The organism is Erwinia sp. LJJL01 (assembly GCF_047300805.2).
GTDB classification, from domain to species: Bacteria; Pseudomonadota; Gammaproteobacteria; order Enterobacterales; family Enterobacteriaceae; genus Erwinia; species Erwinia aphidicola.
In genome coordinates, this window is record NZ_CP178576.1 from 1,834,272 (window position 1) to 1,949,614 (window position 115,343).

The following is a 115,343-nucleotide window of genomic DNA, read 5'->3' on the forward strand; positions in this document are numbered from 1 at the left end:
CCGGGAGGACGCGCTCTGGCAGCAGGTGCGGCCACTGTTTGGCGACCAGGCCTGGTGGGTGCGCGACCTTGCGGCCCAGGCTGGCTGTGAGGAAGCGCCGATGCGCCAGCTGCTGCGCAAGGCCGCACAGGGCGGGGAGATCGTCGCCATTGTTAAAGACCGCTACTTCGCCCAGCCGCAGATTGTGCGCTTTGCCGATATCATCCGCGAACGTGCGGCATCCGCTCTGAGCACCAGCGCCGGGGACTTCCGCGACAGGCTCGGCGTAGGGCGCAAGCTGGCAGTACAGATTCTGGAGTTTTTTGACCGCTGCGGTTTTACCCGGCGCAAAGGCAACGAACACCTGTTGCGCGACGGCCAGATGTTTCGCTAATATACTGTTTAAATAAACAGCAAAAGGGATGAGGGTTATGCAACGCTGTGGCTGGGTATCTGAGGATCCGTTATACATCGCCTATCACGACAGTGAATGGGGCGTGCCGCTGACGCACACCCGGGAGCTGTTCGAGATGATCTGTCTTGAGGGCCAGGTCGCCGGGCTGTCGTGGTTTACCGTGCTGAAAAAACGCGAAAACTATCGCCGCCTGTTTCACCATTTTGACGTTGAGCGCGTGGCGCAGATGGATGAGGACGATATTGAACGGCTGATGCAGGAGAGCGGCATTATCCGCCATCGCGGTAAAATCAACGCAATTATCGCTAACGCCCGCGCCGTACAGGCGATGGAAGCCAACGGCGAGCCGTTTAATACCTTTATCTGGAACTTCGTCGAACATCAGCCGCAAATAACGCGTTTCAGTAACTACCGCAGCGCCCCCACCACCAGCCCGACCTCAGATGCCATGTCAAAAGCGCTAAAAAAACGCGGCTTTAAATTCGTTGGTACGACCACCTGTTACTCATTTATGCAGGCCTGTGGGCTGATTAATGAACATATGACCGACTGTTTCTGCCACCCTGACCACAAAAAGTCGCCTTGCGTTACAAATTGAGAATAAGCCTACGTATTTCCCTCACATTTCAGCGGCATAATCGCCCTGTTTAGGTATTCATTTCAGGCAAGATTTTGTCTGACCGCTGCAATGAGAGGGAACCCCCATGAATAAGAAAAGTGTAGTCACTATCGCCCTGGTGCTGAGCGGCACTCTTGCCCTGGCCGGCTGTACCACCAATCCTTACACTGGCGAGCGCGAAGCGGGTAAATCCGGTATCGGCGCAGGCCTTGGTGCGGCTCTGGGTGCCGGTGTTGGCATGATCTCCTCTTCGAAGAAAGATCGCGGTAAGGGCGCGCTCATTGGCGCGGCAGCCGGTGCGGCGCTGGGTGGCGGAGCCGGTTACTACATGGACGTGCAGGAAGCCAAACTGCGCGACAAAATGAAGGGCACGGGGGTCAGCGTGACGCGCAACGGTGACAATATCGTGCTCAACATGCCGAATAACGTTACCTTTGACTCCAGCAGCAGCACGCTGAAACCGGCCGGGGCCAATACCCTGAGCGGCGTGGCGATGGTGCTGAAAGAGTATCCAAAAACGGCGGTTAATGTGATCGGTTATACCGACAGCAGCGGCAGCCGCCAGCTGAACATGACCCTGTCTCAGCAGCGCGCCGACGGCGTGGGCAGCGCCCTGATCACCCAGGGCGTCGCCGCTAACCGCGTGCGCACCAGCGGAATGGGGCCGGACAACCCGATTGCCTCAAACAGCAGCGCAGAAGGGAAAGCGCAAAACCGCCGCGTTGAGATCACCCTCAGCCCGCTGCAGTAATCTTCCTGGCCCCGCCTTACTCTGGCGGGGCGATCAAGTCTCACCCGCAATTATTACGCCGTGCGATAGTGAGCTACAGCAAATTGTGCTACCCTGCGCAAAAATTGATCACACCTGCAAACATGTCCCTGAAAGCGATCGCTCACGCGCTGGGCCTCTCCGTCACCACCGTCAGCCGAGCCCTCAACGGCTATGACGACGTCGCGGAAGAGACCCGGCTGCGCATTCAACAGGAAGCCAGAACGGCGTGGATATCGCCCCAATGCCGTCGCGCGGCGCCTGAAAACCGGGCGCAGCAACGCGGTCGGTTTGCTGTTTCCCGTCGCTCCGCTGCCGTTTAACGATGCCAGCTTTGTCGAGATGATGGGGGCGATAGCCCAGTCGCTGGCCCGCGCCGATATCGACCTGTTAATCATCGCCGATGATACCCATGACGACCATCGCGGCATGCAGCGTATGCTGCGCACGCACTGCGTTGACGCCCTGATTGTCGCGCACACCACCCGCCATGACAGCCGTTTGGTGAAGCTACAGCAGCTGCACTTTCCCTTTCTTGCGCTTGGCCGCAGCCAGCTCGACACCCCCTATGCCTGGTTCGATTTTGATAATTACGCCGGCCCGCAGCTGGCCGTGGCGCACTATGCCGCGCAGGGGCTACAACGGCTTGCATGGCTCGGCAGCCACCACGATCAAACCTTCGTCAGCCAGCGCCGCCAGGGGTTTCTCGACGCGCTGGAGCAGCACGGGCTGGCGCGCGATAGCTGCTGGCAGGCCGAGCCTAACCGCCGTGAAGGCTATCGCCTGACTCAAACGCTGCTGGCACAGTCAGAGCCGCCGCAGGCGATCGTCGCCGACTGTAATATGCTGGGCGACGGCGCGGCGATTGCACTGCGTGAAGCCGGGCGGCTGACCGGCCCGCAGCGCATTGAGCTGATGGTGTATGACGGGCTGCCCGGCGATTCGGTGATTGCCGAACCGGTTGCCAGCATTGCGCAGGCTACACGCCTCGACGTCGGTCAGCAGGTGGCGGAAATGGTGCTGCGGCTGATGCAGGGCGAAGAGGTGGCAACGCTTCAGGTGCTGTGGCAGCCCGAACTGAAATTGCCCTGATGCTGGCGTAACGCGGCAGGTGTGATAGTCTCGCGCAATATTCACCGCCAGGGACCATCATGAACCGTAAGGCCGCCAAAGCCACCATCAGCGATGTCGCCAAAGCCGCGAACGTCGGCAAAACCAGCGTTTCCCGCTATCTCAACGGCGAGCTAAACGCGCTGTCCGCCGAGCTGAAAACCCGTATCGAAACGGCCATCGCCGAGCTTAACTATCGCCCCAGCCAGATGGCACGCGGCCTGAAGCGCGGGCGCACGCGGCTGATTGGCCTGATCATTGCGGATATCACCAACCCCTACTCGGTTAACGTGCTGAGCGGCATCGAAGCCGCCTGCCGCGCGCACGGCTTTACCCTGCTGATGTGTAATACCAACAACGAAGTGGACCTGGAACAGCACTACCTCAACCTGCTCAGCAGCTATCAGGTAGAGGGGGTGGTGGTGAACGCCGTCGGCATGCGCGAAGAGGCGCTCAATCAGCTGCAGCAGTCGCTGCTGCCCATGGTACTGATTGACCGTAAAATCCCCGATTTCGACTGCGATGTGATCGGGCTGGATAACCCGGCGGCGGCACTTCAGGCCACCGACCACTTGCTGACGCAGGGCTATCGCGCCCTGCTGTTTATCAGCGAACCGCTGGGGCTGGTAAATACCCGCCTCGAGCGCGTGCATGCATTCCATCAGCGCATGGCGCAGCAGCCGGAGCGGGTCGCGGAACATGCCGAGGTGCCGCTTGGCGACGGTGAAAAGCTGGAACAGGTGCTGAGCGACTTTTACCAGCGCCATCAGCACGCCCCGTGCGCAGTGATGGTGGTCAATGGCGCACTGACGCTGCAGGTAGCCCGCGCCCTGCGCCGGCTCAATCTCAACTGGGGTCAGCAGCTTGGCCTGCTGGGCTTTGACGAACTGGAGTGGGCAGAGCTGGCCGGCGTCGGCATCACTACCCTCAAGCAGCCCACCTGGCAAATGGGCTACGCCGCGCTGGAGCAGGTGCTGAAACGCATTGAGGGCGATGAAGCACCGATGCACGAGCAGGTATTTAGCGGTGAACTGATTGTGCGCGGGTCGACGCAGAAGCTGGCCGTTTCAGGATAAACAGCGTTACAGGCTTGCCTGTTCCCTATAGCGGGAACAGGATTTTTTGTTCATTGCCTGCACCTCCTGCGACCTGCCATTTTTAAGAGCTTTCCCCGCCAGAAATTGTTCACATCGTGAGCGCGATCATAAATTCCACTTCTGTCGCTATCTTTTGGAACCGGTTCCAACTAACGTTTTTTCATCAAGTCGGGCGCAAAGGTCCGCAGAATTGCCGGAGGGAAGATGAAAAGAGAAGTGATAGTGGTTACCGCCGCCTACGGCCGCGAGAAAATAGCCGAGCTGGGCGGGCAGCAGGCGCTGCTGCCGATCATTGCCGCCGCCGGAGCCAATGGTGTGGAGATCCGCCGCGAGCTGTTCAGCGCGCAGCAGCTGTCAGCGCTGCCTGAGTTAGCCGACGCGATAGCGGACAGCCGCCTGATGGCGTTCTATTCGGTGCCGGAAGCGCTGTTTATGGCAGACGGTTCGCTTAATCCCAACCTCGATCGGCATTTCAACGAGGCGGAACAGCTTAACGCGCAGCTACTTAAATATTCTCTGGGCCACTATCAGCCCAGCTTTGACTGCAGCGTCCTGCGCGGCAAGCTGGCAGGGAAAAAGGTCCATCTGGTGGTGGAGAACGACCAAACCGCCTGCGGTAAACTGAGCGCGCTTGACCCGTTCTTCCACGCCTGTGGTGAGAGCCGCACCTGTAACGGCATGACTTTCGATATGGGCAACTGGCTGTGGGTTGGCGACCAGCCGCTGCTGGCAGCCGAACGCCTGAGCCGCTTTGTCAGCTATATCCACGTTAAGGCCGCCGTCCCCCACGGAGACAGCTGGCGCGCGGTGGCGCTGGATGATGCCGATAATCTGTGGCGCGAGACGCTGGCTCTTTTACCTGCCGACGTGCCGCGGGCCATTGAGTTTCCGCTGGAAGGGGCCGACCTGGTGGCCGTTACCCGCCACTACGTTGACCTGCTGCGCGAGGAGTAAATCATGACCGTTCAAACCTACCCAACGCTGGATGCCGTGACCATCGGTGAGGCCATGGCGATGTTTGTCGCCAGCGAATGCGGCGATTTGGCCAGCGTGTCGCAGTTCAGCAAACGCATTGCCGGCGCCGAACTCAACGTGGCTATTGGCCTGGCGCGTCTCGGCCTGAACGTCGGCTGGGTCAGCCGCGTGGGTGACGACTCGTTTGGCCGCTTCACCTGTCAGCAGCTCGATCTGGAAGGCGTCGACCGCCGTCAGGTCACCTGTGACCCGCGTTATCCTACGGGTTTCCAGATGAAATCCCGCGTGGATGATGGCTCCGATCCGCTGGTCGAATACTTCCGTAAAGGCTCAGCTGCCAGCCATCTCTCGCCCGCCGATTTTGATCGCGACTACTTTGCCAACGCACGCCACCTGCATCTGAGCGGCGTGGCGGCGGCCATTTCTGACAGCTCGCTGGCGCTGTCTCTGCATGCGGCCCGTGAAATGAAGGCGCTGGGGAAAACCATCTCCTTCGACCCGAACCTACGCCCGGTGCTGTGGTCGAGCGAAGCCGAAATGATTAAACAGCTGAACGGTCTGGCGCAGTACGCCGACTGGGTGCTGCCGGGTATCAAAGAGGGCCAGATCCTGACCGGCTATCAGCAGCCGGAAGCGATTGCCGATTTCTATCTGGCGATGGGCGTGCAGGCGGTGGCGATCAAAACCGGCAGCGACGGCGCCTGGTATAAAACGGCGGCAGGGGAAAAAGGGCAGATTGCGGCGGTGCTCACGGATAACGTGGTGGATACCGTCGGCGCTGGCGATGGCTTTGCCGTCGGAGTGATCAGTGCCCTGCTGGAAGGAAAATCGTTACCCGCAGCGATCCTGCGCGGTAACAAAATCGGTTCTCTGGCAATCCAGGTATCGGGCGACAGCGAAGGGTTACCCACGCGCGCCACGCTGGGTGATTTCTAGCTGTTGCCACTGACCGGAACATAACAAAACCGCATCGCCCTACCACAGAATGCGGACATCGAGGACAGAACTATGAGCAATCAGACAATCGCGCCAAAACGCTGGTGGTACATCATGCCCATCGTGTTTATCACCTACAGCCTGGCGTATCTGGACCGTGCAAACTTTAGCTTTGCTTCCGCTGCGGGGATCAACGAAGACCTCGGCATCACCAAAGGGGTGTCATCCCTGCTCGGTGCGCTGTTCTTCCTCGGCTACTTCTTCTTCCAGATCCCCGGTGCCATCTATGCCGAGCGGCGCAGCGTGAAGAAGCTGGTGTTCTGGTGCCTGATCCTGTGGGGAACCTGCGCCACGCTGACCGGGCTGGTGAGCAACATTCCGATGCTGGCGGCGATCCGCTTTACGCTGGGTGTCGTAGAGGCGGCGGTGATGCCGGCAATGCTGATCTACATCAGCAACTGGTTTACTAAATCCGAACGCTCACGCGCCAATACCTTCCTGATCCTCGGTAACCCGGTTACCGTACTGTGGATGTCGGTCGTGTCTGGCTATCTGATTGAAGCCTTTGGCTGGCGCGAGATGTTTATTATCGAAGGCTTCCCGGCGGTGATCTGGGCAGTCGCCTGGTGGTTCCTGGTGCAGGATAAACCGGCGCAGGCCAAATGGCTGAGCGATGCGGAGAAAGCCGCGCTGCAGGCGCAGCTGCAAAAGGAGCAGGAGGGCCTGAAGGCGGTACGCAACTACGCCGAAGCCTTTAAGTCGCGCAACGTTATCATCCTGTGCGCCCAGTACTTTACCTGGAGCATCGGCGTGTACGGCTTTGTGCTGTGGCTGCCATCTATCCTGCGTAACGGTACCGGGATGGGCATGGTCGAAGCTGGCTGGCTGTCGGCGGTCCCCTATCTGGCCGCAACCATTGCGATGATCGTTGTCTCCTGGGCCTCTGATAAGTTACAAAACCGCAAACTGTTTGTCTGGCCATTGCTGCTGATTGGTGCGCTGGCGTTTTTAGGTTCATATTTGGTGGGGCCAGGCAACTTCTGGCTCTCATATGCCCTGCTGGTGATTGCCGGGGCGGCAATGTACGCACCTTATGGCCCGTTCTTTGCCATTATCCCGGAGATGCTGCCGCGTAATGTCGCCGGCGGCGCGATGGCCCTGATCAATGCGATGGGCGCCCTGGGATCGTTTCTTGGCTCGTGGGTGGTCGGTTACCTGAACGGCGCCACCGGCAGCCCGTCCGCGTCCTATATCTTTATGGGTGGGGCATTACTGATTTCCGTCGGACTGACGCTGGCCGTAAAACCGGCGCGTAACAAGCAACAGCCGCTGCCCGACTGCGCTAAACACGCTTAATGCTTTTGGAGAAATGAATGAAACCTTCTGTGGTGCTGTATAAATCGTTGCCTGAAGACCTGCGTGCAAAGCTGGATGACCATTTCAGCGTGACTGAAATCAACGGCTTAACCCCGAAAACCGTCGCGCAACATGCTGACGCCTTCCGTCATGCCGAGGGGATCCTCGGCTCCGGCGGCAAAGTGGATGCGGAGTTTCTACAGCACGCGCCGAAGCTGCGCGCCGCCTCTAGCGTCTCGGTCGGTTACGACAACTTTGACGTCGCCGCGCTCAACGACCGCAAAGTGCTGCTGATGCACACCCCGACGGTGCTGACCGAAACGGTGGCCGATACCATGATGGCGCTGGTGCTCAGCTCCGCACGCCGCGTGGTCGAAATGGCGGAACGCGTGAAGGCGGGCGAATGGCAGGGCAGTTTCGGGGCGGAGTGGTTCGGCATTGATGTCCACCACAAGAAGCTCGGCATTCTGGGCATGGGCCGCATCGGTCTGGCGCTGGCGCAGCGTGCGCACCTCGGTTTCGGCATGCCGATCCTGTATAACGCGCGTAAGCATCATGAAGAGGCCGAGCAGCGCTTTGACGCGCAGTACTGCGACCTGGATACCCTGCTGGCCGAGTCAGACTTCCTCTGCATCAGCCTGCCGCTGACCGAGCAGACCCATCACCTGATCGGGCGTGAGCAGCTGGCGAAGATGAAGAAAAGCGCGGTGCTGATTAACGCCGGGCGCGGCCCGGTGGTCGATGAGCAGGCGCTGATCGACGCATTGAAAGATGGCACGATTCACGCTGCCGGGCTGGACGTGTTTGAGCGGGAGCCGCTGCCGGTCAGCTCAGAGCTGCTGCAGCTGCGCAACGTGGTGGCGCTGCCGCATATCGGCTCCGCGACCCATGAGACCCGCTACGGTATGGCGAAGGACGCGGTAGATAACCTGATTGCCGCGTTAACCGGTAAGGTGGAGAAGAACTGCGTTAATCCACAGATATTGTCCCAGGACTGAGGCACGCCAAAACGGGCGGGGCATGCCCCGCCCCTACCGCGGGGAGGGTTACTCCGTCGCGATCGGCGTTTGGTTAATCTCTACCGTGTCATCCCCCTGGATCTGCTTCACGCGCTGTTCAACCTTCTGCACCGCGCTGGCGTCCTTCAGTAGGGAATAGGTCAGCGTAAATTCGGTGCTCTGCCCCGGCTGCAGCTGTTTCACTCTTCCCTGCTCTTTCTCGATTGTCACCGGATAAGCATAGTTGGTGCCCGGCTCAATCCCGGTGACATAACCCTGCTTCAGGGTGTCGGTGTTCTTCCACATGGTCAGCAGCGGCAGCTGGCGGGTATCAAACTCAATCGCGGCCCCCTTGTCGCCCTTGCTGTTAATCACCGCCGCCACGGTTTTGCCATTGCTGTCCGCTTTGGGCTGCAGGTTAAACACCATCTCGTCGAAATCTTTGGTCGGCGCGCCATAAACGTTCCAGCCATCCAGCCCTTTTTTGGCGTAGTCGTTAAAAGGCGATACTGATTTCAGCGGGGCGATAAAGCGCGCGTCTTTTTCCAGGATCGGCGTGCCGAAGTTACTGTGGTAGATAATCTGGTAGTCGTGCGGATAGTCTGCCTCATTGGTCAGCACATCATGCACGGTGAACGAGTCCGAGCCCGGCACGTAACGCAGCTCGGTCCAGGTTTCGAGTTTCGCCTTCTTAAAGGTGACCTCTTTCAGCAGCCCGCGAATGCGAATTTCATGCGGGGCTTGATCATCAACAATCACTTCCACCTTCGACGCTGGCGTGTTGCCCGCCTTGCCGTGCAGGGTGTAGATCATCCCGTCTTTGGTCACCGGGTGCCCGGTCCACTCAAAGCCGCAGCGCACCATCATCTCGTTGAATCCTTCCAGCCAGCCCAGCCCGTTACGGCTCTCCAGGTTGATATAGGCCGGGTTGACCACTTCCTGCACCGGAGAATCCCAGCCCAGGCGCACGCCGTGACCGCTGACGTGCAGCAGATCCATACCGCGCGTCGGGCTGAGCGCGATGGTGAGCCCATTTTTGCTGGTCAGCGTCAGCACTTTGGAGCCCTCCTGCTTGCCGCCGTGCAACACCTTTTGCTCAATGCTGAAACTCTCGCCTGGCAACTTCAGCTGCTGGCTGCTAATTTGCCAGTTGCCCTTTTCTGTCCCGCTTTCAGCATCCGTCAGCAGCCAACTTTGCGCCGCAGCCTGACCGCTAAGAATCGCCAACACACACCCTGACAGAACTGTTTTTCTCATCTCTTTATCCCTTTAGCTGAATTGATTTAGCTTTATGCGGGTCCAGACTACAAATCACCGGCAGATAAAAACGTGACAACCATCACCGCCTGACTTTTAAGCTGTTTTTGCTCCATTAAACGCGATGTTGGTCACGTAAAAATGATGAGTCAGGATTAATTACATAAATAAATGTGATGTTTAGCGGAAGATTGAGCGGGATGTAAAAAACGATTCAGCTATGGGGTGCTGCTCGCCCTCTGCAAGTAAGGGCTGCCCCGATCCTACACCGCTCGCCCTCCTGCTTAGGGGCCAGGCAGGCTGGCACAATCAGACAAATGCGATTCTGCCGCCGCAGCATTGCATTCATCCGTCTGCTGACGTTAAGGTGGTCCTCCTGAGGACTAACAAGTGATTAACAGGGTATGAGCTTTTCGGCATTTGGTGACAAATTTACGCGCCACTCGGGCATCTCTCGTCTGATGGAAGATATGGGCGAAGGCTTACGCACGCCGGGGACGGTGATGCTCGGCGGCGGTAATCCCGCGCAGATCCCGGCGATGAACGACTATTTCCAGCAGCTGCTGCAGCAGATGCACGACGAAGGCAAGCTGGCGGAAGCGCTGTGTAACTACGATGGCCCACGCGGTAAAAGCACCCTGCTGGATTCACTCTCCCGGCTGCTGCGCGATGAGCTGGGCTGGCAGATCGCCCCCGAAAATATCGCCCTGACCAACGGTAGCCAGAGCGCCTTCTTCTATCTGTTTAACCTGTACGCTGGCCGCCGCGCCGACGGCAGTATGAAACGCGTGCTGTTCCCTCTGGCCCCGGAATACCTTGGCTATGCCGATGCCGGACTGGATGAAGATCTGTTTGTCTCAACGCGCCCGAATATCGAACTGCTGCCGGAAGGCCAGTTCAAGTATCACGTCGATTTTGAGCACCTGCATATCGGCGACGATACCGGGCTGATCTGCGTATCGCGCCCGACCAACCCGACCGGCAATGTCATCACCGATGAGGAGCTGCTGAAGCTGGATGCGCTGGCGCAGCAGCATCAGATCCCGCTGCTGATCGATAACGCTTATGGCGTGCCGTTCCCCGGTATTATCTTCAGCGAGGCGCGCCCGCTGTGGAACCCTAACATTATTCTGTGCATGAGCCTGTCCAAGCTCGGCCTGCCGGGCTCGCGCTGCGGCATCATTATTGCCGATGAGAAAGTGATCTCCGCCATCAGCAATATGAACGGCATTATCAGCCTGGCACCCGGCAGCATTGGCCCGGCGATCGCTAATGAGATGATCCAGCGCGGCGATCTGCTGCGGCTCTCTGAAGAGGTAATTAAGCCGTTCTACCAGCAGCGGGTTAACCAGACAATCGCCGTTATTCGCCGCTATTTATCCCCCGAACGCTGCCTGATCCATAAACCGGAAGGGGCGATTTTCCTCTGGCTGTGGTTTAAAGACCTGCCGATCACCACCGAAGTGCTGTACCAGCGCTTAAAACAGCGCGGCGTGCTGATGGTGCCGGGGCACTTCTTCTTCCCGGGGCTGGAGCAGGCGTGGCCGCATACGCATCAGTGCATGCGCATGAACTATGTGCCGGACAGCGAGAAGATTGAGCGCGGAATTGCGATTCTGACGGAAGAGGTCGAGCGGGCGCATTGCGAAGGCTAACGCCGCAAGAGCGGATAGAACAAGGGCCGCCAGCTGGCGGCCCGTAAGCATGTTATTTCATGATTTCGATACGGCGCGGTTTATTGGCTTCAGGCACCACGCGCTCAAGGTCGATATACAGCAGGCCATTTTCCAGTTTGGCATCACGCACGTGTACGTGCTCGGCCAGCTGGAATTTACGCTCGAAGTTGCGCTCGGCAATGCCCTGATAGAGATAGGTGCGTTCCTGCTGCTCTTCCGGGTGCGAACCGCGCACGCTGAGCAGGTTGTCGTGGGAGGTGATCTCCAGTTCGCTTTCCGCGAAGCCCGCCACGGCAATGGTAATTCGGTAGTTGTTTTCTGCCACCAGCTCCACATTGTACGGAGGGTAGCCGCCATTGTTGTTGCTCTGACCCTGGCTGGATTCCAGCAGGTTGATCAGACGGTCAAAGCCAATGGATGAACGATACAGTGGGGCAAGGTCAAAATTACGCATGTTGCAGCTCCTGATAGTCAGCGAGATGTGATTAACAAAGTCGATCCTCCACATTGGACGGACCGCCGGTTCAGTAAACGCTGCCCTGTCGGCGCAGGCTTCACTGACCGTAAGAGTAAAATGGTGACAGACGCGATGCTTTCAAGGGGAAAATGCGATTTTTTTAACCGGAAAGCAGTGAATGTCATACACTCAGGGATGAGTTTGCCGGAACACGATGCCAGCCACCACAGAGTGGACTACGCTTTTTTGCGCACACCGGCGACAAGTCTCAGCAGGCTTGCCATAACAAGGGATATTGATGATGAACGCATTAAAGAAGTGCCATATTGCCGGTTTTATTGCCTGCGTTTCGCTGGTCAGCACCAGCGGCTGCTCCAGCGTGATGATGCACTCCGCGCCTTACGAGGGTTACTACCCCGGCACGCGCGCCAGCGCAGAGACGATCGTCGATAAAAACAGCGGCTGGGTGATGAAACCGCTGGCCGCTATCGATCTGCCGTTCTCGGCGGTGCTGGATACCCTGCTGCTGCCGATGGACTATTACCGCTCCGGCGACAAAGGGGAAGATGACTCCCCGCGCGCGCGCGTGCTGCGCAGCGAGCAGGCCAATCATACCGATGCCATCATGAATGAAACCATGGCCCCGATGTCGCCCACCCGCGATGCCGCACCTTCACCCGCCAGTGGCGCTAGCCACGCACCCGCGCGATAAATATCTGCCGCCACGGGTCGCCGTCCCGCAAATAGGCGACTGACTCACCGTCCGGCGAGAACACCACCGCATCCGCTACCGGCGGGATTGCGCTGCGTGCGGTAATGCGCCGCACAGCTCCGCTGGCAAGCTGACAAATCATCACGCTGTTATCGCAGACGAACACCAGCTGCTGCCCGTTCGGGTGCCAGCTGAACGCCGACTGAATGCTGTGCTGGCCGTGCGTTACCTGCCGCGGCTCGCCCCCCAGTGGGGAAACGGTCCACAGCTGCACCACCTCCGCCTCGTCCGCCATCAGAAAAGCAATCGCGCTGCCGTCCGGCGAGCTACGCAGCCAGTGGCGCGGGGTTCTGGCCAGGCCACGGCGGGTAAAGGTCAGGCGCCGCTGTTTTACGCCGCGCGGTGGCGCTGGCAGGCTGTGTGCGGTGCCTTCCAGCGGCGCGTCCCCGGCCAGCGCATAGTCGGCACTGTTTTCCGGCAGATCGACAATAAACACCTCGGCCACTTTCTCGCCGCCTGGCGCGACGGTATCGCCAATAAAGGCCAGCGCCCAGCGCTGACGGCTACCGTCGGCGCGCTGATACCCCCGATTTCCTACCCAGCCCTCTTCATAGGCGCGGTTGATTTCATCGCTGCCCGGCAGCGGCTGAACGGTGGTGCGGCTCACCAGCACGCAGTAGTGGCTGCCGTCATATTCACGCGGATGGTTTTTTGGCGGGCAGACCGCATGCAGCGGCACCGCCACGCCCACATTGCGCAGGTCCTGCTTCACGTCCAGCTCATGCATCACGTGGTCGTTATAGGTAAAGCTCAGGCGTGAACCGTCCGGGCTGAACACGTGCACGTGCGAGCCGCCGCGCAGCGCCCCGGCGGTAAACGGCGGGGTGATATCGCAGGCATCAAGATTTTCCGCCACCCCGTGCTGAACGATCACCCCGCGCCGATGATGGAAATCATACTTCCACTGGCTGTCCGGGTGCTCGGGGCCGTGAATGCAGACGTAGCGCGGGGGCAGGTCCGGGCTGGCGGTTACCACGCCAACGTGCGCACCGTCGCGCGCCTGATAGAGCACCTCGGTGTCACCGCTGCTGGCGTTCACCCGCTCAATGGTCAGGCCGGTAAAGGAGGCGCCGGAAGGGCGCACGTCGTACACCAGCCACTGGCTGTCCGCGGTCCAGACATTGATATTGGTCAGCTGGTGGTGGCGCGGGGCGAAGGTGAGTTGCTTTTCTTTCATAGAAGGCCGTTGAAAAGGGGGGCGGGGAGGATCCCCGCCACCGATGACTAAGGATAGTGGTGGATACGGCGGATGCAGAATATCCGCCGTCTGACGCGGTCAGGCAGGTTACAGCACGAACTTCTCAATCGCGTGGGCGACGCCATCTTCAAAGTTCGGCCGGGTGACAAACTGCGCCATCGCCTTCACTTTCTCAATGCCGTTGCCCATCGCCACGCCGGTTCCGGCATATTCCAGCATTGCCAGGTCATTCTCCTGGTCGCCGATAGCCATCACCTCTTCACGCTTCAGCCCCAGCAGATCCGCCAGCGCTTTAACGCCCGCTCCTTTATTGACGCTTTTATCGAGGATTTCGAGGTAGTAAGGCGAACTTTTCATGATGGTGTAGCGATCGTACGCTTCCTGCGGGATCTGTTTAATCGCCGCATCCAACTGTTCTGGCGGGTCGATCATCATCACTTTCGGGAAGCTCAGGCTGCGGTCCATTTCAGCGACGTCGCGCTGGCGCAGCGGAATACCGGTCAGCCACGCCTCATGGACGGTATATTCACTGATATCCTTATTCGGCGTGAACAGCTCGGTTTTGGTCAGCGCCTGGAAATGCACGCCCAGCTCGCGCGCCAGCTTTTCGAAGTAGAGATAATCATCGAAATGCAGCGCCACTTCCGCCACGCACTCACCGCTTTCCGCCTTTTGAACCAGTGCGCCGTTGTTGGTGATGCAGTACTGCCCCGGCTGCTGTAAATCCAGCTCCCTCAGGTAGTTCTGGACGCCGACAAACGGGCGCCCGGTCGCCAGGACAATCGCCACGCCGTTATCGCGCGCCGCCTGAATGGCCTGCTTCACGCCTGGGGTGATCTGGTGCTGTGGATTCAGTAACGTGCCGTCCATATCAATCGCAATCAGTTTTATCGCCATACCATCCTCGTTAGCCAACAGTTTGTTCCCATGCTAGCGCGATTCAGCTCATGATCACCAGCCTGATTACGCGCTGAACGGCACGCATCCATCAGCGCTGCGCTGCCAGCGGTTTATTAACAAAGAAACCGTAGCTGATCGCACCCAGCATCAGCAGCCCGGCCCCGAGCAGGAACACGTTGGTGAATTTTCCGGTCATATCCAGAATCACCCCGGTAACAATCGGTGCCATTGCGGCGCCAAGGAAGCCGCCAAAGTTCTGAATCGCCCCGAGTGACGCCACCTGATCCTTCGGCGCGATGTCGGTCGCCAGCGTCCAGATAGCCCCCTGTGGCATCTGCGAGCAGAAGTAGCCCAGCGACAGCAGGGTAATCGCCAGCGGGGTACTGTCGACGAACGGGATCGGGGCGACAAAGCAGGCTGCCAGCGCCGCCCCCGCAACGATGGGGATCTTACGCGCGTGAATGGCCTTCATGCCGCCTCGCACCAGCTTATCGGACAGCATCCCGCCCACCAGCACGCCGAGGATCCCGGCAAAGAAGGGAATCGAGGCAATCCAGCCGGTCTGCTTCAGGCTAAAGCCGAGCGATTTTTCCAGATAGCTTGGCAGCCAGGTGAGATACACCCAGATGGTAAACATGATGGAGAAGTTACCGATCACCATAAACCACGTGGTGCGGTGCTTAAACAGCGCGCCCCAGCTGGTTTTGACCACGTTTTCCCCGGCGGCCGTGACGCTGCGGTGCCCGGCATGGATCAGCGCATCTTCACGCGCATCCGGATCGCGGTAAAACTTCCACCACGCCAGCAGCAGTGGGAGCCCCATCAGGCCGATTGCCATAAACATCCCGCGCCAGCCAAAGCTCAGCAGCAGCACGGTCAGGATTGGCGGGGCGATGGCGTTAGCGATCTGCGAACCGGTATTGATGATTGAGGTTGGCAGGCCGCGCTCTTTATCGCCAAACCAGCGGTGGGTGATTTTAATGCCGGAGGTAAAGAACGGCGATTCGGAAATACCCAGCAGCATACGCAGGCCGTAAAACACCGAGTAGCTGTTGACAAAAGCGGCGAGGAAAGTGAAGCCGGACCACAGCCCCAGCGCCCAGGAGAACATGCGTTTCGGGCCGAACTTATCCACCAGCCAGCCCGCCGGCAGGTTGGCCAGCGCATACGGCCAGAGGAAGGCCGACAGCAGCAGCCCCATTTCGGTCTGCGAGAAGCCAAACTCGGCGGCAATGGTGGTGTTGGCGATGCTGAGATTGGCGCGATCCAGATAGTTAACCACCGCTGCCAGCAGCAGGATAAAGATAATGCCCCAGCGCAGGCGAGAGATCGGCGGCCGGTTGGCGGCCAGCGGCTGCACGGAGGAGGTTGCGGCTACAGAGGTCTCTTTCATGATGATGTCTCGTCAGTAAACAGGCTCAGGTGAATTTTGATTACCGCTTTGCGGATGCGGGAAACACCGTGGGTCTGGCAACAGGGGCGATGAACATCATGGGGAAACAGCACCACAAAGGTATCCGCTTCCAGCGCAATCATCGATTCATTGTGGGTCTGATGGTAGAACACGATATCGCGCTGTTCGGCGTCGTCTTCGACTACCACATGGCTTGGGTGCGCGCGCGCCACGCCGATGCTCTCTTCACCGGACAGCAGATACTGAATATCAACATAGTTAACATGTGACTCGGCGCGGCGGGCGCTGGCCGGTTCGGTTGCCATGGTCTGATAGAGGCAGAACATCTTATTATCCGGCAGGATGTCGAATTTTCCCGGTTCCAGCGCGGCAAAATCCGTGGCGGCAATCCATTCCAAAGCCTGATTAATCACCGGGTGCAGGGTGTGACGTTCCCTCGCCCAGTCGTTGCGATCGCAAAAAATCATCGTCGTTGTCCCGTATTGTTATTTGTTTGGCGGGTGTGGGTACAGCGGGCAGCCCCTGGTAGCGCTGCCCGGCGCGAACAGCTAGCCCGCGATTTTCTTCTGCCACAGCGTGGTGCCCTGCTGGATTTGATCCAGCAGCACGCCGAGGCCCCAGAATTTTTCCAGCACGTTATCTTTGTTCACGCGGCAGAACTCGCTGCTGAACGTGCCCAGATGCTGATGATAAATTTTGGCATTTTTCGGGTAGCCCAGCGTCTCCGTGACCGCGGACAGCGACAGGAACAGCGACAGCTCCTGGGCTTTTTCCGGCTGCTCTGCCCCGTGGTGATACAGCCAGTGATACAGCTCCGGGTGGAAGTTGGTAAACACACCGCTGAAGCCTTTCGAGCCTGCCTGGATAGCGGGCCAGGCGATCGCCGCGTTGGCGTTGATGATATTGAACGGCGTGCCCTCTGCCAGCTTCACGCGGCGCTGCACGGTCGGCAGGTCGCAGCTGACATCTTTCAGCACCACGAAGCGGCCGCTTTTGGCGCAGAAGCTGAACTCTTCGTCGCTCAGCAGGCGGCGATACGGGGCCGGGCACTCGTAAAGGCCAAGCGGCATGCTGGCTGGCAGGGCTTCCAGCAGCGCGTTCAGCGTGGAGAAGAACACCTCGCTACCCTCGTTTTTCGGGTCAAGATGGTTGGTCACCAGCACCAGCGCATCGATGCCGGTGGCGGCCATCGCGCTCAGCTCTTCGATCTGCGCGTCAAGCGCATCGCTGATATGTCCGGAGGCAATCACCGGTACGCGGCCCTGCACTTTGCCGACCACAAATTCCGCAAGCGATACGCGCTCCTGCAGCGACAGGAACTGCATTTCGCTCGACTGACAGAACGGCAAACAGCGCATCCACGCCCTGCGTCAGATACCAGTCAATTAAACGTTCGAGGCCCGGATAGTCGATCTGGTTATCAGGGGTAAACGGCGTCAACATCACCGGGACAATGCCTTCAATCTTCTTCATCTTGTTCTCCTGATGGCAGCGTACTGCCTGAAAATGGGGCGGTTCAGCGCTGCGCCAGTCGCGCAACCACCTGGGGGTGATCGGGCATATTGCTGGCCCCTTCACGCTCCACCGCCAGTGAAGCAAACGCCGCGGCATAGGTCGCCGCCTGCGCAATGGTCTGTCCGCTTGCCAGCGCGGCGGCGAAGGCGCCGTTAAAGGCATCGCCCGCGCCGGTGGTATCAACGCTGAGCGCCGGAAATGCCGGAATATGCTGGAACTGGCCGTTATCGAGGATCAGCGCGCCGCGCGAGCTCATGGTGATAATCACCCGCTTCGCGCCCTGGCGCACGATGGCCTGCGCCGCTTCTCTGGCGCTCTCCAGATCCGTCACCTCAACCCCCGAGAGCAGCGACGCCTCGGTCTCATTGGGGGTGATCACGTCGACATACTGCAGGCATTTGAGTACATCGTCCGAGAACGGTGCCGGATTCATAATCACCCGCACGCCCAGCGTATTGGCCAGCTTCATGGCGTTGAGCGTGGCGGAGAAGTTGTTCTCCAGCTGTAGCAGCAAGACGTCAGCGCCGGACAGCTCGTGCGTCATCTCCGCCACTTCGCCATCGGTGAGCGTCTGATTGGCGCCGGAGTAGATGGCGATCATGTTTTCGCCATCCTGCTGCGACACATAGATAATCGCATTGCCGGTCGGCTCGCTTTCACTCTGATAGAGCTTGAAGGAGTGAATATCCGATGCCGAAAGGTGATCGAAAGCAAACTGGCTGAACTGGTCTTTACCCACTTTAGAGACAAAGTGCACCCGCGCCCCGGTACGGCTGGCGGCCATTGCCTGATTGGCCCCTTTGCCACCCGGACCCAGCGTGCTGCCAAGCGCCAGCAGCGATTCACCGCCTCTGGGAAAGCGCGCGACCTTCGCCACGATATCGACGTTAAACGAGCCAAGGATACACACCCGCCCCTGAGTTTTACGCTTGCCGCGCTGCCCGCTCAGGCGCTGGCTCTCCAGCCGCTGCAGCAGCACCTCAAAGTTGCCGCCGGTCTCTGAAATCAGCCTGGCCTGCAGATTGCGGCGTAACACCATCGCCCCGCCGTGGCAGCGCTGAATCAATCCCAGCCCCGCCAGCGCCGCCAGATCGCTGCGAATCGTCTCTTTCGATACGGCAAAGGTCCCGGCCAGCCAGGCGACGCTCAGCGTTTCATGGCGATCGAGATACTCAAGAATGTGGTTACGCCGCTGTTCCAGATACATAGTCACCTCTTTGTATTAAGAGACTAAGGGAGCACGATACGTTTAAAAGTGATAGCGGTCATAGCGCGCGGGGAAAAACGGAAGCAAACGGAAGGGAAACCAAAGGGTGGAATGGTAGGCTGCTATTTTAAGCTAAGCCTGTAGTTAAAATAACCATCGGCACTCATTTAACTTAACCACGGGTCAGTGATATGTCGATGCGCTTAACATGACGAGCAGACGTGTCGAAATTATGCTCTTTTTTCGACATGAGAAAAATAACGCGCAGAGTGCAGGCGAAAAAAAAGCAGACCCGAAAGTCTGCTTTCTACTGTGGGGCGACCGGAAAAGAAGGTCGCCCGAAGGAGGTTTATCAATCAGATATCGATGTTCGCCGCGCGCAGGGCGTTCTCTTCGATAAAGGCGCGGCGCGGTTCTACCGCATCGCCCATCAGGGTGGTGAACAGCTGGTCGGCCGCCACGGCGTCTTTGATGGTCACGCGCAGCATACGGCGGCTATCCGGATCCATGGTGGTTTCCCACAGCTGCTCCGGGTTCATTTCGCCCAGACCTTTATAACGCTGTACCGACAGGCCACGGCGCGACTCTTTCACCAGCCAGTCCATCGCCTGCTCGAAGCTGGCAATCGGCTGACGGCGCTCGCCGCGCTCGATAAAGGCATCTTCTTCGATCAAGCCGCGCAGTTTCTCACCGAGGGCGCAGATTTTGCGATATTCGCCGCCGAGCATAAACTCGGTATCCAGCGGATAATCGGTATCAACCCCGTGCGTTTTAATACGCAGCACCGGCTCGAAGATATGCAGCTCACGGTTTTCGCGTACCAAGCCGCTAAAGGTGCTGCCGTGCTGGTCGTTATCGTTAAGGTACTTAACCAGCCCGTCCAGCCAGCCCTGCACCGGCGCTTCCGCCGCCAGATCGCTCAGCGTCGCATGGTAGATCAGCGCATTGAGCAGGGCAACCGGATAGCGGCGCTCCATACGTTTGATCATCTTGCGCGTGCTGTTGAACTCAGACACCAGATCTTCCAGCGGCTTGCCGCCCAGCGCTGGCGCACTGGCGTTAGCGTGCAGCGTCGCCCCGTCCAGCGCGATAGCGATCTGATACTGGTCCATCGCCTCATCGTCTTTAATGTACTGTTCCTGCTTGCCTTTTTTCACCTTGTACAGCGGTGGCTGAGCGATATACACGTGGCCACGCTCGATGATTTCCGGCATCTGGCGGTAGAAGAAGGTCAGCAGCAGCGTACGGATGTGAGAACCATCGACGTCCGCATCGGTCATGATGATGATGCTGTGATAGCGCAGCTTGTCCGGGTTGTACTCGTCACGACCAATGCCGCAGCCCAGCGCGGTGATCAGCGTTGCCACTTCCTGAGAAGCCAGCATCTTGTCGAAGCGGGCTTTCTCAACGTTGAGGATTTTACCCTTCAGCGGCAGGATGGCCTGGTTCTTACGGTTACGCCCCTGCTTGGCAGAGCCGCCCGCAGAGTCCCCTTCCACCAGGTAGATTTCGGACAGCGCCGGATCACGCTCCTGGCAGTCGGCCAGTTTGCCCGGCAGGCCAGCCAGGTCGAGCGCGCCTTTACGGCGGGTCATCTCACGCGCGCGGCGTGCAGCTTCACGCGCGCGCGCGGCGTCAATAATTTTACCCACGACGATTTTGGCATCGCCCGGGTTTTCCAGCAGGTATTCAGACAGCAGTTCGTTCATCTGCTGCTCAACCGCCGATTTCACTTCGGAAGAGACCAGTTTATCTTTGGTCTGAGAGGAGAATTTCGGGTCCGGCACTTTCACCGAAACCACGGCAATCAGCCCTTCACGCGCATCGTCACCGGTGGCGCTCACTTTGGCCTTCTTGCTGTAGCCTTCTTTATCCATGTAGGCGTTAAGGGTACGGGTCATGGCGGCGCGGAAGCCAGCCAGGTGCGTACCGCCGTCGCGCTGCGGGATGTTGTTGGTAAAGCAGTAGATGTTTTCCTGGAAACCGTCGTTCCACTGCAGCGCCACTTCCACACCAATGCCGTCTTTCTCGGTGGAGAAATAGAACACATTCGGGTGGATCGGGGTTTTGTTCTTATTCAGATACTCAACGAACGCCTTGATACCACCTTCGTAGTGGTAATGGTCGTTCTTGCCGTCACGCTTGTCTTCCAGCTTGATTGATACGCCGGAGTTCAGGAACGACAGCTCACGCAGACGCTTAGCCAGAATTTCGTATTCGAACTCGACCACGTTGGTAAAGGTCTGATGGCTTGGCCAGAAACGCACGCGCGTCCCGGTCAGATCGGTTTCACCGGTCACGCTCAGCGGGGCCTGCGGCACGCCGTGCACGTAGATCTGCTGATGGACTTTGCCTTCGCGGCGGATGGTCAGCTCCAGTTTTTCCGACAGGGCGTTAACCACGGAAACCCCTACGCCGTGCAGGCCGCCGGAAACTTTGTATGAGTTATCATCGAACTTACCGCCCGCGTGCAGCACGGTCATGATCACTTCAGCGGCAGAGATACCCTCTTCTTCGTGAATGCCGGTCGGAATACCACGGCCATCATCGACAACGGAGACAGAGTTATCCGCATGAATGGTAACCAGAATGTCTTTACAGTGACCGGCGAGCGCTTCGTCAATGGCGTTATCCACGACCTCAAATACCATGTGATGCAGACCGGTGCCGTCATCCGTATCGCCGATATACATACCCGGGCGCTTGCGTACCGCATCGAGCCCTTTTAGAACTTTGATACTGGAGGAGTCATAAGAATTCGACATCAACTTTTCTCGCTCGTTTAATCTTCAGGTTGAACCGCTATTTTACCCTGTTCTACGTTGAACATCTTGCCCTTTTCATCAGTCATATCGAAGACATGCTCGGCCGCAATGGCACTGACAAAAACCTGGGCCTGAGTGGCTTTTAAGCGCGCTGCCAGCAGGTGGCGGCGCGTTTCGTCCAGCTCAGAGGCAAAATCATCTATCAGATACAGGCAACGTCGCCCGTTCTGTCGGGTGAGAAACTCACCCTGCGCCAGTCTCAGGGCGCACATCAGCAGCTTTAACTGGCCGCGAGACAGTAAATCTTCCACCGGCGTCCCCTCAGCGCGAATACGAAAATCCGCCTTATGAGGGCCGCTGGCCGTGTAGGTCAATGCCCGATCGCGCTCAAAATTGCGTTCGAGCAGGTCGGCGTAATCACTCTCTTTGTCCCAGCCGCGCTGAAAGGAGAAGCTCAGCTGAAACTCCGGCAGGAACTGCGCGCAGGTGGCGTTGATATCCGCCGCTATCGCTTCGCTGTAGGCGGCACGCCAGGTGCTTATCTGCTCTGCCAGCGGTGCCAGCTCCTGGTCCCAGGCGCGGATCTGCTGGTAGCGCGACACCTGGCGCAGCGCGGCGTTGCGCTGCTTCAGCAGGCGACGCAGGTTGCTCCAGGCGTTAAAAAATCCCGGCTCGTTATGAAAACAGCCCCAGTCGATATAGGCACGACGGTACTTGGGGCCGCCGTTTAACAGCGTGAAGCCCTCCGGGGTGATCAGCTGCATAGGCAGCATCTGCGCCAGCTCGGCCACTTTATGGCCGTCGCTGCCGTCAATGCGCACCTTGCTGTCACCGGCGCGGTTTTTCGTCAAGCCCACGGAAACTTCACGCTCATTGCCGGCAATACGCCCGTGCAGCACAAACGCATCCTGCTCGTGGCGGATCACGCGGCCCGCCTGCAGGCTGCGAAACGCCCGGCCATGCCCCAGGGTGTAAATCGCTTCCAGCACGCTGGTTTTACCGCTGCCGTTTGGCCCCACCAGGAAATTAAATCCGGGAGCCAGCGCCAGGTCCGCGTTTTCGATATTACGGAAGTCTTTGATAAGAAGGCGGGTTAAAGCCATAACGAATCCAGCGTGAAGGGGATTTTACCTGACATATGCGATCCAGGCCGTCGGCGGCGCAGCCAGTCTGGTTACGGCCAGCGCACAGAACTTGGGAGCATACTGAAGTATGTGACCAAGGGCGAGCACTGCCCGGGACCAGAATGGCAAGTAAGCCAGGCCGATATTCTCTACAATCTCATCGGCATGACAACGTAGGCTGCAGACTGACTGGCCGCATCTTCGATCTGCACGCTGGAAACGGAGTCGGTCAGCAGCAGACGCACGTTCTCGCACTTCAGCGCGTTGAGCACATCCAGCACGTAGCTGACGTTAAAGCCAATTTCGAGATCGGTGCCACCGTAGGTGACATCCAGCATCTCTTCCGCTTCTTCCTGCTCCGGGTTATTCGCGGTAATTTTCAGCTGATTTTCGCTGATATACAGGCGAACGCCGCGGAACTTCTCGTTGGAGAGAATGGCGGCACGCGAGAAGGCCTGCTTCAGCAGATCGCAGCTGGCATCCAGCGTTTTGTCCGGATTCTTCGGCAATACGCGGCGATAGTCCGGGAAACGGCCATCAACCAGCTTCGAGGTAAAGATAAAGTCACCCACGTGCGCACGAATATTGTTGCTGCCGATCTGCACCTGCAGTGGCGTGTCGCCACCGTCCAGCAGACGCACCAGCTCAATCACCCCTTTACGCGGCACGATCACCGAATGGCTCGGCAGCGCCTGGCCGACCGGCATCGAGCACACTGCCAGACGGTGCCCGTCGGTTGCCACGGTGCGCAGCTCTTCACCTTCGGTTTCAAACAGCATCCCGTTGAGGTAGTAGCGCACGTCCTGATGAGCCATAGAGAACTGCGTGGCTTCGATCAGGCGCTTCATCGTCGCCTGCGGCAGCGTGAATTCAACCTCACTCTGCCAGTCGTCGAGGTTCGGGAAGTCGCTGGCGGGCAGGGTAGAGAGCGAGAAGCGGCTGCGGCCGGAGCGCACCAGCATTCTTTCGCCGTCCAGAATCACCGTGATCTCCGCGCCTTCCGGCAGGCCACGGCAGATATCAAAGAATTTGCGCGCCGGAACGGTGGTCGCGCCCGGCTCGTGGTCCTGCGTCAGCGCAACGCGGGCCACCATCTCCATTTCTAAATCGGTGCCGGTCAGCAGCAGGGTGCCTTCATTAACCTGCAGCAGCAGGTTTCCGAGGATAGGCAGCGTCGGGCGGCCGCCTAACGGGCTGCTGACCTGCTGTAATGGCTTGAGTAAATGCTCGCGTTCTACAATAAATTTCATAGTCAGGAAGATAATGTTCTGATGAGATTTGAGAAATCTTCTTTAATGTCGTGACTCTCTTCGCGCAGCTGCTCAATTTTTCGGCAGGCATGTAGCACGGTGGTATGGTCACGACCCCCGAAAGCATCACCGATTTCCGGCAGACTGTGGTTGGTCAGTTCTTTTGCCATCGCCATCGCCATCTGGCGCGGGCGGGCTACCGAGCGCGAACGGCGCTTCGACAGTAAATCGGCCACTTTGATTTTATAATACTCAGCGACGGTCTTCTGAATATTATCAATGGTGACCAGCTTCTCCTGCAAGGCCAGCAGATCGCGCAGCGCTTCGCGCACGAAATCGATGGTAATGGCCCGGCCGGTAAAGTTGGCGTTAGCGATCACGCGGTTCAGCGCCCCTTCCAGCTCGCGCACGTTAGAGCGCAGGCGCTTGGCAATAAAGAAGGCCACTTCGCCCGGCAGACGAATGTCGTTTTCGTCAGCCTTTTTCATCAGGATCGCCACGCGGGTTTCCAGTTCTGGCGGTTCGATCGCGACCGTCAGCCCCCAGCCGAAGCGGGATTTCAGTCGATCCTCAACGCCGTTGATCTCTTTCGGATAACGATCTGAGGTCAGAATGATCTGCTGATTACCTTCCAGCAGGGCATTAAAGGTGTGGAAAAACTCTTCCTGCGATCGCTCTTTATTCGCAAAGAACTGAATGTCATCGATCAGCAGCGCATCAACCGAACGGTAGTAGCGCTTAAACTCTTCAATGGCGTTGTTCTGCAGCGCTTTGACCATGTCCTGCACAAAACGCTCGGAGTGCATGTACACCACTTTGGCATTCGGCTTGCGCGCCATAATGCCGTTACCCACCGCGTGCAGCAGGTGCGTTTTACCCAGACCGGTGCCGCCATAAAGGAACAGCGGGTTGTAGGCTCCGCCAGGGTTATCTGCCACCTGGCGTGCCGCCGCACGTGCCAGCTGGTTCGATTTACCCTCAACGAAGTTGTCAAAGTTGTGTTTAGTATTGACGTTGGAGCGGTAGGAGAGCTCGGCCGGAGCCGGCATATTGTCCCAGCTTGGCCGCATCGGCGCCGGGCGGCTGATAATGCCTGGAGAGCTGGCATTGGCGCTGGCTAACACGGGCTGGCTGATGGCCTGCGCCACCGGCTTACTGCCGACTTCAAAACGCAGCAATGGCACATTACTGCCGCAGAAGTCATTCAGCAAGGCATTAATATTATTCAGGTATTTATCCCGAACCCAGTCGAGTACAAAACGGTTTGGTGCATACAAGGCCAGCGTATTGTCATTCAGTTCGGCCTGCAAGGGGCGTATCCACATGCTGAATTCTGTGGCAGGTAGCTCATCCTGTAAACGGGCAAGACACTGTTGCCAAAGCGTTAGTGACACGGCGGACTCCACTCGAAAAAGTTCGATAAGAAATAAAGGCGCTGAAGCGATAATTTCATCATTGTTGACGCATGCCGATGATACGCATGCGAACCGCTATCCGCGGTTACTCCGCCCGTCCCCGACATTGATACTACTTTCGGGTTAGGATCCGACCCGGGGATCGTTAGCGGAAGGGCGGATCATAGCGTAAAGCGCAGCAGAGATCTTCACTTTCTACACAGTTTTGATCCAATTTATCCACAGGGGCGGATAGCGGGGATAAGTTTACGCCACCCTGCACAAAAGGCATTCAGGATCGTCTGCATTCGTTGAAATTTAATGGTGCCGTCACGTTATTGCCGCAAATGTGATGTAACAGGATCGCGAGAAGATCCTGCGCGATCCTTGCGCTTTTTACTGGACACCGTATAATTTGTGCCCCGGCGTGTGCGCCATGGCCGTTTTGGCTGTTTTTCGGTCACTACGGGCAATCAGGATGCGCTTTTCACGCGAAGTAAATTGACTCTGGACTGTACAATTATTACAATCCCGCCTCTTTATTAAAGACACACTGAGGCGTCGGTCGTTTTTTCGGGCCAGATAACGCGTCACCAAGTGAAATTTTTCAAGTTTAGGTAGAAATCGCCATGAAACGCACTTTTCAACCGTCCGTACTGAAGCGCAACCGTTCACACGGTTTCCGTGCTCGTATGGCAAATAAAAATGGTCGTCAGGTTCTGGCACGTCGTCGTGCTAAAGGCCGTTCTCGTCTGACCGTTTCTAAGTAATAAAAGCTAACCGCTGAGTGGTTAAGCTCGCATTTCCCAGGGAGTTACGTTTGTTAACTCCCACTCATTTCACTTTCGTCTTCCAGCAGCCACAACGGGCTGGCACGCCGCAAATCACCATACTCGGCCGCCTGAACACGCTGGGGCATCCCCGCATCGGTCTCACCGTCGCCAAAAAACATGTTAAACGTGCGCATGAACGCAACCGGATCAAGCGATTGACCCGCGAAAGCTTTCGTCTGCGTCAGCATGAATTACCGGCAATGGATTTTGTGATTGTGGCGAAAAAGGGTGTCGCGGATCTGGATAACCAGGCACTGACGGAAGCGTTGGAGAAACTATGGCGTCGTCACTGTCGCCTGGCTCGCGGCTCTTAATCGGGCTGATTCGCGTTTATCAGCGCGTGATCAGCCCGCTTTTAGCTCCCCATTGCCGTTTCCATCCCACCTGTTCTCAATACGGTATTGAGGCATTGCGCAGGTTCGGATTGGTAAAAGGGTGTTGGTTGACGCTAAGACGCATATTAAAATGCCACCCTTTAAACCAGGGTGGCGACGACCCGGTGCCGCCACATAACCATTGATCTCAGAGAACATTAACGATGGATTCGCAACGCAATCTTTTTCTCATCGCTTTTCTGTTCGTGTCCTTTATGATCTGGCAAGCCTGGCAGACGGACCACGCTCCGCAGCCATTGCAGACCCAGACCACGCAGAACACGACCAGCGCTGCCGGTGATGCCGCTAATCAGGGTGTACCTGCCAGCGGACAGGGCAAAACGATCACCGTTAAGACCGATGTCCTGTCTTTAAACATCAATACCCGCGGTGGCGATATTGATCAGGCACAGCTGCTGACTTACCCGGACAAACTGGGTTCAGACCAGCCTTTCCAGCTGCTGGAAACCACACCAGGCTTCCTGTATCAGGCACAAAGTGGCCTGACCGGTCGTAATGGCCCGGATAACCCGGCCAATGGTGCGCGCCCTCTGTACACCAGCAGCCAGGATCACTTCGAACTGGCAGAAGGCCAGAGCGAACTGCGTATCCCGCTGACCTTTACCGCTGAAAACGGCGCGACCTACACCAAGACCTTCGTCCTGAAGCGCGGCGAGTACGCGATCACCGTCGATTATCAGGTCAACAACGCCACCCAGCAGCCGCTGGAAGTGTCGATGTTTGGTCAGCTGAAGCAGACCATTGATCTGCCGAAGCATCGCGATACCGGCAGCAACAACTTTGCGTTGCATACTTTCCGCGGTGCGGCTTACTCCAGCAGTGAGACCAACTACGAGAAGTACAAATTCGACAAGATCAGCGATAACGAAAACCTGAGCACCACCACCACCAACGGTTGGGTGGCGATGATGCAGCAGTATTTCGCCACCGCATGGGTTCCGCAGACTGCGGGCAGCAACACGCTTTACACCAGTAACCTGGGTAATGGTATTGCCGCAATCGGCTACAAATCTGCGCCAGTGACCATTGCGCCGGGTTCTCAGCAGCAGCTGGCTGCGACCCTGTGGGTTGGCCCGGAAATTCAGGACAAAATGGCGGCGGTTGCCCCACACCTGGATCTGACCGTGGATTACGGCTGGCTGTGGTTTATCTCCCAGCCGCTGTTTAAGCTGCTGAAGTTCCTGCACAGCTTTATCGGTAACTGGGGCTTCTCAATTATCGTTATCACCTTCATCGTGCGCGGCATCATGTACCCGCTGACCAAAGCGCAGTACACCTCGATGGCCAAAATGCGCATGCTGCAGCCGAAGATTCAGGCAATGCGTGAGCGTTTAGGTGAAGACAAGCAGAAGATGAGCCAGGAGATGATGGCGCTGTACAAAGCGGAGAAAGTGAACCCGCTTGGCGGCTGTCTGCCACTGGTTATCCAGATGCCTATCTTCCTGGCACTGTACTACATGCTGATGGGCTCGGTGGAACTGCGCCATGCGCCGTTTGCACTGTGGATCCATGACCTGTCCGCACAGGACCCGTACTACATCCTGCCGATCCTGATGGGTATCACGATGTTCTTCATTCAGAAGATGTCGCCAACCACCGTGACCGACCCGATGCAGCAGAAGATCATGACCTTTATGCCGGTCATCTTCACCGTGTTCTTCCTGTGGTTCCCGTCTGGTCTGGTGCTGTACTACATCGTCAGTAACCTGGTGACCATTCTCCAGCAGCAGCTGATTTATCGCGGGCTGGAAAAACGTGGTCTGCACAGCCGCGACAAGAAAAAAGCGTAATTTGTCCGTAGGGGCGAGGCATGCCTCGCCCGTGCTAAATTTCGGCACAATGCTTACACTAAGGCGGTCATCATGACCGCCTTTTTTTATCTTAAAAAAGAGAGTTCAACATGAGCCATAGCGATACTATCGTCGCCCAGGCGACCCCACCTGGCCGCGGCGGCGTCGGCATCCTGCGCATTTCCGGCAGCAAAGCCCGCGACGTGGCGCAGCTGCTGCTGGGCAAACTGCCAAAGCCGCGCTACGCCGACTATCTGCCCTTTACGGATGCGGATGGCAGCACGCTCGACCAGGGCATTGCGCTGTGGTTCCCCGGCCCGAACTCCTTTACCGGTGAAGATGTGCTGGAGCTGCAGGGCCACGGCGGCCCGGTGATCCTCGACCTGCTGCTGAAGCGCATTGTTGCGCTGCCGGGGCTGCGCATTGCCAATCCGGGGGAGTTCTCCGAGCGCGCCTTCCTCAATGACAAGCTCGACCTCGCACAGGCCGAGGCGATAGCCGACCTGATCGACGCCAGCTCCGAACAGGCCGCCCGTTCGGCGGTCAACTCACTACAGGGTGTTTTCTCCACCCGCGTTAATGCTCTGGTGGAAGCACTCACTCACCTGCGCATCTACGTGGAGGCAGCGATCGATTTCCCTGACGAGGAGATCGACTTCCTCTCCGACGGTAAAATCGAGGCCCAGCTAAATCAGGTTATCGGCGATCTGGATGGCGTGCGTGCTGAAGCCCGTCAGGGCAGCCTGCTACGTGAAGGGATGAAGGTGGTGATCGCTGGCCGCCCTAACGCCGGAAAATCCAGCCTGCTCAACGCGCTGGCCGGGCGCGAAGCGGCGATTGTCACCGATATTGCCGGCACCACGCGCGACGTGCTGCGCGAACATATCCATATTGACGGCATGCCGCTGCACATCATCGATACCGCTGGCCTGCGTGAAGCCAGTGATGAAGTGGAACGCATCGGTATTGAACGCGCATGGAAAGAGATAGAACAGGCCGATCGCGTGCTGTTTATGGTGGATGGCACCACCACCGGCGCCACCGAACCCGCTGAGATCTGGCCGGACTTTATTGCCCGCCTGCCGCAAACTCTGCCGATCACCGTGGTACGAAATAAAGCGGATATCACTGGCGAAGCAGAGGGTCTAAGCGAAGTGAACGGTCACTCACTTATTCGCCTGTCGGCGCGCACCGGGGACGGTATCGATATCCTGCGCGACCATCTGAAAGCCAGCATGGGCTTTGCCGGCAATATGGAGGGCGGCTTCCTCGCTCGCCGCCGTCATCTCCAAGCGCTGGAGTTAGCAGCCACTCACCTGCAGCAGGGCAAACATCAGCTGCTGGGGGCTTGGGCTGGGGAACTGCTGGCGGAGGAGCTGCGTCTGGCGCAGCAGGCACTGAGTGAGATCACCGGCGAGTTCAGCTCCGACGATCTGCTAGGACGGATCTTCTCCAGCTTCTGTATTGGCAAATAAGTCTTTTCGCACTTCCTTCGCCACATCCGCTCCCGCTGTACAATCGTATGGCGGGATGGCCTGGTTTAAAAACCCCCTCCTTGTCAGTAAAAATAAACTAACACCTTGAATTTAATCATATAATAATCCCAGGCGAAATAATGTTTCATCGTACTGCGGCTAGTATTTAATTTCTTATAATTGGATTATGCGATATTTTTTTCTATCAATTAACTTCAAATTCAAATTTGCGACATAAATAATATTATGGGAAATAATATTAACTAAATAATATCGCATTTATTATAAAGAGGCATTTTGTGAATGTTCGGTGATTGTATTGGAAAGTTAGCTATGTAAGAATCCACGTCGTTGTCAGCTAAGGCAACATGTGACTAAAACAAGCAGGCTCACTCTGCATTCAATTAATAAGACAATTAATCCTTATTACCCACTTATATAATAAGCCGAAGGGTTATCTTATTATCGAGTCACTAAACCTGTTGGTTTAATCCCGCCCGGATTAAGTTAAGTCGGAATTTGTTATTAATCACCGTAAGGATACATTTATATGAAAATGAATAAAATTATGCTGGCTGCGGCCATGACTTTTGCCGCTGTTTCCCTGGCGCATGCTGCAGACGCCACGCCAGGTGCAGCGGCTGGCTCTCAGGGTAGTGGGCAGTTGTCGTTCAGCGGGTCTATCGTTGATGCACCTTGCTCAATCAAGAGTGAGTCCACCAAGCAGGATATCAACCTGGGTGCTATCTCTAAAGCTCTGCTGGCTAAGGCAGACGGGCACTCAACGCCTACGCAGGTGAACATCAAACTGGAAAACTGCGAGCTGGCGAAAGACAAAAATGGCGTAACCATTACCTTTAGCGGCGCGGCAAACGATACCGACGACTCCATGCTGGGTCTGGCAGGTAATGCTTCCGATGCCGGGATTGTGTTTGTTGATAACAAGGGCCAGAAAATCAAACTGGGTGAAGCAAGCCAGCCAACCAAACTGGTCGGTAGCGACTCCACTCTGAGCTTCAGCGCCTACGTTCAGCAGACTAAAGCCACGCCATCCATTGTGCCTGGTGACTTTACCGCTGTGGCTAATTTCCAGCTGGCTTACCAGTAAGCTTTAGCGCATGCCGTCAACGTGCGGCGCATAGCCGCACGTTTTTTCCATGCAGCAGGAGTCGGTGATGTTAGTAACAGAAACAAGCCTGCGGGCCTTTCCCACTCTGATACTGGCGCTGTTTTTTCTTTCTACTGTTAGCCAGGCAGCGCAACAGGGTAAGGGAGAAGTCTCCATGAGGGGTGCCATCGTCGATACCGCCTGCACTATTGCGACCCGTGATGCTCAACAGAGCATTGATTTGGGTTCTCTGCCGGTATCCACCCTTGCGCGCGAGGGTAAAGGGCCCGCCTTCCCCCTCACTATTCGTCTGACAGACTGCGTGCTTGGGCGCGCACACAATAACAAAACATTTAACATCACGTTTGATGGTCCTGCCGAAGGATCAACGTTTAATTTACAGGGTAAGGCCTCTGGCGTCGCCCTGCGTATCAGCGATGCCACCGGGCGTATAGCCAAAGCCGGTGTCGCGCTCCCACCGCAGGATATTACCCCTGGTGATATGCGTCTGGAATACTTTCTCACCCTGGTGAGCGATCAAAAGCCGCTAATGGCCGGAGCCTATTTTATCACCGTCCGTTTCAAGCTGGACTATTTCTGATGATGAAAAGTCAGGGATAATAAATTAACGGAAAAGCGGATTAACCATGAAACACTACGCAGCACGGAAGCTGTTCAATCTAAAATTACTATCAGCCTTAATTGTTCTGACGCTGGGTCATTCCGGGCGGGTTTTTTCCTCTGACGATATCCAGTTCAATATGGATGTGCTGGATGTTAACGACCGTAAGCATGTTGACCTGAGCCAGTTTTCACGTCAGGGATATATTATGCCCGGTGATTACAGCCTGACGGTGCGTATTAACAAAACCGAGCTCTCCGAGCGCACCGTCACCTTTATGGCCGATGAAAACGATGCAAAATCGAGCGTAGCCTGCCTTACCCCCGACCTGGTTAAGCAATTCGGCCTCAAGCCGCAGCCGTTAGCCGCTCTGAAATGGCATCAGCAGGGGAAGTGCCTCGACATAAGTAGCCTTAAAGGGCTGCAGGCCCGTGGCGATCTCTCCACTTCCTCGCTCTATATCACTATCCCGCAGGCCTGGCTGGAATATACCGCCGACGACTGGGACCCGCCTTCCCGCTGGGACAACGGCATCCCTGGGATTTTGCTCGACTACAGCCTGAATGCCCAGCAGCAGCGCAGCCATAACAGCGGCGACAGGCTTAACCTCAGCGGTAACGGTACCGCAGGTGTAAACCTGGGTGCATGGCGGCTGCGTGCTGACTGGCAGGGCCGGGCAGAACGCCAGAGCGGTGAGCACGCGCAGACCAGCCGCGAGTTTGACTGGAGCCGCTTCTACGCCTGGCGTGCACTGAGCTGGCTTGGCGCCAAACTGATGATCGGTGAGAACTATCTCGACTCCTCCATCTTCGACAGCTTCCGTTTTACCGGCGCCAGCCTGACATCGGATGACAGCATGCTGCCGCCTAATCTGCGCGGCTACGCGCCGGAAGTGACGGGTATCGCCAGAACCGATGCCAAAGTGACCGTCAGCCAGCAGGGGCGAGTACTGTATGAAACTCAGGTCGCCGCAGGCCCGTTCCGTATTCAGGATCTGAGCGATGCGGTCACCGGCCAGCTGGACGTGCGCGTTGAAGAGCAGGACGGCAGCGTGCAGACCTTTACCATTAATACCGCCAGTATTCCCTATCTGACCCGCCCGGGCACCATTCGCTTTAAGGTCTCATCGGGGAAACCCTCAGACTGGAAGCACCGCACCAATGGCGCGCTGTTCAGCGCCGGTGAATTGACCTGGGGGATCAGCAACGGCTGGTCAATGTACGGCGGCGCTATCGGCGGTGATAAGTATCAGGCACTCTCCATCGGTATTGGCCGTGACCTGCTGGCGCTGGGCGCCATCTCGCTGGATGCCACCCAGTCGCGCGCGCGTTTGTCGAGTGAGGATAACACCCTGAGCGGCGGCTCATATCGGGTGAGCTATGCGAAAAGTTTTGAGAGCTACGACAGTCAGATTACCTTCGCCGGCTATCGCTTCTCGCAGGAGAACTTTATGAGCATGTCAGAGTATCTGGATGCCAAAGAAGATAGCAGCCGCATGGGTAAAAGTAAGCAGATGTATACCGTGACCTTCAATAAACAGTTCCGCGATGTCGGTCTGTCAACGTACCTGACCTACACGCATCAGACTTACTGGAACCGGCCGACCAATGACCGCTACAGCCTGATGCTGTCGCGCTACTTCGACTGGTGGAAGATCCGCTCAGCCAGCGTATCACTTTCCGCCTACCGTAACCGCGTCGACCAGCGTAATGACGATGGTATGTATCTCTCCCTCTCTATCCCGTGGGGAGATCGCGGCAGCATTGGCTACAGCATGTCAGCGGCAGGAAAAGAGCGCAGCAATAGCCTGACGTGGAACGATCGCATCAACGCCAGTGATAACTACTCGCTCAGCGCCGGTAACAGCCGCAGCGGCGGCAGGGTGAGCGGCTACTACAACCATGACGGTGATATCGCCCGCGTCAGCGCCAACGCCAGCTATGACCAGGGGCATTACCGCTCGCTGGGATTGAATGCTCAGGGTGGCATGACGCTGACTGCGGAGGGCGGGGCCCTGCATCGTAACAATACCAACGGCGGTACCCGACTGTTAGTGGATACCGACGGCGTGCCGAATGTGCCCGTGAAGGGCTACGGCAGCAACCTCCATACCAACTACTTTGGTAAAGCGGTGATTGCCGATGTTAGCAACTACTATCGCAACAGCGCCCGCATCGACCTTGACAAGCTTGGCGATGATGCGGAGGCCCTGACCTCAGTGGTGCAGGCCACGCTGACCGAAGGGGCGATTGGCTACCGTCGGTTTAATGTCATTTCCGGTGCGAAAGCGATGGCGATCATCAAGCTGGCAGACGGCAGCACGCCACCGTTTGGTGCCAAAGTGATCAACTCGCGTAAGCAGGTAACCGGGCTGGTTAACGATGATGGCACTCTCTACCTGAGCGGCATCCGGGCCGGCGAAATCATGAGCGTAGAGTGGGACGATAAAGCGCAGTGTGAAGTGCGCCTGCCCACGCCGCTACCCGCAGATATGATCAGTCATTCTCTACTGCTGCCGTGTGAAGTCTCTGACGCGCGCAGCTGAAAACGGACAGTCAATTATCAACTTGATGAATTTTAAGGTAACTACATGTTTTCAAATAAAATCATTCCTTTTTTTCTGCTGAGCTCTACGCTGGCAACACAACAGGCCTCTGCCGCCATTTCACTCGACCGCACCCGGGTTATTTTTGACGGCAAGGCAAAGTCAGCCAGTCTTAGCATCAGTAATCAGAATACCCAGCTACCCTATCTGGCCCAGACGTGGATTGAAGATGAAAAGGGTAACAAAATCAACTCACCGCTGACGGCGCTGCCGCCCTTACAGCGCGTGGAGCCGGGCAAAAAAAGCCAGGTTAAAGTGCAGGCGCTGCCGGCAGTCAACGCGCTGGCGCAGGATCGTGAGACGCTTTACTACTTTAACCTGCGCGAGATCCCGCCTAAGAGTGATAAGGCCAATACGTTACAGATTGCCCTACAAACCCGTATCAAGCTGTTATACCGTCCTGCAGCGCTGTACATTGCGCAAAATAGCGTCCCTCCGCAGGAGAAGCTGACGCTGACGCGTAAGGGCGACCGCTACCTCGTTAATAATCCAACAGGCTACTACATCACGCTGATCGACGGGGGTGCCAGCAAGCAGGGCAACTCGCTGGAAGACTTTAAGCCGCTGATGGTCGCACCGAAAAGTAGCGGCGAACTGAACGTGACGGCAGCCCAGCTCGGCACCAGCCCGGTACTGAAATACATTGATGATTACGGCGGCCGCCCGTCGCTCAGCTTTACCTGTTCCGGCAATCAGTGCCGGGTGGTGCCAGGTAATAGCCAAAACCTGACTGACTAAAAATGGAAAACAACCACGCAGGGAGCACTGATATGAGGCAGAAGAAAACAGGGGATAAGCGGATAACAACGGTGCAGAAAAACCGCTGCGCTGCGCTGCTGGTCTGCGCCAGCGGGCTGTTCGCGGCGACCGCACCTGGCGCAGAACATCACCCGGTCCCAATCGGTCAAGGGAGTGTGGTTATCTCCGGGTCACTCACCGAAAGCGCCTGCCGCCTGGAGATGACCAGCCTGCACCAGGTCGTGTGGCTCGGCAATATTGATACTGCCTCGCTGCGGCGGCCGGGGGACCGCGCTGCGCCGGTGAGCTTTCAGCTGAAGCTGGAGGACTGCGGGCGTGGCCCAACATCATTACGCGACAGCAAAAGCGGCAATGTCAGCTGGAGCACAATGCAACCCGCAGTGTCAGTCTGGTTTTATGGTACCCGCGATGACGATATGCCCGATTATCTGAAAATAAACGGCACCAGCGGGCTGGCGCTGGCGCTGGCCGACAGCCAGGGAGAGCCTCTGCCGCTTAACCAGCGCGCCGCGCCGCTCTTTCTCTCACCCGGCCGAAACACGTTAACCTACACCGTAACGCCGGTGCGCACGCCTGCGCCACTGCGTGCAGGTGGCTGGAACGCCAACCTCGATTTCAGGATGATTTATGACTAGCCGTAATGCCCTACGCTGGCTGCCGATGGTGCTGTCGGCGGGCTGGGTTTCGCTTGCGGTCGCCGGTACCGCGCAAAGCACCATCACGATATCCATGACCGTGCTGAATCCGCCCCCCTGCACCATTAACGATGGCAAGGCGATTGAGGTGGATTTTGGTGAGGTAATTGCAGATGACCTTGACGGCATTCAATTCGGTCGTGCGGTAAACATTGACCTCTCCTGCAGCGGCCAGAGAAAAAATCAGCTGCGGCTGCAGTTCCAGGGCACGCCAGATAAGGCCATTGCAAACTATCTGCAGACTAACCACGAGGGGCTGGCGATAAAATTCTTTAGAAATGGCCAGCTATTACCGCTTAACAGCTGGCTTAACTTTAGCTGGCCGGATGTACCTGAGCTGCGCGCAGCACCTGTGATTAGCAATAAAAAGGTGCTGACCGGCGGTACCTTCAGCGCCAGCGCTACGCTGCGCGTGGAGTATCAATAATGAAACATAGCATACTGCTAGCGCTGGCATTGGTTCTGCCAGCCATCGAGGCCAGCGCCGGTGTCGCCACCGTCTCGTTTACCGGGACGCTGCTTCTGACGCCTTCCTGTAAGGTCACTTCACCCGAGAGCGGCCGGATAGAAGTTAATTTTGGCGATAACGTCGGCATAACGCAGGTTGATGGCGTGCACTACCGTCAGCCGCTTAACTACCGCATCACCTGCAACAACGATAAGCCAGCCGGGACGGGCCTGAACCTGACGATGCGAGGGGAAATTGCCAACTTTGATGCCAGCAAAGCCGCGCTGCAGACCAGCGTGAAAGGGCTGGGGATCCGCATTCTGCAGAACGGCAGCCCGATGGTGATTAATCAGCCGATCAAGGTCACCCCGACAGCGCTACCCGCGCTGGAGGCAGTGCTGGTCAAACAGAGCGATGTGACGCTGCAAGAGGGCCCGTTCAACGCCGTCGCTACCCTGATGGCCGACTATCAATAGGAAAATTATGCCGATAAAACACCTGAAGTCGCCCACGCTGGCAGTATGTTTCACTCTCTGCATGGTTTCACCGACATCCAGCGCCATACCCTATGGTGATAATGTTCATCTTTCCGGCACGCTGGTGGCCGAACCCTGCGCACTGCGGCCCGGCGACGAGAATATTCGCGTGGACTTCGGGGGAATTGTCGATAAATACCTCTATATTAACGGCCGTAGCCCGTCACAGGCTTTTCAGCTACATCTGCAGGGGTGCGATCTCAGTATTGGAAAGCAGCTCAACGTTTCCTTCAGCGGGAATGAGAGCAGCGTATTACCGGGGCTGCTGGCGGTACAGCAGACTAACAGCGGTATTGCTGTCGGTATTGAAGATGCCGGGGGAAAAGCGATTGCGCTTAACAGCGGCAGCAAAGAGGTCACGCTGGAAAAGGGCGATATGACGCTGAAGTTTGCCGCCTGGATCCAGGGCGAGCCGCAGGCGATTAAGGCACATACCATTGCGCGCGGGGAATTTAGCGCTGTGGCAACGTTCCGGCTGGATTATCGCTAAAGGACTAAATCGGCTTTGAAAAGATCGTGCTGTTGGACGGTAATTTTATTTGCCAATCAAACTAAATAAAAACCCAATAGATATCAAAATAATAAATGAAAAACTCCATGAAAAAATCAAAAAAAACACTTTTCAAAAAAACAGTTTTTTTATTAATGCTTACATCTCCATTCAGCGCCATCGGCGAAATTCGTTATGGTGAAGTAAACGGCAATTACAGAATCTACGGTCATGTAGAAAACCCGACTTTTAAAAAAGAATCCGGGTGGAGAACTACAGGTTTTTTCATGTATATGTCCAGAAATAAAATCCTCCGGAATGATACTGCTGAATATTGCCCAGATGAGAAAAAAGCCGCTGAAATATTAAACAAGATGTTATCCGGATTAGGAACTAATGTAACTTCAGCTTTTACTGACAGTACTTCTACTGACTATTATTTTATATTTCGTTGCAAAAAATCAAAGGAAGAATTTTTGGATTTATGGAGTTATGACGTACACACTCAATTTTCCCCGCCGACCGACTGCAAACTAGACATCCCGACTAACGTAGAGTTTGGAGAAGTTCCGATGAGTACTAACGGAATTCAGCGCAGGCTGGAAGGTAGCCTGACCTGTGATTATAAAACATCGGTTGATCTGTCACTCACCGGATCGGCTATCAGTGGCACCGCTGATAACAAGCAGATTAAGGTCGGTGACGCGATAGTGAGCTATGCCTTTGATAACGGCAAAGCCACCACCAGCGTCAGTACCGAAAAAGGCGTGAAGTCATCATTTAGCCTGGATTTTATCCTTAAAGACAGCGGAGAGAGTGCCGGTAACAAACAGGCCAGCGTGGTGATGACAGCCAGCTGGTATTAATGCACAACCACCGTTATAAAATTTACAATAAAGCGTGCTGAAGATATCGGGGTTGCCATCAACCTGCGTGGATTTTTTATCCAGAGATAATGGTTGTTTCCACATTACCCCCTTCATATAAACAACCCATCCTACCTTGATTTTAACTTTAGCTGAAAATGGATAAAAACAAAGAACAAAATATCGCACATTAACAAAAGATGATATTCCACTGGAAAAAACAATGGCGAAAATACATTATTGATCAACGATAAGATTATACAATTTCAGGCTGTATCTTTTACTCTTACAGGGGCTACTAGCGGTCAACCCTGCCCGCTGCCGGACTGTAATAGGCAAGGACGTAGCGACCTTCCGGTTGGATAATGACCAGCCACTCTCGGTAGAGGCTGATTATACCCCTGTGAATAGCATAATATTTTCTTTACACTCATGGCATAAAGTAGGGATCTGAAATGTTTAACGTATTGATAAAAATCAATCATTTAAGAATGCTAATCTTTTTTTGTTTAATACTCTCTTTCGCAACCAGTGCCACTACTAACGTTCACTATAGCAAAGAAAATGGAATATACAGAGTTTATGGTCACGTAGAAGGAAGCATGTCTTTAGTTAACATTAACCTTGTAAACGAATTATATTTAATTATACCTGGAGACAAATCACTCGGAGTCAATGTTGGCAAGGAATACTGCAAAACAGAGAAAGATGCACTTAAAAAGGTGAACGAACTCCTTTCAGGCCAGGGAAGCATCGCGTATCTAGGCCCAGTAGGCGCATTAAGCTCTACATTCAGTTTTTATTGCCGGAGGGAGAAAGGCTCAATGACTATGTGGTCTTATACTAAAAATTTTCCTCAGGAGCCACCTACCCCCTATGTCAGCTGTAATATCGATATTCCTGGCGCCGTAGATTTTGGTGAAGTCTCGATGGGCGGCGGGGCGATTCTGCGCACGCTAAAAGGCAGTGCAACCTGCGATGCGAAAACCTCAGTAGCGCTGACGCTTAGCGGCAAGGATATCATTAACCAGCAGATTAAGGTCGGTGATGCCGTTGTCGAGTATGCCTTTGAAAATGGCAAAGCCACCACTAACGTCAGCGCTGAGAAAGCGGTAATGTCATCTTTTGACCTGAATTTCATTCTTAAAAACACCGGTAAGACTGCCGGTAACAAACAGGCTAGCGTGGTGATGACAGCCAGCTGGTATTAATTATAGCCGCACGGCATTAATGTGCAGTTACGGCGGTAATAGCTGGTAATAAGCCACCTTTAGAGGATCACGGAGTTTGAAAAGAAGGAAAGTCTTTCTTATGGAATGCACACCACTGAGTACATAGGCTTTTTATCGTTAGCTTTGTAATTTAACCAAGCGAATTCGATAAAGTCAGTGATATTATCAGAAAACCCAAACCCAATGAAATATCGAGTTCTGGCAGGTTTATTTATAAGAAAAACCTTAATCACCCATGAAAAAAATAAAAACCAAGGTCGAAAAATGAAATTAAAACCTAGAAGCATCACATCAACTCTATTACTGTTTACTTTATTATTACCAAAAGAATCTTTCTGCTATAACTTGTGGGTAGATATATCTCAAAAAATGCCTGTCGTTTACGGTACAGTAGATGAAAATGACTTTGACATAAAAACCACTAAGGGAACCGGAAAAGTTATTTTCGATTATTCTACCGCCGGTATATCACCCTCCATGTACGTGAGAAATGGTGTTTATTGCCATTCAAAAAAAGACGCTGCGGAAAAAATAAACAGCATATTATCTGGCGGAGCACAATTACATCGGCAGAGTGTGTACGGGGCATATAGGGATAAAGTATTAATTTCCTGCCCTAATAACAATACAACCCCAATATCTCAATATGTTCTGCTGACGGAAAAAATACCCAGACCTGCGCCGAAGTGTCAGGTTAATATTCCAGACTCGGTAAATTTTGGAACAGTGGAATGGGGAAGATCAGGAAAAAAAATTGAACTGAGCGGATATGTTATGTGCAATAGTGCCACCTCAGGCCAGTTACGTCTGTTAAGCCCAATCGTGAGCAACATTTTAGTCAAAGATGCTTTGGTCTCTTATGCATTTAACGAGGGTAAAAACAGTCAACGGTTCTATACGACACCGTATGAAAAAGAGCCTTTCTCGTTGATTTTCACCCTGGATGACACTGGGGCAACATCAGGATATAAGCAAGCCTCCGTGGTATTCGAAACGACCTGGGACTGAATTTTTTCTGTTCACAGGTGCCTGCGCTCCCTGTCATTTTTGCTGCCCGGATTGAACACCACTTTGACCGGTATGGTCAGTCTCTGGCCTGCCATAAATCTGATTTATGTCGCGAATTGCGTTTGCGTGATGCAAATAGCTAAGAAAATTCTTACAATAGGAGGTGATGATTATCCGACCATTTTCACGGAGCGACAGATGGCAAGTCATTTTGCACGTTGGGCACTCGCCCAGACCCGAACCCCGGTACACCGACTCCCACTTCAGCTGGTTGAGCGCGCCGCCCGCTATGGTGAGAAACGCCGCAGCCGCTATCTGGCCGCACGCACGCTGCTGGCTGAGCTGATGCTGCGCGTTTATGGGCTGCCGTCGCTGCCTGAGATGGTTATCAACAGTAATGGACGCCCCTGCTTCAGCAACCCCGATCTGCCCGATTTCAGCTTCGCCTACGCCGGTAATATGGTCGGCGTGCTGCTGGCGGAAGAAGGCGGCCACGCCGGGCTGGATATGGAGATTGTCCGTGCCCACAGCCGACAGACGCTGGAACACCACTTTGAGTGCCTCTCCTCCGGGGAGAAGGCGTGGATCAACGCGCAGAATGACGTCATGGAGGCCTCAACCCAGCTGTGGACGCTGCGCCAGAGCATTCTTAAGCTGACGGGAGAAGGGGAAAAGGGGATGGATTCGCTGCGCCTGCACCCGGCATCCGGACGTCTGCGTTCGGCGAGCTGGCCGGATATTCATGCCCTGTGCGACGTCGAACCGCTGCTGGTCTGGTCCTGTGCGCTGTCACCCGGCACCGATCGGCTGCATCTATGGGAGTATGACGGGGAGAAAGGCTGGGAGTCGCTGCGCGAGATTAATCTCTATGCGCAAAATTTGGCAACCAGCACGCTGCGTCTGACCAGTCTGCCGACTGAAAAACTCCAGCCTCACTGCTGATAAAGCGGGTGGCAGCGCCTGCCACCACCCGTCGGTCGATTAATGCGCGTCGATAAAGGCGATTTTCAGCACGAACAGCAGCGCCACCACCACCACGCACGGGCTGATTTCACGCCAGCGGCCGGTGCCCAGCTTCATCACGCAGTAGGAGATAAAGCCCAGCGCAATCCCTTCGGTAATCGAGAAGCTGAACGGCATCATCGCCGCGGTGACAAACGCCGGTACCGCTTCGGTCAGGTCGTCCCACTTCACGCGGGCCAGGCTGGAGGTCATCAACACCCCCACGTAAATCAGCGCGCCGGCAGCGGCATAAGCCGGAACCATGCCCGCCAGCGGTGACAGGAACATCACCAGCAGGAACAGCACGCCCGTCACCACCGCCATCAGGCCGGTGCGGCCTCCGACAGAGACCCCGGAAGAGCTTTCGATGTAGGCAGTGACCGAAGAGGTGCCAATAAAAGAGCCGGCCACGGAGCTGATACTGTCTACGTACAGCGCCTGCTTCATGCGCGGGAACTTGCCTTTCTCATCGGTCAGCCCGGCCTTGTCGGTCACGCCAATCAGCGTGCCGGAGGAGTCAAACAGGTTAACCAGCATAAAGGAGAAGATGATCCCGGCCATGCCCACGTTGAGCGAGTCCTTCAGGTTGACCTGACCCAGAACGGAAGTCACCGGCGGGGGGGCTGAGAACACCCCGGTGAATTTCACATCGCCAATCGCCAGGCCAATCGCCGTGGTGACCACAATCGAGACCAGCACCGCCGCGTGAATATTGCGCGAGGCGAGAACGGCAATAATAAAGAAGCCCAGCGCCCCCAGCAGCACGCTGTGCGAGGTCAGATTACCGACGGTTACCAGGGTCGCTTCATTGGCAACGATAATGCCGGCATTTTTCAGCCCCATCAGCGCGATAAACAGCCCGATACCGGCGGTGATCCCCACGCGCAGGCTCAACGGAATATTGGCAATCATCCAGTAACGCACGCGGAAGAGGGTCAGCAGCAGCAGGCCCACCGCGCCCCAGAAGATGGCCCCCATCCCGACCTGCCAGGAGATACCCATCGCGCCCACCACCACAAAGGCAAAGAAGGCATTAAGGCCCATCGCCGGAGCCAGCGCCACCGGCAGGTTAGCCACCAGGCCCATCAGGATACTGCCGAAGGCGGCAATCAGGCAGGTAGTGACAAATACTGCCTGGGTATCCATCCCGGCAACGCCCAGAATCTGTGGGTTAACGAAAACGATATACACCATCGTCAGGAAAGTGGTGAAACCGGCAATCACCTCGGTACGGACAGTGGTGCCATGCTCCTGCAGTTTAAAAATCCGTTGTAACAGGCCGGGAGTAGTCATGATGTGATTCCAGAGCGGAGAAAAAATTGTCGGTGGCTATCCTACCCCATAATTCCGCATTTGGGATGCGGGGGGCGGGGATATTCCACACGCTGTCGCTTAACGGGAATAAATCATTCCAGTTCGAAGCGCTGCGTGCGCTCGCCGTTGAGCCAGATTTCTCGCTGCTCACCCGCCGGTAAGCTCAGCGTCAGCGACCGCCACGCCGGGCGGAACTGACCGCGGGTGGTGAGGGTAACGTCGATGCGCTGCGCGCTGGTTTTCATCTGCCAGTTCAGCCACAGGGCATCATCGCGCTGCCAGCCGTGGCTGACGCCATCATCCTCGAAAATCATCCCTTCTGACTGCCCGTCACCGCGCGGCGGGAACAGTTTTAACTCCCGGCTCTGGTCCTGCGCGCTGTCGGCATAGGCAAGGCGCGAGGAGAGCGGCAGACCGGCACCGGCGCGCACCAGCAGCGGCAGGCGCTCCAGCGGGGCGGCCAGGGTAATGGTCTGCCCGCCGCTGAACCAGACGCCGCTCCAGAAGCAGTACCAGCCTTCACCGTTGTCCGGCAGCCACACCTCGCGCTGACGCTGGCCCTGTTCCACCACGCTGGCTACCAGCAGATCGCGGCCAATCATAAAGTCGTCGTTTTCACGCCAGGTATTGGCGTCATGCTCGTGATCGAGGAAGGTCGGGCGCAGCATCGGCTCATCTTCACTGCTGGCCTGCCACAGCAGGGTATAGAAGTAGGGCAGCAGCCGGTAACGCAGCTGGATGGCTTCGCGGATCGTTGGGGTCACCTGCGGATACATCCAGGGTTCGTTGACCGTGCCGTCATCGTTCCATGAGTGGATGGTAAAGCGCGGATGCATGACGCCGTTCTGCACCCAGCGCACCAGCAGCTCGGGATCGGGCCGGTCGCCAGAGAAACCGCCGACGTCGTGACCAATGTTATACAACCCGGACAGGCTCATCCCCAGCCCCATGCGCGTGTTATAGCGCAGGGTCTGCCAGCTGGTGCGGTTATCGCCGCTCCAGGTCTGTACGTAGCGCTGCATCCCGGCACAGCCGGAGCGCGAGATCAGATACGGGCGCAGATCCGGGGCAAAGCGCTGCTGCGCTTCCAGCGAGGCACGCATCATCAGCAGCGGCATCACCGGGCGGATATGCTTGATGGCTATCGGCTGGCCGAAGCCGTGACAGCGCGCTTCGCCGTCCCACACTTCATATTCGTTGTTATCGTTCCAGGTCGCGTCGATGCCCTTTGCCAGCAGCTGGGTAGTGACGCCCTCCTGCCACCAGCGCACGGTCGCCGGATTAGTGAAGTCGAGGTGTGAGCCTTCGTCGTCCCAGAAGCTGGAGCGCTCCGGACTGTCGCTTTCCGAATCGCGGATAAACAGCCCCTGCTGCGCGACCTGCTGATACTGCGGATGATCATGCAGCAGGCAGGGCTTGATATTGGCGGCCAGCTTCAGCCCGGCGTCGTGGAACGCGGCGCTCAGCTGCTCCGGCTGCGGCACCTTGTCGTAGTTCCAGTTGAACACGTAGCGCTTGTTGTTGATCGAGGTATAACCCGATGACAGCTGGAATGAGTCACAGGGGATCGCCTGCTCGCGGCACAGGCGGATAAACTGCTGGAGCTGCTCCTGTGCGTCATCCGCATCGGTGTAGTGCATGGTGGAACCGCTGTAGCCGAGGCTCCATTTTGGTCCGAATAGCGTTCTGCCGGTCAGGCGCACAAAGGCTTTGGTCACGTCGATCGCCTGCGGCCCGAGCATCAGATAGTAATCCACGTCCCCCGCTTCTGCCTGCCAGCGGCGATAGGCCAGATGGTAGTTATCCAGCTCGTTGCCCAGATCAAGCCAGCAGCTGCTGAGGTTGTCGTAAAACAGCCCGAAGCTGACGCCGGGGCGGCGGGTGATGGTAAACGGGATATGTTTATACAGCGGATCGGTGCTGGCGGCGTTGTAGCCCATCGCGTCGAGGTTGCGCATCTCAAAGCGGCGGCCGGTACGCTCCAAATCGCCGGACTTCTCCCCCAGCCCGTAGTAGCGATCGTCCGGGAAACGGCGCTGATAGTGCGCCACGCCGTCGCCGTGCGCATTCAGCAGATAGGCACCGGTCGGACGGTCGGCGGCCAGCGGCTGCCACTCGCCCGCTGCATCACGGTATTCCCACGTCAGGCACAGCGGCTGATGTACGGTGACGCGCAGCTTATCGGTGCTCAGCACCAGCCGGTCATCATTATGGTCCAGCCGGTAGCCCGGCAGGCTGAAGCCTTGCGTACTCAGGCGATCGCGCCCCTGCCACGGCACATCCTGATCCGGCGCGATGCTCCAGCTACGCTCCAGGCGCAGCGCATGATGCTGCTTGATCAGCACGCGGCACAGGTGCGGCTCCAGCACGTAAAGGCAGAAACTGTGCTGCTCATCCACCGTGAGCTCGATGCGGTCAGGATGCTGGCCAGCCAGCGTCCAGTTTTTTAAGGTTTTCATAAAAACTTATTCTCCAGCCTGGGGGATTTTTTTCCTGCTGCGCTCGGCAACCAGCGCAATCAGGAACAGCGCGCCGATCAGGTCAAAAAAGCCCATGGCGACAAACAGTGGGTTAAAACCAACGGTGTCGGATATCGCACCGATCAGTAAGGTAAACAGGAAGCTGGCGACCCACGCGCAGCTGCCGCGCAGGCCGTTGACCGTAGCCATCTGATTTTTATCGAAGGATTCGACCACCAGCGCGCTGAGCATGCAGGAGATCACCTGGTGACCGAAGCCGCCAACGGAGATCAGCGCGATCGCCACCAGCGGATCTTTGGTCAGCGCCACCAGCGCCAGCGACACCATCAGAAATGCCCCAGTAACCGAGCTGGCGACCACCGAGTTAACCAGCGTGCAGCCAAACCACTTGCGGTACAGACGGGTGAGGTAGCCGCTGGCAACACTGCCCAGGTCGGCTGCGAGGAATGGCAGCCAGGCGAACATCGCGATCTGCTTGAGGTCCATCCCGCGTTCGGTCGCGAGGTAGAGCGGCACCCAGAAGCTGAACACCGCCCACGCCGGTTCCGCGAGGAAGGCCGGAATAGCGATGCCGTAGAACTTGCGGTTTTTACTGAGGATTTTCAGTGATGTCCAAAATGGCAGAGCGGGCAACATCGGCTCATTATCCTGGTGGATCAGTGCATATTCCTGCTGGCTGAGGTTGGGGTGCTGCTGCGGCGAGTGGTAGAAGCGCCACCACAGCAGCACCCACACCAGCGCCAGCCCGCCCGAGAACAGAAACGCCCCCTGCCAGCCCATGGTGGCGTGCGCCAGCACGATCACCGGCGGGGCCAGCATCGCGCCGATGGAGAAGCCGACGCCCGCCCAGCCCGCCGCAACCGGGCGCTCTTTTTTCGGGAACCAGTCACCGATCGCTTTGGCATTCGCCGGGGTAGCTGCCGCCTCGGCACCGCCCATAAAGAAGCGCAGAATAGCCAGATGCAGCCAGCTTCCGGCCCCGGCATGCAGCATGCAGACAATCGCCCAGACGCTGGCGCACAGCAGGAAACCGAGCTTCAGGCCAACCACATCGATCAGCCAGCCGCAGATCGGCTGAAACAGGGTGTAGGCCAGCTGGAACGCCGCCACCACCCAGGAGTACTGTTCGGTGCTCATGTTCAGGCTGGTTTTCAGCTCCGGCGCCAGGATCCCCAGCGAGTTACGCGTCAGATAGTTGACGGTAATTCCCAGTAAAAACAGCGCCAGCATCCACCAGCGCAGGGACTTAATTTTACGTCGGTTGCTTTGTACCGCCGTGCGGTTGATTTCCACGCTCATTCATTTCTCCTGGCGACAAAAAGTGCCTGAATCGAAACTAGCCAGCGCACGACTTCAGCGAAACCGGCATTTTTGCAAGGATTTGCATGGAATGGCGCACTACTCACAATAATCGCGATTAATCTCAGGCAGAGTGCGGCTATCCGGTCATGAAAAAATTCTCATGACGCAATTTGAAGGAGATCACAGATTGAACGGAAAGCTGAAAATCGCCGAAATTGCCCGACAAACCGGGCTGTCGATCAGCACGGTTTCACGCGTGCTGGCGGGCAAGATGAATACCAGCCCGGCGGCACGCCAGCAGGTCATGGCCTGCGCCCGCAGCAACGGCATTTTGCAGGCGATCTCCTGCGGGCGGCTGATGCTGAACAATATTGTGGTGTTTGCCCCGCAGCGTGCGTTCGACGTGCGCAGCGATATCTTCTACTACAAGGTGATTCAGGGAATTACCGCAGCGCTGGCCAGCCATGAAGTGCGCCTGCGCTACTGCGGGCTGGAGGAGACCGACAGCGACCGCAGCCTGTTTCTCAGCAAGATGAGCGAGCCGGAAAGCGAAGCGGCGCTGATTATTGGTATTGATGATGACGTGATCCACCAGCTGGCCGCCGAGCTGCATAAACCCTGCGTGCTGATCAACTGCAGCGATCGCCAGATGCGCCTCGACAGCGTTTCTCCCGATCATCAGCGCATCGGCGAGTTCGCCGCCAGCTACCTGATCGAGCAGGGCCACACCCGCATTCTCAACCTGCAGTGCCTGCGTCGCGCCACCATGGAGCTGCGCCTGAGCGGTATTCGCCAGGCCTGGGCGCGGCATCATATGGCGTTTGACGAGCAGCAGCATCTGATCACCACCGCCGGCTTTGGCAGCGAAGAGGCGGAGCAGGCGCTGGGTGCCTGGCTGCGAGGGCTGGCCGCCAGCGAACGGCCCACCGCCATCCTCGCCGGTGGCGACTATATGGCCGCGGGCGCGCTCCGGGCGCTGCAAAAACAGCAGATTGCGGTGCCGGGGGAGATCTCGGTGATGAGCACCGACGGCTTTAACCTGGCGGAGATCGAAGATGTGCCGCTAACCTCGGTGCAGGTGCCGCGCGACGAGCTGGGCTTTGAGGCGCTGCAGCTGCTGCAGCGCCGCATCCTGCAGCCTGACTCGCCGCCCTGCACCATGCTGCTGCAGGGAAAGCTGGCGCTGCGCGACTCGGTGAAACGCCTCGGCGCCTCACGCATCATGCCCGCTTACAGCAGCGGCAAGCACGGTTTATACGATCGCACATCGTAAGTCAGCCAATATTCACGCTACTATCTGACCTTAGCCCAGCAAAAATGAAGGAAGCGGTATGACGGTGGAGTGTATTTTTTTTGATTGCGACGGCACGCTGGTGGACAGTGAAATGCTCTGTACCCAGGCCTATGTGAACACCTTTGCCAGGTTCGGCGCGCAGCTGTCGCTGCAGGAGATGTTCGAGAAATACAAAGGCGTGAAGCTGTACGACATTATCGCCGATGTCTGCCAGCAGCACGGTCTTTATACCCCGGTTGAGATACTGGAACCCGCCTATCGCCAGGAGGTTGCGCGGCTGTTTGATCTTGAGCTGCAGCCCATTCGCGGGGCAAAAGCGCTGCTGGAACAGATCGGCGTGCCGATGTGCGTGGTGTCCAACGGCACGGTGCCCAAAATGCAGCACTCGCTCGGCCTGACGCAGATGCTGCCGTTTTTTGCTGACCGACTGTACAGCGGCTACGATATCCAGCACTGGAAACCGGAACCGGAACTGATGTACCACGCGGCCAGGCAGATGGGCGTGCCGGTTGAGCGCTGCATTCTGGTGGATGACTCAGAAGCGGGTGCCAGAGCGGGCATCGCCGCCGGGATCCCGGTATTCTACTACTGCGTGGATGCGCACAATCCGCAGCTCGATCATCCGCTGGTGACGGTATTTGACGATATGGCCCAGCTGCCCGAACTGTGGCGCGCCAGGGGCTGGCAGCTCACATGCGGATAAAAACAGCAACGCTGTCGGGGCGGACCTTCTTGATCGGTCCGTCCTCCTGCTGATTGGTGCGCATGGGTCACACGCGGGCCGACCAGCAGAAGCGGTCGGCCCCTACGCGACCGCCGGCAGATAAATCATCGTCATCAGGCCTGCGTGCCCTATCCGCTAATTTCTCAACCAATCGCCCCCAGCGTATCCTCATCCTGTCCCTGCTTTTTCGGCAGCAGGAACAGCGTGGCGAAGATATCCAGCAGGTAGATCAGCGCCAGCAGGGTAATAGCGGCGGTAAATGACCACTGGCTGACCAGCAGGCCAATCACCAGCGGACCAAAGCCGCCCACGCCACGACCCAGGTTAAACAACACGTTCTGCGCGGTAGCACGCACTTTCACCGGATAGATATCGGAGATGAGCGCACCGTAGCCGCCAATCATGCCGTTGACGAACATCCCCATCAGCGCGCCGGTAAACAGCATCACCGTCGGGTCACGCAGCTGCGCATAAACCACCACCATCACCACCGCACCGACCTGATAAATCAGAAAGATTTTCCAGCGCGCGAAGCGATCCGCCAGCAGGCCAAACAGCCAGATGCCGAAGGTCATGCCGACCACCGTTACCGCCGTCCACAGGCCGGATTTGGTCAGCGAGAAGCCAAACTGCGTGGAGAGGTAGCTGGGCATCCAGATCATCAGGCCGTAATAGCCGAAGTTCTGCACCGAGCAGAGAATAAAGATGCCGATGCTGGCTTTGGTGGTGACGGCATCGGCAAACAGCAGCCTGATGCGCGCCGGGAAAGACAGCCCCTGATTGACATCCACATGACGGGTGAACGCTTCCGGCTCGCCCATGCCGCGGCGAATAGCAAACGATGCCAGCGCGGGCAGCAGTCCAACGAGGAACATGCCGCGCCAGCCGATAATATCCAGCAGGAAAGGGGTAATAAACGCCGCCAGCAGGACGCCCAGCTGCCAGCCCATGCCGACCCACGCCGAGGCGCGATTGCGCTTGTTAGCAGGCCAGGCTTCAGCGATCAGCGCCATGCCGATGCCAAATTCACCGCCCAGCCCCATTCCCGCCAGAGTACGGTAGGCCAGCAGATCCCAGTAGCCCTGCGCCACGGCGCACAGCCCGGTGAACAGAGAAAACATCAGGATAGTAAAGGTCAGCACGCGAATGCGCCCAAGGCGATCGCTAAGGTGGCCGAAGATAATCCCGCCCAGCACCGCGCCGATCAGCGTCCAGGTCACCAGTGAACCCGCCTGGGAGGAGGTCAGCACCAGCGCCGCGCTAATCGCCGGCAGCATAAACCCGAGGATCAGCAGATCGAAGCCGTCCATTGCATAGCCGCTGACGGCGGCGATCATCGCTTTACCCGGCGTGACGCCGCGCTTGTCCGGTGGGGAGACTGACATGCTTTTAACCTTCTGGTTTGGATTTTGCCGCAAGTATAAGTTTCAACGCGGCGACAAGCCAAAGGAAAAACGGAGTGGATAGAGAGTCAGCCGGCCGTCTGGAGCTGACGGCCTGAGGGAGAGAGAAAGAAGCAATGATGTTCAGTGGCAGATATGCGCCATCTCGGCTTCAGACAGACCGGTAATTTTTATCACGGTGCTGCGATCGATGCCGTTTTGCAGCATGCTGCGCGCTAATTCTATCCGGGCCTGATTAAGGCCTTTGGCAAAACCACGCTTTTCACCGAGCTGGATACCCTTCTCAATACCCTGTTCAATACCCTTCTCAATACCCTTCTGCTCAAGCTGTTGTGCAATAGTCATCAGTTCGTCCCCATGTTGCGGCACGCGTTGTGCCAGCTCACGAACAAAGGCTTCAGCGTCCAACGTTTCGCCAGCCTGTACAATGTAGTGTACCAGCGATACTACCTGTGATGAAGAAAGATATCCGGCCAGCAGGATGGGAACAAGCTTGTCCATCAGTTCTGCCAGATCTCTGAGATGAATGTGTTTCTGCAGCAGGGTCAGTGCCGCCAAACTGCGATGGTCTGCGATTACATCGTCAGATATAACGGTGACATCAACCAGGGGAAAATGACTACTGTAGAGCTTCGCCGCTAGCGCCGGATTACAAAATTCATCCAACCAGCAGGTTGAATAGGGATACGGGGTACGCTTCCCCATATAGAACAGCACGGGTATTACCAATGGCAGCTTTTTATGGCCCGCATCAAGATGCCGCTGCATTGATGCTACTGCATACCGCAACAACCTGAATGCCATATGTTTATCTGGGGTCGACTGGTGTTCAATGAGCACGTGGATATAACCATCATCTTCATCCGTAGTCTTCAGGCTGTAGAGCACGTCGCTAAAATACTGGCGGAGGTTATCCTCAACAAAGGAACCTGACTCAAGCTTCAGCGTACTGAGGTCACAGATAGCGTGCAGTTCTGCCGGAAGATGGATATCCAGGAAGTCGCGTGCAACCTCCGGATGCGTCAGAAACTGGCGAAATGTTGCATCATGGGGGGTCGGCGTACTGCTTTTATTATTCATTGGCTGATAGCTTTCCATGCTGGTTACCCGAATTACAACAAGCATCGTTCAGAATAATAAAATGCTTGTGCAAAACAGAAATCCTGAACATATTTTGCACAGTTTACAGACAAAAAAAAGGCCAGACGTGCTGGCCTCTATTTTTCTCCGGCTGCTTAGCCCGGACTGTTTTCGCCGCTGTCGTCGCCGGTCAGCAGCTTATCCAGCTGGTCGCCACCCACGTGGCGGAAATCCTGGCCTTTGACGAAGTAGAAGATAATTTCGCAGATGTTCTGGCAGCGGTCACCGATACGCTCGATGGCGCGGGCGCAGAACAGCGCGGTCAGCACGCTGGGGATGGTGCGCGGGTCTTCCATCATATAGGTCATCAGCTGACGCACGATGCCCTCATACTCCTGGTCCACTTTCTTATCTTCGCGGTAGATCTCAATCGCCGCGTTCAGGTCCATACGCGCGAAAGCATCCAGCACGTCGTGCAGCATCTCAATGGTGTGGTGCCCCATCGACTCCAGGCTCACCAGCAGCGGCTGATGCTGCTGGGTGAATTTTTCCAGCGCGGTGCGGCAGATCTTCTCGGCCACGTCACCGATACGTTCCAGCTCGGAGATGGTTTTGATGATCGCCATCACCAGACGCAGGTCGCTGGCGGTCGGCTGACGTTTGGCGATGATGCGCACGCAGGCTTCATCAATCTCCACTTCCATCATGTTGACCTTGTGATCGCCTTCGATCACTTTATTCGCCAGCTCACCGTCCTGATTGTGCATCGCGGTGATCGCGTCGGTCAGCTGCTGTTCAACCATGCCGCCCATGGTCATCACCTGGGTGCGGATGTGCTCCAGCTCGGCGTTGAACTGGCCGGAGATGTGTTTGTTCAGGTTCAGGCTATCCATTGTGTTCTCCAGTCAAATCAACCGTAACGGCCGGTAATATAATCTTCAGTCTGCTTCTGATGCGGCTTGGTGAACAGCGTATCCGTGTCGCTGAACTCGATCAGTTCGCCGAGGTACATAAATGCCGTGTGGTCGGAGCAACGCGCAGCCTGCTGCATGTTGTGGGTCACGATCACCACGGTGTAATCCTGTTTCAGTTCGGTAATCAGCTCTTCGATGCGCCCGGTCGAGATCGGGTCGAGCGCCGAACATGGCTCATCCAGCAGCAGCACTTCCGGGCGGATAGCTATGCCGCGCGCAATGCACAGACGCTGCTGCTGCCCGCCGGAGAGACTGTAGCCGCTCTGATGCAGCTTGTCTTTGGTTTCTGTCCACAGCGCGGCTTTAGTTAGCGCCCACTGCACGCGCTCGTCCATATCGGCACGCGACAGTTTTTCGAACAGGCGCACGCCAAACGCGATGTTGTCGTAGATCGACATCGGGAAAGGGGTTGGCTTCTGAAACACCATGCCAACGCGCGCGCGCAGCAGGGCGATATCCTGGTTTGCGGTGAGAATGTTTTCACCATCCAGCAGGATTTCGCCTTCAGCACGCTGCTCAGGATAAAGCGAAAACATCTTGTTAAAGGTGCGCAGCAGGGTGGATTTGCCGCAGCCTGACGGGCCGATAAACGCCGTCACCTGGTTTTTCGCGATATCCAGATTGATATTTTTCAGCGCATGGAATTTTCCGTAATAGAAGTTCAAATCACGAACCTGAATCATCTTGGCGGAATTACTCATCATTTTTATCTCACTTAGTCCGCACCGCTTAAGCCGTGCGGCACAGTATTAATGTTTGCTCTTGGCGAAAATCACGCGGGCCAGGATGTTCAGTAACAGTACGCACAGCGTAATAATCAGCACGCCCGCCCAGGCCAGGCTCTGCCAGTCGGCAAACGGGCTCATGGCGAACTTAAAGATGGTGACCGGCAGGTTCGCCAGCGGCTGCATCATGTCGGTGCTCCAGAACTGGTTCGACAGTGAGGTAAACAGCAGCGGAGCGGTCTCACCGGCAATACGGGCAATCGCCAGCAGTACGCCGGTGAGGATGCCGGAAACCGAGGCTTTCAGGGTGATTGCCGAAATCATCTTCCATTTCGGGGTACCCAGGGCGTAGGCCGCTTCACGCAGGCTGTCCGGCACCAGTTTCAGCATGTTCTCGGTGGTGCGGATCACAATCGGGATCTGCAACAGCGCCAGCGCCACCACGCCAGCCCAGCCGGAGAAGTGCTGCATCTGCGCCACCACGATGGTGTAAACGAACAGACCGACGACGATAGACGGCGCGGAGAGCAGGATATCGTTGATAAAACGGGTGATCTCGGCCAGCCAGGATTTACGCCCGTACTCGGCAAGGTAGATACCCGCCATAATGCCCAGCGGCGTGCCAAACACCGTGGACCAGAGGATCAGCAGGCCGCTGCCCGCGAGGGCGTTAGCCAGCCCGCCACCCGCCGTGTTCGGCGGTGGGGTGTTTTCAGTAAACAGCGATAGCGACATGCCGTCGATACCGCGTGTCACCGTAGCGAACAGGATCCACACCAGCCAGAACAGGCCAAAGGCCATGGTCAGCAGCGACAGGGTGAGGGCAATGCGGTTCTTCATGCGGCGCCACGCCTGCATTTTGCGGCGTGAGGCTAGCAGCTCGGCGCGAGCCTGCATTTCCATGGTGGTCATGAGCGCGCTCCTTCACTTTTCGCCAGGCGCATAATCATCAGTTTTGAACAGGCCAGCACGATAAAGGTAATCACAAACAGGATCAGGCCCAGCTCCATCAGCGCAGCGGTGTGCACGCCGGATTCGGCTTCGGCAAACTCGTTGGCCAGCGCGGAGGTAATGCTGTTGCCCGGCATAAACAGCGACGCGCTGTCGAGCTGGTAGGTGTTACCGATGATAAAGGTCACCGCCATGGTTTCACCCAGTGCGCGCCCAAGGCCGAGCATCACGCCGCCGATCACCCCGTTCTTGGTGAACGGCAGCACCACGCGCCAGATCACTTCCCAGGTGGTACAGCCGATGCCATAAGCGGACTCTTTCATCATCACCGGCGTCTGCTCGAATACGTCACGCATTACCGAGGCAATGTAAGGAATGATCATGATCGCGAGGATAATTCCGGCGGCCAGGATACCGATACCAAATGCCGGACCGGAGAACAGCGCACCGACGATCGGGATGTTCGCCATCACATCGCCCACCGGCTGCTGGAAATAAGTGGCGAACAGCGGGGCGAAGATAAACAGCCCCCACATGCCGTAGACAATGCTGGGGATCGCCGCCAGCAGTTCAATCGCCACCCCTAACGGGCGACGCAGCCAGGCGGGTGCCAGTTCAGTCAGGAACAGGGCGATGCCGAAACTGACCGGGACAGCGATCAGCAGGGCGATAATCGAGGTCACGACGGTTCCGTAAATCGGCACCAGCGCACCAAATTGTTCGTTTGGCGCATCCCACTCTTTGGTCCACAGGAAGGAGAAACCAAATTTCTGGATGCTCGGCCATGAGGAGAACAGCAGGGAAACGATAATACCGCCAAGCAGCAACAGCACAATCAGCGCAGCCAGTTTGACCAGTGCGCCGAAGATGATGTCACCTTGCTTGCCGGGAGCTTTGAATGTCGGCTTGGTTGCAGCCATAGCAGTCTCGATAGTGAAATTGTCGGGGCGGCATCGCTGCCGCCCGGAGTACAGGCCGGTGCTTCCCGGCCCCTACAAATACTGACTTCGCTTAGTACAGTGCTTTACCTGAGCTGTCTTTTACGTTGGCTTTCCAGGCGGCACGGATCTGCTCAACCACGGAGTCTGGCAGCGTTGCGTAGTCCAGGCTCTTAGTGGTTTCACCACCGTTTTTGTAGGCCCAGTCAAAGAACTTCAGCACGGTAGCGCCTTTCTCAGCGTTAGCCTGCTCTTTGTGGACCAGAATGAAAGTGGTCGAGGTGATTGGCCAGGCGTTGTCGCCCTTCTGGAAAGTCAGATCCTGGGCAAACGATTTGCTCCAGTCGGCGCCCTTAGCCGCATCGCTGAAGCTCTGCTCGCTTGGCTCAACCGCTTTGCCATCGGCATCCATCAGCTTGGTGTACGCCAGGCTATTCTGCTTGGCGTAGGCATACTCAACGTAACCGATTGAGCCTGGCAGACGCTGAACAAACGCGGCCACGCCGTCGTTGCCCTTGCCGCCCAGACCGACTGGCCAGTTCACGGTGCTGCCTGCGCCAATTTTGCCTTTCCAGTCGCTGTTCACTTTCGACAGGTAGCTGGTGAAGACGAATGAGGTGCCTGAACCGTCAGCGCGGCGCACCACGTTGATGTTGGAGTCTGGCAGCTTCACGCCCGGGTTCAGCTTGACGATCGCCGGGTCGTTCCACTTTTTGATGGTGCCGAGATAGATGTCGCCGACGGTTTTGCCATCCAGCGTCAGCTGACCAGATTTGATACCAGGAATATTAACCGCCAGTACCACACCGCCAATAACTGTCGGAAACTGGAACAGGCCATTTTTTGCCAAATCTTCGTCTTTCATCGGCGCATCTGACGCACCGAAATCGACGGTTTTCGCAATGATCTGCTTCACGCCGCCGGATGAACCAATCCCCTGATAGTTAACCTGGCTGCCCGTTTCTTTGTTGTACTCTGCAGCCCATTTGTTATACACAGGGGCAGGGAAAGTCCCGCCAGCACCGGTCAGATTCGTCGCTGCCATGGCAGAAACAGCGCTCAGAGAAAGGGTTACTGCGACGAATTTAGCCAGGGTTTTGTGCATCAGTGTCATGTTCCCTCCACGGGATTGAAAAGTCAGGTCAGTTGCCGTGTTTGTCTAATTAATGATTGCTGCTGGAGGCAAAATAGGACAGTTTGGTGACAGTAAAATGTACGTTATATGACACTTTTGTGACGACCTTCGAAATCCTGCTGTGCTGTATTCATCAGCACCTTGATGCTAAAACCCGCTTTTAGTGCGATCGCTCTCCCTGCCGCTGCGCTGCTTTTTCACGGTGCTATTTTTGACTCTCCATTGGACAGGAGATAAACGTCATGAAAATTACCGCAGCAGTGGTTAATCAGGTCAATGCCCCCTATCAGCTGGAAACGCTGGAGCTGGCGCCATTACGCGAAGATGAGGTGCGGGTGAAACTCGTTGCCTCCGGTATCTGCCACTCGGATGAAGCGCTGCGCGTCGGTGACGAGCAGCATTTTTTCCCCGGCGTGCTCGGTCACGAGGGCGCCGGTATCGTTGAGGAGGTGGGCAAAGCGGTCAAAGGCATTCAGCCCGGCGACCACGTGGTGATGTCCTACGCTTACTGCGGCCACTGCGCTCAGTGCCGCCAGGGCCACCCCTCTCACTGCCACGACTGGGGGATGATGAATAACTCAGGATTTCGCGCCGATGGCAGCGCCATCCACCTTAAGCCTGACGGCAGTAAAGTCTCCAATATGTTTTTCCAGTCCTCTTTCGCTACCTACAGCCACACTTCCTTCAACAATCTGATCGTGGTGGATAAGCGCACCGATCTGCGTCTGGTCGCGCCGCTCGGCTGTGGCCTGCTGACCGGGGCAAGCACGGTGCTCAACGGACTGAAGCCTCAACCCGGTTCGACCATGGCGATTTATGGCACCGGCGCGGTCGGGCTGGCCGCGATGATGGCGGCAAAAATTGCCGGCTGCCGGAAAGTGATCGCCATTGATATCCATGATTCACGCCTGGCGCTGGCGCGCGAGCTTGGCGCGACGGATTCGATCAACAGCGGCAGAGAAAACGTGGCGGCAACGATTGCCAGCCATACGCAGGGCCTTGGGGTGAATTATGCGATCGACACCACCGGCCTGTCGGAGGTGATGAAAAGCGCGCTGGAGGCGCTGGCAACCGGCGGTACGCTGGCTCCGGTTGCCGTGACGCGCCACGACCTGACCTTCAACCCCATGCGCAGCCTGGTGGCCTCCAGCAAGAAGGTGATCGGCGTACTGATGGGCGATGCCATTCCGCAAATCGCCATTCCCCAGCTCATTGACTGGCACCAGCGCGGCCTGTTTCCGTACGAGAAACTGGTGAAGTTCTACGACTTTGCCGATATCAATCAGGCCAGAGAAGACTCCGCCAGCGGCGTCACTATCAAGCCGGTGCTGATCATTGATAAAACCTACCAGCTTTAAAAAGGAGACTGTGCGATGGACGCAACATGGCAAGGTCGGCTGCTGGATATTTTCCACAGCCAGAAAAAAGTGTTTTTATCCGGCATCACCCGCGATAACCCGTTCAAAAAGGCCCAGCTCACTAAACTGCGCCATGCGCTGTTGTTGCATAAGGAAGCCGTCTGCGAGGCGATGTGGTCCGATCTTGGCCGCAGTCATCACGCAGTAGAACAGGCTGAGCTCGCGCCGCTGCTGAATGAAATCAGCTTCGCACTCGAGCATCTCGATGAATGGTCGATAGAGAAAAAAGTGCCGACCCCGCCCCTGCTCGGCAACAGCGAAAGTTACATCACGCGTGAGGGCTACGGGGTTAACTACATTATCGGGCCGTTTAACTACCCGCTCTACCTGAGCTGCTGCCCGCTGATCGGCGCAATTATTGGCGGCAACACCGCCATCATTAAACCCTCGGAGGCCACGCCAGCCACCTCTGCCGTCATAGAGAAGATCATCAACAGCACCTTTGACTCTGACTACATCCACGTCTGTCAGGGGGCAAAAGAGGAGAATGCGTACCTGCTCACCCTGCCGTTCAACCTGATTTTCTTCACCGGCAGCCCGCAGGTGGGGAAAATTGTGATGGCCGCTGCGGCGAAAAACCTCACCCCGGTGCTGCTGGAGCTGGGCGGTAAATGCCCGGCGATTATTCTGGATGATGCCGATCCTGACGTCGTGGTAGAGGAGCTGCTTGCCAGCAAAATGATCAACAGCGGGCAGACCTGCGTGGCTGCAGATTACCTTTATATCGATCGGCGCATTAAAGCCGTGGTGCTGGCAAAGCTCAGCGCCGCGCTGAGCGAACATTTTCAGCGGGCGGGCAGCAACGGTAAAATAGTCTCCCATGCCGCTTACGCCAGACTGGAGCAGATCCTCGCCACCAGCCAGGGGGAGATTATCTGGCGCGGTGAGTCTGACCCGGCGCAGCGGTTTTTTGCCCCAGCGATCGTGGACAACGTCAGATTTGATGACAGCACCATGCAGAGTGAGCTATTTGGCCCCATTTTTCCGGTCCTGACCTTCGACAGCGAGCAGGAGGTGGCGATGAACGTCAATCTGCACCACCCCCAACCGCTGGCGGCGTATGTTTTCTCACGCAGCCTGCAGCGGGCGCGCACCCTCATTGATGCTATTCCCGCCGGGGATGCCGGTATCAACGCGCTGATGCTGCACGCGGCTTCGCACTACCTGCCGTTTGGCGGGGTCGGCTCGTCAGGGATGGGCTGCTATCATGGCGAGTTTTCTTATCAGGCCTTTACGCATCCGAAGTCGCTGCGCGTGAGAAAATAAAGTTAACTCCGCCGGCGTGTTTTTCTCCGGCGGAGCATAGCGTTAGCGATCCAGCTTATTGGCTATCGCATTAAACATCAGCGAGGCTTCGCGCGGCTGAGCGCCCGCTGCGGGTTCCGCCAGCGGCCAGCTCGACCACTGCACAATCACCAGCTTATGCAGCGGATCAACCACTATCATCTGGCCGAAGATCCCCTCTGCCGACAGCGTTTTGCCGCGGGTAAGCCCCTCTTTTGGCCCATCCTCGCTGCTGGCAGGTACTGCGATATTCCACCACTGCAGTCCGTAAACGCCGTCTGGATTGTCCGCGCTGACCGAGTTGCTGGCTTTGGTCCAATCGGTGGCCTGCTGTAGCCAGTCGTCAGGCAGGGTTTTCGTACCGTCAGGCAGCACGCCGTTGTTCATGACAAACAGGCCAAACTTGCCCCAGTCCTCCAGCGTGGCGTTAAAACCGTGTGCGCCAACGTCATGTTGACCCGGCTGATAGCTGTGCCAGACGCCGTCGTGCACCATGCCAAACGGCTGCCAGATATGCTCCTGCAGATACTGAGCCAGGGTTTTACCCGTGGCTTTTTCCAGCGTGTCCCCCAACAGCCACGCGCCGCCGGAGTCGTATGACCAAACCTCTCCCGGTTTGGCCAGCGCCTGGCGCTGCGGGTTGAGCACCAGCTGGCTGACGCAGGCATAGGTATCCTTACCTGCCTCACACTGGGTCAGCTTGCTGAAGTCAGAGTTTGGATCGGTGTAGTCTTCATTCCAGCGAATGCCGGAAGTGTGCTGTAGCAGATTACGCAGCGTCACCTTTTCCCACGCGCTGCCGCGCACCGCCGGATTGTATTTCACCAGTTCATCATCCAGCGAGGTGATTTTCCCTTCGCGCAGCGCAATACCCACCAGCGTGGAGACCACCGACTTACCCACCGAGCGCGAGGTCCACAGGGTAGTCGGCATATTGCCGTGCGCGTAATAGTCCCAGACGTCCTTACCATCCTTAATCACCATCATGCCGGTGACGTTATTGCGCCGCAGATAATCATCCAGCCGGTAGCGGTGCCCCTGATACTGATAGCTGACGGTCGACAACTCCCGGTAGGCTTTCGGGATCGGCACGGGGTTCGCGGCATGGAAGATATCACCCGGATATGAGCGGTAGTCGTTGCGAAAACCGATCGTCCGCTGCTGCGGGCTCCAGGTGAGCATATCTTTGACATCGGGCAGCTGTTTATCCAGCGGTGCCGGGCAGGTGGTGAGCGGGAGCGGGCAGGTGGTCACAGGTGCATTGGCATTCGCCTGAAATGCGGTAACGAGATATAGCGAGAACAGACAAATTCCACTTTTTATCTTTTTCATAGCAATCCCTTCAGATGTCATCAAGTGAGAGATGATTGTAAGAAAGGAGGAGCGCGGTGTTTGGTTAAAAAAGGCCCCACGGGCACCAGAACCTGTGTTAATCGCCCTCGCCGTAGCCTATTTGCAGCCTCAGGAAATCTATCAGGGCACGCACTTTCGCCGGAACATGTCGTGTGTTGGGATAAACGGCATAGATACCCTGCTGTGGGAAGGCGTATTGCGGCAGTAAATGCGTTAATTTTCCACTGAGCAACATCGGCCGAACCAGCCATTCAGGAAGTAACCCCACGCCACAATCCTGCAGGACAAAACTCATTAATGAGGAGGCACTGTCGGTGGAGTACCGCACAGATTTGACTATCTCAAAATCAATCTGCTGCCCCTGTGAGTGGACGATCTGCCAGTTAAAAGGGGATTTAAGCCGATTATGAATAATCCATGGCGCCTTCCCCAGATCTTCAAGTGAATGGATTGGGTTAGCGGCTAACCATTTTGGCGTGGCGACGGGGAGTATTGAAAAGCGATCGATGAGCGCTGCGTGATAACTTGAGTCTGCCAGCTTACCCAGCCTGATGGCGATATCAAAACGTTCTGAGACCAGATCGGCATGTGAAGAAGAAGAGACATGGCGCACGCTGAGCTCGGGATGGAGCTGACCAAATGCAACCAGGGCAGGGATCACCTTCTCAGAACCATATTCCGCGGTGCTGGTGATACAAAGTTCACCGCGGAACCCATGATGGCTGAGTCGCACATCATTGGCTATCTGTTCGGCGTCCTTTAATAGCTGAAGACTACGTTGATAAAAAGCCGCCCCTGCCTGCGTCAGAGTCAGACGTCGCGTCGTTCGCAGCATTAGCGCTACGCCAAGCTCTGATTCCAGCCGCTGAATACTCGCACTAATTGCCGCTTTCGTTTGGCCTGAGGAAGCCGCTGCGGAGGTAAAGCTACCTGCATCGGCGACCGCAACGAACATCGCCACCCGCTGTAAATTGAGCATAAACGACTCACACACTGTCAAAAATTATTTGACAGTGTATCACCCCGCGGGCGGTTTATCTGCTGCAGGATTCTCCCTATATTAGCCACTCTCAACAGGGAGTGATGGTATGAGTTATCGCAAAAAAGTGGCTATGGTTTACCTTCTTGGTTTTTTCCTCGACTTAATCAATATGTTTATCTCTACCGTTGCTTACCCGGCGATTGGTCTGGCGATGCAAACCTCTGTCGCTCAACTGGCCTGGATCAGTAATGGTTATATTTGTGGGCTGACGCTGATCATTCCTCTAGGCGCATGGCTGACACAACGTGTGGGCGCGCGGCGCGTTCTTTTAGCGTCGCTGGTTTTATTTGTTATTGGAACAACGCTATCCGGCCTGGCCCGTTCAATCGAAGGGCTGATTTTCTGGCGCATAGTGCAGGGGATCGGTGGCGGGTTGCTGATACCTGTTGGACAGGCATTGACGTGGCAATTGTATGCTAAACATGAACGTGCCCGGCTGTCGTCCGCTGTGATGCTGGTGGCACTTCTCGCCCCGGCATTCTCACCGGCTTTGGGGGGGTGGCTAATTCAGGCATTGAACTGGCGCTGGATATTTTTCGCCAGTCTCCCGCTGGCAATAATGACATTGATACTGGCTTTTGCCTGGCTGAAAGATGGAGTCCGCGCGCCAGAAGAGGGAAAACTCGACATTACAGGGCTGTTAATGGGGTGCGCGGGGCTTTTTCTGGTTCTAACGGCCATGACGGAGTTGGCTGATAATGGCGAGATTATCAGGGGGGGCACATTTTTACTGCTGGGCATCGTGCTACTCATACTGTTCACTCTGCATAATCGTCGGGTTTCCTCTCCGCTGTTCAGCTTTGACCTGCTTTCCGACCCGTTAATGCGCTACTCAATGATGGTGTACCAGTGTGTCCCAGGGCTGTTTATGGGAGTGAGCCTGGTCAGCATCCTCTACCTTCAGACATCTCTAAGTCTCTCCCCTGCTGCCACGGGTGCATTGATGATCCCATGGTCAATCGCGTCATTTTTTGCGCTGATGATTACAGGTAAGACTTTTAATCACCTGGGGCCACGCCCTTTGATTATTGCCGGTTGCCTGCTGCAGGCAGCAGGGATTGTGACACTTTCCCTGGTTTCTCACGGCGCCCAGTACTCCCTGCTGACGATCGCCTTTGCGCTGATGGGGCTGGGAGGGAGCCTGTGCAGTAGCACCGCCCAAAACAGCGCTTTTCTTAACATCGCCGCCCCTGACATGCATCAAGCCAGCGCGTTATGGAATATCAATCGTCAACTCAGCTTCTGTTTTGGCGTGGCGTTGTTAAGCCTGTTATTGAACCTGCTTATCAGCCATCTGCCGTCACGCCAGGCCTATCTTTGGACATTTTATGCAGCCGCTTTAGGTACTGTTATTCCGGCATTACTGAGTGTAAGCCTTAATAACCGCAGTATTAAAATGCACATCAAATCTGAGGAAAAAAGCTAATGAATATCTATATCAATGAAGTACTGGCAGCGCACGTTGCAATAGAAAACTGGTTGAGCAAAGGGGAGGGTGAACTGGAGTTACTCCTTGAGCGCTTCAGTCCGCACTACTCCATGATAACCCTGTCAGGCGCAAGACTCGATCGCGAAGCATTAAGCCATTTTTTCCTTCAGCAGCGCGCCAGCCGTCCGGGGCTAAAAATTGTCGTGGATCAGTTCTCTGTTTTGCATGAAGGGAATGACGGGGCGGTGTTGTTATATCAGGAAACGCAGACCCAATCCGATAAAGAAATGACGATTCGCTGGTCCACAGCAGTGCTTAACCTTAAGCAAGAAAAGCCTGTTTGGTTACATTTACATGAAACGCTACAGCCATAGATAATGATAAAAAAAGTCCGGCAGCCAAAGGCATACCGGACTGTTAAGCAACGGCGTGAAGGCTTATTCCACCGTAACGGACTTAGCCAGGTTACGCGGCTGATCCACATCGGTGCCTTTAATCAGGGCGACGTGGTACGAGAGCAGCTGCAGCGGCACGGTGTAGAAGATTGGCGCAATCACCTCTTCAACGTGCGGCAGTGGGATAATGCGCATCCCTTCGCTGTCGGCAAAACCGGCATCAACATCGGCGAAGACATACAGCAGGCCGCCGCGGGCGCGCACTTCTTCGATGTTCGACTTCAGCTTCTCCAGCAGTTCATTGTTCGGCGCGACCACAATCACCGGCATATCAGCATCGATTAGCGCCAGCGGGCCATGCTTCAGCTCGCCGGCGGCGTAGGCTTCTGCGTGAATGTAGGAGATCTCTTTCAGCTTCAGCGCCCCTTCCATCGCGATAGGGTACTGATCGCCACGGCCAAGGAATAGCGCATGATGCTTGTCGGAGAAGTCTTCCGCCAGCGCGGCGATCTTCTCATCCTGCGACAGCATCTGCTCAATGCGGCTCGGCAGTGCCTGCAGAGAGTGCACGATGTCGTGTTCTACCTGCGGGTTCACCCCTTTCAGCCGGCCAATTTTCGCCACCAGCATCAGCAGCACGGTCAGCTGGGTGGTGAAGGCTTTGGTCGAGGCCACGCCAATTTCGGTTCCGGCTTTGGTCATCAGCGCCAGGTCAGATTCACGCACCAGTGAGGAACCCGCCACGTTGCAGATTGCCAGCGAGCCGAGGTAGCCCAGCTCTTTTGACAGGCGCAGCGCTGCCAGGGTGTCGGCGGTTTCACCGGACTGGGACAGGGTGATCAGCAGGCTGTTATTGCGCACCGCGGATTTGCGATAGCGGAACTCAGAGGCGATCTCCACGTCGCACGGCACGTTCGCCAGCGACTCAAACCAGTAGCGCGAAACCATCCCGGAGTTATAGGAGGTACCGCAGGCCACGATCTGGATATGCTCAACGTTGGCCAGCAGCGCATCCGCGTTCGGGCCCAGCTCGGAGAGGTCGACTTCGCCATGGCTGAAACGCCCGCTGAGGGTGTTTTTGATCGCGACCGGCTGCTCGTAAATCTCTTTCTGCATGTAGTGACGGTAAACGCCTTTATCACCGGCGTCGTACTGCGCCGTGGATTCGATCTCTGCGCGCTTCACCTGAGCGCCGCTGCGATCGAAAATCGTGACGTCACGACGGGTCATTTCCGCGATGTCACCCTCTTCCAGGTAAACAAAGCGGCGCGTCACCGGCAGCAGGGCCAGCTGGTCGGAGGCGATAAAGTTTTCGCCCACGCCACGGCCAATCACCAGCGGGCTGCCGGAACGGGCGGCCACCAGCACGGACGGGTCACGGCTGTCGACGATCACCATGCCGTAGGCGCCGCGCAGCTGAGGGATAACGCGCTGCACCACTTCACGCAGCGAGCCGCCAGCCTGTTTCTGCTCCCAATGCACCAGATGCGCCACCACTTCGGTGTCGGTTTCTGACGCAAAGGTGTAGCCACGGGCGATCAGCTGCTCGCGCAGCGGTTCGTGGTTCTCAATAATACCGTTGTGAACAATGATGATATGTTCAGAGATATGCGGGTGCGCATTGGCTTCCGACGGCTCGCCGTGGGTTGCCCAGCGCGTGTGCGCGATACCGGTTCCGCCAATCAGCGCGGTGCTCTCTGCCGCTTCAGCAAGGTTCTGAACCTTACCCAGGCGGCGCAGGCGGGTGGCATTTCCCTGCTGATCGACCACGGCCAGACCCGCAGAGTCATAACCACGGTACTCCAGACGGCGCAGCCCTTCGAGCAGGATCTCTGCAATATCACGCTGCGCTACAGCTCCAACAATTCCACACATAGTAAATTTTCCTGACAGGATGACGTTCAGCGTCATCTGCGTTGTCTTCTGACCTGATTATTCCGGTGCATACTCTAAATAATTCACGTTGCAGGAAGGCGGCAAGCCCGTGAATCCCCGGGAGCATAGACAACTATGTGACCGGGGTGAACGGGTGCAGCCAACGCACCTGCAATGTGAAGAATGACGAGTATTTTTCGGTTCCCCGAGCCTTGTAGAGTGGGGATTATTTTTATGTTTACTGCTTTAAAACAAAACACAGGGCCAGGCGAGCCTGGCCCCTGGAATGGATTATTTTTTCTTTTCCGGACGCTGCCAGCTGGCGTTCAGCTGCTGCTCTTTGCGGTTATACACCAGGCCCGCCGCCGGAACGTTTTTCATAATGGTGGTACCGGCCGCGATGGTGGCCCCCGCCGCGACGCTCACCGGGGCGATCAGCTGGGTATCGGAACCCACAAACACGTCGTCGCCGATGATGGTCTTCGATTTATTCACGCCGTCGTAGTTGCAGGTGATGGTGCCCGCGCCGATATTGACGTGACTGCCAATCTCGGCATCGCCCAGGTAGCTGAGATGCCCGGCTTTCGAGCCTTTGCCCAACCGTGCCTTTTTCATCTCAACAAAATTACCGACGTGCGCGCCTTCGGCCAGTTCGCTACCGGGACGCAGGCGGGCGAAAGGCCCGACGCTGCAGCCGGTGTCCAGCCGTGCGTCTTCAATCACGCTGTACGGGCTGATGACGCTGTCGTCGGCAATCACGCTGTTTTTAATCACGCAGCCGCTGCCGATTTTCACCCGGTTACCCAGGGTAACGTGACCCTCAATGATCACATTGGTATCGATCACCACATCGCGACCGTGCTCCAGCGTGCCGCGCAGATCGAAACGTGCCGGATCCAGCAGCATCACCCCGGCCAGCAGCAGTTTTTCTGCCTGCTCCGCCTGGTAAACACGCTCCAGCGTCGCCAGCTGTAAACGGTTGTTCACGCCGTCGGTTTCGGTGGAGCGGGACGGATGTACCGCCGCAATCTGGCGGCCTTCCTGATGGGCGAGGGCGATGATATCGGTAATGTAATACTCGCCCTGCGCGTTGTTGTTGGTCAGCTTGCCGAGCCAGCGCTTCAGATCCGCGCCGTTCGCCAGCAGGATGCCGGTATTGATCTCATTAATCAGCAGCTGCTCAGGGGCGGCATCTTTCTGTTCGATAATGCCGACCACCTGGCCGTTTTCACGAATGATGCGCCCGTAACCGGTTGGGTTATCGAGCATCACCGTCAGCAGGCCAATGCCGCCCGCCGGTTTAGCCGACTGCAGGCGGCGCAGCGTCTCGACCGAGATCAGCGGCACATCGCCGTACAGCATCAGAATGTCTTCGTCATCAGCAAAGCAGGGGGCGGCCTGCTGCATCGCGTGGCCCGTGCCCAGCTGCTCCGCCTGCAGCACCCAGTTCAGTGAGGCATCGTTTAGGGTGCTTTTCAGCAGGTCACCACCGTGGCCATAAACCAGATTGACGCGCTGCGCGTTCAGCGCCTTCGCCGCATCAATCACATGCTGAACCATCGGTTTTCCTGCCAGTAAGTGCAGCACTTTCGGCAGTTCGGAGTACATGCGCGTACCTTTACCGGCGGCAAGGATAACGACGCTCATCGGGCTCTCAGACATAGACATCCTGACTCTTTATTTGATGTTGAAAGTAAAACGGTTTAACACTAAGAATACTACATTTTTCTCAGCCCGAAATTAGCCTGAAGCGCAGCGGGTGGCGGGATTGGGGCAAAAAAAATGCCAGTCAGTTTCCTGACTGGCACTCGAACAACTTAAACCTGAGTTACATCGCGTTCTTGGTCAACTCGATCACGCGCAGTTTGGCGATCGCTTTAGCCAGTTCCGCAGACGCCATGGCGAAGTCAACATCACCGTGCGAGCTGTTCATATGCTCTTCGGCTTTGCGTTTCGCTTCCAGCGCGCGAGCTTCATCAAGATCGCTGCCGCGGATCGCCGTGTCAGCCAGCACGGTAACCGCGCCAGGCTGCACTTCCAGCACGCCGCCGGAGAGGTAAATCACCTCTTCTTCGCCGTGCTGCTTAACGATGCGAACCATACCAGGCTTAATGGCGGTCAGGAGCGGGGCGTGGTTTGGGCGAATACCCAGCTCACCTTCGCTACCTGATACCTGGATGCTCTGTACAGTACCGGAGAACATCTGCTGCTCCGCGCTGACAACGTCCAGGTGAAAAGTCATAGCCATTGTTAACCTCCAGGGAAACTGAAATTACAGTTTCTTCGCTTTTTCCACGGCTTCTTCGATGGAACCTACCATGTAGAAAGCCTGCTCTGGCATATGGTCGAACTCGCCTTCCATGATGCCTTTAAAGCCACGGATGGTATCTTTCAGGGACACGTATTTACCCGGAGAACCGGTGAATACTTCTGCCACGAAGAACGGCTGGGACAGGAAGCGCTGCATCTTACGCGAGCGTGCTACCACCAGTTTGTCTTCTTCTGACAGTTCGTCCATACCCAGGATGGCGATGATGTCTTTCAGTTCCTGATAACGCTGCAGCAGTGACTGAACGCCACGCGCAGTGTCATAGTGTTCCTGACCAACAACCAGTGGATCCAGCTGACGGCTGGTAGAATCCAGTGGGTCAACCGCCGGGTAGATACCCAGTGAAGCGATCTGACGGCTCAGTACCACGGTTGCGTCTAAGTGCGCAAAGGTGGTGGCTGGTGACGGGTCAGTCAAGTCATCCGCAGGGACGTAAACGGCCTGAACGGAAGTGATTGAACCGGTTTTGGTCGAGGTGATACGTTCCTGCAGAACGCCCATCTCTTCCGCCAGCGTTGGCTGATAACCTACCGCAGAAGGCATACGACCCAGCAGTGCTGATACTTCAGTACCGGCCAGGGTGTAACGGTAGATGTTATCGATGAACAGCAGTACGTCACGACCTTCGTCACGGAACTTCTCAGCCATGGTCAGACCGGTCAGCGCGACGCGCAGACGGTTTCCTGGTGGCTCGTTCATCTGGCCATAAACCAGGGACACTTTGTCGATAACGTTAGAGTCGGTCATCTCGTGGTAGAAGTCGTTACCCTCACGAGTACGTTCGCCCACACCGGCAAATACCGAGAAACCTGAGTGCTCAGCCGCGATGTTACGGATCAGCTCCATCATGTTTACGGTTTTACCTACACCCGCACCACCGAACAGACCGACTTTACCGCCCTTAGCGAACGGACACATCAGGTCGATAACCTTGATGCCGGTTTCCAGCAGTTCCTGCGAGTTTGACTGATCTTCGTAAGAAGGTGCTGAACGGTGAATCGCCCAACGCTCTTCTTCGCCGATGTCGCCTTTCATATCGATTGGCTCACCCAGCACGTTCATGATACGGCCAAGCGTTGCAACACCAACAGGTACTTCGATCGGATGCTCAAGGTCGACAGTTTCCAGACCGCGCTTCAGGCCGTCTGAAGAACCCATGGCGATGGTACGAACCACGCCGCCACCCAGCTGCTGCTGAACTTCCAGCACCAGACGAGCATCACCATTTTTAACCTCAAGGGCGCTGTACACTTGTGGTACTGCGTCCTGAGGGAACTCGACGTCAACCACGGCGCCGATTACCTGGACAATCTTTCCAGTAGCCATCTTGAATCCTCTACCTAATTCATTAAACCTGGTTAAACCGCGGAGGCCCCACCGACAATCTCGGTAAGTTCCTGGGTGATGCTGGCCTGACGAGCCTTGTTGTATACCAACTGCAGCTCTTTGATCAGGTTTCCGCCGTTATCGGTTGCGGCTTTCATCGCCACCATTCGCGCGGCCTGCTCGCTGGCCAGGTTTTCAACAACACCCTGGTAAACCTGAGACTCGACATAGCGGCGCAGTAACGTGTCCAGCAGCGCTTTCGGATCCGGTTCATACAGATAGTCCCAGGTACTCTTCTTCACAACGCCTTCCGCATCATCTGCTGGCGGTAATGGCAGCAGCTGTACGATCTGTGGAGTCTGAGACATGGTGTTGATAAATTTGTTGCTGACGATAAACAGCTTGTCGAGACGGCCTTCATCGTATGCCTGAAGCATCACTTTGACCGGGCCAATCAGGTCGGACAGGGCAGGTTTATCACCCATCCCGGTAACCTGAGCAACCACGTTGCCGCCAACAGAGCTGAAGAATGACAGACCTTTGGAACCGATAATCGCCATATCACTTTCGACGCCTTTATCAGCCCAGGCCTTCATATCAGCCAGCACTCGTTTGAACAGGTTAATGTTCAAACCACCACAAAGCCCGCGGTCGGTAGACACGACCAGATAGCCGACGCGTTTAACGTCACGCTCTTCCAGGTAAGGGTGCTTGTATTCCAGATTACCTAACGCAATGTGACCAATCACTTTGCGCATGGTCTCTGCATAAGGACGGCTGGCCGCCATGCGTTCCTGCGATTTACGCATTTTGGAGGCGGCGACCATTTCCATCGCTTTGGTGATCTTCTGCGTGTTTTGCACGCTGCCGATCTTACTACGTATCTCTTTTGCGCCGGCCATAAGCTTCTCCTCAAAGCCTTGCGGCCTGCCCCCGAAGGAACAAGCCGCCAGACATTACCAGGACTGGGTTGCTTTAAACGTTTCGAGGAGGCCTTTCAGCTTCTCTTCGATTTCGCCGTTATAGTTACCAGACTGGTTGATATCAGCCATCAGCTCTGCGTGATCGCGATCCGCGTAAGCCAGCAGTGCCGCTTCGAAGCTACCGATTTTCGCCAGTTCGACGTCATTCAGGAAGCCACGCTCGGCGGCAAACAGCACCAGACCCTGCTGCGCGACAGACATCGGCGCATACTGTTTCTGTTTCAGGAGCTCGGTCACTTTCTGACCGTGGCTCAGCTGTTTGCGGGTTGCTTCATCCAGATCGGAGGCGAACTGAGAGAACGCAGCCAGTTCACGATACTGTGCCAGCGCGGTACGAATACCACCGGACAGTTTCTTGATGATCTTGGTCTGAGCAGCACCACCTACACGAGATACTGAGATACCCGGGTTAACTGCCGGACGAATACCGGAGTTAAACAGGTTGGTTTCCAGGAAGATCTGACCATCGGTAATCGAGATTACGTTGGTTGGAACGAACGCAGAAACGTCACCCGCCTGGGTTTCGATGATTGGCAGCGCAGTCAGTGAACCGGTTTTACCTTTCACTTCACCGTTGGTGAAACGCTCAACATAGTCGGCGCTCACGCGGGAAGCACGCTCCAGCAGACGGGAGTGGAGGTAGAACACGTCGCCAGGGAACGCTTCGCGGCCTGGTGGACGGCGCAGCAGCAGAGAAACCTGACGGTAAGCAACAGCTTGTTTAGACAGGTCATCGTACACGATCAGTGCATCTTCACCGCGGTCACGGAAGTATTCGCCCATCGCACAACCGGCATACGGTGCCAGGTATTGCAGAGCAGCAGACTCAGATGCGGTTGCCACCACAACGATGGTGTTAGCCAGCGCGTTGTGCTCTTCCAGTTTACGTACCACGTTAGCGATGGTAGAGGCTTTCTGGCCGATAGCTACGTACACACATTTGATGCCGGAATCGCGCTGGTTGATGATCGCATCGATCGCCATTGCGGTTTTACCGGTCTGACGGTCACCGATGATCAGCTCACGCTGGCCACGACCGATTGGAATCATCGCATCGACAGACTTGTAACCAGTCTGTACAGGCTGGTCAACGGACTGACGGTCGATAACGCCTGGTGCAATCACTTCGATCGGTGAGAAACCGTCGTTGTCGATAGCGCCTTTACCATCGATAGGAGCACCCAGGGTGTTCACTACGCGGCCCAGCAGGCCACGGCCGACCGGTACTTCTAAGATACGGCCAGTACACTTAACCTTCATGCCTTCGGCGAGGTCAGCGTATGGGCCCATGACTACAGCACCAACAGAGTCGCGCTCCAGGTTCAGTGCGATAGCGTAACGGTTACCCGGCAGGGCAATCATCTCACCCTGCATCACATCGGCCAGGCCGTTGACGCGGATGATACCGTCACTTACAGAAACAATAGTACCTTCGTTGTGAGCTTCGCTCACTACATTGAACTGAGCAATGCGCTGCTTGATCAGTTCGCTGATTTCGGTGGAATTCAGTTGCATATATGCTCCAGTCCCCTTAAGACTGCAAGACGTCTGCGAGGCGTTCGAGACGACCGCGTACGCTTCCGTCAATGACCATATCACCCGCACGGATGATTACGCCTGCCATTACAGACTTATCAATTTTGCAATTCAGCTTAACTTTGCGTGACAGACGTTTTTCCATCGCGCTGCTGATTTTGGTCAGCTGTTCATCGCTCAATGTCGTGGAAGAGATAACTTCAACCTCAGCGGTCGCATCATGTGCGGCACGCAGTTGGATGAACTGTTCCAGAACAGCGGTAAGCGCTGGCAAACGTTTGTTTTCAGCCATCACCTTAATCAGGTTCTGACCGGCTTCGTCGAGTTGGTCACCACAGATCGCGATGAACGCTCCAGACAACGCTTCCGGCGCCAGAGCGCCGGAAAGAAGTTCTGATACCTGTTCATTGCCAGCCACTTCGGCGGCAAACGCCAGCATCTGCTGCCAGCGATCGATACTTTGATGTTCAACCGCAAAGTCAAAAGCGGCTTTAGCGTAGGGGCGAGCTACGGTAGTAAATTCAGACATCAGCCCCTCCCTTACAGTTCAGCGACCAGTTTATCAACGATGTCGCTGTTAGCAGCTTCATCCACGGAACGTTCAATGATTTTCTCGGCGCCGGCAACAGCCAGCATCGCGACCTGCTTGCGCAGCTCTTCACGTGCACGTTTGCGTTCGGCATCAATTTCTGCCTGCGCTTGGGTGACGATCTTGCTACGTTCCTGCTCAGCCTCAGCTTTCGCTTCGTCCAGGATCTGCGCGCGGCGTTTGTTCGCCTGCTCGATGATTACCTGAGCGTCTTCTTTCGCTTTCTTCAGCTGGTCGGTCGCATTAGCCTGCGCGAGATCCAAATCTTTCTTGGCACGTTCAGCGGAAGCAAGGCCTTCGGCAACTTCTTTCTGGCGCTTTTCGATAGCAGCCATAAGCGGCGGCCACACGTACTTCATGCAGAACAGGACAAACAGGATGAACGCGATAGCCTGGCCGAGGATTGTTGCGTTAATGTTCACAGCACAATGCCTCTTGTTAAGTTAACTTTTTCTGCCGCTGCCGAAGCAGCGGCCAGAAGCCGTTCATCGCCCACAAACGCTGGCGATGAACTATCGGTTTTTACGCGACAGCAAACATCACGTACAGACCCAGACCAACAGCGATCATTGGGATTGCATCCACCAGACCCATTACAACAAAGAACTGCGTACGCAGCAGAGGAATCAGATCCGGTTGGCGTGCGGCGCCTTCCAGGAATTTGCCTCCGAGGATGCCGATACCGATCGCAGCACCGATTGCCGCCAGGCCCATCATCACAGCGGCAGCCATGTACAGCAGATCCATATTCAGGTTTTCCATGACAGTCTCCAGTTTGTTTCAGTTAAAACGCAGTAGTGTTGAGAAAAAATCAATGTTCTTCAGATGCCATCGACAGATAGACAATCGTTAAGACCATGAAAATGAAAGCCTGCAGCGAAATGATCAGGATGTGGAAAATGGCCCATGGCACATTCAGAATCCACTGTGACCACCACGGCAACAGACCGGCAATCAGGATAAAAATCAATTCCCCCGCATACATGTTTCCGAACAGTCGCAGACCCAGAGATACCGGTTTGGACAGCAGGCTCACACCTTCCAGAATCAGGTTGATCGGAATGAATACAGGGTGGTTGAAGGGTTGCAGAGTCAGCTCTTTAGTAAAGCCGCCAATGCCTTTCATCTTGATGCTGTAGAACAGAATCAAAATAAATACGCCAAGGGCCATCGACAGCGTGACGTTCACGTCAGCAGAAAGGCACCACACGCAACGCTGGCAGACCAAAGACATGCTCGCCGATGTACGGCAGCAGATCGATTGGCAGCAGGTCCATGAAGTTCATCAGGAACACCCAGACGAAAATCGTCAGGGCCAGTGGAGCGATGAGTTTGCTTTTACCGTGGTACATGTCGCGCACGTTGTCGTCAACGAAGCCAACAACTAGCTCAACAGCGGCCTGTAATTTACCCGGCACGCCGCTGGTCGCTGATTTCGCGACTTTGCGAAACAGCACCAGGAACACCAGTCCCAGCACCACAGAGAAAAACATGGAGTCGATATTTAGTACCCAGAACGTCGCCGGAGCGTCGTGCGGATTCACTAGCTCGAAGGTACGCAGGTCAAGCTGAAGGTTATTCAGATGATGACCTATGTATTCTTGCGGCGTAGAGATTTCTCCTGCAGCCATGATGCCTCTTACCCTTTGTTGTTAATTACAGCCGGTGCGACAATTTGCACAATCAGCACCGATAACCAGGCCAGTCCCAGCGGCGTAAACACCGCCTTAAACACTCCCAGCGCCACGATAATCACGAGAACAGTAACGAACACCTTTAGCACTTCGCCTAACGCAAAAGTCCAGGCGAGCCGCCCTGTTACTTCATGCCCCGCCCGGTGGCGCCAGGCAAAAATCATAAACAACACGTTCGGCAGCCAGGCTGCCAGTCCACCCGCTAAGGCGGACACGCCCCACGTCAGATCTTTCAGGGCAAAAAACAGTGCGCCGATTACGACAAAGGTCACCAGCTGCAAAAGCAACACGGTCCGGGCAAATTTTACTCTGTAAAGGGACACTGACATGACGCTGAAACTCTCCTGCCCCGATGGGGGTATGTCGCGTGTCGTATAAAACTGCCTTTGCTCTTTTGAGTCAAGCAGCAAAAAACGTGCAAATTATACGGTGCGCACCTGTGATTTCAATCGATAAGTAGAGAAAAGGTGAACAATTATTTAAATTTCTTTCCAGCGCTCCGTTTTCCCAAACTGCTGGCGGCGGCAATTGGCTGGTTTTTTTCTGCAATACACGACATTGCTTGCTCACAAAGCGTGCGACAGATCACAATTCAGCAATGTAATACCGGACAAACAAGCTGGCTTTATCCTAATAATACGCAACAGTATGAATTTTAATTGTTTAATATCAATATATTAGCTATTAGTTTTTTAAAAACGCCCTGTTGCTTCGATTAAAAGGTCTTATTGACATCTGTAGCAATTATTTAACATTGCTCAAGCCATTACTCACGCCGATTTATTGCGTGGATATATTTTCATGCGTGACTATCGGCACCCTTAAATATCGGGCCAAAGGTGATCAAAGTGATAATAAAATGTGAACTTAAGGTTAAATGTAACTGAGATTGTCAGATCATTTCCGTCGGCTGATTTAACCTGATGGTAACAGCTCCGTCCAGGCAAATTTTCGCAAAAAAAAGCCCTCCCCTCTCCCCGCTCACCACGATTCAGGCTTAAGGCCGGGACTGGAGATAAAAAAGTCATATAATTTCAGGGGTTAACTATTTCTTAAAAACCCCGAATGCGGATAAAAATAAGGGTTTTCCTGGCTAAAAAAAAGCCCGTTAATGCGGGTTAAACACACTAACGGGCCTGTTTTTTGGCTCAATCGGTTAGACAGATGGCGAAATAATCACCAAATGACGCTCGCCGGTCAGCGTTGGCACCGACAGCGGGCACACCTTCTCCACGCTAAAACCGGCCGGTAAAGCGGCGATTTCATCGTGCGGAAGGATGCCTTTCAGGGCATAGAATCGGCCATTCCCGCCAGGCAGATGGTGGCACCAGCTGACCATATCCGTCAGTGAAGCGAATGCCCGGCTGATCACCCCGTCAAACGGAGGCTCGGCAGGGAAGTCTTCAACGCGGCTCTGCACGGGGGTGACGTTCTCCAGCTTCAGTTCATGCTGTACCTGCTTCAGGAAGCGCACACGCTTGCCGAGGCTATCTAACAGGGTGAAATGCGCCTGCGGCCGCACAATCGCCAGCGGGATGCCCGGCAAGCCGGGCCCGGTGCCAACATCGATAAAGCGTTCACCCACCAGGTGGGGTTCCACCACGATGCTGTCGAGAATATGACGCACCAGCATCTGTTCCGGGTCACGCACCGAGGTCAGGTTATAGGCTTTGTTCCATTTGTGGAGCAGCTCCACATAGCCCACCAGCTGCTGTTTCTGCTGATCGGACAGGGAAATTTGGGCGCTTTTCAGCAGGGCGGAGAGTTTATTAATCACGAAGAGGTCCTGTAGGGTCGGGGCAAGCCCGACCCGTATTTCAGGTCAGGCGCTTTTGCGCAGCAGGCCCTGTTTTTTAAGGTAAATAAGGAGAATTGAGATCGCCGCCGGGGTGATCCCGGAGATACGTGAGGCCTGGCCAATCGATCCCGGTTTGTGATCGTTCAGCTTGGCAATGACCTCATTGGAGAGGCCACTCACCTGCTGGTAGTTCAGATCGACCGGCAGCACGGTGTTTTCATTGCGCAGCTGGCGATCGATCTCTTCCTGCTGGCGAGCAATGTAGCCTTCGTACTTCACCTGGATCTCAACCTGCTCGGCAGCCTGCGGGTCGCTAAGCGACGGGCCGAAGGTGCTGAGGGTCATCAGCTGAGGGTAAGTCATTTCCGGGCGGCGCAGCAGATCTTCACCGCTGGCTTCCTTGGTCAGGGCAGCGCTCAGCAGCGTGTTCACTTCGCTAACGTTTTCTGATTTCGGATGCACCCAGATATCACGCAGACGCTGACGTTCCAGCTCGATGCTTTCCAGCTTCTCGTTGAAGCGCGCCCAGCGGGCATCATCGACCAGCCCCAGTTCACGGCCGGCAGCGGTCAGACGCAGGTCGGCGTTATCTTCACGCAGCATCAGGCGATATTCCGCGCGCGAGGTGAACATGCGGTACGGCTCTTTGGTGCCGAGGGTGCAGAGATCGTCGACCAGCACGCCAAGGTAAGCCTGGTCACGACGCGGTGCCCAGCTCTCTTTGTCAGCAGACTGGCGACCTGCATTCAGACCCGCCAGCAGACCCTGGGCTGCCGCTTCTTCGTAGCCGGTGGTGCCGTTGATCTGTCCGGCAAAGAACAGACCCTGAATATATTTACTCTCCAGCGTCGGTTTCAGATCGCGTGGATCGAAGAAATCGTACTCGATGGCGTAGCCAGGACGAACGATTTTGGCATTTTCCATCCCGTGCATCGAGCGCACGATCTGCATCTGCACATCAAACGGCAGGCTGGTGGAGATGCCGTTCGGATAAATTTCATTGCTGGTCAGCCCTTCCGGTTCGAGGAAGATCTGGTGCGCATTGCGGTCGGCAAAACGCATCACCTTGTCTTCAATTGACGGGCAGTAGCGTGGACCAATGCCTTCAATCACCCCGGCATACATCGGGCTGCGATCGAGGTTATTGCGGATCACCTCATGGGTTTTCTCATTGGTGTAGGTGATGTAGCACGGCACCTGCTGAGGGTGCTGGCTGACATTGCCCATGAACGAGAATACCGGCATTGGCGTATCACCATGCTGCGGAGCCAGCACGCTGAAGTCGATGGTGCGTGCATCAATGCGCGGTGGGGTACCGGTTTTCAGGCGGCCAACGCGCAGCGGCAGTTCACGCAGGCGGCGTGACAGCGGAATGGATGGCGGATCGCCAGCACGGCCACCGCTGTAGTTATCCATGCCGATATGAATTTTGCCATCGAGGAAAGTCCCCACGGTCAGCACCACGGCTTTTGCGCGGAACTTGAGGCCCATCTGGGTCACAGCACCGACGACGCGATCGTTCTCGACGATCAGATCTTCAACCGCCTGCTGGAAGATCATCAGGTTTGGCTGGTTCTCCAGCGCGGTGCGTACCGCCTGACGATACAGCACGCGGTCAGCCTGAGCACGGGTGGCGCGTACCGCCGGACCTTTGCTGGCGTTTAGTATCCTAAACTGGATACCGGCCTGGTCTATTGCGTGAGCCATCAACCCACCCAGTGCATCCACTTCTTTAACCAGATGTCCTTTCCCGATACCGCCAATCGCCGGGTTGCAGGACATCTGTCCCAGCGTGTCGATGTTATGGGTTAATAACAGGGTTTGTTGACCCATACGGGCAGCGGCCATAGCGGCTTCTGTCCCTGCATGACCACCACCGATTACGATGACGTCAAAAGGATCTGGATAAAACATGGTACTGCACCTCGCGGCTTGTGCGATTGAAGAGAGTGTTGCTGAGGGCGTGGATTCTACTCAACTTTAGACGATGGCGAAAGCGCCGGGATCTTCGTGTATTAAAAAGAAGATCTTTTTTATTTAGAGATCTCTTTATTAGATCTTCTATTAGGATCGACGATCTCTGTGGATAAGCCATTTTTGCTGATAAGGATCAGGCAATTAGGCAGGATCATTAACTGTGAATGATCGGTGATCCCACGCCGTATAAGCTGGGATCTAAATGGCATGTTATGCACAGGCTCCGGCAGGTGCCCGAGTTGTTCTTGGGATAAACACCGGTTATCAGACGGAATTGAGCATGGTTATCCACAGATAAACGCGGTAAAACCAGGCGAAAAAGAGCAACATTTACAAAAGTCGGGATCGAAAACCCGTTTTTATACGGATCGAACCGACGATCGCGGCCCGATCCACAGCGGTTTTAGATCAGTTCTTTCCAGCTTTCTACCCAGACACCGGCAGGATCTTCCGGAATCTCATGTTCCAGCACGTCAATATCGAGACGATCGCCAATGCGCTGAGCGCCGAGCGAGGTCAGCAGCTCATCAAACTGCACGATCGCGCCACAGAACAGATCGTATTCGCGGTTGCCAATACCGACCGCGCCATAGCGCAGGTTGCTGAGATCGGGCTGCTCTTCCTTTATAGCGTCAAACAGCGGCTGGATATTATCCGGCAGCTCACCGGCACCGTGGGTCGATGAGACCACAATCCAGATGCCAGACGTTTTCAGCTCTTCAAGCTCAGGTCCGTGCAGCGTCTCGGTGGTGTGCCCGGCCTCATCCAGCTTTTCTGCCAGATGATCGGCAACATATTCTGCGCTGCCTAAGGTGCTGCCACTGATTAAAGTAATGTCGGCCATGATGGGATCCCTGAATGATAATGGCGGGCATTGTACGCTGTGATCAGGCTGGGATCTACCTGTGGAAAACCAGGGTTTTTATGAAAGGTACCTGGCTCGCTTGTCATTTACGATCCGGGCAGTGCTCGCGGTCCTCCCGTACTACAGTACGCTGCGGGCGTTGTGCGCTGGCCGAATCACAACTGACTGCGCCGCCGACGGTACGCATTGTTGCAAGATCCGCAAGCCGTACAGGTTGTGGATAATTTTGTGCACAGATCAGGGCGTAATAGTGCGCATGATCGGGTTCTGCAACGAGATCAGGGTTTCGGTCGACTGGATTTCATCAATGGTCTGGATCTTGTTGATCAACACCTGCTGCAGGGCGTCGATCGAGCGGCACATCACCTTAATAAAGATGCTGTAGTGGCCGGTGGTGTACCAGGCTTCCACCACTTCTTCAAGCTGCTCCAGTTTCGCTACGGCGGCAGGATAGTCCCTGGCGCTTTTCAGGATGATGCCGATAAAGCAGCAGACGTCATAGCCCAGCATCTTCGGGTCAATTTCTACCCGCGTGCCTTTAATAATCCCCGCCTGCTTCATCTTCTCAACGCGCACGTGAATGGTCCCCGGGCTGACGTTGAACTGTTTTGCCAGTTCGGCGTAGGCGACACGGGCGTTATCCATCAGGGCATTCAGGATGCCGCGATCGAGATTATCTGGCTGCATATTATCTGCCATGGGGGCTCCGGAATTATCGAATAATAAGTTGGACAGACGATAATGTGCGCGATCGTGAACAGAATGGCAATCGGAGTGATGATATGACAGCGGGCGCCGGAGTGGCGCCCGCGGGTGGGATTAGCGTTTACGCCACAGGGTGAGCTGCGCCACGGTGTGCTGATATTTGCGCGCCGTCTCGCGAATAACAAATGGCACATCCTGCGCCGGGGCGATCTCTTCAAAATCGGCCGCCAGCAGGCGTTGCAGCGCCTGATAGGTTGACAGCGCCTCGCCGTTTTCACGGATACCGCCCAGCCAGTTCTCCTTCGGCGTAAACTCTTCCAGCCAGGTATAAGGCGAGGAGAGCATCAGCACGCCGCCGGAGCGGATCATGCGGGTGATATCGTGCAGGAAGCGCTGCGGCTGGCGCAGGCGATCAATCAGGTTGGAGGCCAGCACCAGGTCAAACCCTTCCGGCTGCGGCTTGAGGTTACAGGCATCGCCCTGCACAAACTGGATGCGCTGCGCCTGCTCTGCGCCCAAACCAACGTCTTTCAGCCGCACCTGACGGTACTCAACCAGGTCACCCTCTTCTTGGGTGACATAGCGGAAGTCTTCGCCGCTGGTCAGCTGAAGTGCCACGTCGATAAAGCGCGCCGAGTAGTCCATACCGACGACCTGCTCAAAGTGGCGCGCCAGTTCAAAGCTGGCGCGCCCGGTGGCGCAGCCGATATCCAACGCGCGCTGGCGTTTATCGGTAAGGGTGCAGGCGATCTCCGCCAGCGCTTTACCGTAGTTCGCCACGCCGAAGTATTCCGGGCCGTACTGGAAGTCGAGATACTGTGACACCATGCTGTCGGTTTCATACGGATTCTGCACCATGGTTTCCTGATGCTCAGAGACGACGTAGCGGAAACCGGCGTGCTGGAAGAAGTGGCGGCGAAATGCGTAGCGCGCTGACTTTAGTGCTTCATTGCCGGTTGAGATCCAGCTGCCGCCTTTGATCAGTGAGTGCTTGCCGTCAAAGGTCGGCGTGGAGAAGTCGTCATACAGCGGATGCACGCGGAAGCCTTCGAAGCCGTTGATCGGCGTGGTGGTCCACTGCCAGACGTTGCCGATCAGATCGAAGAAATCGCCCTGTGCAAACTGGTCCACCGGGCAGGAAGAGGCCCAGTAAGCGAGGTTAATATTGCCCGGCGCTTCCTGCCAGTCTGGCTGATCGCCTGGCACCTGCTCGCGCAGCAGCATCCACTCGCTCTCTGCCGGTAGCTGTACCGACTGCCCGGTTCGATCGGCTTTCCAGCGGCAGAAGGCGGCGGCTTCCAGCTGATTGACCTCCGCCGGCCAGTCCCACGGCATAGCGATCTCTTCAGCCAGCAGGCGCAGCTTCAGCGCATCCGGCTGGTCAGCGCTGCCAACCCAGAAGGTCGGCATGGTGGCCGCGGCGAACTCGCGCCAGCCCCAGCCTTCATCATCCCACCAGCTTTGGGTCTGGTAGCCGCCATCGGCAATAAACGCGAAGAACTCGGCGTTGCTGACCAGCATTTTGCTGGCCTGGAATGGCTGCACGCTGCTGGTCAGCGAGCCGTACTCATTGTCCCAGCCGTAGGTATCATCGGTTTTGCCCTGGGTGAAGCGCCCGGCGGCGACGTCGACCAGACTGTTTTGCGGCACGGACAGGCGATCGTGGCGCGCGTCCGGGCAGGCGGGCCAGTGCGGCTGAGGTTTGACCCACGCCAGCGGCAGCTGACGCATCAGCACGCTGGAGGTTTCCAGGTGGATGCGTTCGTGCTCAATGCCCATCAGTATCACCCACGCCGGGCTCTCCCAGCCAATCGGCAGGGTTAGCGGCATCTCGCGGATAAACTTTTCGACGCGCGCGCGCACTTTGCCGCGATAGTCGCGCAGCTCGGCCACTGATGGCCAGCTGTAGTGGCTGTTATCCAGATCGTCCCAGCTCATTTCATCAACGCCGATCGCCAGCATCGCTTCGATCTTATCGTCGATACGGCTATCGATCAGACGGCCCGCCATCAGCTTATTAATATAGAAAGTGGCGGTGTGGCCATAATAGAAGATCAGCGGATGGCGCAGCGAAATGGCTTTGGTGTAGTAAGCGCGCTCGTCAGCGAGGCAGTCGAACAGGCTCTCATACAGCTCCCACGTCTGACGGAAGTAGCTGAGCAGCTGCTGACGTTTCTGTTCGGGGTCGTTGCCGCTTAAGGTCAGCGTGCGGGTCGGTGCAGGTAATCCTGTCTGGTGTTGTTGCGAAGTCACGTCATGCTCCCGTCTTGCCTGATATGCCAAATGGCTAAAGCGTAGATATCACTATAGCAAATAAGCATAGACGGAATGTTTCTTAGGGTAGGGCGTTAACGCTGCCAGCGGCGCAGCAGGCGGCTTTTCAGCCCGGTATCGAAGCGCCAGATATGGTCAAAGATGCGCATGATGCCGGGTTTTCCATGATCGGACATGGCAACCGCATGAAAACGTTGCAGCTGCTGCTGCTGGTGGTCGCGCACGCGCTTAACAATGGGGTCGGGCAGGCGCTGGGCGATAAAGTCAGAGAGGATCACCGCATCGGCATCGGCCCACAGCGGGCCGGACATCTTTTGCAGCACGGCATCGAGGCAGGCGGCCAGGTCGGTACCGCCGCGAAAACGCTGGCTGAGAAAGCGGATCGCCTGGCTGATGCCGTCGGCGGCGGTCAGCTCGTAGCCGATCACCTCATGGGCGAACAGCATAATGTAGCAGCGGCGGTTATCGGCCAGCGCCACCTTTAACAGGGCGAGGCAGAAAGCCTTGGCGCAGCGTTCGTTAAAGCCGCCCATCGAGCCGGAGGTGTCCACGCAGACGATAAACGGCCCGCGCGGCTGTTCGTCATGCTGCTGGTGGCTGACCGGGCGCAGCGATACCTTATCGTGCCAGCTTTCGCCCTGAAGGCGGTAGGTGAGCAGGCGTTTCTCCACCAGCCGGCGGTAAAACTCCATCTCCAGCTCGCTGATGCCAAGCGTGGCCAGCTCCGGCGGCAGCAGGCGCAGAATATCATCGCTCTGGTGCAGGCCGCTGACCTCTTCCGGCACGCTTTCCGGCTCGCGCACCAGCTGGTGAAAAGTTTCCAGCGGCGCATCGTACGACAGCACCGCTTTGGCCTCACGGCTGCGTCCCAGCTGCTCTGCCAGCTTCAGCAGCTCCGGCTGACTGGCGAGGAAATCCCCGTACTGCACCATGAGCTGATAGTCGCCGCGCTGCAATGAACTGCGCGTCAGGTCCCACAGCCGGCCGGCAGCAGCGTCATCGTCACCGGCCAGCACCGGAGCCAGCTGGCCGCTCATCGCCAGCCGTTGCTGCAGCTCCGCCAGCAGCTTGTCGCGTTCCCGCTCCAGCAGCTGCTGGTTCAGCGTCAGGGTTTGCAGCGTCAGGCTCAGCCGCCAGCGCTGCAGAAACAGCGTCTGCTGGGCATTGCTGAGCTGCAGCGCATCATTATTTGCTACCAGCGCCTGGGCTTTTTCGGCAAACGGTGAGTGCTGCTGCGCCAGCCAGCTCAGCAGTTCCGGCAGCTGTGCGCTGAAGTCGTGCTGGCTCATCAGCTGGCTCTGCTGGAAGCGGCTAAACTCCGCCGCCAGATCTTCCGGCACAGGGGTATTTTTCAGCTGCTGCACGATCTCTGCTTTCCAGTGCGGGAGATCGCGCGTCAGGGCGTTCTTCAGCCTGGGGAATTTTTCAAAAAAGGCGGCAAGCTGCGGGGAGGCGAGTAGCGTGATCACCAGCTCTTCAATGAGATCGTTTTCATTGACCGCCAGGAACAGGCTCAGGGTGTCAAGCGAGATCACTGGCGCGCCTGTTTCAGCTGATCGGCCACCTGTTGCAGGCTCTCCTCCACGCGCGCCAGCCAGTCATCGCTGATAAACAGGCAGCGGTGGTGCTGGCTGAACAGCGTGCGCTGGCCGCGCAGCTGGGTCTCCAGCTCGTCGAGCGCCAGCACGATCTCTTCCGGTAGCCCCTGCTGCGGTTTGCCCGGCAGCATCAGGCGCGTGGCCTGCAGGCTGACGTCGCGCAGCGTCAGGCAGTCATTGCCGTCAACGTGCAGGTCGAGCGTCTGGGCAAAGCCGATGCCGTTCAGCTTGCCGCGCACGTCGCCGCCTTTTTGCAGCCAGTGGTGCAGCGCTTCGCGCGCAAGGGTGATGTGGGTGACCTGCATTTCGTGCAGCGTCAGCGGCTTTTGCAGCATCAGCGTCAGAGCATCGTTAGCCAGCGACTCGGGCAGCTCGTAGTGCGGCTTGCGGCTGAACATGCCACCGTGCTTCTCCAGCCGGATCGCCTGCTCAACGCTCTGCTGCTGCTGTAACGCCAGGCGGCGGGCGTTGATCTGCTGAAGTTTGAACAGCATCGGCTGCTGCTGCCAGGCCTGCTGAGTGATCAGGTTATCCAGCTCGTGGTCCAGCAGCTTCATTGAGCCAACGTCATGCCACAGGCAGTCTTTCAGCAGGATCAGGTCAATCGGCGCAATGGCGTTACGCCCGCTGTAAAAGGCGCTGGCCTGCAGCAGATGAATGGCCTTTTTCCAGCGGCGGTCAGAAATATAGGGCGCTTCAGGCTGGTTTTCTAACTGCTGACGCAGCTGGAAAATCAGCTCGAAAACATCATCGGGCAGGCTGACTTTGCTGATACCCTGCTGCCACTCCAGATACTCCTCATCGGTGATGCACAGCGACTCCGCCACCGGGTTCTGGTTCTCGTCCTGCTGGTGGGTCAGCAGGCTGCGGAAGTTCTGCTTTTCATGCACGTTATCCAGCCACAGGCGAATCAGCATACGGTCATATAGCGCTTCCAGCCCGCTGTCCGCTTCCGGCAGTTCGTTGGAGGCGGTGACCAGAAGGCGCATCGGGATTTTTTCTTCGCTGTCGCCATTGCGGAAGCGGCGCTCGTTGATCGCCGTCAGCAGGGTATTGAGGATGGCCGGACCGGCTTTCCAGATCTCATCCAGAAATACGATCTCGGCATCGGGCAGATAGCCTTTGATCAGGCGCTGATAACGCCCCTCATCCTTCAGCGCCTGAATCGATAGCGGGCCGAAAACTTCCTCGGGGGTGGAGAAGCGCGTCATCAGATACTCAAAGGCGCGGGCATGCTGGAAGGCGAACTTCAATCGGCGGGCAATCAGGCTTTTAGCAATGCCGGGAGGGCCGAGTAAAAACACGCTTTCGCCGCACAGGGCAGCGAGCAGGCAAAGGCGAATCGCATGATGGCGTTCGTAAAGTCCTTTCTCTAAAGCATTGCTGAGGCGGGCGATGCGTTCCGCCAGTAATTGAGAGTGGGCCATAATCAAACAGTCATCCTTTTTCTACGGACAGGCCAGCTTGTTGCTGGCGAGCGCAAACACTACTGGCTATGATGCTTGAAAGAGTTGATAGCAGTCAGCTTTTTTATTATCAAACGGTGACATCAGGCGATGTCTTGCCTTTAAGAGTTGTCGTTAAACGGGTAATTAGGGGTAGGCATTCACTATGAATCATGCATACTGTGCGCGTTTTGATGGTTTGATGAGCTGTGCGCAATCCCGCGTAGGTCGGCTCCAACAAAAGATATCTCTATGAGTTCTGAAAAGAAGCAGTCCCTTGGTGCCGTTACGCTGGCAGCGATTGGTGTGGTGTATGGCGACATTGGTACCAGCCCACTCTATACCCTGCGCGAATGTCTCTCCGGTCAGTTTGGTTTTGGTGTTGAACGCGATGCCGTTTTCGGCTTTTTATCGCTCATTTTCTGGCTGCTGGTGCTGACCGTATCGCTGAAATATATCAGCTACGTGATGCGCGCGGATAACGCCGGTGAAGGCGGTATCCTGACGCTGATGTCGCTGGCCGGGAGAAACACCGGGGCAAGGTCCACCGCCGTGCTGGTGATTATGGGCCTGATTGGCGGCAGCTTCTTCTACGGTGAGGTGGTGATCACCCCTGCGGTTTCGGTCCTTTCGGCGATTGAAGGCCTGGAGATCGCCGCACCTTCCCTCGACCGCTACATCGTGCCGATGGCGATTGCCGTGTTGACGCTGCTGTTCGTGATTCAGAAACACGGCACCGGTATCGTCGGCAAGCTGTTCGCACCGGTAATGCTGCTGTGGTTTATCGTGCTGGCGGTGCTGGGCGCGCGCGGGATTATCGCCAACCCGGACGTGCTGCATGCCATGAACCCGTACTGGGCCGTGCACTTCTTTATTGAGTACAAAACCGTCTCCTTCTTTGCGCTGGGCGCCGTGGTGCTGGCGATTACCGGCGTGGAAGCCCTGTACGCGGATATGGGCCACTTTGGCAAATTCCCGATCCGCCTCGCATGGTTTAGCGTGGTGCTGCCGTCGCTGGTGCTGAACTATTTCGGCCAGGGCGCGCTGCTGCTGAAAAACCCGGAGGCGATTAAAAACCCGTTCTTCCTGCTGGCCCCTGACTGGGCGCTGATCCCGATGCTGATTCTGGCTACCCTGGCGACGGTGATTGCCTCTCAGGCGGTGATCTCGGGCGTCTTCTCTTTGACGCGCCAGGCCGTGCGCCTCGGCTATCTGCCACCAATGCGTATTGTGCACACCTCGGAGCAGGAATTTGGCCAGATCTATATTCCGGTGATCAACTGGCTGCTCTACTTTGCCGTGGTCATTGTCATCGTCGGCTTCGAGCACTCCAGCAACCTGGCGGCGGCTTACGGCATTGCGGTAACCGGCACCATGGTGCTGACCGCGATCCTGTGTAGCACCGTGGCCATTAAGAACTGGCACTGGAACCGCTATCTGGTGATCGCCATCCTGATTGGCATGCTGTGCATCGACGTGTCGCTGTTCTCTGCCAACCTGGTGAAAGTGTTTGCCGGTGGCTGGCTGCCGCTGACGCTGGCGCTGGTGATGTTTATCGTGATGACCACCTGGAAAAGCGAGCGCTTCCGCCTGCTGCGCCGTATGCACGAGCACGGTAATTCGCTGGAGGCGATGATCGCCTCGCTGGAGAAATCCCCGCCGGTACGCGTGCCGGGCACCGCGGTCTATATGTCGCGTGCGCTCAACGTCATTCCGTTTGCCATGCTGCATAACCTCAAGCACAACAAGGTGCTGCACGAACGCGTGGTGCTGCTGACGCTGCGTACTGAAGACGCGCCCTATGTGCACAACGTGAAGCGTGTGACCATTGAACAGCTGTCGCCAACCTTCTGGCGCGTGGTGGCAAGCTACGGCTGGCGCGAAACGCCGAACGTGGAGGAGATCTTCCACCGCTGCGGTCTGGAAGGGTTGAGCTGCCGGATGATGGAGACGTCGTTCTTTATGTCGCACGAGTCGCTGATCATTGGCAAACGTCCGTGGTATCTGCGCCTGCGCGGCAAGCTGTTCCTGATGCTGCAGAAGAATGCGCTGCGTGCGCCGGACCAGTTTGAAATCCCGCCGAATCGCGTGATCGAGCTGGGCACCCAGGTCGAGATTTGACAGGGTCGGGCATGCCCGACCCCTGCGGAATCACGTAAGGGCGAGGCATGCCTCGCCCGGGTTATCCACGTAAGTTGACCGTCACCGCAAACCCGCCCTGCTGACGATTGCTCATCGTGACCTTCATGCCGTGCAGCTGGGCAATTTGATGAACGATCGACAAGCCTAATCCGCTGCCGGACTGTTCCTGACCCGGCGGGCGATAGAAGCGTTCACCGATACGCGTCAGGACTTCAGGGCTGACGCCCGGCCCGTTATCCAGCACCTGCAGCTGTCCCGCAGTCAGCGTGATGCGCACGTCGCTGCCCGCCGGGCTGTAGCGAATGGCGTTATCCAGCAGGTTGCGCACCAGCAGCGCCAGCAGTAGCGGGTTGCCCAGCTGGATAACCGGTTCTGTTGGGGCATCAAGCGCCAGCTCCACGCCGGCAGCCTGGGCGCGGGAATAGTGCTCAACCACCGCCTGCTGGATGATGCTCTGCCAGTCGAGACGCTGTTTTTCCAGCTGCTGGCCGGCGTCCAGCCTTGAAAGGGTTAGCAGCTGATCCACCAGCCGGGTGGCGCGGTCGATACCCGCATCCAGGCTGGTAAGCGCATGGTGGCGCATGGCGCTGTCGTCGTGCGCCAGCTGGGCAACCTCGGTCTGCACCTTCAGCGCCGCCAGCGGGCTGCGCAGTTCGTGGGCGGCATCGGAGGTAAAGCGCCGTTCACGCTGCAGCATCTCCCCGATACGGCTGAACAGCTGGTTCAGCTCGCTCAGCAGCGGGCGCACCTCCTGCGGCAGTCGTTTTACCTCGACCGGGGCGGTATCATCCGCTTTACGCTGGCGCAGCTGGTGGGCGATATGCTTCAGCGGGCGCAGCTCCCACGTCACCAGCCACAGCATCAGCAGCAGCATCACCGGCAGCGCCACCAGCCACGGCGTCAGATTGGTCTGCACCAGGTCACGCGTCAGGTCGTCGCGGTAGTCCCACTCCTGGCCGACCACCACCACGTATTTGTCATCCAGAGTGTGCAGCCACACCATGCGCCAGCGGTCGTCATCGTCTTTCAACTGGCCGTCACGAAAACCATCTCGCTGATAGTCAAAGATAAAATCTTTACCCTTATCGCCATCATTCAGCACCATTTTGCCATCGCGGGTAAAGACGGCGAAGGCCAGCGCGTCATCGTCCTGATCGCCGCGATGGTGGCGCAGCAGTTTTTTGCTTTTGGGCAGGGCGGCTAAATCGGCGCTGAACTGGTCGGGGTTGAGGCGCAGCAGGCGCTTAGCGAACAGCATCTGCTGGGTATCAAACAGTTCATTGATGTTGTGGCGCGTCTGCCACCAGGAACCCAGCGCCGCTGCGCCCCAGCACAGCAGGCTGAGCAGCAGGAAGCCCAGCATCACGCGCACGCGCAGGCTGCGCTGTATCACGACTTCGCCCCCAGGGTGTAGCCGACGCCGTGTACGGTGCGAATAAACTCGCTGCCGAGCTTTTTACGCAGGTGGTGAATATGCACCTCAACGGCGTTGCTGGAGACGTCGTCGTCCCAGCCATACAGCTTCTCTTCCAGCTGCGCACGCGTCAGCACCCGCCCGGCGTTGAGCAGGAACAGCTCCAGCAGCGCCAGCTCGCGCGCTTTCAGCACCAGCGGCTCGCCGTTGAGGGTCACGGTGTGCGAACCCGGCTCCATCACCACACCCGCATGTTGCAGCGTTGGCTGCAGCTGGCCGTGACGGCGGCGGATCAGCGCCTGCAGGCGTGCGGCGACCTCCGTCAGGGCGAAGGGTTTGCACAGATAGTCATCCGCGCCCTGCTGTAGCCCGCTGACGCGCTGCTCCAGCGCATCGCGGGCGGTGAGGATCAGCACCGGCTCATCGCGCCCCTGCCGCCGCCACTGGCGCAGGATCTCCAGCCCGTCGATCTCCGGCAGGCTGAGGTCCAGCACCACCGCATCATAGGGCGCCGCCGCTAAGGCGCGCAGGCCTTCACTGCCTTTATTAAACCAGTCCACGCTGAAACCCAGCTTGCCCAGCCCGGCTTTGATGCCGTCGCCAATCAGGCGGTCATCTTCAATTAGTAAAATTCTCATCACGGTTCCCTTTGCGGTTTTAGCGATTTATACGGAAAGAGGATAGGGGTTGTACAGCTGAGATCGGCGAATTTCGCGACTTTTCGTCAATTTAAAACAATAAAGTCGTTTCGCTGATCTCCTTAAGATCTCGTTAAGAACTTTTTGCTGTAATACTTACCGAACAGAGATGACCGGGCAGTGTTGACTGCTCACTTTCATAAGGAAAAGCGAAAATGATGAAGAAGACAGCTGCATTACTGGCGATTAGCGCCCTGATGTCGACTCCGGTACTGGCTGCACAGACTGGCGGATTTGTTGACCCGAATGCACCCACCGCGCAGGTACAGAAAGGCGGTTTTAGCGGCCCGAACGGCACGGTTGCTACCGTCAAGCAGGCGCAGGATATGAAGGATGATGCCTGGGTCACGATGCGCGGCAATATTGAAAAGCGCATCGGTGATGAAGACTACCAGTTCCGTGACGCCACCGGCACCATGACGGTGGAGATCGACCACAAGCGCTGGGAAGGGCAAACCGTCGGTCCGAACGATAAGGTTGAGCTGCAGGGCAAACTGGATAAAGACTTCAACTCCATGGAGCTGGACGTGAAGCAGGTGCGTAAAATCGCTAACTGATCATCCGCTCAGGCTCTCCGCCAGATGATGGACGGCCGGAGAGCGATCCCAGCGCCGCCAGGCGAGCGCAATATCACTGCTCAGCGCAGCATCCTCAATCTGATGGAAGCTGACGCCGGGCAGCTGAATACTGCGCAGGGAGTCAGGAATGATGGTGATGCCAAACCCGGCGGCCACCATGTTAATCGCCGATGAAATCTGCGGCGACTGCTGCACGCTATCCGGCTGAAACCCGGCGCGCAGGCAGGCACTGATAATCACTTCATACAGGCTCGGTGCCACTTCACGCGGGAACAGCACCAGCGGCTCCGCGCGCAGCGCCGCCAGCGACAGGCGCGGCGTGTCCGCCAGCCGATGCCCCTGCGGCAGTACCAGCGCCATCTTCTCACTGGCAATCATCTTCAGATTAAAGGCTTTGCTGCTCTCACAGGGCAGGCGCACGAACGCCGCATCCAGCAGCCCTTCCTGTAACTCATGCATCAGCGTGGCCATATTTTCTTCGCGCGGCAGCAGCGTGATGGCTGGAAAACTGTCCTGAAAGCGGCGCAGCAGGCGGAATATCTGCGGATGAAAGGCGGTGGAGCTGGCAAAGCCAATCGACAGCTGGCCGCTGATGCCGCGCGCGATGCCTTTCGCTTTCTCCAGCGCGTTGGCCGACAGTTCAAGGATCTGACGGGCATCCTGATAAAACGCTTCCCCGGCATCGGTCAGCTCCACGCCACGCGTTAGCCGTTTCAATAAAGGCGTGCCGATCTCCTCTTCCAGCTTTTTGATCTGCTGGCTGAGCGGCGGCTGCGAGATGTTCAGCAGCTCTGCCGCTTTAGTGAAGTGCCGGGTTTCGGCAACGGCCACGAAATAGCGAAGATACCGGAGTTCCATATCGAAAACGTCTCAAAGAGGGGGGAGCTTTATATTGGAGCCGTCGACTGAATCGAGTCAACATTGATTCAATACTTCTTAACAGTTTAATCGGGAAGGCGGCTATGACAGATTCTGTAACGGGTTGTTCATGTGAAGAACAGCTCACCAGCACCGTCAGGGAGCTGCAGAAGGAAAGGCCAGAAAGTGTTATCTATCAGACCTCACTGATGAGCGCACTGCTCAGCGGCGTCTACGACGGCACCACCACCGTGGCGGATCTGCTCAGGAAGGGCGATTTTGGCCTTGGAACCTTTAACCAGCTGGATGGTGAACTGATCGCTTTTAACAGCGAGGTGTATCAGCTGCGTTCGGACGGCAGCGCCCGCACCGCCAGCCCGCAGCAGCAATCGCCGTTTGCGGTGATGACCTTCTTCCGCCCGCAGTATCAGCACCACTTCAGCGGCCCGGCGACCCGTGCTGAAGTGCATCACGTCATCGACCAGTGCGTCACGTCCGATAACCAGTTCTGCGCGCTGCGTATCGACGGGCAGTTCCGCGTGGCGGAAACCCGCACCGTACCCTGCCAGCACCGGCCGTATAAATCGATGCCGGAGGTGCTCGGCAAGCAGCCTACCTTCCATTTTCATCAGCGAAGCGGCGTGCTGATCGGTTTCCGCACCCCGCAATACATGCAGGGTATTAACGTAGCGGGATACCACGAACACTTTATTACCGACGATCGCCAGGGCGGCGGCCATCTGCTCGACTACCAGCTGGAGCACGGCACGCTGAGCTTTGGTGAGATCAGCAAGCTGGTGATCGACCTGCCTGGCGACAGCGACTTTCTGCACGCCAATCTCAACCCGGAAAATCTGGATTCTGCCATTCGCGCAGTCGAAAGCTGATAAGAGGCCAATAGATGAAAAATGTAACCGAGGTTCAACAGTGGGCGCACGGCGCCGATTTAGTGGTGGCGCAGCTGGAAGCGCAGGGCGTGAAGCAGGTGTTTGGCATCCCCGGCGCGAAAATCGATAAGGTGTTTGATTCGCTGCTGGATACCACCATTCAGACTATCCCGGTACGTCACGAGGCCAATGCGGCGTTTATGGCAGCGGCGGTGGGCAGGCTGACCGGCAAAGCGGGCGTGGCGCTGGTGACCTCCGGCCCCGGCTGCTCCAATCTGATCACCGGCATGGCCACGGCCACCAGTGAAGGCGACCCGCTGGTGGCGCTGGGCGGTGCGGTAAAACGCGCCGACAGCGCCAAGCAGGTGCATCAGAGCATGGATACGGTGGCGATGTTCCGACCGGTGAGTAAATTCGCCGTTGAGGTGAGCTCCGGGAATGCGATTGCCGAAGTGCTGTCGAACGCCTTTCGCAGCGCGGAACAGGGGCGGCCAGGCGGGGCATTTGTCAGCCTGCCGCAGGATATCGTTAACGAACCGGTGCGGGCCAATTTGCTGACGGCAAACGGCCAGCTACTGATGGGCCCGGCGCCGGATGCGGCTATCGCTGCCGTGGCTCGCCAGGTCGCCCAGGCGAAAAATCCGGTGCTGCTGCTTGGCCTGATGGCCAGCCAGCCGGAGAACAGCGCGGCGCTGCACCAGCTGCTGACGCGCAGCCATATTCCGGTCACCAGCACTTATCAGGCCGCGGGCGCGGTGCATCAGGATCACTTCTCACGCTTTGCCGGCCGCGTCGGGCTGTTTAACAATCAGGCCGGAGATCGCCTGCTGAAAGAGGCGGATCTGATTATCACCATTGGCTACAGCCCGGTGGAGTATGAACCGGCGATGTGGAACAACGGCACGGCGACGCTGGTGCATATTGATGTGCTGCCAGCCGACAGCGATAGCTGCTATCTGCCGGACGCCGAGCTGGTGGGGGATATTGCCGCCACGCTGAACAAGCTGACGGCGCAGATTAGCCACCCGCTCACCCTCAGCCCGCAGGCGGCGGCGATCCTGCAGGATCGCCAGCAGCAGCGCGAACTGCTGTCGCTGCGCGGCCATCAGCTGGATCAGTTTGCCCTGCACCCGCTGCGCATCGTGCGCGCCATGCAGGACATTATTAACAGCGACGTCACCCTGACGGTGGATATGGGCAGTTTCCATATCTGGATTGCCCGCTATCTTTACAGCTTCCGCGCACGCCAGATTATGATCTCCAACGGTCAGCAGACGATGGGCGTGGCGCTGCCGTGGGCGATCGGTGCCTGGCTGGTGGACCCGAGCCGCAAAGTGGTGTCCGTTTCCGGCGACGGTGGCTTCCTGCAGTCGAGCATGGAGCTGGAAACCGCCGTGCGGCTGGGCGCCAACCTGCTGCATATTATCTGGGTCGACCAGGAGTACAATATGGTCGCGATGCAGGAAGAGAAGAAATACCAGCGTGTTTCAGGCGTGAAATTCGGCCCGATTGATTTTAAAGCCTATGCCGAATCGTTTGGCGCCGCCGGATTCGCGGTGGAGAGCGCAGCGATGCTGGAGCCGACGCTGCGCAAGGCGATGGATGTGAATGGCCCGGCGGTGGTCGCCATTCCGGTGGATTATGCCGACAATCACCTGCTGATGGGCCAGCTGCACCTTAGCCAGCTCCTGTAGTTCTCCGGCAGCGCGTGGCCCTTTATCGCAGACATAAAGGGCCCTTTTTTGCCTTAAACCAAATCCTTTCACGGCGTCAGCGAAACGTTTCGATGGCGATCACATTTCCAGCATCTGATGATTGTTTTCCCTTCGCCTTCTCATAAACTGCCAGTCAGCGAAACGTTTCGCTCTGGAGTGGAAAATGAAAAAAGGCACCTTACTGAATTCTGATATCTCATCCGTGATCTCCCGTCTGGGTCATACCGACAGCATCGTGATTGGTGATGCCGGCCTGCCGATCCCGCAAGGGCCGCAGCGCATTGACCTGGCGTTAACCCACGGCACCCCTGGCTTTTTGCAGGTGGTCGATGTGGTCACGCGTGAGATGCAGGTCGAGAGTGCCATCATCGCGGAGGAGATTAAGCAGCATAATCCGCAGCTCCATAGCGAACTGGTCGCCCTGCTCGAATCCTTGCAACAACTCCAGGGAAACACCATCAGTATCCGTTATGTCAGTCACGAACAGTTCAAACAACAAACCCAGTGCAGCCAGGCGGTGATTCGCAGCGGGGAGTGTTCCCCGTATGCGAATATCATCCTTGGCGCTGGCGTGACCTTCTGAGGCTGTTATGCAACCTTTACTGCAACTGAAAGGCATTGATAAATCCTTCCCCGGCGTGAAAGCGCTGTCGGGGGCGGCGCTGTCTGTCTATCCGGGCCGCGTGATGGCGCTGGTCGGCGAAAACGGCGCGGGCAAGTCCACCATGATGAAAGTGCTGACCGGGATTTATGCCCGTGATGCCGGAACCTTTACCTGGCTGGGCAAAGAGACCACCTTCAGCGGGCCGAAAGAGTCGCAGGAAGCGGGGATCGGCATTATCCACCAGGAGCTGAACCTGATCCCGCAGCTGAGCATCGCCGAGAATATCTTTCTTGGCCGCGAATTCGTTAACCGCTTCGGCCGCATCCAGTGGAAAAAGATGCATGCCGAGGCGGATGCGCTGTTAAAGCGCCTCAATCTGCGCTTCAGCAGCCACAAGCTGGTGGGCGACCTGTCGATTGGCGATCAGCAGATGGTGGAGATTGCCAAAGTGCTGAGCTTCGAGTCGAAAGTGATCGTGATGGATGAACCCACCGATGCGCTGACCGATACCGAAACCGTCTCGCTGTTCCGGGTGATTAACGAGCTGAAAGCCCAGGGCTGCGGCATCGTGTATATCTCCCACCGCATGAAAGAGATTTTCGAGATCTGCGACGACGTCACCATTTTCCGCGACGGGCAGTTTATTGCCGAGCGCGAAGTGGCGACGCTGACCGAAGAGTCGCTGATTGAAATGATGGTTGGCCGCAAGCTGGAAGAGCAGTATCCACGCCTGGATAAAGCGCCGGGCGCGGTGCGCCTGACGGTTGAGCACCTCAGCGGTTCCGGCGTGGAGGATGTCAGCTTCACGCTGCGCAAGGGTGAAATCCTCGGCGTGGCCGGGCTGATGGGCGCAGGTCGTACCGAGCTGATGAAAGTGCTGTACGGCGCGCTGGCGCGCAGCGCTGGCACCGTGACGCTGGATGGCAAAACCGTGGTATCGCGCTCGCCGGAAGAGGGGCTGGCCAACGGCATCGTCTATATCTCTGAAGACCGCAAGCGTGATGGCCTGGTGCTGGGCATGTCGGTGAAAGAGAACATGTCGCTCACCGCGCTTAACTACTTCAGCTATGGCGGAGGCCGCCTGAAGCATGCCGAAGAAGAGATGGCGGTCGGCGACTTTATCAAACTGTTCAATGTCAAAACTCCGTCGATGAACCAGCCTATCGGCCTGCTGTCCGGCGGCAATCAGCAAAAAGTGGCGATTGCCCGCGGGCTGATGACCCGGCCTAAAGTGCTGATCCTCGATGAGCCAACGCGCGGCGTCGACGTTGGGGCGAAAAAAGAGATCTATCAGCTGATCAACCAATTTAAGCAGGAGGGGCTGAGCATCATTCTCGTCTCTTCTGAAATGCCGGAAGTACTGGGCATGAGCGACCGCGTGCTGGTGATGCACGAAGGGCGTCTGAGCGGTGACTTCCCGATTGAACAAGCCTCGCAGGAAATTTTGATGGCGGCGGCGGTAGGCAAACAACACAGCGCGGAGCTGGCAACACTATGAGTACGCAAACAATCCCTTCACGCCGCCTGACCGTTAAGGCATGGCTGGTTGAGCAGAAATCGCTGATTGCGCTGGTGGTGCTGATTGCCATCGTTTCCAGCATGAGCCCGAACTTTTTCACCGTGGCAAACCTGTTCAACATTCTGCAACAGACCTCGGTAAACGCCATTATGGCGGTCGGGATGACGCTGGTGATCCTCACCTCCGGCATCGACCTTTCCGTGGGTTCGCTGCTGGCGCTGACCGGGGCGGTGGCGGCTTCGATTGTCGGGCTGGAGGTCAATGCGCTGGTGGCGGTGGCGGCTTCGCTGGCGCTCGGTGCCTTTATTGGCGCGATCACCGGCACCATTGTGGCCAGGGGCAAAGTGCAGGCGTTTATCGCCACGCTGGTGATGATGCTGCTGCTGCGCGGGGTGACCATGGTTTACACCAACGGCAGCCCGATCAATACCGGCTTTAATGACAACGCGGATCTGTTTGGCTGGTTTGGCATTGGCCGCCCGCTGGGCATCCCGACGCCGGTCTGGATTATGGCTATCGTGTTCCTTGCGGCCTGGTACATGCTGCATCACACCCGGCTGGGCCGCTATATCTATGCACTGGGCGGCAATGAAGCGGCAACGCGCCTGTCCGGTATCAGCGTTAACCGCGTCAAAATTATCGTCTATGCGCTGTGCGGCATGCTGGCGGCGCTGGCGGGCACCATTGAGGTGGCGCGCCTCTCCTCGGCACAGCCCACGGCGGGTACCGGCTACGAGCTGGATGCCATTGCGGCCGTAGTGCTGGGCGGTACCAGCCTGGCAGGCGGTAAAGGCCGGATTATGGGCACGCTGATTGGCGCCCTGATCTTAGGCTTCCTGAATAACGGCCTGAACCTGCTCGGCGTCTCCTCTTACTACCAAATGATCGTCAAAGCTGTGGTGATTTTGCTGGCGGTTTTGGTGGATAACAAAAGCAGTAAATAACTCTTTACCCTTACAGGATATAAAAAATGAAGATGAGAAAACTGACTGCACTCGCCGTACTGTTAGGCGCCACCCTGAGCGCTAACGCGCTGGCAAAAGATACCATTGCGCTGGTGGTCTCAACCCTGAATAACCCGTTCTTCGTCTCGTTGAAAGATGGCGCGCAGAAAGAAGCGGACAAGCTGGGCTACAACCTGGTGGTGCTGGATTCGCAGAATAACCCGGCGAAAGAGCTGGCAAACGTGCAGGACCTGACCGTGCGTGGCACCAAGCTGCTGCTGATTAACCCGACCGATTCTGACGCGGTGGGTAACGCAGTGAAAATGGCAAACCAGGCCAAAATCCCGGTGATCACGCTGGACCGCGTGGCGTCACAGGGCGAAGTGGTTAGCCACGTTGCCTCTGATAACCGCTTCGGTGGCAAAATGGCCGGTGACTTTATGGCGAAGAAAGTTGGCGAAGGTGCGAAAATCATCGAGCTGCAGGGTATTGCCGGAACGTCCGCCGCGCGTGAGCGTGGTGAAGGCTTTAAGCAGGCTGCCGATGCCCACAAGTTCAATATCCTCGCCAGCCAGCCTGCGGACTTTGACCGTACTAAGGGCCTGAACGTGATGCAGAACCTGCTGACCGCTCACCCGGACGTGCAGGCGGTGTTTGCGCAGAACGATGAAATGGCGCTGGGCGCGCTGCGCGCATTGCAAACCGCAGGTAAATCTGATGTGGTCGTTGTGGGCTTCGACGGCACCCCAGACGGGATTAAGGCTGTTGAAGGCGGCAAACTGGCTGCGACCGTGGCTCAGCTGCCGGAGCAGATTGGCGTGATTGGCGTCCAGACTGCGGATAAAGTGTTGAAAGGCCAGAAAGTACAGGCTATCAACCCGGTTGACCTGAAGCTGGTCACCAAATAAATCAAAGAAAAGCATGGCACGCGCCACCTCCGGGTGGCGCACTTATCTGGACGAACCCCTTATGATGAAAACCGGTAAACTGGCTGTCCTTGGCAGCATTAATGCAGATCACATCCTTAACCTGGCGCACTTTCCGCGCCCTGGCGAAACGGTGATCGGGAAGCAGTATCAGGTCGCATTTGGTGGGAAGGGTGCAAACCAGGCCGTTGCCGCCGGACGCAGCGGCGCGGATATTGCCTTTATTGCCTGCGTGGGTGACGACGACATCGGCGAACGTATTCGCCAGCAGCTGGCCACCGACCGTATCGATATCGCGCCGGTGGAAGCGGTGGCGGGTGAGTCGACCGGCGTGGCGCTGATCTTTGTCAACGGCGAAGGTGAAAACACCATCGGCATCCACGCAGGGGCGAATGCCGCCGTGACGCCTGAGCGGGTGGAGAAACACCGGCAGGTGATTGCCGGGGCGGATGCGCTGCTGATGCAGCTTGAATCTCCGCTGGAGAGCGTGCTGGCCGCCGCGCGTATTGCGCATCAAAATCAGACCAAAGTGATCCTTAACCCGGCACCGGCTACCGAGCTTTCCGACGAGCTGCTGTCGCTGGTGGATATGATCACCCCGAATGAAACCGAAGCGCAGATCCTTACCGGCGTGGCGGTCAACAGCGATGAAGACGCGGCGCAAGCGGCAGCTGTACTGCACGACAAAGGTATTGCCAGCGTGCTGATCACCCTGGGCAGCCGCGGCGTGTGGCTGAGCGAGCAGGGCAGCGGCCAGCGCGTGGCCGGTTTCCGTGTGGAGGCGGTAGATACCATCGCGGCGGGCGATACCTTTAACGGTGCGCTGATCGCCGCGCTGCTGGAACAGCGCCCGATGGCGGAAGCGGTGCGATTCGCCCATGCGGCCGCGGCGATTGCCGTTACGCGACGCGGCGCGCAGCCTTCCGTACCCTGGCGTGAAGAGATCGACAGCTTCTTGCAACAGCAGGGGTAAACGTGGCGACCATGAAAGATGTCGCCCGCCTGGCGGGTGTCTCAACCTCTACCGTGTCACACGTTATCAATAACAACCGCTTCGTCAGTGAAGCGGTGCGTGAAAAGGTGACCTCAGCGGTTAACCAGCTGAACTACGCCCCTTCCGCCCTGGCGCGCAGCCTCAAGCTCAACCAGACGCGCACCATCGGCATGCTGCTGACCGCCAGCAGCAACCCCTTCTATTCAGAGGTGGTGCGCGGCGTAGAACGCAGCTGTTACGAACGCGGCTACAGCCTGGTGCTGTGTAATACCGAAGGGGATGAGGATCGCATGAACCGCAGCCTGGAAACCCTGCTGCAAAAGCGCGTTGATGGCCTGCTGATCATGTGTACCGAAAGCCACCTCCCTTCCGCCGAGCTGCTCAATCGCTATCCTTCTATTCCCTCCGTCATGATGGACTGGGCACCGTTTGAAGGCAGCAGCGATATCATTCAGGATAACTCGCTGCTGGGTGGGGAGATGGCCACGCGGCATCTGATCGCCCGCGGCTACACGCGCATTGCCTGTATCGCAGGCCCGCAGGATAAAACCCCGGCTCGACTGCGCCTTGAAGGCTATCGGCAGGCAATGGCCAGCGCCGGGCTGCCGGTGCCGGAAGGCTATATCGTTAGCAGTGACTTTGAGTTTCAGGGCGGGTTTAACGCCATGAACACCTTGCTCAGCCTTAACCCGCTGCCGCAGGCGGTGTTTACCTGTAACGATGCAATGGCGGTCGGGGTTTATCATGCGCTTTATCAGGCGGGGATGAGCATTCCCGGGGATATGGCGGTGATGGGTTACGATGATATTGAACTGGCGCGCTATATGACGCCGCCGCTCAGCACCATTCATCAGCCGAAAGATGAGCTGGGCGAGCTGGCGATCGACACGCTGCTGCACCGCCTTGCCGCACCCGGTGGCAGCCAGCAGCTGCTGGTACTGACACCGGAATTAATGGAGCGGGCTTCGGTCGCTGAGATTTAAGCTCTCTTCTTCTTTTTATCGCGGTCGCTGATCAGGTTGCGGCCATCCCCGGGCTTCAGCAGCAGGAACACCGCAGACGACAGCACGGTTATCGCACCCATCGTCAGGAAGGTGGCGTGGAAGTGCTGCAGCGTGGTGCCGTCAAAGTTTTCATAAAAGCGCAGCACCGCCGCGCTAACCGCCACGCCAAAACCGATCGCCAGCTGCTGCGTCACCGCCAGCATACTGTTACCGCTGCTGGCGTTGGCATCCGTCAAGTCAGCCAGCGTGATGGTGTTCATCGCGGTGAACTGCGTCGACATCGCCATGCCGAGAATAAACAGTGGAATGAGCAGCGCCAGCATATTCCAGCCCGGCAGCTGCAGGGCAAAGGTCGCAATCAGCACGCCAATAATGATGCTGATGCCAACCAGCGTTTTACGGTAGCCAAACCAGCGCAGAACGCCCGTCACCGTCGACTTCGCCAGTATGGAACCCAGTGCCGTTGGCGCCACCATACAACCGGCCAGCAGCGCAGTGTAGCCAAAACCGACCTGTAACATCAGTGGCATCAGAAAGGGGATGCAGCCGGTGCCGAGGCGCGAGGCGATATTGCCAATGATGCCGACCGAGAAGGTGCGCGTCTTAAACATCGGCAGCGGCAGCAGCGGAGAAGGGTGGCGGCGCGCGTGGACTATATAGAGAAGCAGCAGCACTATCCCGGCGACCAACACCCCCAGCGCAATCAGGCTGGAGACCACCCGCTCGCCAAACAGCTCGATACCGCTGGAAATACCGACCAGGCCCAGACCAAACAGCAGGAAGCCTAACAGGTCAAAGCGGCGCTTGGGCGTGGTGAAGTCAGGCATGTATTTGCGCGCATAGATAATGCCGAGAATGCCGATGGGGATGTTGATCAGGAAAATCCAGTGCCAGGTCGCCCAGGTGACCAGCACACCGCCCAGCAGTGGGCCAAGCACCGGACCAATCAATCCAGGCATGGTGACAAAATTAAGCACGGGCAGCAGCTCGCTGCGCGGGTAGGCACGCAGCAGCGCAAGGCGTGCCACCGGCATCATCATCGCACCGCCTATGCCCTGTATCACGCGTGAGACAACCAGCATTGACAGTGAACCGGAAAGCGCGCACGCCAGTGAACCCAGCGAGAACAGGAATACCGCGCTGATGAAAACCTTGCGCGTGCCAAAACGGTCAGCCAGCCAGCCGCTAACCGGGATGAGCATGGCAACGGTTAAGGTATAGCTGATAACGGCAGACTGCATTGCCAGTGGGGAGCGTTCAAGGCTGTGGGCGATAGCGGGCAGGGCGGTGTTAAGAATGGTGGCATCCAGCGCCTGCATAAAGAAAGCCATGGCGGCAATCCACGGGAGTCCGGCCATACTGCGCGCGGATTTTATCATTGGTGGTCCTTTCTTTTGACTTGAGCGGGGAGGAAATCCCTGTGATGCAGAAAGAATAGCATCTCCTTTTTATCAGTAACGGAGTTGTTTCGCCTTTCCTCGGCAGAAAACGCTGATTAATTGCCCCGAAAACGTCTGTTTTTAACCCTCTTGATGAAAAATTCTACGCTCGGTCATTTTTTTGCAATAAACACTTGTCACCTGCCAGAAAATCCCTATACTGCGCCTCCACTGACACGGAACAACGGCTTACAGGCCAGCGTGTTGAGAGGTTCAGGAAGTTCTGAACCGCCGGAAAAACTTCTCAAAAAGAAGTTGACTCCGAAGGAGGAAAGCGTAATATACGCCACCTCGCGACAGGAAGCCTCGGCACTGCTCGCAACGCTCTTTAACAATTTATCAGACAATCTGTGTGGGCACTCGCAGGATTGATATCAACGTCTCCGGACGTAAAAAATATCAAGCCTCACGAGTGAACACATAATGAAATTCATTATGACGTTTTACAGATGAGCACCGCTGAACTTGTTTCAGCAAATCGAACTTTTAATTGAAGAGTTTGATCATGGCTCAGATTGAACGCTGGCGGCAGGCCTAACACATGCAAGTCGAACGGTAGCACAGAGAGCTTGCTCTTGGGTGACGAGTGGCGGACGGGTGAGTAATGTCTGGGAAACTGCCCGATGGAGGGGGATAACTACTGGAAACGGTAGCTAATACCGCATAACGTCTTCGGACCAAAGTGGGGGACCTTCGGGCCTCACACCATCGGATGTGCCCAGATGGGATTAGCTAGTAGGTGGGGTAACGGCTCACCTAGGCGACGATCCCTAGCTGGTCTGAGAGGATGACCAGCCACACTGGAACTGAGACACGGTCCAGACTCCTACGGGAGGCAGCAGTGGGGAATATTGCACAATGGGCGCAAGCCTGATGCAGCCATGCCGCGTGTATGAAGAAGGCCTTCGGGTTGTAAAGTACTTTCAGTGGGGAGGAAGGCGATGGAGTTAATAGCTTCGTCGATTGACGTTACCCGCAGAAGAAGCACCGGCTAACTCCGTGCCAGCAGCCGCGGTAATACGGAGGGTGCAAGCGTTAATCGGAATTACTGGGCGTAAAGCGCACGCAGGCGGTCTGTCAAGTCGGATGTGAAATCCCCGGGCTCAACCTGGGAACTGCATTCGAAACTGGCAGGCTAGAGTCTTGTAGAGGGGGGTAGAATTCCAGGTGTAGCGGTGAAATGCGTAGAGATCTGGAGGAATACCGGTGGCGAAGGCGGCCCCCTGGACAAAGACTGACGCTCAGGTGCGAAAGCGTGGGGAGCAAACAGGATTAGATACCCTGGTAGTCCACGCCGTAAACGATGTCGACTTGGAGGTTGTGCCCTTGAGGCGTGGCTTCCGGAGCTAACGCGTTAAGTCGACCGCCTGGGGAGTACGGCCGCAAGGTTAAAACTCAAATGAATTGACGGGGGCCCGCACAAGCGGTGGAGCATGTGGTTTAATTCGATGCAACGCGAAGAACCTTACCTGGCCTTGACATCCACGGAATTCGGCAGAGATGCCTTAGTGCCTTCGGGAACCGTGAGACAGGTGCTGCATGGCTGTCGTCAGCTCGTGTTGTGAAATGTTGGGTTAAGTCCCGCAACGAGCGCAACCCTTATCCTTTGTTGCCAGCACGTAATGGTGGGAACTCAAAGGAGACTGCCGGTGATAAACCGGAGGAAGGTGGGGATGACGTCAAGTCATCATGGCCCTTACGGCCAGGGCTACACACGTGCTACAATGGCGCATACAAAGAGAAGCGACCTCGCGAGAGCAAGCGGACCTCATAAAGTGCGTCGTAGTCCGGATCGGAGTCTGCAACTCGACTCCGTGAAGTCGGAATCGCTAGTAATCGTAGATCAGAATGCTACGGTGAATACGTTCCCGGGCCTTGTACACACCGCCCGTCACACCATGGGAGTGGGTTGCAAAAGAAGTAGGTAGCTTAACCTTCGGGAGGGCGCTTACCACTTTGTGATTCATGACTGGGGTGAAGTCGTAACAAGGTAACCGTAGGGGAACCTGCGGTTGGATCACCTCCTTACCTGAAGATACCTTCCCGCGTAGTGCTCACACAGATTGTCTGATGAACGTAACGAGCAAAATGTAGTATCAGAGTCCCCATCGTCTAGAGGCCCAGGACACTGCCCTTTCACGGCTGTAACAGGGGTTCGAATCCCCTTGGGGACGCCATACCGGTAACGAAGTGAAAGTCGTTATCACCGTATCTCAAAACTGACTTTTTGGAGTCACGTTTGAGATATTTGCTCTTTAACAATCCGGAACAAGCTGAAAATTGAAACGACGCGTCGTATTCATTCTCCGTAATAAGAATGAAGTTAACGATGCGTTCGAGTCTCTCAAATGCTCACGACAGCATGCCGTCCTTCGGGACGCTTGTGGGTTGTGAGGTTAAGCGACTAAGCGTACACGGTGGATGCCTAGGCAGTCAGAGGCGATGAAGGGCGTGCTAATCTGCGATAAGCGTCGGTAAGGTGATATGAACCGCAATAACCGACGATACCCGAATGGGGAAACCCAGTGTGATACGTCACACTATCATGTCATGAATACATAGTGGCATGAGGCGAACCGGGGGAACTGAAACATCTAAGTACCCCGAGGAAAAGAAATCAACCGAGATTCCCCCAGTAGCGGCGAGCGAACGGGGAACAGCCCAGAACCTGAATCAGCTTGTGCATTAGTGGAAGCGTCTGGAAAGTCGCAGGGTACAGGGTGATACTCCCGTACACAAAAATGCACTCGCTGTGAGTTCGATGAGTAGGGCGGGACACGTGACATCCTGTCTGAATATGGGGGGACCATCCTCCAAGGCTAAATACTCCTGACTGACCGATAGTGAACCAGTACCGTGAGGGAAAGGCGAAAAGAACCCCGGCGAGGGGAGTGAAACAGAACCTGAAACCGTGTACGTACAAGCAGTGGGAGCACCTTCGTGGTGTGACTGCGTACCTTTTGTATAATGGGTCAGCGACTTATATTCTGTAGCAAGGTTAACCGTATAGGGGAGCCGCAGGGAAACCGAGTCTTAACTGGGCGTTAAGTTGCAGGGTATAGACCCGAAACCCGGTGATCTAGCCATGGGCAGGTTGAAGGTTGGGTAACACTAACTGGAGGACCGAACCGACTAATGTTGAAAAATTAGCGGATGACTTGTGGCTGGGGGTGAAAGGCCAATCAAACCGGGAGATAGCTGGTTCTCCCCGAAAGCTATTTAGGTAGCGCCTCGTGAACTCATCTTCGGGGGTAGAGCACTGTTTCGGCTAGGGGGCCATCCCGGCTTACCAACCCGATGCAAACTGCGAATACCGAAGAATGTTATCACGGGAGACACACGGCGGGTGCTAACGTCCGTCGTGAAGAGGGAAACAACCCAGACCGCCAGCTAAGGTCCCAAAGTCATGGTTAAGTGGGAAACGATGTGGGAAGGCACAGACAGCCAGGATGTTGGCTTAGAAGCAGCCATCATTTAAAGAAAGCGTAATAGCTCACTGGTCGAGTCGGCCTGCGCGGAAGATGTAACGGGGCTAAACCATGCACCGAAGCTGCGGCAGCGGCGCGTAAGCGCTGTTGGGTAGGGGAGCGTTCTGTAAGCCGTTGAAGGTGTGCTGTGAGGCATGCTGGAGGTATCAGAAGTGCGAATGCTGACATAAGTAACGATAAAGCGGGTGAAAAGCCCGCTCGCCGGAAGACCAAGGGTTCCTGTCCAACGTTAATCGGGGCAGGGTGAGTCGACCCCTAAGGCGAGGCCGAAAGGCGTAGTCGATGGGAAACGGGTTAATATTCCCGTACTCGGTGTTACTGCGAAGGGGGGACGGAGAAGGCTATGTTAGCCGGGCGACGGTTGTCCCGGTTTAAGCATGTAGGCGGAGAGTTTAGGTAAATCCGGACTCTTACTAACGCTGAGGTGTGATGACGAGGCACTACGGTGCTGAAGTAACAAATGCCCTGCTTCCAGGAAAAGCCTCTAAGCATCAGGTAACATCGAATCGTACCCCAAACCGACACAGGTGGTCAGGTAGAGAATACCAAGGCGCTTGAGAGAACTCGGGTGAAGGAACTAGGCAAAATGGTGCCGTAACTTCGGGAGAAGGCACGCTGTCGCTAGGTGAAGTCACTTGCTGACGGAGCTGAAGGCAGTCGAAGATACCAGCTGGCTGCAACTGTTTATTAAAAACACAGCACTGTGCAAACACGAAAGTGGACGTATACGGTGTGACGCCTGCCCGGTGCCGGAAGGTTAATTGATGGGGTTATCCGCAAGGAGAAGCTCTTGATCGAAGCCCCGGTAAACGGCGGCCGTAACTATAACGGTCCTAAGGTAGCGAAATTCCTTGTCGGGTAAGTTCCGACCTGCACGAATGGCGTAATGATGGCCAGGCTGTCTCCACCCGAGACTCAGTGAAATTGAACTCGCTGTGAAGATGCAGTGTACCCGCGGCAAGACGGAAAGACCCCGTGAACCTTTACTACAGCTTGACACTGAACATTGAGCCTTGATGTGTAGGATAGGTGGGAGGCTTTGAAGCGTGGACGCCAGTCTGCGTGGAGCCAACCTTGAAATACCACCCTTTAACGTTTGATGTTCTAACCTGGCGCCGTGATCCGGCGTGGGGACAGTGTCTGGTGGGTAGTTTGACTGGGGCGGTCTCCTCCTAAAGAGTAACGGAGGAGCACGAAGGTTAGCTAATCACGGTCGGACATCGTGAGGTTAGTGCAATGGCATAAGCTAGCTTGACTGCGAGAGTGACGGCTCGAGCAGGTGCGAAAGCAGGTCATAGTGATCCGGTGGTTCTGAATGGAAGGGCCATCGCTCAACGGATAAAAGGTACTCCGGGGATAACAGGCTGATACCGCCCAAGAGTTCATATCGACGGCGGTGTTTGGCACCTCGATGTCGGCTCATCACATCCTGGGGCTGAAGTAGGTCCCAAGGGTACGGCTGTTCGCCGTTTAAAGTGGTACGCGAGCTGGGTTTAGAACGTCGTGAGACAGTTCGGTCCCTATCTGCCGTGGGCGCTGGAGAATTGAGAGGGGTTGCTCCTAGTACGAGAGGACCGGAGTGAACGCACCACTGGTGTTCGGGTTGTCATGCCAATGGCATTGCCCGGTAGCTAAGTGCGGAAAAGATAAGCGCTGAAAGCATCTAAGCGCGAAACTTGCCTCGAGATGAATTCTCCCTGACTCCTTGAGAGTCCTGAAGGGACGTTGAAGACTACGACGTTGATAGGCCGGGTGTGTAAGCGCAGCGATGCGTTGAGCTAACCGGTACTAATGACCCGTGAGGCTTAACCTTACAACGCCAGAAGCGTTCTGGTGCGCGTTATGAGAGACGCAAAGAGATTTTCAGCCTGTTTACCGGAATTAAGTCCGAAGTATTTTGCGCTGAGGCAAGGCGGCAAGCGAAGGAAAGGAGGGAGCATACTGAAGTATGTGACTGACTTTACGAGCGCGGCCAACGCAGCATCAGCACAAAAGACACAGGACAGAGCACAAAGAATTTGCCTGGCGGCTTTAGCGCGGTGGTCCCACCTGACCCCATGCCGAACTCAGAAGTGAAACGCCGTAGCGCCGATGGTAGTGTGGGGCCTCCCCATGCGAGAGTAGGGAACTGCCAGGCATCAAATAAAGCAATAACCCCGACCGAAAGGCCGGGGTTTTTTGCGTTTACAGGGCTGAGAAATAAGTTTCATATGCTCTTATCAGAGCAAAATCCCCCTTCTTCACGCTATAAAAGATCTTCCGGCCGATTAATATTGCGAAATGCGGCTTCCGCCTGGGTAAATAATACGCTGTGCCCACCAACCTGTTGGAGAAACAGCATCAGTTTGCGCTCGCCTCGCACCAGATAATCTTGCAACGGCGCCGCCAGACTGCGATGCAGCAACGCCAACGTGGGATGATCGCGCTGTTCCGTGCGCGGCCACACTGCCAGCGCTTGTCCCCGATTCTTCCATAGCTCGCTCACCAGATTGGACGGCACGCAGGGCGTATCGCAAGAGCAGAAGGCAACCCATTCGCTTTCTGCCTGCTGCAGTGCAGCTAACATCCCCGCCAGCGGCCCGGGAAAGTCGCTCAGCGTATCGGCGATCGTCGGCACGCCGCTCTGTTGATATACCTCAATATTCCGGTTGGCATTAATCCATACAGTAGTGACCTGCGGCGCAAAGCGTTGCAGCACGTGCTGATACAGCGGCTTGTTCTGATACAGCACCAGCCCCTTATCTTTACCGCCCATGCGGCTGCCACGGCCACCTGCCAGGATCACCCCGGTGATCCCGGGTCCTGCCACGGCACTCGTCATACTCATTGGTTTATGCCCTATGCTTAACGTTGGGTTTCTTTATACAGGGACAACAGCATGAAATGCCATCGCCTGAATGAATTAATCAGCCTGCTGCAACCCGCCTGGCAGCAAGATCCCGATCTGAATTTAGTCGAGTTTTTACAGAAGTTAGCCGATGAAGCCGGCTTTAAACAGCCTTTTACTCAATTAACCGATGATGTGCTGATCTACCATCTCAAAATGCGTGGCAGTGACAAGCACGCTGAAATTCCCGGTCTGAAAAAAGACTATGAGGATGATTTCAAGACTGCACTGCTGCGGGCGCGGGGCGTGATCAAGGATTAAATCAGCCGCTGGCCCATGACGGCGGCCAATTAATGATATTCTTGCAGGTATCTCATGTCATGATCAACGGGCTCGCCGGATGAAAGAACCTGCTTTTAACTTCCACACTTTAACGCCTGATACCATCCTTGATGCACTGTGGGAGACCGGGCTACGCGTGGAGTCTGGACTGACGGCGCTGAACAGCTATGAGAACCGCGTCTATCAGTTTTCCGATGATGATAAACGCCGTTACGTCGCTAAGTTCTATCGCCCACAGCGCTGGTCTCAGGGGCAGATAGAGGAAGAGCATCAGTTTGCCAGCGAACTGTTTGCCGATGAAATCCCCATCGCCGCGCCGTTGGAACTCAATGGCTCGATGCTCCATCAGCACCAGGGCTTCTGGTATGCGGTATTTCCCAGCCTGGGCGGCCGCCAGTATGAGACGGACAATTACGACCATCTGGAATGGGTAGGGCGTTTCCTCGGACGCATTCATCAGGTGGGGCGGCGCAAGCTCTTCAGCCAGCGGCCAACTATTGGTTTGCAGGAGTACATCGACGAACCGCTGCAGATTTTTGCCGACAGCACGCTGGTGCCGTCGAAGCTGAAAGCGGATTTACTCGCCAGTATTGAACGCCTGCGCACAACTTTACAAAACTGCTGGCATACTCAGTGGCAGCCTTTGCGCCTACACGGTGACTGCCACCCCGGCAATATTTTATGGCGCGATGGCCCGTTATTTGTCGATCTCGACGATGCCCGTAATGGCCCGGCAGTGCAGGATCTGTGGATGCTGGTAAGCGGCGACCGTCAGGAACAGCGCTTGCAGTGGGATATCCTGCTGGAAGCATACGGTGAGTTCTGCGACTTCGACGCTCATGAATTGTCACTGATTGAGCCTTTACGTGCTATGCGGATGGTTTATTATCTGGCGTGGGTTGTACGCCGCTGGCAGGATCCGGCCTTCCCAGGCAGTTTTCCGTGGATGACGGATGAGGATTTCTGGCGCCGACAGATTTCCACTTTTAACGAACAGGACAAGCTGTTGCAGGAGCCTCCGCTGCAGCTGACACCTGTATTCCAGGTGTGATCGCCTTTGGTTCGCCTATTAAGTTGTTATGGAGAGAGTTTCGCGATGAAAAAGATTTGGTTTGCGCTCGTCGGTATGGTTCTGGCATTCAGCGCTTCAGCTGCACAATTTACCGATGGTCAGCAATACGTGACTATGGATAAGCCTGTAACCGGTGAGCCACAGGTTCTCGAGTTCTTCTCGTTCTTCTGCCCACACTGCTATGAGTTCGAGCATGTCTGGCATGTCAGCGATGCGGTGAAGAAAGTCCTGCCGGCGAACGCCAAAGTGACCAAGTACCACGTTGAATTCCTCGGCGGCGAGATGGGTAAAACCGTTACCCAGGCATGGGCTGTCGCTATGGCGCTGGGCGTGGAAGATAAAGTGACTGCACCTATCTTCGACGGTATCCAGAAAAGCCAGACCATTACCGATCCGGCCAGCCTGAAGGCGGTCTTCGTCAAGGCTGCAGGTATCACACCAGAAGCCTATGATGCTGCCTGGAACAGCTTCGTAGTGAAATCGCTGGTTGCACAGCAGGAGAAGGCGGCAGCCGATGTTAACCTGCGCGGCGTGCCTGCGATGTTCGTTAACGGCAAATACATGGTTAACAACGGTGGCCTGGATACCAGCTCCATGGATAACTATGTTCAGCAGTATGCCAACGTGGTGAAATTCCTGATTACTCAGAAGTAAATCCGCGAAGAGTGCCACTAAACGCCGGCTCGCCCGGCGTTTTTTCTTCCCGCCTTGCAAAATATTTGTCGTAAAAGTGCCCTTTCCTCAAACGGAGATCGCGCATCGTTGCCTGGTGCTGCCAACTTATATCCACATCTCGCTAATGCCGTAAAATCTAAAGATAATCCCAATGAGATAAACTAACTAAATGATTTTAAAGGTGACTTTAATTTATTCATTGCGCGCTTATCTGCCATTAATTAATCGTTATTAAATTTACGCACAAACTTATCCACAGAAAATCACTGCGAGGCGCTGCGCAAAAACACCTCTATCTGATGATTATTCGCCGTTGTGATTTCATCTTTTATAGTGAGCTGTGGCATCCTTACCCTCAATCGAAACCCAAGAAGAACGTGACGACTTATGGCTCAAATTGCAGAAAACCCGCTGATTCTGGTAGATGGATCTTCCTACCTGTACCGTGCTTATCACGCGTTCCCTCCGCTGACCAATAGCGCGGGCGAACCCACCGGTGCAATGTACGGCGTATTAAATATGCTGCGCAGCCTGCTGCTGCAATATAAGCCTAGTCATGTGGCCGTGGTATTTGATGCCAAGGGTAAAACCTTCCGCGACGAATTATTTGAAGCGTACAAATCGCATCGCCCGCCGATGCCGGACGATCTACGTGCGCAAATTGAACCGCTGCATACCATGGTTAAAGCGATGGGCTTGCCGCTGCTGGCTATTTCCGGCGTAGAGGCTGATGACGTCATCGGTACGCTGGCGCTGGCGGCAGAGAAGATGGGCAAACCTGTGCTGATCAGCACGGGCGATAAAGACATGGCCCAGCTGGTGTCGCCGAACATCACGCTGATTAACACCATGAATAATGCCATCCTTGGGCCGGATGAAGTGGAAGAGAAATATGGTATTCCACCGTCGCTGATTATTGATTTTCTCGCCCTGATGGGCGACTCCTCGGATAACATTCCAGGCGTTGCGGGCGTGGGCGAAAAAACGGCGCAGGCGCTGCTGCAGGGATTAGGCGGCGTAAAAGATATCTATGACAATCTGGATAAAGTCGCGACCCTGACCTTCCGCGGGGCAAAAACCATGGCGGCCAAGCTGGAGCAAAATAAGGAGATGGCTTTCCTCTCCTATCAGCTGGCGACGATTAAAACCGATGTTGAGCTGGAATTGACCTGCGATAAGCTGACGGTTGAAGAACCCGCCGTTGAAGCGCTGCTGGGGTTATTTAAGCATTACGAATTCAAGCGCTGGATTGCTGACCTCGAAGAGGGCAAATGGCTGCAGGGTAATAAAGGCAATCCCTCTGCGAAAAAAGTGGCAGCGGCGGAAAGCGAGCCCGCAGCAGAAGAGACGACCAGCGTGCTCTCCTCTGATGGCTACGTCACCATTCTTGATGACGAGACCTTCACCCGCTGGCTGAAAAAATTACAGGACAGCAAGCTGTTCGCCTTCGATTTGGAAACGGACTCGCTGGACACCCTCAGTGCCAATATCATCGGCCTGTCGTTTGCCACCGCACCGGGCGAGGCCGCCTATCTCCCGGTAGCGCACGACTATCTTGATGCGCCAGAGCAGCTGGATCGTCAAGCCGTGCTGGATCGTCTGAAACCGCTGCTGGAAGACCCGAAAGCGCTGAAGGTTGGGCAGAACCTGAAGTATGACCGTGGCGTGCTGGATAACTACGGTATCCAGCTGCAGGGCATTCAGTTCGATACCATGCTGGAGTCTTACGCGCTTAACAGCGTGGCGGGCCGCCATGATATGGACAGCCTGGCCGCGCGCTGGCTGAGCCATAAAACGGTGACCTTTGAGGAGATCGCCGGCAAAGGCAAAAATCAGCTGACCTTTAACCAGATCGCGCTTGAGCAGGCCGCACACTACGCCGCGGAAGATGCCGACGTTACGCTGCAGCTGCATTTGAAAATGTGGCCGGAGCTTGAAAAAGAGCAGGGGCCAAAAAACGTCTTTGAGCAGGTCGAGATGCCGCTGGTGCCGGTTATTTCGCGTATTGAGCGCAACGGCGTGCTGATCGATCAGAACATCCTGGCCGCGCACTCGCAGGAGCTGGGAGCGCGTCTGGCCGAACTGGAACTGAAAGCACACGAACTGGCGGGAGAGCCGTTCAACCTCTCCTCTCCGAAACAGCTGCAGACCATCCTGTTTGAAAAGCAGGGGATTAAACCCACCAAGAAAACCCCGGGTGGGGCGCCGTCGACCAGTGAGGAAGTCTTAGCCGAGCTGGCGCTGGACTACCCGCTGCCGAAGGTGATTCTGGAGCATCGTGGGCTTTCAAAACTGAAGTCGACCTATACCGACAAGCTGCCGCTGATGATTAATCCGCACAGTGGCCGCGTGCACACCTCCTATCACCAGACGGTGACGGCGACCGGGCGTCTCTCGTCCAGCGATCCAAATCTGCAAAACATCCCGGTGCGCAATGATGAAGGGCGCCGTATCCGTCAGGCTTTTATTGCCCCGAAGGGCAGCCGCATTGTCGCAGCCGACTACTCGCAGATTGAGCTGCGTATTATGGCGCACCTGTCACAGGATAAAGGGCTGCTGACCGCCTTTGCCAGCGAGCAGGATATTCACCGCGCCACCGCCGCCGAAGTCTTTGGCGTGGCGCTGGACAAAGTCAGCGGCGAACAGCGCCGCAGCGCCAAGGCGATTAACTTTGGTCTGATCTACGGTATGAGCGCATTCGGGCTTTCGCGCCAGCTGAATATTGGCGCCGGTGAAGCGAAGAAATATATGGACCTCTATTTCGAACGCTATCCGGGCGTATTGCAGTATATGGAAAGCACCCGCGAACTGGCGGCAGAGAAGGGCTATGTCGAGACGTTGGATGGGCGCCGCCTCTATCTGCCCGACATTAAAGCCAGCAACGCGATGCGCCGTAAAGCTGCGGAGCGTGCGGCAATCAACGCCCCGATGCAGGGAACCGCTGCGGATATCATTAAACGCGCAATGATTGCGGTCGATGAATGGCTCTCCGCGCAGGAAACCCCGCAGATCAAAATGATCATGCAGGTACACGATGAACTGGTGTTTGAAGTGGAGGCCGATCTGGTCGAAGCGGCTTCAGCGAAAATTCGTGAGCTAATGGAAGGCAGTATGAAACTGGATGTGCCGCTGCGCGTCGATATCGGCGTGGGCGACAACTGGGATCAGGCGCACTAAGTTATTCCCAACTGCATGCTGCTGTTTTTTTCTGCAAATCAGCAGCGTGCAGTATCCATAAGAAATTCGTAGCGTTAATCGGTTCAGCGCCCCATTTCTGTACTCAGCGTTCAGAAAATCACCTAAGCTTCTCAGCTAAAACACTTTTTTCGTAATTAAGCTACAGCATGACCCTCAGAATGTGACCTGAGTTGGATTACTGCTGTGGTTTTCTGAAAATTAACTACAAAAAACCCTTTTGAGCGCTCAGAAAATCATGTAAAGTTCGAGTTGTAGGGTACAGAGGTAAGATGTTCTATCTTTCAGACCTTTTACTTCACGTAATCGGATTTGGCTGAATATTTAGCCGCCCCAGTCAGTAATGACTGGGGCGTTTTTTATTGGGCGCTACCTGGGATTTCGTGCGGTGTTTATACCGATTGCGTAGGGGCCAGGCGTGCCTGGCCCGGTGAAGCGGGGAGCTTATTCAGCAGGAATATCATCTTCCGTAGCCGGTGGCAGATCGCGATACCAGCTGTCGAGCTTCTGGCTCAGCTTATCTACGCCGATTCTCTTCAGCGATGAGAATGCTTCAACTTCCACGGTACCGAGGAAGGTCTTAGCCTCTTCACGCACGGCATTGAGCTGCGCTTTGCGCGCACCGGAGGCCAGCTTATCGGCTTTGGTCAGCAGTATCAGCACTTCAATGCCGCTCTGGACCGCCCACATCACCATCTGGCGATCGAGGTCTTTCAGCGGGTGACGAATATCCATCAGCACCACCAGCCCTTTCAGACAGACGCGCTCGCGCAGATACTCAGCCAGCGAACGCTGCCATTTCAGTTTCATCTCTTCCGGAACCTGCGCATAGCCATAGCCTGGCAGGTCGACCAGGCGATAGCCCTCGGCCACCTGGAACAGGTTAATCAGCTGCGTACGACCCGGCGTTTTACTGGTACGCGCGAGGGCTTTCTGGTTCGTCAGCGTATTGAGTGCGCTGGATTTACCCGCGTTAGAACGCCCGGCAAAAGCCACTTCGATGCCGGTATCGGCAGGCAGGTGACGGATATCGGGGGCGCTGGTGACAAAATGGGTGACGTGATAATTCCAGCCAGACAAAATAGATACTCCAGGATAAAAAGGGCAATTGCGCTGATTATACCCTGTATGGTGCTAAAGCGCCCGGTAAGACGCGGTCTCGATTTCGTCTGTGAGACATTGACTATTGCTGCTGGCAGCACTCTCTGCATTTGACACTAAATGAAATTATATTTCTTAATATTTATCATTAAGTTATAAAAAAATGAAAAAAAACAGAGTAAAAATTACGTTCCTCACCTTGTGAGACGGACTGGTTAGTCTACATTTGTAGTCGGAAACAGGATGTTTCACTTCAGGATGAAGCGCTCAGGGAGTATCAGGAAGATCGTGAGCGGGGATGGATTAGCGCACAGGCGTGCTCGGCAGGGACTCAGGATGCTAACCAGGATGGGGGCAAAGGCAAAGGGAAAACAGGGACGCTAGCTGCTAAAATGGATGCTGACATTGTCAGTCCTTCTGCGGAAGGTGTGAAAAAAGGCGACAGGGTGACCTGGCGCCTTTTTTCTTGCTCTGCTTTCTGCTAGATTCCGCCGCAATTCTATACTGAAGATAAACGTCTGAGAGCAGAAACCATGAAGCAACCTGCACGCACACCCCAGGATAAAAAACCGGGCGCACGAGTAAAACGCAAATCGCGTGAAGAGATCGACCAGGAAGCGCGCGCCCGTAAGCGCGACAAGAAGCACAGCGGCAACAGTTCCGGCAGCCGTGCCAACCCGGCGACCACCAGTCAGAAAAGTTCTGACAGCAAGCCGGCCAAAGATCCGCGTATTGGCAGCAAAAAGCCTGTTGCGCTGGGTGCCGATGTGGCGGCCAGCAAACCCGTGAAGCCGGCGAAAGCCGCCAAGCCGGTTGAGAAAAAGCCCCGCCTGACGCCAGAAGAAGAACTGGCACAGCTGGAAAATGACGAGCGCCTGGATGCGCTGCTCGATCGTCTGGAAAATGGCGAGAGCCTGTCAGCGGAAGAGCAGGCATGGCTGGACCAGTCGCTGGACCGCATCGACGTGCTGATGGAGCAGCTTGGCATCACGCTGGACGATGATGCTGATGACGAGCAGGCCGAAGAAGATATGTATCGCCTACTCAAGGGCGGCAATTGATCTTCAGTGAACCCGCGTTTCTCTGACGTAATCTGAAGCAGCGCAATCTGGCGCTGCTTTTTCATTTTGGGTATCTGGCGATGATTTGGCCTGGATCAATTATTGCGCTGATTCTGCTGTGCTGGCTGGGGTGGTTATTCGTTAAACTACAGCGGCTATCGCGGCTGAAGACCCGGCTGCGTAGTCGGATCGTCAGCCAGCAGCTTCCTGTCTCGCGGCGGTCAAAGCCCAGAAGACGAGGACCGTGAAGATGCTGCAACAGACAACCGAATGGGACCTGCCGCTCATTCAGAAATACAACACCGCCGGACCCCGCTACACCTCCTATCCGACCGCGCTGGAATTTAAGCAGGATTACGACGAGCAGGCCTTTCTCCAGGCTGCGGCGCGTTACCCCCAGCGGCCGCTGTCGCTCTATCTGCATATCCCGTTCTGCCACAAGCTGTGCTACTTCTGCGGCTGCAACAAGCAGGTCACACGCCAGCAGCACAAAGCCGATGACTATCTCGATGCGCTGCTGCTGGAGATAGCAGCCCGCGCGCCGCTGTTTTCGCAGCGCACCGTCAGCCAGATGCACTGGGGCGGCGGCACGCCGACCTTTCTTAATAAAGCGCAAATCAGCCGCCTGATGGACTGCCTGCATCAGCACTTCGCTTTCAGCCCACAGGCTGAGATCTCGATAGAGATCGACCCGCGCGAAATTGAGCTGGACGTGCTGGACCACCTGCGCCTCAAAGGCTTTAATCGCCTGAGCATGGGGGTACAGGACTTCAACAAGGAGGTGCAGGAGAAGGTCAATCGCGTGCAGGATGAAGCGATGATCTTCGCCCTGATGGCGCGTGCGCGCCAGCTGGGATTTGCCTCTACCAACATTGACCTGATCTACGGCCTGCCGAAGCAGACGCCGGAGAGTTTTGCCTTCACGCTGCAAAAAGTCGCCGAGCTGAATCCCGACCGCCTCAGCGTGTTCAACTATGCCCACATGCCTGCACTGTTTGCCGCCCAGCGTAAGATCCGCGAGGATGAGCTGCCGGATGCCGCGCAGAAGCTGGAGATCCTGCAGCAAACCATTGCCACGCTCACTTCGCAGGGCTACCAGTTTATCGGCATGGACCACTTTGCCCGCCACGATGATGAGCTGGCGGTGGCGCAGCGCAGCGGCAAACTGCACCGCAACTTCCAGGGATATACCACGCAGGGCGACAGCGACCTGCTGGGCATGGGTGTATCGGCAATCAGTATGATCGGCGACAGCTATGCACAGAATCACAAAGCGCTAAAAGAGTACTACGCGCAGGTTAAGCAGCAGGATACGGCCCTGTGGCGCGGGCTACGGCTGAGTGAGGATGACTGCCTGCGCCGCGATGTAATCAAAAGCCTGATCTGCAACTTCGCGCTGTCGTTTAGTGAGATTGAACAGCGCTACGGCATCGACTTCCGCGACTATTTTGCCGAGGACCTCAGCGCCATGCTGCCGCTGATCGGCGACGGGCTGGTGGAATACCACGCCAACGGGCTTGTAGTGAGCGCTAAGGGACGATTGCTGATTAGGAATATCTGCATGTGCTTCGACCGCTACCTGCGGGAGAAAGCGTCTGGCGCACGATTCTCAAGGGTGATCTGATCGGGCATTAGCCGTGTGGGGGATTGTAGGGGCGGACCCTGTTGTTCGGTCCGCCCGTGTAAGGTGACAGCAGGTTATTCCATTCCCAACTCTTTCAGCTTGCGGGTCAGGGTATTACGCCCCCAGCCGAGCAAACGAGCGGCTTCCTGCTTATGCCCCTGCGTGTGACGCAGCGCGGTGGTCAGCAGCGTGCGCTCCATCTCCGGTTGAGCTTCCGACAGCAGGTTTTGATGACCGGAACGCAGCGCGCGGTCGGCCCACTGTGCCAGCAGCGTGGCCCAGCTGTCCGGCAGCGACTGCACCGGGTTTTCCGGCGTCGAGGTCTCAAACAGTTCCGGCGGCAGATCCTGAATCAACACTTCCTGACCGGCAGCCATCACCGTCAGCCAGCGGCAGGTGTTCTCAAGCTGGCGCACGTTACCGGACCAGTGCAGGCGGGTCAGCGCCGTTTCAGTTTCCGGATGCAGAATTTTCGCCTCCACGCCCAGTTCACGAGCGGCAACCTGCAGGAAGTAACGTGCCAGGCGCGGAATATCTTCACGACGTTCACGCAGCGGCGGCAGGTGTACGCGGATCACGTTCAGGCGGTGGAATAAATCCTCACGGAATTTCCCCTCCTGCACGCGCAGCTCCAGGTTCTGGTGGGTCGCGGCAATAATACGCACGTCCACTTTCACCGGCGCATAGCCGCCCACGCGATAGAACTGACCATCGGCCAGCACGCGCAGCAGACGAGTCTGTACATCCAGCGGCATATCACCGATTTCATCGAGGAACAGCGTGCCGCCGTCGGCCTGCTCAAAACGGCCCTGACGGATCTGATTCGCGCCGGTAAATGCGCCTTTCTCATGGCCAAACAGTTCGGATTCAATCAGATCTTTGGGAATGGCCGCCATATTCAGCGCAATAAACGGCGCCTTGGCGCGCGGGCTGTGGCGGTGCAGGGCATGAGCG

At 56.4% G+C, this 115,343-nt stretch carries 95 protein-coding genes, 1 tRNA gene, 3 rRNA genes and 4 pseudogenes (2 of these 103 cut by a window edge); 54 read left to right on the top strand and 49 right to left on the bottom strand.

The genetic code is table 11. The features are described 5' to 3' along the window. The 9 genes and pseudogenes from selB to ghrB all read left to right on the top strand — a co-directional run. On the top strand, nucleotides 1-373 hold the 3' portion of the coding sequence (gene selB / locus ACLI4M_RS09360; RefSeq protein WP_133622388.1) for a selenocysteine-specific translation elongation factor. Its footprint begins 1,466 nt before the window's first position; only the last 373 of its 1,839 coding nucleotides appear in the window; the start codon falls outside the window, past its left edge; its stop codon occupies nucleotides 371-373. Nucleotides 374-410: 37 nt separating this feature from the next. Then, complete coding sequence (locus ACLI4M_RS09365; RefSeq protein WP_133622387.1) at nucleotides 411-992, top strand: DNA-3-methyladenine glycosylase I; 582 nt, start codon at nucleotides 411-413, stop codon at nucleotides 990-992. Between the two features lie 106 nt (nucleotides 993-1,098). Next, the gene (locus ACLI4M_RS09370) at nucleotides 1,099-1,764 is read left to right on the top strand and encodes an OmpA family lipoprotein (RefSeq protein ID WP_099754746.1); all 666 of its coding nucleotides are present in this window, start codon (nucleotides 1,099-1,101) and stop codon (nucleotides 1,762-1,764) included. Between the two features lie 122 nt (nucleotides 1,765-1,886). Further along, a pseudogene (locus ACLI4M_RS09375) lies at nucleotides 1,887-2,874 on the top strand (LacI family DNA-binding transcriptional regulator). Between the two features lie 59 nt (nucleotides 2,875-2,933). Continuing rightward, nucleotides 2,934-3,968: a LacI family DNA-binding transcriptional regulator gene (locus ACLI4M_RS09380; protein ID WP_048917895.1), complete on the top strand. Its 1,035-nt coding sequence runs from the start codon at nucleotides 2,934-2,936 to the stop codon at nucleotides 3,966-3,968. 225 nt (nucleotides 3,969-4,193) lie between these two features. Then, nucleotides 4,194-4,943, top strand: coding sequence for a sugar phosphate isomerase/epimerase family protein (locus ACLI4M_RS09385; RefSeq protein WP_133622385.1), 750 nt, complete (start codon nucleotides 4,194-4,196; stop codon nucleotides 4,941-4,943). Between the two features lie 3 nt (nucleotides 4,944-4,946). Next, nucleotides 4,947-5,900, top strand: coding sequence for a sugar kinase (locus ACLI4M_RS09390; RefSeq protein WP_133622384.1), 954 nt, complete (start codon nucleotides 4,947-4,949; stop codon nucleotides 5,898-5,900). Between the two features lie 72 nt (nucleotides 5,901-5,972). Then, nucleotides 5,973-7,256, top strand: coding sequence for an MFS transporter (locus tag ACLI4M_RS09395; protein WP_133622383.1), 1,284 nt, complete (start codon nucleotides 5,973-5,975; stop codon nucleotides 7,254-7,256). A 17-nt stretch (nucleotides 7,257-7,273) separates the two neighbouring features. Beyond that, entirely contained in the window at nucleotides 7,274-8,254 is a 981-nt protein-coding gene (gene ghrB / locus ACLI4M_RS09400) for a glyoxylate/hydroxypyruvate reductase GhrB (RefSeq protein ID WP_133622382.1), read from the top strand. 48 nt (nucleotides 8,255-8,302) lie between these two features. Here ghrB and ACLI4M_RS09405 read toward each other — a convergent pair whose 3' ends face one another. Beyond that, a complete protein-coding gene (locus ACLI4M_RS09405; protein ID WP_133622381.1) occupies nucleotides 8,303-9,511 on the bottom strand; it encodes an aldose 1-epimerase family protein in 1,209 nt (402 codons plus the stop codon). Between the two features lie 404 nt (nucleotides 9,512-9,915). Here ACLI4M_RS09405 and ACLI4M_RS09410 point away from each other — a divergent pair, with 404 nt between their 5' ends. After that, nucleotides 9,916-11,166: a valine--pyruvate transaminase gene (locus ACLI4M_RS09410; protein ID WP_133622380.1), complete on the top strand. Its 1,251-nt coding sequence runs from the start codon at nucleotides 9,916-9,918 to the stop codon at nucleotides 11,164-11,166. 52 nt (nucleotides 11,167-11,218) lie between these two features. On the opposite strand, the gene ibpA is transcribed toward ACLI4M_RS09410, so the two are convergent. Then, the gene (gene ibpA / locus ACLI4M_RS09415) at nucleotides 11,219-11,641 is read right to left on the bottom strand and encodes a small heat shock chaperone IbpA (protein WP_048917901.1); all 423 of its coding nucleotides are present in this window, start codon (nucleotides 11,639-11,641) and stop codon (nucleotides 11,219-11,221) included. 304 nt (nucleotides 11,642-11,945) lie between these two features. On the opposite strand from ibpA, the gene ACLI4M_RS09420 reads away from it, so the two are divergent. After that, complete coding sequence (locus ACLI4M_RS09420; RefSeq protein ID WP_133624980.1) at nucleotides 11,946-12,356, top strand: YceK/YidQ family lipoprotein; 411 nt, start codon at nucleotides 11,946-11,948, stop codon at nucleotides 12,354-12,356. On the opposite strand, the gene ACLI4M_RS09425 is transcribed toward ACLI4M_RS09420, so the two are convergent. From ACLI4M_RS09425 to dnaA, 10 genes and pseudogenes are all read right to left on the bottom strand, one after another. Beyond that, the gene (locus ACLI4M_RS09425; RefSeq protein ID WP_133622379.1) at nucleotides 12,334-13,593 is read right to left on the bottom strand and encodes a DUF3748 domain-containing protein; all 1,260 of its coding nucleotides are present in this window, start codon (nucleotides 13,591-13,593) and stop codon (nucleotides 12,334-12,336) included. The two genes, ACLI4M_RS09420 and ACLI4M_RS09425, sit on opposite strands and share 23 nt — an antisense overlap. A 108-nt stretch (nucleotides 13,594-13,701) precedes the next feature. Next, nucleotides 13,702-14,511: a sugar-phosphatase gene (yidA, locus tag ACLI4M_RS09430; RefSeq protein ID WP_133622378.1), complete on the bottom strand. Its 810-nt coding sequence runs from the start codon at nucleotides 14,509-14,511 to the stop codon at nucleotides 13,702-13,704. Between the two features lie 91 nt (nucleotides 14,512-14,602). Beyond that, entirely contained in the window at nucleotides 14,603-15,907 is a 1,305-nt protein-coding gene (locus tag ACLI4M_RS09435) for an MFS transporter (RefSeq protein ID WP_133622377.1), read from the bottom strand. Next, nucleotides 15,904-16,395 carry a YhcH/YjgK/YiaL family protein gene (locus ACLI4M_RS09440; RefSeq protein ID WP_133622376.1) on the bottom strand — a complete coding sequence of 164 codons (492 nt, stop codon included), beginning with the start codon at nucleotides 16,393-16,395 and terminating at the stop codon, nucleotides 15,904-15,906. The genes ACLI4M_RS09435 and ACLI4M_RS09440 overlap by 4 nt, the downstream gene beginning before the upstream one ends. 81 nt (nucleotides 16,396-16,476) lie before the next feature. Then, nucleotides 16,477-17,401: pseudogene (locus ACLI4M_RS09445) on the bottom strand (dihydrodipicolinate synthase family protein). A gap of 43 nt (nucleotides 17,402-17,444) precedes the next feature. Next, nucleotides 17,445-18,650 (bottom strand): ribokinase, encoded by a 1,206-nt coding sequence (gene rbsK / locus ACLI4M_RS09450; protein ID WP_133622374.1) that lies wholly within the window; start codon nucleotides 18,648-18,650, stop codon nucleotides 17,445-17,447. Nucleotides 18,651-19,006: 356 nt separating this feature from the next. Further along, nucleotides 19,007-21,415, bottom strand: a complete 2,409-nt coding sequence (gene gyrB, locus ACLI4M_RS09455; RefSeq protein ID WP_133622373.1) for a DNA topoisomerase (ATP-hydrolyzing) subunit B — start codon at nucleotides 21,413-21,415, stop codon at nucleotides 19,007-19,009. A 17-nt stretch (nucleotides 21,416-21,432) separates the two neighbouring features. Then, entirely contained in the window at nucleotides 21,433-22,518 is a 1,086-nt protein-coding gene (recF, locus tag ACLI4M_RS09460; RefSeq protein ID WP_133622372.1) for a DNA replication/repair protein RecF, read from the bottom strand. Nucleotides 22,519-22,688: 170 nt separating this feature from the next. Continuing rightward, entirely contained in the window at nucleotides 22,689-23,789 is a 1,101-nt protein-coding gene (gene dnaN, locus ACLI4M_RS09465; RefSeq protein ID WP_048917910.1) for a DNA polymerase III subunit beta, read from the bottom strand. A gap of 2 nt (nucleotides 23,790-23,791) precedes the next feature. Beyond that, nucleotides 23,792-25,183 (bottom strand): chromosomal replication initiator protein DnaA, encoded by a 1,392-nt coding sequence (gene dnaA / locus ACLI4M_RS09470; protein WP_048917911.1) that lies wholly within the window; start codon nucleotides 25,181-25,183, stop codon nucleotides 23,792-23,794. Nucleotides 25,184-25,812: 629 nt separating this feature from the next. Between dnaA and rpmH the strand changes: the two genes are divergently transcribed. From rpmH to ACLI4M_RS09555, 17 genes and pseudogenes are all read left to right on the top strand, one after another. After that, a complete protein-coding gene (rpmH, locus tag ACLI4M_RS09475; RefSeq protein WP_003023858.1) occupies nucleotides 25,813-25,953 on the top strand; it encodes a 50S ribosomal protein L34 in 141 nt (46 codons plus the stop codon). A gap of 17 nt (nucleotides 25,954-25,970) precedes the next feature. After that, the gene (gene rnpA, locus ACLI4M_RS09480; protein ID WP_048917912.1) at nucleotides 25,971-26,330 is read left to right on the top strand and encodes a ribonuclease P protein component; all 360 of its coding nucleotides are present in this window, start codon (nucleotides 25,971-25,973) and stop codon (nucleotides 26,328-26,330) included. Beyond that, nucleotides 26,294-26,552, top strand: a pseudogene (gene yidD / locus ACLI4M_RS09485) (membrane protein insertion efficiency factor YidD). Before rnpA ends, yidD begins: the two are co-directional and overlap by 37 nt. 2 nt (nucleotides 26,553-26,554) lie before the next feature. Beyond that, nucleotides 26,555-28,201, top strand: a complete 1,647-nt coding sequence (gene yidC, locus ACLI4M_RS09490) for a membrane protein insertase YidC (protein ID WP_048917913.1) — start codon at nucleotides 26,555-26,557, stop codon at nucleotides 28,199-28,201. 110 nt (nucleotides 28,202-28,311) lie between these two features. After that, a complete protein-coding gene (mnmE, locus tag ACLI4M_RS09495) occupies nucleotides 28,312-29,676 on the top strand; it encodes a tRNA uridine-5-carboxymethylaminomethyl(34) synthesis GTPase MnmE (RefSeq protein ID WP_048917914.1) in 1,365 nt (454 codons plus the stop codon). Between the two features lie 550 nt (nucleotides 29,677-30,226). Then, the gene (locus ACLI4M_RS09500; protein ID WP_133622369.1) at nucleotides 30,227-30,784 is read left to right on the top strand and encodes a fimbrial protein; all 558 of its coding nucleotides are present in this window, start codon (nucleotides 30,227-30,229) and stop codon (nucleotides 30,782-30,784) included. 67 nt (nucleotides 30,785-30,851) lie between these two features. Beyond that, nucleotides 30,852-31,385 carry a fimbrial protein gene (locus ACLI4M_RS09505; RefSeq protein ID WP_133622368.1) on the top strand — a complete coding sequence of 178 codons (534 nt, stop codon included), beginning with the start codon at nucleotides 30,852-30,854 and terminating at the stop codon, nucleotides 31,383-31,385. Nucleotides 31,386-31,431: 46 nt separating this feature from the next. Beyond that, nucleotides 31,432-33,951 carry an outer membrane usher protein gene (locus ACLI4M_RS09510; protein ID WP_133622367.1) on the top strand — a complete coding sequence of 840 codons (2,520 nt, stop codon included), beginning with the start codon at nucleotides 31,432-31,434 and terminating at the stop codon, nucleotides 33,949-33,951. Between the two features lie 45 nt (nucleotides 33,952-33,996). Further along, on the top strand, nucleotides 33,997-34,749 hold the full coding sequence (locus ACLI4M_RS09515; protein ID WP_133622366.1) for a fimbria/pilus periplasmic chaperone: 753 nt from the start codon (nucleotides 33,997-33,999) through the stop codon (nucleotides 34,747-34,749). Nucleotides 34,750-34,781: 32 nt separating this feature from the next. Then, nucleotides 34,782-35,405 carry a fimbrial protein gene (locus tag ACLI4M_RS09520; protein WP_166643136.1) on the top strand — a complete coding sequence of 208 codons (624 nt, stop codon included), beginning with the start codon at nucleotides 34,782-34,784 and terminating at the stop codon, nucleotides 35,403-35,405. Beyond that, entirely contained in the window at nucleotides 35,398-35,892 is a 495-nt protein-coding gene (locus ACLI4M_RS09525; protein WP_133622364.1) for a fimbrial protein, read from the top strand. Before ACLI4M_RS09520 ends, ACLI4M_RS09525 begins: the two co-directional genes overlap by 8 nt. After that, complete coding sequence (locus tag ACLI4M_RS09530) at nucleotides 35,892-36,389, top strand: fimbrial protein (RefSeq protein ID WP_133622363.1); 498 nt, start codon at nucleotides 35,892-35,894, stop codon at nucleotides 36,387-36,389. Before ACLI4M_RS09525 ends, ACLI4M_RS09530 begins: the two co-directional genes overlap by 1 nt. 7 nt (nucleotides 36,390-36,396) lie before the next feature. Next, nucleotides 36,397-36,939: a fimbrial protein gene (locus ACLI4M_RS09535; RefSeq protein ID WP_413449787.1), complete on the top strand. Its 543-nt coding sequence runs from the start codon at nucleotides 36,397-36,399 to the stop codon at nucleotides 36,937-36,939. Nucleotides 36,940-37,046: 107 nt separating this feature from the next. Beyond that, complete coding sequence (locus ACLI4M_RS09540; RefSeq protein WP_133622362.1) at nucleotides 37,047-37,805, top strand: hypothetical protein; 759 nt, start codon at nucleotides 37,047-37,049, stop codon at nucleotides 37,803-37,805. A 455-nt stretch (nucleotides 37,806-38,260) separates the two neighbouring features. Next, on the top strand, nucleotides 38,261-39,016 hold the full coding sequence (locus ACLI4M_RS09545; protein WP_133622361.1) for a hypothetical protein: 756 nt from the start codon (nucleotides 38,261-38,263) through the stop codon (nucleotides 39,014-39,016). Nucleotides 39,017-39,220: 204 nt separating this feature from the next. Continuing rightward, nucleotides 39,221-40,045 carry a hypothetical protein gene (locus ACLI4M_RS09550; RefSeq protein ID WP_133622360.1) on the top strand — a complete coding sequence of 275 codons (825 nt, stop codon included), beginning with the start codon at nucleotides 39,221-39,223 and terminating at the stop codon, nucleotides 40,043-40,045. A 198-nt stretch (nucleotides 40,046-40,243) separates the two neighbouring features. Beyond that, a complete protein-coding gene (locus ACLI4M_RS09555; RefSeq protein ID WP_133622359.1) occupies nucleotides 40,244-40,987 on the top strand; it encodes a 4'-phosphopantetheinyl transferase family protein in 744 nt (247 codons plus the stop codon). 39 nt (nucleotides 40,988-41,026) lie between these two features. Here ACLI4M_RS09555 and ACLI4M_RS09560 read toward each other — a convergent pair whose 3' ends face one another. From ACLI4M_RS09560 to ACLI4M_RS09570, 3 genes are all read right to left on the bottom strand, one after another. Then, nucleotides 41,027-42,340, bottom strand: coding sequence for an NCS2 family permease (locus ACLI4M_RS09560; RefSeq protein WP_133622358.1), 1,314 nt, complete (start codon nucleotides 42,338-42,340; stop codon nucleotides 41,027-41,029). A gap of 113 nt (nucleotides 42,341-42,453) precedes the next feature. After that, on the bottom strand, nucleotides 42,454-44,820 hold the full coding sequence (locus ACLI4M_RS09565; protein WP_133622357.1) for a glycoside hydrolase family 31 protein: 2,367 nt from the start codon (nucleotides 44,818-44,820) through the stop codon (nucleotides 42,454-42,456). A 6-nt stretch (nucleotides 44,821-44,826) separates the two neighbouring features. Then, nucleotides 44,827-46,140 (bottom strand): MFS transporter, encoded by a 1,314-nt coding sequence (locus tag ACLI4M_RS09570; RefSeq protein ID WP_062818526.1) that lies wholly within the window; start codon nucleotides 46,138-46,140, stop codon nucleotides 44,827-44,829. A gap of 190 nt (nucleotides 46,141-46,330) precedes the next feature. On the opposite strand from ACLI4M_RS09570, the gene ACLI4M_RS09575 reads away from it, so the two are divergent. Continuing rightward, complete coding sequence (locus ACLI4M_RS09575; RefSeq protein ID WP_133622356.1) at nucleotides 46,331-47,416, top strand: LacI family DNA-binding transcriptional regulator; 1,086 nt, start codon at nucleotides 46,331-46,333, stop codon at nucleotides 47,414-47,416. A gap of 58 nt (nucleotides 47,417-47,474) precedes the next feature. Then, entirely contained in the window at nucleotides 47,475-48,140 is a 666-nt protein-coding gene (gene yieH, locus ACLI4M_RS09580) for a 6-phosphogluconate phosphatase (RefSeq protein WP_133622355.1), read from the top strand. 164 nt (nucleotides 48,141-48,304) lie between these two features. Here the strand turns inward: yieH and ACLI4M_RS09585 are convergent, their stop codons facing one another. From ACLI4M_RS09585 to pstS, 7 genes are all read right to left on the bottom strand, one after another. Next, nucleotides 48,305-49,546, bottom strand: a complete 1,242-nt coding sequence (locus tag ACLI4M_RS09585; RefSeq protein WP_133622354.1) for an MFS transporter — start codon at nucleotides 49,544-49,546, stop codon at nucleotides 48,305-48,307. 141 nt (nucleotides 49,547-49,687) lie between these two features. Continuing rightward, on the bottom strand, nucleotides 49,688-50,644 hold the full coding sequence (locus ACLI4M_RS09590) for an Rpn family recombination-promoting nuclease/putative transposase (RefSeq protein ID WP_133624978.1): 957 nt from the start codon (nucleotides 50,642-50,644) through the stop codon (nucleotides 49,688-49,690). 155 nt (nucleotides 50,645-50,799) lie between these two features. After that, nucleotides 50,800-51,537: a phosphate signaling complex protein PhoU gene (phoU, locus tag ACLI4M_RS09595; RefSeq protein ID WP_048917930.1), complete on the bottom strand. Its 738-nt coding sequence runs from the start codon at nucleotides 51,535-51,537 to the stop codon at nucleotides 50,800-50,802. Nucleotides 51,538-51,554: 17 nt separating this feature from the next. Then, nucleotides 51,555-52,322: a phosphate ABC transporter ATP-binding protein PstB gene (gene pstB, locus ACLI4M_RS09600; protein ID WP_048917931.1), complete on the bottom strand. Its 768-nt coding sequence runs from the start codon at nucleotides 52,320-52,322 to the stop codon at nucleotides 51,555-51,557. Between the two features lie 45 nt (nucleotides 52,323-52,367). After that, nucleotides 52,368-53,255, bottom strand: a complete 888-nt coding sequence (gene pstA / locus ACLI4M_RS09605; RefSeq protein WP_048917932.1) for a phosphate ABC transporter permease PstA — start codon at nucleotides 53,253-53,255, stop codon at nucleotides 52,368-52,370. After that, nucleotides 53,252-54,214, bottom strand: coding sequence for a phosphate ABC transporter permease PstC (gene pstC, locus ACLI4M_RS09610; RefSeq protein WP_048917933.1), 963 nt, complete (start codon nucleotides 54,212-54,214; stop codon nucleotides 53,252-53,254). The genes pstA and pstC overlap by 4 nt, the downstream gene beginning before the upstream one ends. A gap of 91 nt (nucleotides 54,215-54,305) precedes the next feature. After that, nucleotides 54,306-55,346 carry a phosphate ABC transporter substrate-binding protein PstS gene (pstS, locus tag ACLI4M_RS09615; protein ID WP_133622353.1) on the bottom strand — a complete coding sequence of 347 codons (1,041 nt, stop codon included), beginning with the start codon at nucleotides 55,344-55,346 and terminating at the stop codon, nucleotides 54,306-54,308. 263 nt (nucleotides 55,347-55,609) lie between these two features. Here pstS and ACLI4M_RS09620 point away from each other — a divergent pair, with 263 nt between their 5' ends. Together ACLI4M_RS09620 and mdlD are read left to right on the top strand one after the other, a co-directional pair. Further along, nucleotides 55,610-56,725: an NAD(P)-dependent alcohol dehydrogenase gene (locus tag ACLI4M_RS09620; protein ID WP_133622352.1), complete on the top strand. Its 1,116-nt coding sequence runs from the start codon at nucleotides 55,610-55,612 to the stop codon at nucleotides 56,723-56,725. Between the two features lie 15 nt (nucleotides 56,726-56,740). Then, on the top strand, nucleotides 56,741-58,051 hold the full coding sequence (gene mdlD, locus ACLI4M_RS09625; RefSeq protein ID WP_133622351.1) for an NAD(P)-dependent benzaldehyde dehydrogenase MdlD: 1,311 nt from the start codon (nucleotides 56,741-56,743) through the stop codon (nucleotides 58,049-58,051). 42 nt (nucleotides 58,052-58,093) lie between these two features. Here mdlD and ACLI4M_RS09630 read toward each other — a convergent pair whose 3' ends face one another. Beyond that, nucleotides 58,094-59,401 (bottom strand): serine hydrolase domain-containing protein, encoded by a 1,308-nt coding sequence (locus ACLI4M_RS09630; protein ID WP_133622350.1) that lies wholly within the window; start codon nucleotides 59,399-59,401, stop codon nucleotides 58,094-58,096. 97 nt (nucleotides 59,402-59,498) lie between these two features. Then, a complete protein-coding gene (locus tag ACLI4M_RS09635; RefSeq protein ID WP_048917938.1) occupies nucleotides 59,499-60,401 on the bottom strand; it encodes a LysR family transcriptional regulator in 903 nt (300 codons plus the stop codon). A gap of 109 nt (nucleotides 60,402-60,510) precedes the next feature. Between ACLI4M_RS09635 and ACLI4M_RS09640 the strand changes: the two genes are divergently transcribed. Next, entirely contained in the window at nucleotides 60,511-61,890 is a 1,380-nt protein-coding gene (locus tag ACLI4M_RS09640; protein WP_133622349.1) for an MFS transporter, read from the top strand. After that, nucleotides 61,890-62,267, top strand: coding sequence for a cytoplasmic protein (locus ACLI4M_RS09645; RefSeq protein ID WP_048917940.1), 378 nt, complete (start codon nucleotides 61,890-61,892; stop codon nucleotides 62,265-62,267). Before ACLI4M_RS09640 ends, ACLI4M_RS09645 begins: the two co-directional genes overlap by 1 nt. Before the next feature lie 63 nt (nucleotides 62,268-62,330). Here the strand turns inward: ACLI4M_RS09645 and glmS are convergent, their stop codons facing one another. The 18 genes and pseudogenes from glmS to ravA all read right to left on the bottom strand — a co-directional run bounded on the left by glmS (nucleotide 62,331) and on the right by ravA (nucleotide 83,264). After that, nucleotides 62,331-64,163 (bottom strand): glutamine--fructose-6-phosphate transaminase (isomerizing), encoded by a 1,833-nt coding sequence (glmS, locus tag ACLI4M_RS09650; RefSeq protein WP_133622348.1) that lies wholly within the window; start codon nucleotides 64,161-64,163, stop codon nucleotides 62,331-62,333. 291 nt (nucleotides 64,164-64,454) lie between these two features. Next, nucleotides 64,455-65,825, bottom strand: coding sequence for a bifunctional UDP-N-acetylglucosamine diphosphorylase/glucosamine-1-phosphate N-acetyltransferase GlmU (gene glmU, locus ACLI4M_RS09655; protein WP_048917941.1), 1,371 nt, complete (start codon nucleotides 65,823-65,825; stop codon nucleotides 64,455-64,457). 166 nt (nucleotides 65,826-65,991) lie between these two features. Then, a complete protein-coding gene (locus ACLI4M_RS09660; protein ID WP_048917942.1) occupies nucleotides 65,992-66,411 on the bottom strand; it encodes a F0F1 ATP synthase subunit epsilon in 420 nt (139 codons plus the stop codon). Nucleotides 66,412-66,435: 24 nt separating this feature from the next. Next, nucleotides 66,436-67,818 carry a F0F1 ATP synthase subunit beta gene (gene atpD, locus ACLI4M_RS09665; protein WP_048917943.1) on the bottom strand — a complete coding sequence of 461 codons (1,383 nt, stop codon included), beginning with the start codon at nucleotides 67,816-67,818 and terminating at the stop codon, nucleotides 66,436-66,438. Between the two features lie 32 nt (nucleotides 67,819-67,850). Continuing rightward, nucleotides 67,851-68,720, bottom strand: coding sequence for a F0F1 ATP synthase subunit gamma (gene atpG / locus ACLI4M_RS09670; protein ID WP_048917944.1), 870 nt, complete (start codon nucleotides 68,718-68,720; stop codon nucleotides 67,851-67,853). Between the two features lie 54 nt (nucleotides 68,721-68,774). Further along, nucleotides 68,775-70,316, bottom strand: a complete 1,542-nt coding sequence (gene atpA / locus ACLI4M_RS09675) for a F0F1 ATP synthase subunit alpha (protein ID WP_048917945.1) — start codon at nucleotides 70,314-70,316, stop codon at nucleotides 68,775-68,777. 16 nt (nucleotides 70,317-70,332) lie between these two features. Continuing rightward, nucleotides 70,333-70,866 (bottom strand): F0F1 ATP synthase subunit delta, encoded by a 534-nt coding sequence (gene atpH, locus ACLI4M_RS09680; RefSeq protein ID WP_048917946.1) that lies wholly within the window; start codon nucleotides 70,864-70,866, stop codon nucleotides 70,333-70,335. 11 nt (nucleotides 70,867-70,877) lie between these two features. Then, a complete protein-coding gene (gene atpF, locus ACLI4M_RS09685) occupies nucleotides 70,878-71,348 on the bottom strand; it encodes a F0F1 ATP synthase subunit B (protein WP_048917947.1) in 471 nt (156 codons plus the stop codon). Nucleotides 71,349-71,448: 100 nt separating this feature from the next. Continuing rightward, nucleotides 71,449-71,688 carry a F0F1 ATP synthase subunit C gene (gene atpE, locus ACLI4M_RS09690; protein WP_003849523.1) on the bottom strand — a complete coding sequence of 80 codons (240 nt, stop codon included), beginning with the start codon at nucleotides 71,686-71,688 and terminating at the stop codon, nucleotides 71,449-71,451. Between the two features lie 49 nt (nucleotides 71,689-71,737). Further along, nucleotides 71,738-72,557: pseudogene (atpB, locus tag ACLI4M_RS09695) on the bottom strand (F0F1 ATP synthase subunit A). Between the two features lie 8 nt (nucleotides 72,558-72,565). Next, nucleotides 72,566-72,949 (bottom strand): F0F1 ATP synthase subunit I, encoded by a 384-nt coding sequence (atpI, locus tag ACLI4M_RS09700; RefSeq protein ID WP_048917949.1) that lies wholly within the window; start codon nucleotides 72,947-72,949, stop codon nucleotides 72,566-72,568. An 827-nt stretch (nucleotides 72,950-73,776) separates the two neighbouring features. Then, nucleotides 73,777-74,397 carry a 16S rRNA (guanine(527)-N(7))-methyltransferase RsmG gene (rsmG, locus tag ACLI4M_RS09705; RefSeq protein ID WP_133622347.1) on the bottom strand — a complete coding sequence of 207 codons (621 nt, stop codon included), beginning with the start codon at nucleotides 74,395-74,397 and terminating at the stop codon, nucleotides 73,777-73,779. A 45-nt stretch (nucleotides 74,398-74,442) separates the two neighbouring features. Then, on the bottom strand, nucleotides 74,443-76,332 hold the full coding sequence (mnmG, locus tag ACLI4M_RS09710; protein WP_099754528.1) for a tRNA uridine-5-carboxymethylaminomethyl(34) synthesis enzyme MnmG: 1,890 nt from the start codon (nucleotides 76,330-76,332) through the stop codon (nucleotides 74,443-74,445). 466 nt (nucleotides 76,333-76,798) lie between these two features. Beyond that, entirely contained in the window at nucleotides 76,799-77,239 is a 441-nt protein-coding gene (gene mioC, locus ACLI4M_RS09715) for an FMN-binding protein MioC (RefSeq protein ID WP_048914171.1), read from the bottom strand. A 258-nt stretch (nucleotides 77,240-77,497) separates the two neighbouring features. Next, a complete protein-coding gene (gene asnC / locus ACLI4M_RS09720; RefSeq protein ID WP_048914172.1) occupies nucleotides 77,498-77,959 on the bottom strand; it encodes a transcriptional regulator AsnC in 462 nt (153 codons plus the stop codon). A 120-nt stretch (nucleotides 77,960-78,079) separates the two neighbouring features. Continuing rightward, nucleotides 78,080-80,218 (bottom strand): 5-histidylcysteine sulfoxide synthase, encoded by a 2,139-nt coding sequence (ovoA, locus tag ACLI4M_RS09725; protein ID WP_133622346.1) that lies wholly within the window; start codon nucleotides 80,216-80,218, stop codon nucleotides 78,080-78,082. A gap of 95 nt (nucleotides 80,219-80,313) precedes the next feature. Next, nucleotides 80,314-81,774, bottom strand: a complete 1,461-nt coding sequence (gene viaA, locus ACLI4M_RS09730) for an ATPase RavA stimulator ViaA (protein WP_133622345.1) — start codon at nucleotides 81,772-81,774, stop codon at nucleotides 80,314-80,316. Continuing rightward, nucleotides 81,771-83,264 (bottom strand): ATPase RavA, encoded by a 1,494-nt coding sequence (ravA, locus tag ACLI4M_RS09735; protein ID WP_099754530.1) that lies wholly within the window; start codon nucleotides 83,262-83,264, stop codon nucleotides 81,771-81,773. The genes viaA and ravA overlap by 4 nt, the downstream gene beginning before the upstream one ends. Before the next feature lie 270 nt (nucleotides 83,265-83,534). On the opposite strand from ravA, the gene kup reads away from it, so the two are divergent. Continuing rightward, complete coding sequence (kup, locus tag ACLI4M_RS09740; protein WP_048914175.1) at nucleotides 83,535-85,403, top strand: low affinity potassium transporter Kup; 1,869 nt, start codon at nucleotides 83,535-83,537, stop codon at nucleotides 85,401-85,403. Nucleotides 85,404-85,464: 61 nt separating this feature from the next. On the opposite strand, the gene qseC is transcribed toward kup, so the two are convergent. Together qseC and qseB are read right to left on the bottom strand one after the other, a co-directional pair. After that, nucleotides 85,465-86,817 carry a quorum sensing histidine kinase QseC gene (gene qseC / locus ACLI4M_RS09745; protein ID WP_133622344.1) on the bottom strand — a complete coding sequence of 451 codons (1,353 nt, stop codon included), beginning with the start codon at nucleotides 86,815-86,817 and terminating at the stop codon, nucleotides 85,465-85,467. Beyond that, complete coding sequence (gene qseB / locus ACLI4M_RS09750) at nucleotides 86,814-87,476, bottom strand: quorum sensing response regulator transcription factor QseB (RefSeq protein WP_133622343.1); 663 nt, start codon at nucleotides 87,474-87,476, stop codon at nucleotides 86,814-86,816. The genes qseC and qseB overlap by 4 nt, the downstream gene beginning before the upstream one ends. Before the next feature lie 218 nt (nucleotides 87,477-87,694). On the opposite strand from qseB, the gene ACLI4M_RS09755 reads away from it, so the two are divergent. Beyond that, nucleotides 87,695-88,093 (top strand): YgiW/YdeI family stress tolerance OB fold protein, encoded by a 399-nt coding sequence (locus tag ACLI4M_RS09755; RefSeq protein ID WP_048914186.1) that lies wholly within the window; start codon nucleotides 87,695-87,697, stop codon nucleotides 88,091-88,093. On the opposite strand, the gene ACLI4M_RS09760 is transcribed toward ACLI4M_RS09755, so the two are convergent. Further along, nucleotides 88,094-88,972, bottom strand: a complete 879-nt coding sequence (locus ACLI4M_RS09760; protein WP_133622342.1) for a LysR family transcriptional regulator — start codon at nucleotides 88,970-88,972, stop codon at nucleotides 88,094-88,096. It lies immediately after the preceding gene. Nucleotides 88,973-89,076: 104 nt separating this feature from the next. On the opposite strand from ACLI4M_RS09760, the gene budA reads away from it, so the two are divergent. From budA to rbsR, 8 genes are all read left to right on the top strand, one after another. Continuing rightward, a complete protein-coding gene (gene budA / locus ACLI4M_RS09765) occupies nucleotides 89,077-89,859 on the top strand; it encodes an acetolactate decarboxylase (RefSeq protein WP_133622341.1) in 783 nt (260 codons plus the stop codon). Between the two features lie 14 nt (nucleotides 89,860-89,873). Further along, nucleotides 89,874-91,553, top strand: a complete 1,680-nt coding sequence (alsS, locus tag ACLI4M_RS09770) for an acetolactate synthase AlsS (protein ID WP_133622340.1) — start codon at nucleotides 89,874-89,876, stop codon at nucleotides 91,551-91,553. Between the two features lie 184 nt (nucleotides 91,554-91,737). After that, nucleotides 91,738-92,157: a D-ribose pyranase gene (rbsD, locus tag ACLI4M_RS09775; RefSeq protein WP_133622339.1), complete on the top strand. Its 420-nt coding sequence runs from the start codon at nucleotides 91,738-91,740 to the stop codon at nucleotides 92,155-92,157. 7 nt (nucleotides 92,158-92,164) lie between these two features. After that, a complete protein-coding gene (rbsA, locus tag ACLI4M_RS09780; RefSeq protein WP_133622338.1) occupies nucleotides 92,165-93,676 on the top strand; it encodes a ribose ABC transporter ATP-binding protein RbsA in 1,512 nt (503 codons plus the stop codon). Next, nucleotides 93,673-94,641, top strand: coding sequence for a ribose ABC transporter permease (gene rbsC / locus ACLI4M_RS09785; RefSeq protein ID WP_133622337.1), 969 nt, complete (start codon nucleotides 93,673-93,675; stop codon nucleotides 94,639-94,641). The genes rbsA and rbsC overlap by 4 nt, the downstream gene beginning before the upstream one ends. A gap of 26 nt (nucleotides 94,642-94,667) precedes the next feature. Next, on the top strand, nucleotides 94,668-95,549 hold the full coding sequence (gene rbsB, locus ACLI4M_RS09790) for a ribose ABC transporter substrate-binding protein RbsB (protein ID WP_224750575.1): 882 nt from the start codon (nucleotides 94,668-94,670) through the stop codon (nucleotides 95,547-95,549). Between the two features lie 61 nt (nucleotides 95,550-95,610). Further along, nucleotides 95,611-96,540 carry a ribokinase gene (rbsK, locus tag ACLI4M_RS09795; RefSeq protein WP_048914188.1) on the top strand — a complete coding sequence of 310 codons (930 nt, stop codon included), beginning with the start codon at nucleotides 95,611-95,613 and terminating at the stop codon, nucleotides 96,538-96,540. Nucleotides 96,541-96,542: 2 nt separating this feature from the next. Then, nucleotides 96,543-97,544 (top strand): ribose operon transcriptional repressor RbsR, encoded by a 1,002-nt coding sequence (rbsR, locus tag ACLI4M_RS09800; RefSeq protein WP_208864864.1) that lies wholly within the window; start codon nucleotides 96,543-96,545, stop codon nucleotides 97,542-97,544. On the opposite strand, the gene mdtD is transcribed toward rbsR, so the two are convergent. Continuing rightward, complete coding sequence (gene mdtD / locus ACLI4M_RS09805) at nucleotides 97,541-98,944, bottom strand: multidrug transporter subunit MdtD (protein ID WP_048914184.1); 1,404 nt, start codon at nucleotides 98,942-98,944, stop codon at nucleotides 97,541-97,543. The two genes, rbsR and mdtD, sit on opposite strands and share 4 nt — an antisense overlap. Nucleotides 98,945-99,491: 547 nt before the next feature. Here mdtD and ACLI4M_RS09810 point away from each other — a divergent pair. From ACLI4M_RS09810 to rrf, 4 genes are all read left to right on the top strand, one after another. Further along, nucleotides 99,492-101,032, top strand: a 16S ribosomal RNA gene (locus ACLI4M_RS09810). Nucleotides 101,033-101,105: 73 nt separating this feature from the next. Then, nucleotides 101,106-101,181 (top strand) — tRNA-Glu (locus ACLI4M_RS09815). Nucleotides 101,182-101,398: 217 nt separating this feature from the next. Further along, nucleotides 101,399-104,305 (top strand): 23S ribosomal RNA (locus ACLI4M_RS09820). A 208-nt stretch (nucleotides 104,306-104,513) separates the two neighbouring features. Then, nucleotides 104,514-104,629: ribosomal RNA gene (gene rrf / locus ACLI4M_RS09825) — 5S ribosomal RNA — on the top strand. Together the 16S, 23S and 5S rRNA genes with 1 tRNA gene alongside form the textbook arrangement of a ribosomal RNA operon. A gap of 108 nt (nucleotides 104,630-104,737) precedes the next feature. On the opposite strand, the gene mobA is transcribed toward rrf, so the two are convergent. After that, nucleotides 104,738-105,313 (bottom strand): molybdenum cofactor guanylyltransferase MobA, encoded by a 576-nt coding sequence (gene mobA / locus ACLI4M_RS09830; protein ID WP_133624976.1) that lies wholly within the window; start codon nucleotides 105,311-105,313, stop codon nucleotides 104,738-104,740. Nucleotides 105,314-105,370: 57 nt separating this feature from the next. Between mobA and ACLI4M_RS09835 the strand changes: the two genes are divergently transcribed. From ACLI4M_RS09835 to polA, 4 genes are all read left to right on the top strand, one after another. Beyond that, on the top strand, nucleotides 105,371-105,640 hold the full coding sequence (locus ACLI4M_RS09835) for a YihD family protein (protein WP_048914190.1): 270 nt from the start codon (nucleotides 105,371-105,373) through the stop codon (nucleotides 105,638-105,640). A 79-nt stretch (nucleotides 105,641-105,719) separates the two neighbouring features. Further along, nucleotides 105,720-106,712, top strand: a complete 993-nt coding sequence (locus tag ACLI4M_RS09840) for a serine/threonine protein kinase (protein ID WP_133622336.1) — start codon at nucleotides 105,720-105,722, stop codon at nucleotides 106,710-106,712. 45 nt (nucleotides 106,713-106,757) lie between these two features. Further along, nucleotides 106,758-107,387, top strand: coding sequence for a thiol:disulfide interchange protein DsbA (gene dsbA / locus ACLI4M_RS09845; protein ID WP_133622335.1), 630 nt, complete (start codon nucleotides 106,758-106,760; stop codon nucleotides 107,385-107,387). Nucleotides 107,388-107,795: 408 nt separating this feature from the next. Beyond that, the gene (gene polA / locus ACLI4M_RS09850; protein ID WP_133622334.1) at nucleotides 107,796-110,585 is read left to right on the top strand and encodes a DNA polymerase I; all 2,790 of its coding nucleotides are present in this window, start codon (nucleotides 107,796-107,798) and stop codon (nucleotides 110,583-110,585) included. Nucleotides 110,586-111,047: 462 nt separating this feature from the next. Here the strand turns inward: polA and yihA are convergent, their stop codons facing one another. Continuing rightward, the gene (yihA, locus tag ACLI4M_RS09855) at nucleotides 111,048-111,683 is read right to left on the bottom strand and encodes a ribosome biogenesis GTP-binding protein YihA/YsxC (RefSeq protein ID WP_048914194.1); all 636 of its coding nucleotides are present in this window, start codon (nucleotides 111,681-111,683) and stop codon (nucleotides 111,048-111,050) included. Between the two features lie 554 nt (nucleotides 111,684-112,237). Here yihA and yihI point away from each other — a divergent pair. Next, nucleotides 112,238-112,765 carry a Der GTPase-activating protein YihI gene (yihI, locus tag ACLI4M_RS09860; RefSeq protein WP_133622333.1) on the top strand — a complete coding sequence of 176 codons (528 nt, stop codon included), beginning with the start codon at nucleotides 112,238-112,240 and terminating at the stop codon, nucleotides 112,763-112,765. 250 nt (nucleotides 112,766-113,015) lie between these two features. After that, nucleotides 113,016-114,389: an oxygen-independent coproporphyrinogen III oxidase gene (hemN, locus tag ACLI4M_RS09865; protein ID WP_133622332.1), complete on the top strand. Its 1,374-nt coding sequence runs from the start codon at nucleotides 113,016-113,018 to the stop codon at nucleotides 114,387-114,389. 74 nt (nucleotides 114,390-114,463) lie between these two features. On the opposite strand, the gene glnG is transcribed toward hemN, so the two are convergent. Next, nucleotides 114,464-115,343, bottom strand: partial view of a nitrogen regulation protein NR(I) gene (glnG, locus tag ACLI4M_RS09870; RefSeq protein ID WP_048914197.1) — the 3' portion only. Its footprint extends 530 nt past the window's final position; the window shows 880 of its 1,410 coding nt (coding positions 531-1,410); the start codon falls outside the window, past its right edge; the stop codon is at nucleotides 114,464-114,466.

Coding starts and splice junctions, on each gene's coding strand:
- ACLI4M_RS09635 (WP_048917938.1), bottom strand. CDS start 60,401: ATGCTCAATTTACAGCGGGTGGCGATGTTCGTTGCGGTCGCCGATGCA.
- ACLI4M_RS09540 (WP_133622362.1), top strand. CDS start 37,047: ATGAAAAAATCAAAAAAAACACTTTTCAAAAAAACAGTTTTTTTATTA.
- dsbA (WP_133622335.1), top strand. CDS start 106,758: ATGAAAAAGATTTGGTTTGCGCTCGTCGGTATGGTTCTGGCATTCAGC.
- ACLI4M_RS09435 (WP_133622377.1), bottom strand. CDS start 15,907: ATGAAAGAGACCTCTGTAGCCGCAACCTCCTCCGTGCAGCCGCTGGCC.
- atpI (WP_048917949.1), bottom strand. CDS start 72,949: ATGTCAGTGTCCCTTTACAGAGTAAAATTTGCCCGGACCGTGTTGCTT.
- atpD (WP_048917943.1), bottom strand. CDS start 67,818: ATGGCTACTGGAAAGATTGTCCAGGTAATCGGCGCCGTGGTTGACGTC.
- ACLI4M_RS09590 (WP_133624978.1), bottom strand. CDS start 50,644: ATGAATAATAAAAGCAGTACGCCGACCCCCCATGATGCAACATTTCGC.
- rpmH (WP_003023858.1), top strand. CDS start 25,813: ATGAAACGCACTTTTCAACCGTCCGTACTGAAGCGCAACCGTTCACAC.
- mobA (WP_133624976.1), bottom strand. CDS start 105,313: ATGACGAGTGCCGTGGCAGGACCCGGGATCACCGGGGTGATCCTGGCA.
- ACLI4M_RS09570 (WP_062818526.1), bottom strand. CDS start 46,140: ATGAGCGTGGAAATCAACCGCACGGCGGTACAAAGCAACCGACGTAAA.
- pstB (WP_048917931.1), bottom strand. CDS start 52,322: ATGATGAGTAATTCCGCCAAGATGATTCAGGTTCGTGATTTGAACTTC.
- ACLI4M_RS09405 (WP_133622381.1), bottom strand. CDS start 9,511: ATGAGAAAAACAGTTCTGTCAGGGTGTGTGTTGGCGATTCTTAGCGGT.
- ACLI4M_RS09620 (WP_133622352.1), top strand. CDS start 55,610: ATGAAAATTACCGCAGCAGTGGTTAATCAGGTCAATGCCCCCTATCAG.
- ACLI4M_RS09530 (WP_133622363.1), top strand. CDS start 35,892: ATGAAACATAGCATACTGCTAGCGCTGGCATTGGTTCTGCCAGCCATC.
- qseB (WP_133622343.1), bottom strand. CDS start 87,476: ATGAGAATTTTACTAATTGAAGATGACCGCCTGATTGGCGACGGCATC.
- ACLI4M_RS09520 (WP_166643136.1), top strand. CDS start 34,782: ATGAGGCAGAAGAAAACAGGGGATAAGCGGATAACAACGGTGCAGAAA.
- alsS (WP_133622340.1), top strand. CDS start 89,874: ATGAAAAATGTAACCGAGGTTCAACAGTGGGCGCACGGCGCCGATTTA.
- mioC (WP_048914171.1), bottom strand. CDS start 77,239: ATGGCCGACATTACTTTAATCAGTGGCAGCACCTTAGGCAGCGCAGAA.
- kup (WP_048914175.1), top strand. CDS start 83,535: ATGAGTTCTGAAAAGAAGCAGTCCCTTGGTGCCGTTACGCTGGCAGCG.
- ACLI4M_RS09660 (WP_048917942.1), bottom strand. CDS start 66,411: ATGGCTATGACTTTTCACCTGGACGTTGTCAGCGCGGAGCAGCAGATG.
- ACLI4M_RS09565 (WP_133622357.1), bottom strand. CDS start 44,820: ATGAAAACCTTAAAAAACTGGACGCTGGCTGGCCAGCATCCTGACCGC.
- atpH (WP_048917946.1), bottom strand. CDS start 70,866: ATGTCTGAATTTACTACCGTAGCTCGCCCCTACGCTAAAGCCGCTTTT.
- recF (WP_133622372.1), bottom strand. CDS start 22,518: ATGGCTTTAACCCGCCTTCTTATCAAAGACTTCCGTAATATCGAAAAC.
- gyrB (WP_133622373.1), bottom strand. CDS start 21,415: ATGTCGAATTCTTATGACTCCTCCAGTATCAAAGTTCTAAAAGGGCTC.
- ACLI4M_RS09515 (WP_133622366.1), top strand. CDS start 33,997: ATGTTTTCAAATAAAATCATTCCTTTTTTTCTGCTGAGCTCTACGCTG.
- ACLI4M_RS09585 (WP_133622354.1), bottom strand. CDS start 49,546: ATGTCAGTCTCCCCACCGGACAAGCGCGGCGTCACGCCGGGTAAAGCG.
- yihI (WP_133622333.1), top strand. CDS start 112,238: ATGAAGCAACCTGCACGCACACCCCAGGATAAAAAACCGGGCGCACGA.
- ibpA (WP_048917901.1), bottom strand. CDS start 11,641: ATGCGTAATTTTGACCTTGCCCCACTGTATCGTTCATCCATTGGCTTT.
- glmS (WP_133622348.1), bottom strand. CDS start 64,163: ATGTGTGGAATTGTTGGAGCTGTAGCGCAGCGTGATATTGCAGAGATC.
- ACLI4M_RS09550 (WP_133622360.1), top strand. CDS start 39,221: ATGAAATATCGAGTTCTGGCAGGTTTATTTATAAGAAAAACCTTAATC.
- ACLI4M_RS09835 (WP_048914190.1), top strand. CDS start 105,371: ATGAAATGCCATCGCCTGAATGAATTAATCAGCCTGCTGCAACCCGCC.
- pstC (WP_048917933.1), bottom strand. CDS start 54,214: ATGGCTGCAACCAAGCCGACATTCAAAGCTCCCGGCAAGCAAGGTGAC.
- asnC (WP_048914172.1), bottom strand. CDS start 77,959: ATGGCAGATAATATGCAGCCAGATAATCTCGATCGCGGCATCCTGAAT.
- hemN (WP_133622332.1), top strand. CDS start 113,016: ATGCTGCAACAGACAACCGAATGGGACCTGCCGCTCATTCAGAAATAC.
- ACLI4M_RS09760 (WP_133622342.1), bottom strand. CDS start 88,972: ATGGAACTCCGGTATCTTCGCTATTTCGTGGCCGTTGCCGAAACCCGG.
- ACLI4M_RS09410 (WP_133622380.1), top strand. CDS start 9,916: ATGAGCTTTTCGGCATTTGGTGACAAATTTACGCGCCACTCGGGCATC.
- ACLI4M_RS09505 (WP_133622368.1), top strand. CDS start 30,852: ATGTTAGTAACAGAAACAAGCCTGCGGGCCTTTCCCACTCTGATACTG.
- ACLI4M_RS09500 (WP_133622369.1), top strand. CDS start 30,227: ATGAAAATGAATAAAATTATGCTGGCTGCGGCCATGACTTTTGCCGCT.
- rbsC (WP_133622337.1), top strand. CDS start 93,673: ATGAGTACGCAAACAATCCCTTCACGCCGCCTGACCGTTAAGGCATGG.
- pstS (WP_133622353.1), bottom strand. CDS start 55,346: ATGACACTGATGCACAAAACCCTGGCTAAATTCGTCGCAGTAACCCTT.
- mnmE (WP_048917914.1), top strand. CDS start 28,312: ATGAGCCATAGCGATACTATCGTCGCCCAGGCGACCCCACCTGGCCGC.
- ACLI4M_RS09425 (WP_133622379.1), bottom strand. CDS start 13,593: ATGAAAGAAAAGCAACTCACCTTCGCCCCGCGCCACCACCAGCTGACC.
- ACLI4M_RS09370 (WP_099754746.1), top strand. CDS start 1,099: ATGAATAAGAAAAGTGTAGTCACTATCGCCCTGGTGCTGAGCGGCACT.
- phoU (WP_048917930.1), bottom strand. CDS start 51,537: ATGGATAGCCTGAACCTGAACAAACACATCTCCGGCCAGTTCAACGCC.
- atpG (WP_048917944.1), bottom strand. CDS start 68,720: ATGGCCGGCGCAAAAGAGATACGTAGTAAGATCGGCAGCGTGCAAAAC.
- rbsK (WP_048914188.1), top strand. CDS start 95,611: ATGATGAAAACCGGTAAACTGGCTGTCCTTGGCAGCATTAATGCAGAT.
- rbsA (WP_133622338.1), top strand. CDS start 92,165: ATGCAACCTTTACTGCAACTGAAAGGCATTGATAAATCCTTCCCCGGC.
- ACLI4M_RS09535 (WP_413449787.1), top strand. CDS start 36,397: ATGCCGATAAAACACCTGAAGTCGCCCACGCTGGCAGTATGTTTCACT.
- ACLI4M_RS09380 (WP_048917895.1), top strand. CDS start 2,934: ATGAACCGTAAGGCCGCCAAAGCCACCATCAGCGATGTCGCCAAAGCC.
- ACLI4M_RS09645 (WP_048917940.1), top strand. CDS start 61,890: ATGAATATCTATATCAATGAAGTACTGGCAGCGCACGTTGCAATAGAA.
- yidA (WP_133622378.1), bottom strand. CDS start 14,511: ATGGCGATAAAACTGATTGCGATTGATATGGACGGCACGTTACTGAAT.
- atpA (WP_048917945.1), bottom strand. CDS start 70,316: ATGCAACTGAATTCCACCGAAATCAGCGAACTGATCAAGCAGCGCATT.
- ACLI4M_RS09640 (WP_133622349.1), top strand. CDS start 60,511: ATGAGTTATCGCAAAAAAGTGGCTATGGTTTACCTTCTTGGTTTTTTC.
- ACLI4M_RS09755 (WP_048914186.1), top strand. CDS start 87,695: ATGAAGAAGACAGCTGCATTACTGGCGATTAGCGCCCTGATGTCGACT.
- dnaN (WP_048917910.1), bottom strand. CDS start 23,789: ATGAAATTTATTGTAGAACGCGAGCATTTACTCAAGCCATTACAGCAG.
- ghrB (WP_133622382.1), top strand. CDS start 7,274: ATGAAACCTTCTGTGGTGCTGTATAAATCGTTGCCTGAAGACCTGCGT.
- ACLI4M_RS09510 (WP_133622367.1), top strand. CDS start 31,432: ATGAAACACTACGCAGCACGGAAGCTGTTCAATCTAAAATTACTATCA.
- budA (WP_133622341.1), top strand. CDS start 89,077: ATGACAGATTCTGTAACGGGTTGTTCATGTGAAGAACAGCTCACCAGC.
- ACLI4M_RS09395 (WP_133622383.1), top strand. CDS start 5,973: ATGAGCAATCAGACAATCGCGCCAAAACGCTGGTGGTACATCATGCCC.
- ACLI4M_RS09525 (WP_133622364.1), top strand. CDS start 35,398: ATGACTAGCCGTAATGCCCTACGCTGGCTGCCGATGGTGCTGTCGGCG.
- ACLI4M_RS09365 (WP_133622387.1), top strand. CDS start 411: ATGCAACGCTGTGGCTGGGTATCTGAGGATCCGTTATACATCGCCTAT.
- ACLI4M_RS09420 (WP_133624980.1), top strand. CDS start 11,946: ATGAACGCATTAAAGAAGTGCCATATTGCCGGTTTTATTGCCTGCGTT.
- ACLI4M_RS09560 (WP_133622358.1), bottom strand. CDS start 42,340: ATGACTACTCCCGGCCTGTTACAACGGATTTTTAAACTGCAGGAGCAT.
- rbsK (WP_133622374.1), bottom strand. CDS start 18,650: ATGTATCTGGAACAGCGGCGTAACCACATTCTTGAGTATCTCGATCGC.
- rbsD (WP_133622339.1), top strand. CDS start 91,738: ATGAAAAAAGGCACCTTACTGAATTCTGATATCTCATCCGTGATCTCC.
- ravA (WP_099754530.1), bottom strand. CDS start 83,264: ATGGCCCACTCTCAATTACTGGCGGAACGCATCGCCCGCCTCAGCAAT.
- yieH (WP_133622355.1), top strand. CDS start 47,475: ATGACGGTGGAGTGTATTTTTTTTGATTGCGACGGCACGCTGGTGGAC.
- ACLI4M_RS09545 (WP_133622361.1), top strand. CDS start 38,261: ATGTTTAACGTATTGATAAAAATCAATCATTTAAGAATGCTAATCTTT.
- mdlD (WP_133622351.1), top strand. CDS start 56,741: ATGGACGCAACATGGCAAGGTCGGCTGCTGGATATTTTCCACAGCCAG.
- rbsB (WP_224750575.1), top strand. CDS start 94,668: ATGAAGATGAGAAAACTGACTGCACTCGCCGTACTGTTAGGCGCCACC.
- polA (WP_133622334.1), top strand. CDS start 107,796: ATGGCTCAAATTGCAGAAAACCCGCTGATTCTGGTAGATGGATCTTCC.
- glmU (WP_048917941.1), bottom strand. CDS start 65,825: ATGTCTGAGAGCCCGATGAGCGTCGTTATCCTTGCCGCCGGTAAAGGT.
- ACLI4M_RS09840 (WP_133622336.1), top strand. CDS start 105,720: ATGAAAGAACCTGCTTTTAACTTCCACACTTTAACGCCTGATACCATC.
- ACLI4M_RS09440 (WP_133622376.1), bottom strand. CDS start 16,395: ATGATTTTTTGCGATCGCAACGACTGGGCGAGGGAACGTCACACCCTG.
- mnmG (WP_099754528.1), bottom strand. CDS start 76,332: ATGTTTTATCCAGATCCTTTTGACGTCATCGTAATCGGTGGTGGTCAT.
- yidC (WP_048917913.1), top strand. CDS start 26,555: ATGGATTCGCAACGCAATCTTTTTCTCATCGCTTTTCTGTTCGTGTCC.
- ACLI4M_RS09385 (WP_133622385.1), top strand. CDS start 4,194: ATGAAAAGAGAAGTGATAGTGGTTACCGCCGCCTACGGCCGCGAGAAA.
- ACLI4M_RS09555 (WP_133622359.1), top strand. CDS start 40,244: ATGGCAAGTCATTTTGCACGTTGGGCACTCGCCCAGACCCGAACCCCG.
- pstA (WP_048917932.1), bottom strand. CDS start 53,255: ATGACCACCATGGAAATGCAGGCTCGCGCCGAGCTGCTAGCCTCACGC.
- mdtD (WP_048914184.1), bottom strand. CDS start 98,944: ATGATAAAATCCGCGCGCAGTATGGCCGGACTCCCGTGGATTGCCGCC.
- atpE (WP_003849523.1), bottom strand. CDS start 71,688: ATGGAAAACCTGAATATGGATCTGCTGTACATGGCTGCCGCTGTGATG.
- ACLI4M_RS09390 (WP_133622384.1), top strand. CDS start 4,947: ATGACCGTTCAAACCTACCCAACGCTGGATGCCGTGACCATCGGTGAG.
- ACLI4M_RS09630 (WP_133622350.1), bottom strand. CDS start 59,401: ATGAAAAAGATAAAAAGTGGAATTTGTCTGTTCTCGCTATATCTCGTT.